Raw genomic sequence first — 115343 nt, 5'->3', positions numbered from 1 at the left:
GTATGGAAAAATGCTTTGAAGCTTTCCAAAACCATATCAGTAAGATCCGTACCGGTCGTGCTTCTCCAAGTATTCTTGATGGCATTCAGGTTGAGTATTATGGCACTGCTACGCCATTGCGCCAGTTGGCTAACATTGTGGTTGAAGACTCCCGTACTCTGGCATTGACCGTGTTTGACCGCAGCCTTAGCGCCGCGGTTGAGAAAGCGATCATGACCTCCGATTTAGGGCTGAATCCTTCTTCCGCGGGTACCGTTATTCGTGTTCCACTGCCAGCATTGACAGAAGAGCGCCGTAAAGACTTGATCAAAGTTGTTCGTGCAGAAGCAGAGCAGGGCCGTGTATCGATTCGTAACGTGCGCCGTGATGCTAACGAAAAAGTGAAAGCTTTGTTGAAAGATAAAGAGATCAGTGAAGACGAAGACCGCCGTTCTCAAGATGATATCCAAAAGCTGACCGATGCTTTTATCAAGAAAGTTGATACTGCATTAGCGGCTAAAGAAGCTGAGTTGATGGATTTCTAATCCTGCCTGACAAAAAACAGAGCGTCGCTTAGGTGGCGCTTTGTTTTTAGCAGGATCACTATTTTGCCGATTCACTAGGTCAGTAGAGTCATGCGATATCGGCAGTAATACGCTATAAAATTGGGCCGAGGATATTTATTAGACCACCTGTTATTCGGGTCGGTTGCGCTCTCGCCTATCATAAAAACAGTTATTCAGAGCACTCTCATGAAGCAACTGACTATTCTTGGTTCTACTGGCTCCATCGGTAACAGCACTCTGGGTGTTGTCCGCGCTAATCCCGAATTATTCAACGTTACTGCACTTGTGGCTGGTCGCAATGTCGAGCAGATGGCAATGCAATGCCTCGAGTTTTCTCCTCGCTATGCCGCGATGTCAGATGAAATATCGGCCAAAGCGTTGCGCCAGTTATTGGCTGAGCACGGTTCGAAAACCGAAGTTTTTCATGGTGAAAAAGCGGCCGGTGAACTGGCTGCGTTAGACGATGTCGATCAAGTGATGGCGGCAATTGTCGGTGTGGCAGGCCTATCTTCAACGCTGGCGGCTATTCGTGCAGGTAAACAGGTATTACTGGCTAACAAAGAGTCACTGATTACCTGCGGCAAGCTTTTCATGGATGAAGTGAAACACAGCCATGCACAATTGCTGCCAATCGACAGCGAACATAATGCGATTTTTCAGAGTTTACCTGAGAAAATTCAGCGTAAATTAGGCTACTCTTCACTGAGTGAGAATGGCGTCTCGCGCATTATTTTAACTGGCTCAGGTGGCCCACTGCGTGAAATACCTTTATCACAATTTGCCGATGTCACACCAGATCAGGCTTGTGCTCATCCAAACTGGTCTATGGGGCGCAAAATTTCAGTCGACTCCGCGACTATGATGAACAAAGGGCTGGAGTATATCGAGGCGCGTTGGTTATTCAATGCCAGTGCAGAGCAGGTTGAGGTTATTTTGCATCCTCAATCTGTCATTCACTCGATGGTGCGTTATCACGATGGTAGTGTACTGGCCCAGATGGGGACCCCAGACATGCGTACCCCGATTGCACATGCGATGGCGTACCCAATGCGGGTTAATTCTGGTGTTGCACCACTCGATTTTTGCCAGATACGCGAACTGACGTTCGCTGCGCCGGATTATCAGCGTTATCCTTGTCTAAAATTGGCAATCGATGCAAGCAATGCAGGGCAAGCTGCCACGACAGCGCTGAATGCCGCGAACGAAATATCCGTTATGGCATTTTTAGATTCACGCATTCGTTTCACTGATATTGCAGCCATCAACCTTAGGGTTGTGGAACAGTTATCATTGGCTGAACCCACTAGTGTGGATGAGGTGCTGATCATTGATCGTCAAGCCCGTGATACGGCAGCTCAAGCAATAGAAAAATTGAATCATTAAGTTGTATTGGCTGTTTTGGGAATTTGTTAGGGCAAGGCTGAGATGGTATAGTCTGCACCGTCAATGGATAGATAGACTGTTGATTAGTGGCCCAATAGGTATTTAAACCGTCTATTTTGGCTGTCACTTAAGAAGCCGTGACTTGGTACACGGCTTTTTTTGTGGGCTTACTGCCTAATGTTCGGGACGAACAATTGATTTATTGAGGAAATGAGTTCGCATTATGTCGTCTGTAAATGAAGATAGGGCTAACTTGTGCCCCCTGATTCCGCGTCATGTCGCTATCATTATGGATGGTAATGGGCGTTGGGCTAAAAATCGGGGTAAATTAAGGGTCTTCGGTCATAAAGCGGGAGTGAAGTCAGTTCGTCGTGCAGTAAGTTTTGCTGCCAGTCATCATTTGGATGCGCTCACGCTTTATGCTTTCAGTAGTGAAAACTGGAATCGCCCTGCTCAGGAAGTCACCGCTCTGATGGAGCTTTTTGTTCGTGCGCTGGACAGTGAAGTAAAAAGTCTGCATAAACATAATGTTCGTTTATCTGTTATTGGTGATATCAGTCGATTTAGTGAACGTTTGCAACAACGGATCCGTCGCTCAGAAGCGCTAACTGCCAACAATGACGGTCTGAAACTCAACATCGCTGCCAATTATGGTGGTCGTTGGGATATTATTCAGGGTGTGCGCCATTTAGCTGAGCAAGTACAGCAAGGTGAGTTGCAGCCCACAGATATCAGTGAAGAATCGCTAAACTCGCATATCTGCCTGCATGAGCAATCTGAGGTGGATTTAGTGATCAGAACCGGTGGTGAACATCGCATCAGTAATTTTTTGTTATGGCAAATTGCCTATGCTGAACTTTACTTTACTGATGTACTCTGGCCTGATTTTGATGAACATGTCTTTGAAGGTGCGCTGAATGCATTTGCACAACGCGAGCGTCGCTTCGGGGGAACTACACCTATCGATGCCACTGCATCCTAGGGGGAACTTTTGCTGAAGTATCGTCTCATAACTGCTTTGATTTTGATTCCGGTTGTCATTGGTGCCCTGTTCCTGCTTCCGCCGGTTGGTTTTGCTATTGTTACTCTCTTTGTCTGTATGCTTGCAGCCTGGGAGTGGGGGCAATTAGCCGGGTTCGCTAGTCGTTCTCAGCGTATTTGGTTAGCCATACTTTGTGGTTTTCTACTGATCTCAATGCTGCTTAGCCTTCCTGCCTATCAGCATTCTGCTCATCTACCACAAGTGAGTGTCCCTCTCTGGCTCTCTATGGGCTGGTGGGTCGCAGCATTGCTGTTGGTGCTTACTTACCCACGCTCTGCGGCGTTGTGGCGCGATTCACGTCTGTTACGTATAATTTTCGGCGTTCTGACTATTGTTCCCTTTTTCTGGGGCATGGTGGCATTACGTCAGTATGGCTATGAGCAGAACCACCATATCGGCGCCTGGTGGCTGCTGTATGTGATGCTTTTGGTATGGGGTGCGGATTCTGGCGCTTACATGTTTGGTAAATTATTCGGTAAACATAAATTAGCGCCTAAAGTATCACCAGGTAAAACCTGGGAAGGATTAATTGGCGGTTTACTGACATCAGCTCTGATATCATGGTTGTTCGGTCGTTATGCTCCGTTGGATATCATCCCGGAAAAACTGTTAATCTGTTCCGTGGTGGCTGCATTGGCCTCAGTACTTGGCGATTTGACCGAAAGTATGTTTAAACGTGAAGCGGGAATCAAAGACAGTGGTCATCTGATTCCTGGTCATGGTGGGATACTGGATCGTATCGATAGCCTGACCGCAGCTGTGCCGGTATTTGCCTGCTTAATGCTGTTAGTGTTTTAATCCGTCACTGACGGGGAGTTTAGGGAATATGATGAGCATACTCTGGAGCCTGGCCGCGTTTATTATCGCACTGGGGATCTTAATTACAGTGCATGAGTTCGGTCACTTTTGGGTGGCGCGGCGCTGTGGTGTCCGTGTCGAACGCTTTTCGATTGGTTTTGGTAAAGCGCTGTGGCGTCGGACGGATCGTCAAGGTACCGAGTATGTTATCGCCCTTATCCCGCTGGGCGGCTATGTTAAGATGCTAGATGAGCGTGTTGAAGCTGTTGCTCCTGAGCTTCGTCATCAATCTTTTAATAATAAAACTGTTTTGCAACGCGCGGCAATCGTCAGCGCGGGCCCTATTGCCAACTTCCTTTTTGCTGTCATTGCTTACTGGCTGGTGTTTATCATTGGTGTGCCAAGTGTGCGCCCGGTAGTGGGTGACATTTCGCCACAATCCATTGCTGCACAAGCCAATATTTCTCCAGGAATGGAACTTAAGTCTGTAGATGGTATCGAAACGCCTGACTGGGATTCTGTTCGTTTGGCCCTCGTCGGCAAAATCGGTGATAAACAAACACAGGTGGGTGTGGCACCATTTGGTTCTGCTAATGTGGTGCAAAAGACACTGGATCTGCAACAGTGGCAGTTCGAGCCTGATAAGCAAGATCCTATCGTGGCGTTGGGTATTATTCCACGGGGCCCGCAGATTGAATCTGTCTTGGCTGAAGTTCAAACCGGGTCTGCGGCACAAAAGGCAGGTTTACAAGCAGGGGATAGGATAGTTAAAGTTGGTGGTCAGCCACTGGATCGTTGGCAAACATTTGTTTTACAGGTTCGTGATAACCCCGGTAAGCCACTGGTGTTAGATATTGAAAGGGGTGGTACCCCCTTGTCTTTAACCTTGATACCAGATACAAAATCGGTTGGAGAAAACCGCAATGAAGGTTTTGCGGGTGTAGTGCCGAAAGTTATACCGCTTCCGGATGAATATAGAACGATTCGCCAATATGGCCCGTTTACGGCACTCTACCAAGCTGGGGATAAAACCTGGCAGTTGATGCGGTTGACGGTAGGCATGTTGGGTAAACTGATTACTGGTGATGTTAAACTGAATAACTTGAGTGGCCCGATATCTATTGCACAAGGCGCTGGGGTTTCAGCTGAGTACGGATTGGTGTATTACCTGATGTTTTTGGCACTAATCAGTGTCAACTTAGGGATTATCAATTTGTTCCCGTTACCGGTATTAGATGGTGGACATCTGCTCTTCCTGGCGATAGAAAAGCTGAAGGGTGGGCCGGTTTCTGAGCGAGTACAGGACTTCAGTTATCGCATCGGCTCGATTTTGCTGGTGTTATTAATGGGGCTTGCACTTTTCAATGATTTCTCCCGTCTTTAACGGCTGGGGATAGGTTAGGAAGAACGCATAACAACGATGGCGATGAAAAAGTTGCTCATAGCGTCGCTGCTGTTTGGCAGCGCCACCGTATACGGTGCAGACGGGTTCGTAGTGAAAGATATTCATTTCGAAGGCCTGCAACGGGTCGCCGTCGGTGCGGCGTTACTTAATATGCCGGTTCGCGTAGGCGATACCGTCAGTGATGATGACATCGGTAAAACTATCCGTGCGTTGTTTGCTACAGGCAACTTCGAGGACGTTCGCGTCCTGCGCGATGGTGATACGCTGATTGTTCAAGTCAAAGAACGCCCAACGATTGCCAGCATCACTTTCTCCGGTAACAAAGCGGTGAAAGATGACATGCTTAAGCAGAATCTGGAAGCCTCTGGCGTCCGGGTTGGCGAAGCCCTGGACCGTACCACTATATCCAGCATTGAAAAAGGACTCGAAGACTTCTACTACAGTGTGGGTAAATACAGCGCTTCAGTGAAGGCTGTTGTTACACCGCTACCGCGTAATCGTGTTGATATCAAACTGGTCTTTACCGAAGGTGTCTCTGCAAAAATTCAGCAGATTAACATCGTAGGTAACCACAGTTTCACAACTGATGAGCTTATCTCACGCTTCCAATTGCGTGATGAAGTGCCATGGTGGAACGTGGTAGGTGATCGTAAATATCAGAAGCAGAAGCTCGCCGGTGATCTCGAAATCTTGCGCAGCTTCTACTTAGATCGCGGTTATGCCCGATTTAATATCGATTCTACTCAGGTGAGTTTGACGCCAGATAAAAAAGGCATCTATATCACCATCAACATTACCGAAGGCGATCAATACAAGCTTAATAGCGTTGTTGTGAGCGGTAATCTTGCAGGGCACCAATCTGAAGCTGATAAGCTGGCAGCGATTGAGCCGGGTGAATTGTATAACGGCAGTAAAGTCACACGCATTGAAGAAGACATCAAGAAGATGTTGGGCCGCTATGGTTATGCTTATCCGCGTGTGGTCTCTCAACCAGAAATTAACGATGCTGATAAAACAGTCAAACTGCATATCAACGTAGATGCGGGTAACCGTTTCTATGTCCGCAATGTTCGTTTCGAAGGTAATGACACCAGTAAAGACTCCGTATTGCGCCGTGAAATGCGCCAGATGGAAGGTGCATGGTTGGGTAATGATCAGGTCGAAGCGGGCAAAGAACGTTTAAACCGTCTGGGCTATTTCGAAACCGTTGATGTTGAAACTCAACGTGTTCCAGGAACTGCTGATCAGGTCGATGTCACTTATAAAGTCAAGGAACGCAATACCGGTAGTTTAAACTTTGGTATTGGTTACGGCACAGAAAGTGGTGTCAGCTTCCAGGTTGGGGTTCAGCAAGATAACTGGTTGGGTACTGGTAATACCGTCGGTATTAATGGTACGAAGAACGACTATCAGACTTATGCTGAATTTACCTTAACTGACCCTTACTTCACCGTTGATGGTGTAAGTCTGGGCGGGCGTATCTTCTATAATGATTTTAAAGCAGATAACGCAGACCTGTCTGGCTATACCAACAGCAGTTACGGTATTGACGGTACTTTAGGCTTCCCAATTAATGAGAATAACTCATTACGGGTTGGTTTAGGTTACGTCCATAACTCCCTGTCTGACATGGAACCACAAGTCGCGATGTGGCGATATCTTGACTCTGTTGGTCAAGATCCTAATCTGACTGATCGTGCCAGCTTCACAGCGGATGACTTCACACTGAATCTGGGTTGGACTTATAACAACCTTGACCGTGGTTTCTTCCCAACGTCAGGGGTTAAATCATCAGTTAATACCAAAGTGACGGTACCTGGCTCTGATAACGAGTTCTATAAAATCACTTTCGATACATCTGCTTACCAACCGTTAGATGAAGATCATTCATGGGTGCTCTTAGGCCGTGGTCGCTTGGGTTATGGCGACGGTATCGGTTCGAAAGAGATGCCATTCTATGAGAACTTCTATGCCGGTGGTTCCAGTACTGTCCGTGGTTTCCGATCAAATAATATCGGTCCTAAAGCGGCATACTATAATGCTAATGGGACCATCAGAGATTCAACCGATGCGGTTGGTGGTAACGCGATGGCGGTGGCCAGTTTAGAACTGATTACACCGACGCCGTTTATCAGTGAAAAATACTCAAACTCTGTACGGACCTCCTTCTTCATTGACTCAGGTACTGTATGGGATACTAATTGGGAAAATACCGCACTGACGCGTGCTGCTGGTGTACCTGATTACAGTAAGGCGAGTAATATTCGTGTGTCTGCCGGTGTGTCATTACAATGGATGTCGCCATTGGGTCCATTAGTGTTCTCATATGCTAAACCGGTTAAAGATTACGAAGGTGATAAGTCAGAGCAATTCCAGTTTAACATTGGTAAGACTTGGTAATTGATTGGCAAAGTAGTTCTGAATTTTAAAGACAGCACTGGTAGTTGAAATAACCTAAGGTAGCGCTAGTGAGTTTGGCGCTATTTTAGGCACTATTCAGTATTAAGTGCACTTCAAAGTGTCTCTGACACAAACGGGTAATGGTAAGGAGTTTATAGTGAAAAAGTGGTTGTGTGCCGCAGGTCTTGGTTTAGCATTGGCAGCTTCTGCCAGCGTTCAAGCCGCTGACAAGATTGCTATTGTTAACGTTTCCAGCATTTTCCAACAATTACCTGCGCGTGAAACCGTAGCTAAGCAGCTGGAGAATGAATTCAAAGGCCGTGCAACCGAACTGCAAGGAATGGAGCGCGACCTGCAAACTAAAATGCAGAAGCTGCAACGTGACGGTTCTACCATGAAAGCCAGTGATCGTACCAAGCTGGAAAGCGACGTAATGAAACAGCGTGAAACTTTCTCTACTAAAGCCCAGGCTTTTGAGCAAGATAATCGCCGTCGTCAGATGGAAGAGCGTAACAAAATTCTGAGCCGTATTCAGGATGCTGTTAAATCTGTTGCTAGCAAAGGTGGTTATGATGTGGTGATTGATGCAAATGCTGTTGCATATGCAGACCCTTCTAAAGATATCACTGCTGACGTGCTGAAACAGGTTAAATAAAACATGCCTTCAATTCGACTGGCTGATTTAGCTCAGCAGTTGGATGCACAGGTGTACGGTGATGGCTCACTCGTCATCACCGGCATCGCTTCTATGCATTCCGCCGAGCCTTCGCAAATCACGTTTTTGTCAAATAGCCGCTATCAAGAACAACTCGCTACTTGTAATGCAGGTGCGGTGGTATTGACTGAGGCTGACTTACCTTTCTGTAAATCTGCAGCTCTAGTGGTTAAAAATCCGTATTTAACCTATGCACGCATGGCTCAGATAATGGATACCACACCTCAACCGGCCCAGGATATTGCACCGAGTGCAGTTATCGCTCCACTGGTAACGTTGGGAGAGAAGGTTTCTATCGGTGCAAATGCAGTGATAGAGTCCGGTGTTGTGCTAGGCGATAATGTGGTTATCGGTGCTGGCTGCTTTATTGGCAAGAATACTCACATTGGTGCTGGTAGCCGTTTGTGGGCCAATGTTTCCGTTTATCATGAAGTTGTTATCGGGCAGAACTGCCTGATTCAATCCGGTACGGTCATTGGTGCAGATGGTTTTGGTTATGCAAATGATCGTGGTAATTGGATAAAAATTCCACAGCTCGGTTCAGTGCATATTGGTGACCGTGTTGAGATTGGCGCTTGTACCACGATTGACCGTGGCGCATTAGATAATACCATTATTGGTAATGGCGTCATCATTGATAACCAATGTCAGATTGCACATAACGTTGTGATTGGCGACAATACCGCAGTTGCGGGTGGTGTTATCATGGCAGGTAGTCTGAAAGTTGGCCGCTATTGTATGATAGGCGGCGCGAGTGTGATCAATGGTCATATGGAGATTTGTGACAAAGTCACAATCACCGGAATGGGAATGGTGATGCGCCCAATCACTGAACCTGGGTTATACTCCTCCGGCATTCCGTTACAACCAAATAAAGTTTGGCGCAAGACCGCTGCTTTAGTGATGAATATCGATGGAATTAATAAACGCTTAAAAGCTATTGAGCGTAAAATCGATAAAGAGTAGTCACTCAAGACCGATACTCTGAGTCAATAATTAAGCTTATTGGCAAGTGATGCCAAAAGTAGATACTTAAAGAAATTGGTGTCGCAGCCTGACAAAATAAATCAATCTTGATGAACTTATGTGGTCAAGTGATTCAGGTAAATACGTGCAGTTACGCCGTTGTTGCGTCAAGTTCGAAGGGTATACAGAGTTCCTAATTTGCGGCCTGCCTAATGCCTCCCTTTTGGGGCAGTGCAGGCCGTGTTGTTGATAGCATTAGTTTTTTAGACAGGAAGAGTATTTTGACTACTGACACTCATACTCTGCATATTGAAGAGATTTTGGATCTACTCCCGCACCGTTTTCCGTTCTTGCTGGTAGATCGTGTCCTTGATTTCGAAGAAGGAAAATTTCTGCGTGCAGTGAAGAACGTCTCTTTCAACGAGCCATTTTTCCAAGGCCATTTCCCGGGTAAACCTATCTTCCCAGGCGTGCTGATTTTAGAGGCGATGGCGCAGGCGACCGGTATCCTGGCATTTAAAAGCCGCGGTAAACTTGAGCCGGGTGAACTTTATTATTTTGCTGGCATTGATGAAGCTCGCTTCAAACGTCCGGTAGTGCCTGGTGATCAAATGATCATGGAAGTTCAGTTCGTTAAAGAACGCCGTGGTCTGACCCGTTTTACTGGTGTTGCGAAAGTCGATGGTGAAATCGTCTGTACTGCCACGATGATGTGTGCTCGTAGCAGGCCAGTAACCCCACCAGCAGAAGCTGTTGTTGCAAAGTCTGTTGTTGTCGAACCCGCAGTTAAGGAGTCCTGATACGTGATTGACAAAACCGCCATTATCCATCCAAGTTCTATCGTCGAAGAAGGTGCCATTATTGGTGCCGGCGTTCGTATTGGCCCCTTCTGCTTTGTCGGATCTCAGGTGGAAATTGGCGCTGGCACGGAACTGAAATCCCATGTCGTCGTTAATGGTGTAACCAAGATTGGCTGTGACAATCAGATTTACCAATTTGCCTCCATTGGTGAGGCGAATCAGGATCTGAAATATGCAGGCGAGCCTACTCGCGTTGAGATCGGTTCACGTAACCGTATCCGTGAAAGCGTATCTATCCACCGTGGTACGGTTCAAGGTGGTGGATTAACTAAAGTAGGCAGCGACAATTTGCTGATGATTAATGCCCATATCGCCCATGACTGTATCATTGGTGATCGTTGCATTCTTGCGAACAATGCAACTTTGGGTGGTCATGTGGAAATTGACGATTTTGCCATCATTGGCGGAATGACGGCTATCCATCAATTCTGCGTGATTGGTGCGCATGTGATGGTGGGCGGTTGTTCAGGCGTTGCTCAGGATGTGCCTCCTTATGTCATTGCTCAGGGCAACCATGCAACACCATTTGGTATCAATATTGAAGGGTTAAAACGTCGCGGTTTTGACAAAGAATCACTTCATGCGATCCGTAATGCTTACAAGTTGTTGTACCGCAGTGGTCGGACGCTGGATGAAGTGAAACCAGAAATTGCCGAATTGGCGGAGCAGGTTCCGGCGGTTAAGGCATTCAGTGATTTCTTTGCGCGCTCTACTCGCGGCATTATTCGCTAACTTATGCAAAATAGCCCATTAGCTGTTGATTGTCCGTCGAATACCGGGCGTCCTTTAACTATCGGTTTAGTAGCCGGAGAAACTTCTGGCGACATCTTAGGCGCTGGGTTGATTCGTGCGCTGAAAGCTCAGGTTCCCGATGCCCGCTTTGTTGGTGTTGCTGGGCCGCTGATGCAAGCTGAGGGATGTGAAGCCTGGTATGAGATGGAAGAGTTGGCAGTGATGGGCGTTGTTGAAGTATTAGAACGCTTGCCACGGTTACTCAAGATCCGCAAAGATCTGACCCAACGCTTTAGTGAACTCTCCCCAGATGTTTTCGTGGGTATCGATGCGCCTGATTTCAATATCACCCTCGAAGGGCGTTTGAAACAGCGTGGCATCCGAACCATTCATTATGTCAGCCCCTCTGTTTGGGCCTGGCGACAAAAACGCGTTTTCAAAATTGGTAAAGCGACCGATATGGTGTTGGCTTTTCTTCCTTTTGAAAAAGCGTTTTATGATCGTTTCAATGTTCCATGTCGCTTTATTGGTCATACCATGGCTGATGCCATGCCTTTAATCCCTGATAAGCAAGCGGCAAGAACAGAATTGGGGATTGCGCTACATGCGCCATGTCTGGCCCTGTTGCCGGGTAGTCGCCATTCAGAAGTGGAAATGCTCAGTGCCGATTTTCTGCGTACTGCAGCCATCTTGAGGCAACAACTGCCTGAGCTGGAAGTGCTGGTTCCATTGGTTAACAGCAAGCGTCGTGAGCAGTTTGAACGAATTAAAGCTGAAATTGCCCCTGACTTATCCGTCCATTTATTAGATGGCAATGCCCGGGTGGCGATGATTGCCAGTGATGCTACCTTGCTCGCCTCGGGTACTGCGGCGTTGGAATGCATGTTGGCTAAATGCCCCATGGTGGTCGGTTATCGTATGAAACCCTTCACTTTCTGGTTAGCAGAACGATTAGTTAAAACACCTTATGTCTCATTACCGAATCTGTTGGCAGGCGAAGAGCTAGTGACAGAATTGTTGCAGCAAGAGTGCCAACCACAAACATTAGCCGATGCATTGTTACCGCTATTACAAGGTGGTGATGCAGTTGAGGCGTTAAAAGAACGTTTCCTGATTTTGCATCAGAGCATCCGTTGTGGCGCGGATGAACAGGCAGCACAGGCGGTATTGGAGTTAGCAGGTCGATGACAGATATTTTTATATACCCGCAGGCGAATTTGATTGCCGGTGTGGATGAAGTTGGCCGTGGCCCATTAGTGGGGGCTGTTGTCACTGCGGCGGTTATTCTCGATCCGACACGGCCAATTGTCGGTTTGGCAGACTCGAAAAAACTGAGTGAGAAGCGGCGTCTGTCACTTTATGACGAAATTACGGATAAGGCCCTGTCCTGGAGCCTTGGTCGCGCTGAGCCAGAAGAGATTGATCACCTAAATATATTGCATGCAACAATGCTGGCAATGCAAAGAGCAGTAGCAGGATTGCATATCACACCCGATTATGTGTTGATTGATGGTAATCGCTGTCCAAAACTGGCGATGCCGTCATTAGCCGTTGTAAAAGGGGACAGCCGAGTTGCAGAGATCAGTGCCGCCTCTATTCTGGCTAAAGTGACCCGTGATCGTGAAATGACTGAACTGGATCTCATTTTCCCCGAGTATGGTTTTGCGCAGCACAAAGGCTACCCGACAGCATTCCACCTGGAGCGGCTGGCGGCACTAGGCGCAACTGAGCACCATCGGCGCAGCTTTGGCCCGGTTAAGCGCGTGTTAGGGCTGATATAAGCCGGTATTGTCGCTGAAAGACACTCATAGTTATGATGCCCTCAGACACTCTGTTCTGCGGGTGTGATTCAATCCACTAATTTCTGGTATCTGGATATGGCCGAACCTCGTTTTGTCCACCTGCGTGTTCACAGCGATTACTCCATGATCGATGGATTAGCCAAGATTGGACCCTTGGTGAAGAGAGCTGCTGCATTAGGTATGCCCGCTCTGGCCATTACTGACTTCACTAACCTTTGTGGTTTGGTGAAATTCTACGGTAGCGCCCACGGTGCTGGGATTAAACCCATCATTGGTGCAGATTTCTACGTGCAAAGTGAAATCTTGGGTGATGAGTTGGCTCACCTTACTGTGTTGGCACGCAATAATGAAGGTTATCAAAACCTTACCTTATTGATCTCCGAAGCTTATCAACGTGGTTATGGCGCAGCTGGTCCGATAATTGATCGCGATTGGCTGATCAAGCATAAAGAGGGGCTGATTCTGCTATCCGGTGGCCGGATGGGGGATGTCGGCAAGTTTATGCTGCGCGGCAATCAGACTCAGGTTGATCAGTGTCTTGAGTTTTATCAAGAGCATTTCCCTGACAGTTACTATTTGGAGCTAATCCGTACCGGTCGGCCAGACGAAGAGAACTATCTTCATGCGGCAGTCGCGCTAGCGACTGATCGTGGGCTGCCCGTTGTTGCGACCAATGATGTGCGTTTTATTGTTGAGTCTGACTTTGACGCCCATGAGATCCGCGTTGCTATTCATGACGGTTTTACATTGGTTGATCCTAAGCGGCCTAAAAATTATAGTCCTCAGCAGTTTATGCGCGATGAAGAACAGATGTGTGAGCTGTTCGCGGATATTCCTGAAGCGCTGCTCAACAGTGTTGAAATAGCCAAACGTTGTAACGTCACCATCCGCCTTGGGGAATACTTTCTACCGCAGTTCCCTACCGGTGAGATGAGCACGGAAGATTTTTTGGTAGAAAAATCAAAGCAAGGTTTGGAAGAGCGGTTAGAATTCCTCTTCCCCGACTCGCAAGTGCGGGCGCAAAAACGGCCAGAGTATGACGAGCGGCTCGATATTGAGCTAAAAGTTATCAACCAGATGGGATTCCCTGGTTACTTCTTGATAGTAATGGAATTTATCCAGTGGTCTAAAGATAATGGTGTTCCGGTAGGGCCAGGGCGAGGCTCAGGTGCAGGCTCTCTGGTGGCATATGCGCTCAAGATTACCGATCTGGATCCGCTGGAATTTGACCTGCTGTTCGAACGTTTTCTCAACCCTGAACGTGTATCAATGCCCGACTTCGACGTTGACTTCTGTATGGAGAAACGTGATCTGGTGATTGAACATGTGGCCGAGATGTATGGCCGCGATGCGGTTTCTCAGATTATTACCTTCGGTACGATGGCTGCCAAAGCGGTTATCCGCGATGTGGGCCGCGTGCTGGGCCACCCTTATGGTTTTGTCGATCGTATCTCAAAATTGGTGCCACCAGATCCTGGAATGACGCTGGAAAAAGCCTTTGCCGCTGAACCGCAACTTCCTGAAATTTATGAAGCCGATGAAGAGGTTAGGGCGCTGATTGATATGGCGCGTAAGCTGGAAGGGGTAACACGTAACGCTGGGAAACACGCCGGTGGGGTGGTTATTGCTCCGACCAAAATTACTGATTTTGCACCGCTATATTGTGATGCGGAAGGCAAAAACCCGGTTACTCAGTTCGATAAAAATGATGTGGAATATGCCGGTCTGGTGAAGTTCGACTTCCTCGGTTTGCGTACGCTAACTATCATTAATTGGGCGCTGGAGATGATCAATGCCAAGCGCGCCAAAACTGGGCTGGAACCGATAGATATCGCCTCTATTCCGCTGGAAGATAAGCAAAGCTTCGATATGCTGCAACGTTCGGAAACGACAGCAGTATTCCAGCTTGAATCCCGAGGTATGAAGGATCTTATCAAGCGGCTGAAGCCAGACTGCTTCGAGGATATGATAGCTCTGGTGGCATTATTCCGCCCCGGTCCGCTGCAATCCGGGATGGTAGATAACTTTATTGACCGTAAACATGGTCGTGAAGCACTGTCCTATCCTGATATCGAATGGCAACATGAATCCCTGAAGCCTGTACTGGAGCCGACCTATGGCATCATCCTGTATCAGGAACAGGTTATGCAGATTGCGCAGGTTCTGTCTGGCTACTCCCTTGGCGGCGCGGATATGTTGCGTCGAGCTATGGGTAAGAAAAACCCAGCAGAGATGGCCAAACAGCGTTCGGTATTCGAAGATGGGGCCAAAAGTCAGGGCGTTGACGGTGAATTGGCGATAAAAATCTTTGACTTGGTAGAGAAGTTCGCCGGTTATGGTTTTAACAAATCTCACTCCGCTGCTTATGCTTTGGTGTCCTACCAAACGTTGTGGTTAAAAGCACATTATCCGGCTGAGTTTATGGCTGCGGTAATGACCGCCGATATGGATAACACCGATAAAGTTGTTGGTCTGGTTGATGAATGTTGGCGTATGGGGCTGAAGATTCTGCCACCAGAAATTAACAGTGGCCTGTATCACTTCCATGTAAACGATGAGGGTGAAATTGTTTACGGGATTGGTGCTATCAAGGGGGTTGGTGAGGCGCCGATCGACGCGATACTGGAGGCACGTAAAGAGGGCGGTCACTTCAAAGATTTGTTTGATTTATGTGCCCGCGTCGATACGAAAAAGCTGAATCGGCGGATATTAGAAAAGTTAATCATGTCCGGTGCTTTTGACCGTTTGGGGCCGCACCGTGCCGCATTAATGAGCTCCTTAGGCGAAGCGTTAAAAGCCGCAGACCAACATGCGAAAGCAGAGGCCATTGGTCAGGCCGATATGTTTGGCGTATTGGCTGATGCACCTGAGCAGGTTGAGCAATCTTATGCTAATGTGCCGCGGTGGCAGGAACAAATTGTTTTAGACGGTGAACGGGAAACGCTGGGGTTATACCTAACCGGCCACCCGATTACTCAATATCTAAAGGAAATCGAACGTTATGCTGGCGGGCTGCGTTTGAAAGATATGCATCCGACGGATCGGGGCAAAATGACCACTGCGGTAGGGCTGGTAATCGCTGCAAGGGTTATGGTAACAAAACGCGGGAATCGCATTGGTATTTGTACTTTGGATGACCGTTCCGGGCGTCTGGAGGTGATGCTATTCACCGATGCATTGGAAAAATATCAGCATTTATTGGAAAAAGACCGTATCCTGATAGCCACTGGACAGGTCAGCTTTGATGACTTTAGTGGTGGACTTAAAATGACCGCCCGTGAGTTAATGGACATCAGTGAAGCTCGTGAAAAATATGCCCGTGGGCTTGCTATATCGCTGACCGACAGGCAAATTGATGACCAGCTTTTGAACCGTCTCCGTCAGTCGTTGGAACCCCATCGAGCGGGGACGATCCCAGTGCATCTTTATTACCAACGGGAAGATGCTCGCGCTCGGCTGCGGTTTGGAGCCACATGGCGCGTGACGCCCACCGATCGCTTATTGATAGATTTGCGAACGCTGGTAGGTAATGAGCAGGTGGAACTGGAATTTGACTAAAATAGGAATGCTATGAGTCTGAATTTTCTTGATTTTGAACAGCCGATTGCAGAGCTGGAAGCGAAAATTGACTCGCTGACTGCAGTCAGCCGTCAAGACGAAAAATTAGATATTAATCTGGATGAAGAGGTCCAGCGTCTGCGTGAGAAAAGTGTTGAGCTGACGCGGAAAATTTTCTCGGACCTCGGCGCATGGCAGATTGCCCAACTGGCACGCCACCCTCGTCGTCCTTATACCCTGGATTATATCGCTAATATCTTTACTGATTTCGAAGAACTGGCGGGTGATCGCGCTTATGCCGACGACAAAGCTATTGTCGGTGGTATTGCTCGTCTGGATGGTCGCCCGGTGATGATCATTGGTCATCAAAAAGGCCGTGAAACCAAAGAAAAAATTCGCCGTAACTTTGGTATGCCAGCGCCTGAAGGTTATCGTAAGGCACTGCGTCTGATGGAGATGGCTGAGCGCTTTAAGCTGCCAATCATTACTTTCATTGATACACCAGGGGCATATCCTGGTGTTGGCGCAGAAGAGCGTGGTCAATCTGAAGCCATCGCACGTAACCTGCGTGAGATGTCACGTCTGAGTGTTCCTATCGTTTGTACCGTTATTGGTGAAGGTGGCTCAGGCGGCGCATTAGCCATTGGTGTTGGCGATAAAGTGAATATGCTGCAATACAGCACCTATTCCGTTATCTCCCCAGAGGGCTGTGCATCTATTCTGTGGAAAAGTGCTGATAAAGCACCGTTAGCCGCAGAGGCCATGGGTATTACGGCTCATCGTCTGAAAGAATTAAAGATGATTGACTCGGTTATCCCTGAACCTTTAGGCGGCGCGCACCGTGATTACACCACTATTGCTGCTGCTTTGAAGGCGCAACTGTTGGCTGATCTTAGTGATCTGGATGTTTTGAATGACGAAGAATTATTGAATCGTCGTTATCAGCGTCTGATGAATTACGGTTATTGCTGATTAAGCATGCCCGATTTATTGGGCATCGCAGAGAAATATTGAAATCCGGCTCATATATTATGGGCCGGATTTTTTACTTATAGATTCTGAGTAATAATATCTAACTCCATAATAATTTTGGCAAAAATTTAATTTCATGTTGTTATAGGTAATTGGCGGACAATATGAGGATTCACCGATGAATATCATCGCAATCATGGGGCCGATGGGGGTTTACTACAAAGATGAACCTATTCGTGAGTTAAACGATGCCCTGCTGGCTAAAGGTTTTCAGTTGATCTACCCTCAGGATCGTGGTGATCTGCTTAAACTGATCGAGCATAATGCGCGGATTATTGGTGTGATTTTCGATTGGGACCAGCACAGTAATGAGCTTTGCACTGAAATTAATGATCTGAACGAATATCTCCCACTTTACGCATTTATCAATACGACCTCCTCATTGGATGTCAGTTTGAATGAAATGCGCATGGCTCTTTATTTCTTTGAATATACGTTAAATGCGGCAGATGATATTGCCCAGCATATTGAACAATATACCGCTGAGTATATGGATAGCATCACTCCGCCGCTAACCAAGGCGTTATTTAATTACGTCAAAGAAGGGAAATATACCTTCTGTACGCCGGGGCATATGGCGGGGACGGCATTTCAAAAAAGCCCGGTAGGCAGCTTATTCTATGATTTCTTTGGTGCTAACACCCTCAAGGCTGATGTGTCGATTTCAGTGACTGAACTCGGATCACTATTAGACCACAGTGGCCCGCATCTGGAAGCCGAAGAGTATATTGCCCGTACTTTCAATGCTGAGCAGAGTTATATGGTGACGAACGGGACATCAACGGCAAATAAAATCATTGGCATGTATTCGTCCCCCTCGGGCAGTACAGTATTGATTGATCGTAATTGTCATAAGTCTCTGACCCATCTTTTGATGATGACCAATATCATTCCGCTATATTTGTGCCCGGCCCGTAATGCTTACGGTATTTTGGGCGGCATCCCGCAGCACGAATTTACGCGCGAATCTATTACTGAGAAAATTGCACAAACCAAGAATGCCAGCTGGCCAGTGCATGCGGTGATAACGAACTCGACCTATGATGGGCTGCTCTATAATACTGATTATATTAAGCAGACACTGGACGTCCCTTCAATTCACTTTGATTCCGCCTGGGTGCCTTATACCAATTTCCATGAGATCTATGAAGGGAAAAGTGGCATGAGCGGGGAACGGGTTGCGGGTAAAGTTTTCTATGAAACGCAATCGACACATAAATTGTTGGCCGCATTCTCTCAAGCTTCGATGATTCATATTAAAGGTGATTACAATGAAGGCACTTTTAACGAAGCTTATATGATGCACACCACCACCTCACCGAATTACGGCATTGTGGCATCAATGGAAACTGCCGCAGCAATGATGCGTGGTAAACCGGGCAGGCGCATGATTATGCGCTCCATTGAGCGTGCGATGCATTTTCGCAAAGAAGTTCGCCGTTTACGTTCACAGAGTGACAACTGGTTCTTTGATGTCTGGCAGCCAGAAGATATTGACGAAATAGCCTGTTGGCCGTTGCAACCGGGGCAAAAGTGGCATGGCTTTAGCAATGCAGATGCAGATCATATGTATCTGGATCCGATCAAAGTGACCATCCTGACGCCGGGTATGAGCAGTGAAGGGGAACTTGAAGACGAAGGGATCCCTGCGGCATTAGTCGCTAAATTTCTCGATGAACGCGGCATCGTGGTAGAGAAAACCGGGCCATATAATTTGCTGTTCCTGTTCAGTATTGGCATTGATAAAACTAAGGCGATGAGCTTATTACGCGGCCTCACTGAATTTAAACGCGCTTATGATCTTAACTTGCGGGTTAAAAATATGCTGCCGGATCTGTTTGCTGAAGATCCCGATTTTTACCGCCATATGCGTATTCAGGAGTTGGCCGCCGGTATCCACCAATTGATCCGTAAACACGACTTGCCCCGTTTGATGCGCCAGTCCTTTGATGTACTGCCAGAGATGAAACTCACGCCGTATGACATGTTCCAACAGCAGATTCGCGGTAATATAGCGGCCTGCGAAATGCGTGATTTGATAGGTAAAGTCGTGGCCAACATGATCCTGCCTTACCCGCCGGGGGTACCGTTGGTTATGCCAGGTGAAATGATCAGTGAAGAGAGCCGCGCAGTCTTGGACTTCCTGCTGATGCTGTGTGCCATCGGCGCGCATTACCCTGGATTTGAAACCGACATTCACGGAGCTAAACGCGATGATGATGGTCGCTATTGGGTCAATGTGCTGAAGACAAATGATTAAACTGGAGTAATACATGTTAGCAATACGTCAGATACATCATATTGCAATCATTGGCTCAGATTATCAGGTCAGTAAAAAATTCTACTGTGAGGTGCTGGGGTTCAGCTTGATAAGTGAGGTCTATCGTGAAGAACGCGACTCATGGAAAGCTGATTTAGCCTTAAATGGGCAATATACTATTGAGTTGTTTTCTTTTCCCTCCCCGTCAACACGGCCTAGCCGCCCAGAGGCTTGTGGTTTACGTCACCTGGCTTTTCAGGTTGATAATATTGAGCAGGCAGTCAGTGAACTGGGGGCCGCCGGTGTGATTTGCGAAGCGGTTCGCATTGATCCCTATACCCAATCACGTTTTACTTTCTTTACTGATCCAGATGGTTTACCTCTGGAGCTATACGAAATAACGCTGGAATGACATGAACTCAGCCACCTTTATGCCTAATGTGTTACTCAATCCTTTGTTCGCGCAATTGGGTGATCATCGCCATGTGCTGGTGGGGTTCAGTGGTGGGTTGGATTCCAGTGTATTACTGCATTTATTGGTTAGCCTGCGCCAACAATTGCTCCCTGAGCTGAAAGTTCGCGCGATTCATATTCATCACGGATTAAACCCATTGGCAGACAGTTGGGTAAAACATTGCCAGCAGCAGTGTGATCAATGGGAAGTTCCACTTGAAGTGGTGCGAGTGAAGATTGACCCGCGACACAATGGAATAGAGGCTGCCGCCAGAACGGCTCGCTATCAGGCATTTTCCTCACATTTAGCTGCCAATGAAGTGCTACTTACGGCTCAACATCTGGATGACCAGTGTGAAACCTTCTTACTGGCACTTAAGCGGGGCAGTGGTCCGGCGGGGCTGTCCTCAATGGCAGGCAGAATGCCGTTTGCCCATAGCCAGTTGTTGCGGCCATTGTTGGCCTTTTCCCGCGCAACGCTTGAGAACTATGCTCAAGCACAACAACTACGGTGGATTGAAGATGACAGCAATCAGGACCATCGTTTCGATCGTAACTTCTTGCGATTAAGTGTGTTGCCTCTGCTTCATCAGCGCTGGCCGCATTTTGCTCAAGCGACGGCGCGCAGTGCAAGTCTGTGCGCTGAGCAGGAACAATTATTGGATGAGTTGTTGGCAGATAATCTGCAACAACTGCAAAGCCCGGATGGCGCGCTTTCTATTGAGGGGTTATTACTGGCCTCAGAAGCCAAACGGGGGGCGATATTACGCCGTTGGCTGGCTAGATGGGGGGCAGTGATGCCATCGCAAAACCAACTGCAACGTTTGTGGTTAGAAGTTGCTATGGCAAGGCAAGATGCAGAGCCTCAGCTTACTTTGGGGGCACATCAGGTTCGCCGCTTCCGGCAATATTTATATCTATTGCCACCGCTGGCTGAGATAAATATACGGCATCTACCTTGGGCCAACATTGAGGCTGGGCCTAATCATGTCGCAATCCCCCCAGGCCCTTTGATTCTACCTGCCAATCTGGGGGTATTGAGTTTTATTACTGAAGGGGGGCAAGCGGTCAGGGCTGCGGCAACCGGCGAGGTGATCAGCGTCCGTTTCGGTTTACAAGGTGATATCAAGATTGTTGGGCGGCACCATTCGCGCCATAGCAAAAAGATTTGGCAAGAGTTGGGGGTACCGCCGTGGCAACGGGAGCGTATTCCGCTACTCTACTTTGGCGAACAATTAATTGCTGCGGCTGGAGTGTTTGTGGCTCAGGCAGGCCAGGCAAAAGAAGGCGAACCCTGTTGGCACCTAAATTGGGCCAACGCGGAATAATAAAATAACAACACGCAGAACAGTCTATTTTGAGGAGCAATGATGAAATTAGTCGTCAGTATAATGGTGTTATGGGGATTGAGTAGTTTCTCGGTGTTGGCAAAAAATGATATCGAAGCGGGGCGGGTTAAGTCTGCCAGTTGTGTGGCTTGTCATGGTGCACAAGGTAAGGTTTCGGTGCCGATGTATCCTAATCTGGCTGGGCAAAATGCCATGTATTTAGAACAATCATTAAAAGCGTATAAAAAAGGGGAGCGAACTGGTGGGCAAGCTGGAGTGATGCAGGCTTATGTTGCGCCTTTAACCGACGAGGATTTCTCTGATTTGGCGGCTTACTATGCCAGTTTAAAACCTTGATTCGGTTTGGTCTGCCCTGAATGCAAAACGGGCCACTTTTCAGCGGCCCGTCATCAATATAATGGGATGAAGCTATGATGCACTCACCACAACAGTCCCTATCTCGGGGTGACTGAAGCTGGCAATATAGTCCAGACGCAACTCGCGCATTGTTCCTTCTTGCTCGATAATCAGGTATTCGACCTTTTTTCTCAGCAGCAGATCGCTGGCTTTACCTTCTACGATCTCACCGCCTCTCAACTTCAACGTCAGTATCAGGTGATGTTGGCAGGCGAGCTCTAGATTATCGTAGTCATCACAATTGATGGGTTGATACTCTTCACTCATCGACATAATCGCTCACCAATAAGTTAGCGGCGGCAAAGGCCGCCTGTTCCCTAACGGAGGACGGTAGTGCGTCGTTAGCCGCAACTTCGTCCAATGCTTTCAATACACAGCGCAATGCGTCTGGTACGTAACCCAGATCGCCACTTCCAATTTGGGCATAAAAACGGCGTACTAATTCACAGTATTGCTGCACAGTAATCCTCCTGGAAAAGTTTAACCCAGTAGATTCTCAGCGGAAGCGACACACTGTCAACCTACGAAGATAAACTCTGAACTTATAAGGACTATAGCACAGGAGTGATAGAGATATTAGAGTGTGGCACAAGGTTTCTTTTTCGCATTGATGCCACTAATCGTTCTCTTTATGCAGGGTTGGCTGGCTGCTGGCAGACTGGATCAAGTACACTGTCCGCCAGATAATTAAGAGGTCACCCATGGCACTAAAAGCAACCATCCATAAAGCTGCTGTTAACATTGCGGATATGGATCGTAATTTTTTTCAGGATGTTAACCTGACTATCGCGCAGCACCCCTCCGAAACTGACCAGCGTATGATGCTGAGGTTACTCGCATGGATCTGCCACGCTGATGAGCGTTTGCAGTTTACTAAAGGTCTGAGCGCTGACGATGAGCCGGAGATTTGGCGTCATAATGACCATAACGGTATTGAATTGTGGGTTGAGCTGGGGTTACCAGAGGAGAAACGTCTGCGTAAAGCCTGTAATCAGTCACAGCAAGTGGTGCTGTATGCCTACAGCGAACGCGCAGCTAAGGTGTGGTGGCCACAAGTCCGGGATAAGTTATCCGGGCACCGCAATTTGCGGGTGCGCTTCTTGGGTGATGAACAGATGGCCAAGTTGGCGGCACTTGCGAATCGTAATATGTCGTTACAGGCTACGTTGCAAGAGGGAACTATTTGGTTGTCGGATGCTCAGAATAATCTGGAAATTAGTTTTGATGAATGGCAAGGCGACGGGCAATAAGCGTGCTGATTATATCTAATTATGTCAGTCTACCTGACAGTGAGATTGAGCTGACGGCGATCCGGGCGCAGGGCGCGGGGGGACAGCACGTCAATAAAACCTCAACTGCCATTCATTTGCGCTTTGACATTAAGGCTTCAAGCCTGCCAGAGTACTATAAAGAAAGGTTATTATTGCTAAATAGCCATTTGATGACGGCAGAGGGTGTCGTTATCATCAAAGCGCAAGAATACCGCAGCCAGGATATGAATCGCGAAGCGGCATTGGCGCGGCTGGTGGCATTAATCCGTCAGGCAATGGTGGTAGAAAAGGCTCGTCGGGCGACAAAACCGACCAAAGGCTCAAAAATAAGGCGAGTCGAGGGCAAAGTCCGCAAAGGTGCGACCAAAGCGCTGCGCGGCAAAATACATCAGGAGTGATGCCATTATTTAGCCTGGGATTTATACATTGTGACTAATGTGGCTTCATTCCTTATATATCGGACACAGTATGGGAGAATGACTGTGAAAAAATTAACAATAACGCTATTTTTGGCAGTAGGTGCACTGTCATTATTAGGTTGCAACAATCGACATCAACCGGTTGAACAGGCTTTACAACCTATGCAGCAAAGCTATCAGGGCGTATTACCCTGCGCGGATTGCAGTGGTTTGGATACCTCACTGTTCCTTGATAGCGATGGGACTTTTATCCTGAAGGAAATTTATCGTGGTACTGCTCATGCTGGCGATAACAACGAGAGCGATCAAACCTTTGCTGAATACGGTCAGTGGGCGCGTACTGCTGATAAGTTGGTACTTACTAACGGGCAAGGGGAGAAACGCTACTTTCGGCCAGTAGGTAAAAATCTGGTGATGCTCGACCAACAAGGATTGGCGATTCAGTCAGCATTGAATTATCAGCTTACCCCGAGTGATCAGCCGTTACCCAAAACGCCGATGCCGTTGAGCGGTATGTATAAGTATTTTGCTGATGCCGCCGTATTTACCGATTGTGCTACCGGCCGAACCTTCCCAGTCGAGAATAATATTGCACTGGAAACCGGATATTTAAAGGCCCGTAAAAAGGTCGGTGAACCGGTATTTTTAACCCTTAATGGCCATTTTGATGTGCGGCCATCGATGGAAGAAGGGCAATCAGACAAAACGCTGATTCCGGCTGATAACATTAAGTTTAATGCCAGTAAGAGTTGCGGCAGTAAATAGAATCTATCCGTTGCTGCAATAAAAAGCCGCTGGTAGTGAGTTAACTATCCAGCGGCTCAGCGGTTTATTTAGGGTCAATTAGCGCTTGATTTGGCCCAGCAGGAACTCAATGATTTCACTGGTTTTAATCATCTGCTTCTCACCAACACGGCGGTTTTTATATTCCACCTCTTCGCAGTCGAGATTGCGGTCACCAATCACGATATTGTGTGGCACGCCAATCAGCTCCATATCGGCAAACATCACGCCTGGGCGTTCTTTGCGGTCATCAAGCATCACGTCAATACCATGGGCACGCAGAGTGGCATACAGCTCTTCTGCCAACTCTTTCACGCGGAAAGATTTGTGCATATTCATTGGCAAAATGGCTACCTGGAACGGTGCAATCGCATCCGGCCAAATAATGCCACGGTCGTCATGATTCTGCTCAATGGCCGCTGCTACTACACGGGATACGCCAATACCGTAACAACCCATGGTCATCACTTGGTTACGGCCATCTTCGCCCTGAACCGTGGCTTTCATCGCTTCCGAGTATTTAGTGCCTAGCTGGAAGATATGACCGACTTCAATACCACGCTTGATAAGTAATGTGCCTTTGCCATCAGGGCTGATATCACCTTCAACCACATTACGTAAATCGGCAATTTGTGGCAGCGGTAAGTCACGCTCCCAATTAATACCAAAGTAGTGTTTGCCGTCGATATTCGCGCCAGCACCAAAATCACTCATTGCTGCCACACTGCGGTCAATCACGATTGGCAACTGCAAATTAACCGGGCCTAATGACCCTGGACCTGCGCCAATCACTGCACGAATCTCTTCTTCACTGGCAAAGGTCAGTGGTTTGGCGACTTGTGGCAGTTTTTCTGCTTTAATCTCATTGAGTTCATGATCACCGCGAACCAGCAACGCAACCAGCTTGTGACCACTCTCTTCGTGAGCATGTACCAATAAGGTTTTCACTGTTTTCACTATTGGAAGGTTGAACTGCTCGACCAATTCAGCGATGGTTTTTGCATTCGGGGTATCAATGATACGCAGCTCTTCCGTGGCGCTAGCTCGTGGTTCATCAGGAGCCACTGCTTCAGCAAACTCAATATTAGCGGCATAATCAGAACCGGTTGAGAACACGATGTCGTCTTCGCCACTCTCGGCCAGCACTTGGAATTCATGCGATGCACTGCCACCAATTGAACCGGTATCTGCCAGAACTGCACGGAAATTCAGATCCATACGAGAGAAAATCTTACTGTAGGCCGCATACATCGCGTCGTAAGTTTCCTGCAACGATTCCTGAGTGGTATGGAAAGAGTAAGCATCTTTCATCAGGAACTCGCGAGCACGCATCACGCCGAAACGAGGGCGAACTTCATCACGGAACTTGGTCTGGATTTGGAAAAAATTTAGCGGCAACTGTTTGTAAGAGTTGATCTCACCGCGAATCAGGTCAGTAATCACTTCTTCATGAGTTGGACCGAGCACAAATGGGCGTTCGCCGCGATCGACAAAACGCAATAGCTCAGGACCATACTGTTCCCAGCGACCACTCTCCTGCCACAAATCAGCCGGTTGTACGACGGGCATTGAAACCTCAATAGCACCGGCGTTATTCATCTCTTCGCGCACGATGTTTTCGACTTTCTTCAACACCCTAACTCCGGTCGGTAACCAGGTATAAAGACCTGATGCCAGTTTACGGATCATCCCGGCACGAAGCATCAGTTGGTGACTGATCACTTCAGCATCGGCAGGTGTCTCCTTTAGAGTGGAGAGCAGATATTGGCTAGTACGCATGATGTTTTGGTTCCATTAGCACTGCAACAAGTAGAGGCAGTCCAAAAAGTAAAAAGTGGTTTAGTTTACCAGCGAGTACGGGTTGTCAAAAGAGAGCTGGCTGAAATTTAGCGTGGGTCGAGCGACAACACTTCTGTTTGCTGGCCCATAACCCGCCAACGCACATTAAATTCCAGCAACAGAACCGCGTATTCGCGGCTTTCATTATCGTCTTTACGGTAGGCTGGGCGGGGGTCTTGTGCCAAAACCTGGCTGATAAAACGCCGCAAATGTGGATAACGCGTCTGCTGCTGTACTAACTGTTGCTCAGCGGTGGCTGAGAAACACACCGGCATATCTGCATCTGGGGCTGTCTGCGCAAAACCAGCGCGCGCCAGTGGCTGGCTCTCTGCGAAAGGCAGATAGGGTTTAATATCAATCACCGGGGTTCCATCAACCAGATCCAGACTCCCCAACTCCAGAATCACCTCTGCGCCCTGGCAACGTATCCCTTTCAGCTCAATCAACGACATGCCGATAGGATTTGGCCGGAAAGTGGAGCGAGTGGCAAATACGCCCATCCGTGTATTACCGCCTAAACGTGGCGGGCGAACCGTCGGACGCCAACCCCCCGCCATGGTTTGATGGAAAACGAACATCACCCATACATGACTGAAGTCAGATAACCCACGCACGGCTTCCGGCTGATTATAGGGAGCCACTAACTGTAACTCACCACCGCCATCTTCAATTAGACCGGGCTGCCTTGGCACCGCAAACTTTTCTTTATAGGGTGAGCGAATCACCCCGATCTGATTGAAGGAAAATACACTCATTTTGATGAAACGTTCAGTGCAGAACCTTGGCACACCGCTTGTTGATAGCAGCCAGGAACGCCACTTTGTATTTCACATCCGTGTAGCAGCACCGCATTGGCTTTCATATAAGAAGCACGGGTCTGCATTCTCTTACGGGCGGTGGCGATACTGGCTGGAGAGTCCTGAACGGTAGATTGGCAAGACTCACCGGATACTTCGCCTAAGTCGCGGAAAGGCTTGCCAACAAGTTCTTCAGCACTTTTATAAAGTTTTACCGGTGCCGGACGAGGGGCTGCCGTTGGGCTGGGTTTAGTCACCGGAGGTGGTTGCTTAACCGGACTTTCTGTGGTGGATGGCTTTGATTGAAGCATGGAGCATCCAGTTAGCGAAAGTGCTAACAGACACAGAGGTAACGCACGCATAGAAATTCCTCAGCCTTTTTTATTTAAGAGGCGCTATTGAAGCAATCTATGATGCAAATAACAAGACGGGCCATAGCCCGTCTTGCAATATATTTAGCAAACACTGATTTTAGCTAACGCCATATTCAGCAAAATAGCCAATTAACACTTACCAGCCTTTCACTGCACCACCGTTGAATGCTTTGTTTGCTGCATCGTAAACTTCATCAGACTGATATGCCTGAACGAATTTCTTCACGTTTTCCGCATCTTTGTTATCTTCGCGAGCCACGATCAGATTGACGTAAGGTGACTCTTTATCTTCCACGAACAAGCCATCTTTAGCCGGTGTTAAGCCAATCTGGCTGGCGTAGGTGGTATTGATAATCGCCAAGGCGATTTGTTGGTCATCCAAAGAACGTGGTAACTGAGGGGCTTCCAGTTCAACCAGTTTCAGGTTTTTAGGATTCTCAACCACATCCAACACGGTTGGCAGCAGACCAACACCGTCTTTCAGTTTAATCAGCCCCACTTTTTGCAGTAGCAACAGAGAACGGCCCAGATTGGTCGGGTCATTTGGCAGTGCGACCTGAGAACCCGGTTGTAACTCTTCCAATGATTTGATTTTCTTAGAGTAACCAGCAATTGGATAAACGAATGAGTTACCCACAGACACTAACTTGTAGCCACGATCTTTAATTTGCTGATCCAGATAAGGCTTATGCTGGAAGGCATTCAGGTCAATATCACCTTTGCTCAATGCTTCGTTTGGCAAAACATAGTCGTTAAAGGTAACCAGTTCAACATCCAGACCATATTTGTCTTTTGCCACTTTTTGAGCAACTTCAGCAACTTGTTGCTCGGCACCCACAATGACACCAACTTTAATGTGGTTTGGATCTTTCTCTGCCGGGCCGCAACCCACCAGAGCCAAGGTACCAATCAGTGCACTGACTGCCGCGATAGATTTGAATTTTAAAGACATATCCCTTCCTCTATAGACATTCGTTAAGATGCGCCGCTGTGTGAGGCAGTCGCTATACCCTTGGTACTTGGCGCTGCAGGGTTGTTAGCAATTTTCACTTACCCGAATCACTTACTTGAATAAGCTTATCGGGATATGTTCGCTTGCCGCCTACCTGCAACATCAATTCCTTTGGGTAATTGATGTGTTAAGAACTATTTGTGGGTAACGGCTTTTACGATCCGATCGCCACTGAACTGAATCAGGTAAACCAAAATTACTAATAATACTAATACAGTATTCATTACCGTGGCGTTATAGCCAATGTAACCATACTGATAACCGATCTGGCCTAAGCCACCGGCACCGACTGCACCACCCATCGCGGAATAACCGACCAGGGTAATTAATGTAATAGTGGCGGCATTCACCAAGCCGGGTAGGGCTTCGGGCAACAACACCTTTTTAATAATTTGCATTGGGGTCGCTCCCATCGCACGGGCAGCCTCAACCAAACCAGATGGAATCTCTAGTAGGGCATTCTCCACCATACGAGCAATAAAGGGGGCTGCACCGACCGTTAGTGGCACAATCGCCGCCTGTAACCCAATCGATGTACCGACAATCATTCGAGTGAATGGAATCATCCACACCAATAAGATAATAAAAGGTATGGAACGGAAAATATTCACAACTCCAGACAGGGTGCGGTAAATCTTATTGTTGGCGATAATTTGCCCTGGGCGGGTGACATACAGCAGCACCCCAACCGGCAGTCCTAGCACAAAACCAAAGAAACCAGACACAAAAGTCATCATCAGAGTTTCCCAGACGCCTCGGCCCATTAACCACATCATTGCCTCAGACATAACCCAGAACCTCTACTTTTACATGATGATCTTGCAAAAACTTGATGGCAGCGAGGCCATCCTGATCGTCGCCATGCAGCTCTGCTAACATGACACCAAACTTAACGCCACCGGCATAATCCATCTGCGAACTGAGAATCCCGATATCAATATTGAAACGGCGCACCGCTTGTGAAATGAGTGGTGCGTCAACGGACTGACCGGTGAACTCCAATTTCAGCAGTGGAACGCGATCTGCAGTTGGTTCCTGCGTCATACGCTGGGCGTAATCTTCTGGAATATCCAAATGGAGTGTTGATTGGATAAATTGTTGCGCCAGCGGGGTTTTCGGATGCGAGAACACTTCACTGACACTGTCTTTCTCAATCAATTTGCCTTCACTTATTACAGCAACCTGATCACAGATGCGTTTCACCACATCCATTTCATGAGTAATAAGCAAAATAGTCAGTCCCAGACGACGATTAATGTCCTTAAGCAGCTCCAGAATCGAACGAGTGGTTGCCGGGTCTAATGCGCTGGTGGCTTCATCGCACAACAAGACTTTTGGATTACTGGCTAAAGCACGCGCGATAGCAACACGCTGCTTCTGACCGCCCGACAAGTTAGCCGGGTAAGCATCTTGCTTATCCGCTAAACCGACCAGATCCAACAGTTCGGTAACTCTCTTCTTTATATCTGCGCGTGACGTGTTATCCAGCTCTAGAGGCAACGCAATATTGCCATACACCGTGCGAGATGACAGTAAATTGAAATGCTGAAAAATCATGCCGATTTGACGACGCGCGCGCGTCAGTTCACCTTCAGATAAGGTTGTCAGATCTTGCCCATCAACCAGAACCTTGCCGCTGGTAGGGCGCTCTAACATATTGGCACAGCGAATCAGTGTACTTTTACCCGCACCTGATGCACCGATAACGCCATAAATTTGTCCAGCAGGGACGTGTAGACTCACGTCTGTAAGCGCGGTAATAGTGTGCGAACCCTGTTGGAACACTTTGCTGATGTGAGAAAGTTTAATCATATTATTCTTATTTTATCGTCGTTTCCGTGGCTAGATAAAAAGTAAACTTCAGCGGAACCAAAGTATAGATTGGATGTTAAGGCGTCTAGACGGCTAAGTCAACTGGCAACACCGATTCTCTTCCATTCTCAATCGGTAATAAAACATGCGATACTAGTGGGGTTTACAGCCCTCAGGAGCAGATAAGTGACTCAGCCCGTCCCCGCAATATTTTTAGATCGTGATGGTACAATTAATGTTGATCACGGTTATGTCCACGAAATTGATAACTTCCAGTTTATAGACGGTGTTATTGATGCTTGTCGTGAATTGAAAGAAATGGGTTTCGCTTTGGTATTGGTAACCAATCAATCAGGTATTGCACGCGGTATGTTTACCGAAGAGCAATTTGTAAGTCTCACCGAGTGGATGGATTGGTCTCTGGCTGACCGTGGTGTTGACCTGGACGGCATCTACTTCTGTCCGCATCACCCCGATGGCAGTGTAGCGGAGTTCAGTGAAACATGTGAATGCCGTAAACCGCTGCCTGGCATGTTACTGCAAGCACAAAGCGAATTGAACATTGATATGGCTTCTTCTTATATGGTTGGTGACAAAATTGAAGATATGCAGGCAGCATTAGCGGCTAATGTCGGCACTAAAGTGTTAGTTCGCACTGGCAAGCCTGTTAGCGCAGAAGGAGAGGTGCTAGCTGATTGGGTGCTAAATAGTCTGGCTGACCTGCCAAAAGCGATAAAAACGCGTCATAAGTAGTCTTTGCGTTCAAATAATCAGCAGTTAGAAAAAACTTTAAGATAAACCCTTGCCATTCTGAGGCGGCTCCCTATAATGCGCATCCATCGACACGGCGCTGTGAGCAACTTCACAGAGTGGCCGGGAAGAGCAGAGAAAATTAACTGATTAAGTGGTTGACTCTGTAGCGGGAAAGCGTATTATCTGCCTCCCGCGTTACCGTAAGATTCGCCGAAAGGCAAACGGGTAACGAACGCTCTTTAACAATTTATCAGACAATCTGTGTGGGCACTCGCAAGACGATATCGAAGCCTGTTTCGACAGGCAGAAGCAATATCAAAGTCTTGAAGAGTGACCAAAGCAGTACACATTTGAACTTCGGTTCGAATGCTTATTTGCAGAAAGTAATCTTTGAGCATCGCTGCTTTTATTAGTAGCAAATCAAACAAATCTTAAATTGAAGAGTTTGATCATGGCTCAGATTGAACGCTGGCGGCAGGCCTAACACATGCAAGTCGAGCGGCAGCGGGAAGTAGTTTACTACTTTGCCGGCGAGCGGCGGACGGGTGAGTAATGTCTGGGAAACTGCCTGATGGAGGGGGATAACTACTGGAAACGGTAGCTAATACCGCATGACCTCGCAAGAGCAAAGTGGGGGACCTTCGGGCCTCACGCCATCGGATGTGCCCAGATGGGATTAGCTAGTAGGTGGGGTAATGGCTCACCTAGGCGACGATCCCTAGCTGGTCTGAGAGGATGACCAGCCACACTGGAACTGAGACACGGTCCAGACTCCTACGGGAGGCAGCAGTGGGGAATATTGCACAATGGGCGCAAGCCTGATGCAGCCATGCCGCGTGTGTGAAGAAGGCCTTCGGGTTGTAAAGCACTTTCAGCGAGGAGGAAGGCAATCGTGTTAATAGCACGGTTGATTGACGTTACTCGCAGAAGAAGCACCGGCTAACTCCGTGCCAGCAGCCGCGGTAATACGGAGGGTGCAAGCGTTAATCGGAATTACTGGGCGTAAAGCGCACGCAGGCGGTTTGTTAAGTCAGATGTGAAATCCCCGCGCTTAACGTGGGAACTGCATTTGAAACTGGCAAGCTAGAGTCTTGTAGAGGGGGGTAGAATTCCAGGTGTAGCGGTGAAATGCGTAGAGATCTGGAGGAATACCGGTGGCGAAGGCGGCCCCCTGGACAAAGACTGACGCTCAGGTGCGAAAGCGTGGGGAGCAAACAGGATTAGATACCCTGGTAGTCCACGCTGTAAACGATGTCGACTTGGAGGTTGTGCCCTTGAGGCGTGGCTTCCGGAGCTAACGCGTTAAGTCGACCGCCTGGGGAGTACGGCCGCAAGGTTAAAACTCAAATGAATTGACGGGGGCCCGCACAAGCGGTGGAGCATGTGGTTTAATTCGATGCAACGCGAAGAACCTTACCTACTCTTGACATCCACAGAACTTAGCAGAGATGCTTCGGTGCCTTCGGGAACTGTGAGACAGGTGCTGCATGGCTGTCGTCAGCTCGTGTTGTGAAATGTTGGGTTAAGTCCCGCAACGAGCGCAACCCTTATCCTTTGTTGCCAGCACGTAATGGTGGGAACTCAAGGGAGACTGCCGGTGATAAACCGGAGGAAGGTGGGGATGACGTCAAGTCATCATGGCCCTTACGAGTAGGGCTACACACGTGCTACAATGGCAGATACAAAGTGAAGCGAACTCGCGAGAGCAAGCGGACCACATAAAGTCTGTCGTAGTCCGGATTGGAGTCTGCAACTCGACTCCATGAAGTCGGAATCGCTAGTAATCGTAGATCAGAATGCTACGGTGAATACGTTCCCGGGCCTTGTACACACCGCCCGTCACACCATGGGAGTGGGTTGCAAAAGAAGTAGGTAGCTTAACCTTCGGGAGGGCGCTTACCACTTTGTGATTCATGACTGGGGTGAAGTCGTAACAAGGTAACCGTAGGGGAACCTGCGGTTGGATCACCTCCTTACCTAAACGATACGCATTGCGTAGTGTCCACACAGATTGTCTGATGAATGTAAATGAGCAAGAGCACCTGTTGATGAGGGTGATGATTGTGCAATAAGACCTCGGTATCGAGTTTTTACTGCATCAGTCGTTCGAATGTGTCACCACATTCTCACCTTTACACAAAAATACTGAATCAGTGATTCAGTAGAAATTTTTGTGTCCCCATCGTCTAGAGGCCTAGGACACTGCCCTTTCACGGCTGTAACAGGGGTTCGAATCCCCTTGGGGACGCCACTCCGATAATGTGTGAAAGACATTATCAACTGAATATCTTAAAGATGACTTTAACGAGTCGTGTTTAAGATATTGCTCTTTAACAATCTGGAACAAGCTGAAAATTGAAACATTACAGCTGAAATTTATCTCTCCGTAGATGTACTGAGATAAAGAGTAACCTGTAATAGAGTCTCTCAAATAATCGCAATGCCAATGTGTATTCTGATGAAGAGAGTCGCGTGAGCTAAGTGAAGGCAAGGCGTACGGCACGGAGGAAGCGGAGTGAACTTAACGTTCATGAGCATTCCGAGTACCGCACAACGCTGTATTCACGACGCGCAACCGACTTGAACATAAGAAACACCTTTGGGTTGTGAGGTTAAGCGACTAAGCGTACACGGTGGATGCCTAGGCAGTCAGAGGCGATGAAGGGCGTGCTAATCTGCGAAAAGCGTCGGTAAGCTGATATGAAGCGTTACAACCGACGATACCCGAATGGGGAAACCCAGTGCAATTCGTTGCACTATTGCATGGTGAATACATAGCCATGCAAGGCGAACCGGGGGAACTGAAACATCTAAGTACCCCGAGGAAAAGAAATCAACCGAGATTCCCCCAGTAGCGGCGAGCGAACGGGGAAGAGCCCAGAGTCTGAATCAGTTTGTGTGTTAGTGGAAGCGTCTGGAAAGTCGCACGGTACAGGGTGATAGTCCCGTACACCAAAACACACTTGCTGTGAACTCGATGAGTAGGGCGGGACACGTGACATCCTGTCTGAATATGGGGGGACCATCCTCCAAGGCTAAATACTCCTGACTGACCGATAGTGAACCAGTACCGTGAGGGAAAGGCGAAAAGAACCCCGGCGAGGGGAGTGAAATAGAACCTGAAACCGTGTACGTACAAGCAGTGGGAGCACCTTCGTGGTGTGACTGCGTACCTTTTGTATAATGGGTCAGCGACTTATATTTTGTAGCAAGGTTAACCGAATAGGGGAGCCGTAGGGAAACCGAGTCTTAACTGGGCGTCTAGTTGCAAGGTATAGACCCGAAACCCGGTGATCTAGCCATGGGCAGGTTGAAGGTTGGGTAACACTAACTGGAGGACCGAACCGACTAATGTTGAAAAATTAGCGGATGACTTGTGGCTGGGGGTGAAAGGCCAATCAAACCGGGAGATAGCTGGTTCTCCCCGAAAGCTATTTAGGTAGCGCCTCGTGAACTCATCTTCGGGGGTAGAGCACTGTTTCGGCTAGGGGGTCATCCCGACTTACCAAACCGATGCAAACTCCGAATACCGAAGAATGTTATCACGGGAGACACACGGCGGGTGCTAACGTCCGTCGTGAAGAGGGAAACAACCCAGACCGCCAGCTAAGGTCCCAAAGTCATGGTTAAGTGGGAAACGATGTGGGAAGGCACAGACAGCCAGGATGTTGGCTTAGAAGCAGCCATCATTTAAAGAAAGCGTAATAGCTCACTGGTCGAGTCGGCCTGCGCGGAAGATGTAACGGGGCTAAACCATGCACCGAAGCTGCGGCAGCGACACTTAGGTGTTGTTGGGTAGGGGAGCGTTCTGTAAGCCGTTGAAGGTGACCTGTGAGGGTTGCTGGAGGTATCAGAAGTGCGAATGCTGACATAAGTAACGATAATGCGGGTGAAAAACCCGCACGCCGGAAGACCAAGGGTTCCTGTCCAACGTTAATCGGGGCAGGGTGAGTCGACCCCTAAGGCGAGGCTGAAAAGCGTAGTCGATGGGAAACAGGTTAATATTCCTGTACTTGGTGTTACTGCGAAGGGGGGACGGAGAAGGCTAGGCTAGCCGGGCGACGGTTGTCCCGGTTTAAGCATGTAGGCGGAGCGACTTGGTAAATCCGGTTGCTTATCAACGCTGAGGTGTGATGACGAGCCACTACGGTGGTGAAGTAGTTGATGCCAAGCTTCCAGGAAAAGCCTCTAAGCATCAGGTAACATTAAATCGTACCCCAAACCGACACAGGTGGTCAGGTAGAGAATACTCAGGCGCTTGAGAGAACTCGGGTGAAGGAACTAGGCAAAATGGTGCCGTAACTTCGGGAGAAGGCACGCTGGCATTAGGTAATGGGACTTGCTCCCGGCGCCGAAGCCAGTCGCAGATACCAGCTGGCTGCAACTGTTTAATAAAAACACAGCACTGTGCAAACACGAAAGTGGACGTATACGGTGTGACGCCTGCCCGGTGCTGGAAGGTTAATTGATGGGGTCAGCCGCAAGGCGAAGCTCTTGATCGAAGCCCCAGTAAACGGCGGCCGTAACTATAACGGTCCTAAGGTAGCGAAATTCCTTGTCGGGTAAGTTCCGACCTGCACGAATGGCGTAATGATGGCCAGGCTGTCTCCACCCGAGACTCAGTGAAATTGAACTCGCTGTGAAGATGCAGTGTACCCGCGGCAAGACGGAAAGACCCCGTGAACCTTTACTATAGCTTGACACTGAACATTGAGCCTTGATGTGTAGGATAGGTGGGAGGCATCGAAGTGTGGACGCCAGTCTGCATGGAGCCAACCTTGAAATACCACCCTTTAATGTTTGATGTTCTAACTCGGCCCCATAATCTGGGGTGAGGACAGTGTCTGGTGGGTAGTTTGACTGGGGCGGTCTCCTCCCAAAGAGTAACGGAGGAGCACGAAGGTTAGCTAATCACGGTCGGACATCGTGAGGTTAGTGCAAAGGCATAAGCTAGCTTGACTGCGAGAGTGACGGCTCGAGCAGGTACGAAAGTAGGTCTTAGTGATCCGGTGGTTCTGAATGGAAGGGCCATCGCTCAACGGATAAAAGGTACTCCGGGGATAACAGGCTGATACCGCCCAAGAGTTCATATCGACGGCGGTGTTTGGCACCTCGATGTCGGCTCATCACATCCTGGGGCTGAAGTAGGTCCCAAGGGTATGGCTGTTCGCCATTTAAAGTGGTACGCGAGCTGGGTTTAGAACGTCGTGAGACAGTTCGGTCCCTATCTGCCGTGGGCGTTGGAAGATTGAGAGGGGCTGCTCCTAGTACGAGAGGACCGGAGTGGACGAATCACTGGTGTTCGGGTTGTCATGCCAATGGCATTGCCCGGTAGCTAAATTCGGAAGAGATAACCGCTGAAAGCATCTAAGCGGGAAACTTGCCTCGAGATGAGTCTTCCCTGGGGCTTTAAGCCCCCTGAAGGAACGTTAAAGACTATGACGTTGATAGGCTGGGTGTGTAAGTGCAGCGATGCATTGAGCTAACCAGTACTAATGATCCGTGAGGCTTAACCTTACAACACCAAAGGTGTTTTGGTTGAGAGATTGATATTTTCAGCGAAGTTCCGAGATTGGGCTGGCTGGCTGTGTGTAGTATTGCATAGCGGGTTTAGTTTAGACAGAATTTGCCTGGCGGCCTTAGCGCGGTGGTCCCACCTGATCCCATGCCGAACTCAGAAGTGAAACGCCGTAGCGCCGATGGTAGTGTGGGGTCTCCCCATGCGAGAGTAGGACACTGCCAGGCATCAAACACGAGTTATCAGAGTGACATCTGGTAACTGACAAAATCGCTTGGAGCGGTTTTGCACAGCGCGGAGCGCTGGCCCTGTCAAGGGTAAGTATCGGGAAGATACACGTAAAAGAATCGGTGGAGCGGTAGTTCAGTTGGTTAGAATACCTGCCTGTCACGCAGGGGGTCGCGGGTTCGAGCCCCGTCCGTTCCGCCACTTATTGCAAAACCCTGGATCTCTGATTCAGGGTTTTTTGCATTATAATTTTTATATATTGTTGATCTGCTAGATATATCTCTGCGAAAAAACCCAACCACAACTCTCTTATTGTCAGTTTGCGACTCCACCATTTGGCTCTCTGTGCTATTTATAATTTTAATTCAATGGGTTATTTACCACACTTTTAACCGAATAGAATGGTGTGGTTAAGAGCAGCCTGGATACACTATAGGAATAAGGAAATATCGATTCTTGATGGGGTAAGCCCTCAGACAGAGGGCTTAATGTTATGCGGGTTCTTTACGGCAAATTAATAATGTATGCCCAATACCAAGACCATCAATATCTTTCTCAACGTAGAATCCAGCAGTAGATAAGCACTGGTAAAAAGTATCTGAATGATAAAAACGGCTATTACCGTTAGCCATACATGTAAAATAAAGAGATGAGGCATTCAAACTGAATGCACCAGCTTCAAATTGTTGCCTATCCCAAAATATCTCCATGATGCATACGTAACTATCGGGCTTCATTGCATGATGAATAAGCTTAAGAATATGGACGATTCGTTCTTCACTAAAGCAGTCTAGAAACTGACTCATCCACCAAACGTCTGCTTCTGCTGGCAATCGATCGGCTAATAACAGATCCACAGGATATGTACTGATACGGTCGCTATAGCCTTTGCTTTTGACGTTCTCGTTGGCTAAGACTAACTGTTGTGGCAAATCCAGCAATGTTATTTTCACATCAGGGTCATAGGCCGCACACTGTAAAGCCCACTTACCAGTATTGGCACCAATGTCATATATATGTTTTGGTTCAAGATCAAAAATAGCTTTTAGCGCAAGCTGAAAGGCATTATCGGAATAAAAATGATCAAAGGCGAACCAACTTTCACGTGCGGCAGTCGGCAACTCGCTCAGTGCAGGGTAAATAGTAGGCCATTCACCAAATACGGATAATCCAGCTGGCTTTCCTGTCTCTAGTGCTTCTTTTAGATTGAATAAACCCTGATAACAAACGTCCTGAGTGAAGTCCATATTTACGCGGGTCATTTGATCATGCAATAAGTAGTGACCGACCTTGCCCAGATAAAATCGGTTTTCCTGCTGGTAGAGGATATTACCGCTAAGCCCCATGTCTAGCAGGATGCTGATTGCATATCGGCTTAGTGTGCAATGAGTCTGAAGCTCATCGAGTGTAATACCACCTTTACCTGATTCATCTAATGCAGCTAAAATTCCTGACTCTCTCAGGTTAAGCGCAGCTTGAAATAGCATAGGGGCAAAAGCTATTTTCTGAGCTTCAGTGATTGCCGCCAAAGCACTAATTTGGTCTTTATCATATCCGTAGCGCAAGCTTACGTCCTCGTAATTCAGGTAATAGCTCACCATTTAGCATTATTCAGCTTTAATGGTGAGCATAAAGTTAAGGTAACTATTTGTTATGTAATGTTTTTATATTGACAGACGATTTAGTTGAATCTGGATATCTTTATTCAAGTTAGCGATCCAGCGATTATATTTTGAGTGTATTTTTCCATTTTTGGCATCCATGTTAGTACTGCCAATATATTTGATTTGGTAATTATTAGCATTGTAATTAATTTGGATTTCAACAGTGTGATCGCGATTTATTAACTTCCCGTTAATCACGCCTTCAGCGCCAGGTATCATTACCCAACCACGGTTTATCCCACCAGCCAGAATCGCTTTTTGTACTTCTGAAGTCGTGTGACTACCAATTATTGTTTGGTTAACGTTTTGGATAGGCGTCGTACCTGCACATCCAGCAATAAATGTGATAGATACCAACCCGACCAAGAGTGCTTTTAATAGTTTCATGATGATCCAATTAATTAATGATTTTCATGTTAACCCATGATAGGAGTAACGGAATAATGCTAAATAGCAGAGATAAAATACTCTGACTTATTCTAATACACAAATATTCTTATGTTTGTTTTACTTTAAAGAAATGTAAAATTTATATTGCTATTTTGCGTCATTTTTTATTTTAAAATTATAATTACTTTTATTAAGTTTTTATTTAAAGAATGTTGAGACTATGCCGATAAATAAAATATTTTACTTTTTAATTTTTTAAAAAATGCGATACGAATGGCCGATAATCAAACCAAAAGATAATAGATAAAGTTTTTAAATGCTTTTTACTTAAAAATAGAATAAATTATCTCGCTTTGCTGTCTGGGAAGTTCTGATATCGTGGCTCATTCATTGAATGTATTGAACTGGCGTGCTTTGGCTCCTGGTATGGCGTCGCAAGAGCACTGGCTTGCCTGGGCACAGGAGGAGGCACTCCCGGCGACATGGCAAGGGGATTTACCCAAGTCATCGCATATCCCTATGATGTCCGCTAGAAGAATGAGTACAGGCAGCCGACTAGCCGTTGAAGCGGGGCTTTCGTTACTAGAGGAAGACACGGCTGATATGGCGATATTTACCAGTCGCCATGGGGAATTAGAGCGCACTTATAAAATATTGCAATCCCTCCATCAGCAGCAGAATATTTCGCCAACAGATTTTGCTATGTCAGTGCATAATACTGCCTCCGGCTGGTTAACTATCATGGCGAGCAATACCATGCCAGTGACGTCTCTTGCCGCAGGCATAGATAGTTTTCAACAAGGTATAGTCGAAGCTATGGGGATGCTGGCTTGCGGCGCTGAGCGTGTGTTATTGGTCGATTTCGATGGAGTAATGCCTGATTTTTATCATTCTCAGACTTCTCCAATAGGGTTGCCCTATGCCTTGGCATTAGTGTTAACCACCGGCGATGATTTACAGTGTGAACGTATTTCTAAGATTGATGTTAATAATTCTGAATTGCCTCAGGGTCTTAGCTTTTTACGTAATTGGTTGAGCAAAAAGGGTTCTTTCGTTATACAAGGCCAGCATAATAATTGGCACTGGAGTCAGTGATGGACAGCTCTCTTGCAGTACAAACTGCACCCCAACATTCTTCTTTGCTAAATCGGTTATGGCGAGTGGCTGCAACCGGTTTTTGTTTTGCACTTTTTGGCCTGGGTGGGCTGTTATTATCTATTCTATGGTTTACCTCTCTGCGCCTAATTGTTCGCTCTGAAGTAGTGCGTAACCAGATCACTCAGCAAAGTATTCGTTATAGTTTTCAACTGTTTTTGCGTATTGCTAAATTTCTGGGTGTTTTTGATTATCAAATAGAAAATAATGAGCTGTTTTGTGAGGACTCGGGGTGTCTGATTGTTGCTAACCATCCTAGCTTATTAGATTATGTGCTGTTGGCAGCACACATGCCAAGATGTGATTGTATTGTCAAAGAAGCATTGTTAAATAACATATTTGTTTCCGGTGTGATTAAATCCGCAGGATACTTAGTTAATGCTGAATCAGATAAATTATTAGCACACTGTAAAGCGCGTTTAGGCCGAGGGGGAAGTATCCTTATATTTCCTGAAGGGACCAGAACAACCGCAGGTTGTGCCCTGAATTTGCAACGAGGGGCGGCGAATATCGCGCTACATAGTGGGTGTGATATTCGCGTAGTATATATTGATTGCAACCCACCAATGCTGACGAAAGAACTAAAATGGTATAATATACCGCCGGTAAAACCTCAATTTAATATTATTGTTCAAAATAAAATCAATAGTAATGACTTTATTCAAGATAGCGATTTATCGTTAGCACTTGCTGCACGACGACTTACTAAACATTTAACCTGCGCATTAATGCCTGAATCTAAGAGAAAGAGTTAATGGAATTACTAAGTTGTGAGATTAAACAGCTAATTATTGATGCCCTAAATCTGGAAGGTATGTCGGTGGATGATATTGACTCACAGGCTGCATTATTTGGTGACGGTTTAGGTTTAGATTCAATCGATGCGCTAGAACTGGGATTAGCACTCAAAAACCGATATAGCGTTGTACTCTCTGCTGAGAGTGAAGATATGCGTCAGCACTTTTATTCGGTAGAAACGCTCGCGAAATTTATTTCTCAACAGCGTAACTAACAGGATATTGTCATAATGGAAAAACAAGAAATTTATCAGCAAATTACAGCTCTTCTGGTTAAGCTTTTTGAAATTGATGAAGCTGACATCAAACCAGAATCACGGCTTTATGAAGAGTTAGAGCTAGACAGTATTGATGCTGTCGATCTGGTTGTACATTTGCAGAAAGTGACGGGTAAAAAAATAATGCCGGAAATGTTCAAATCCGTTCGAACGGTTCAAGATATTGTCGATGCCGTCGATAATTTATTAAACACCAAGTCGTAAATGGTGAAATCAGGTGACAGCTAATCAGCGTAATTTATTCATTGGTCGCCTGACTGTTTTGCTCAAAATCCTCACCGTTATTGCACTTACAGTCTACCCACTGGCGGTATGGTTTGGTTTGTCGCGCTGGGGAATGCAGGTATTAGCGCCAATATTGTTATTAATGTTTACATTGCGCCTCGTTACCGTGCGCAGCAAAATTAAGCAACAACTTTGGTTAGGTAAAGCGCTGGCGCTTGCTGGCATTATTCTGTCTTTGGCAAGCTGGGGTTTAGGCAAGGCGCAGTGGTTGTTGTTTTATCCTGTCGTGGTAAACATCATTTTACTGATGCTGTTTTCCTATTCTTTATTTCGCCCCCCACCCATCATTGAAAGATTGGCAAGGCTGTCCGAGCCTGAATTATCTTCCCGAGCGGTGGCTTATACCCGAAAGGTGACACAGGTATGGTGCGGATTTTTTGCAGTAAATGGCACCATTGCTCTGGCGACCTGTTTATACGGCAATATGCATATATGGGCTTTATATAACGGTGGCTTGAGCTATTTACTTATTGGTTCTTTGATGGGTCTGGAATGGATAATCAGGAAAAGGGTTCAACAGCAGTAAATCTACCCATGGCGAATTGGTTGGATCATTCTCGGGATGATGGCCTGGTTATCGCCATGTGTGGCGCAAAGATCATAACCTTGAGTCAATTCAGGTGCGATGTTACCTATCTATTTAATAAAATTAATTTTTTACCCAACCAGCGCTGGGCATTATGTTTTGAAAATAGCTATTGGTTTACTGTTGCACTGCTGGCTACGCTGTATTGCCAAAAAACGCCGGTAATTTTCGGCCATGCACGTGAGGCCGTTCTCAAAGAGCAATTGCATGAGTTTGATGGCCTGCTGACGGATCAATTACTGAATCTTGCCTGTCCAAGCGTTATAGTCGCAAGCCATGCCTTTAGTGAGGCTGCCTATCATCCACTACCTGATTGGCCTTCTGCTGCGTCATTAATCCTCTTCACCTCAGGTTCTACGGGGGCTCCCAAAGCAGTCGTTAAATCTGTTGCGAGTTTGGATACCGAAAGCCATTGGCTGGCTGTTCAATGGGGAGGGCGTTTTGATAGAAAGAATAACCCATTAATTGTTGCGTCGGTGTCTCATCAACATTTATACGGGCTGACTTTTCGTATCTTTTTACCCCTCTCGCTGGGTATTCCCTTTCAGGCTGAGTTGATTGGTTATCATGAACAACTTCAGTCACTACCTGAATCTTGTTCACCGATATTTATCAGCAGTCCGGCATTTTTAAAGCGCATGGATACAAAATTGTCGCCGATTTTGTGTCGACAGATATTTTCCGCTGGCGGGCCGCTCGGTTATCAGGATGCGCAATCTACCTTAAATACACTGGGTACATTGCCAACAGAGATTTATGGTGCCACTGAAACCGGTGTTATTGCTTATCGCCACCAATCAGCACCTGAACAAGCATGGCAGTTTTTCTCCGGTGTCAGTTTGGACATCAACAGCGACAATACTTTCACTGTTTACTCTGCCTTGATACCTGAATCAACAGGTATACCAATGAGCGATATTATTGAGCTATCTGATAACCGGCAGCGTTTTTATCTGCTGGGGCGTAAAGATCGAATAGTTAAAATAGAAGAGAAGCGTGTTTCACTCACCGAGATAGAACAGCGCTTAATATCACTTCCTGAAATTGCAGATGCGACGGTATTGGTCTTAAGCCAAAACGAAAGAGTGAACATAGCTGCTGTTGTGGTATTGACCGACACAGGTAAAGAGCAACTTGCAGCCGCGTCATTGAGGGCTTTTACTCAACGCTTACGCAACACTTTGCGTCACTGGCTTGAGCCGGTCTCTGTTCCTCGTCGTTTACGTGTGATTGATGTTATCCCGCTGAATCCACAAGGGAAGCGTGATTATGCCCGCTTACAGGAGCTATTCTTATGATGTTGCCCGTCGTCGTCAGTCAGCAAATAACAGGTGATCACTTTGCCAGCATCGATCTCTTATTACCTGCTGATTTACTGTGGTTTAGTGGTCATTTCCCCACCTGTCCAATATTGCCCGGAGTCGCACAAATCAATTGGGTTATGCACTACGCCAATCAGCTACTGGGTCAGTTGCCGGTCGTGAGAAGTATCGATGTCGTAAAATTCCAGCGGCCACTGATGCCTGATGATGAAGTCACTCTCGTACTTAATTGGGAACGAACAAATCATAAACTGATGTTTAAGTACCTTGTCCATGGCGAAATAACTGCCAGTAGTGGAAAAATATCCCTATGTCAGTAACCACTTTCGCACCGTGCGTGGTTATCCCTTGTTTCAATCATGGTGAGACTATGGCGGGTGTCTTATCTCAGTTGGCTATGTATCAATTGCCGTGTCTGATAATTGATGATGGCAGTGATGTTGATACTGCCAATGAGCTAACACGCCTGGCGGCGAAATACCCGTGGGTGGTGCTAATAACACAACCCGAAAATCGGGGGAAGGGGCATGCCGTTCTGAATGGATTGAGCGTGGCACAAAAGCAGGGTTACAGCCATGCGCTACAAGTCGATGCTGATGGTCAGCACCAATTATCTGATATTCCAATAATGCTGCTCGAGGCGGAGAAATACCCCCATCATTTGATTTCAGGGCGGCCGGTTTACGATGAGTCAGTACCGAAGGCGCGGCTTTATGGCCGCTATATCACCCACTTCTGGGTATGGATCGAAACCTTATCTCTGTCGCTGAAAGACAGTATGTGTGGTTTTCGCGTTTATCCGATTGCCGAAACACAGGCTTTGGCTGCCCGGCACCCATTGGGTGTGCGAATGGATTTTGATACTGAGGTGATGGTGAGATTATATTGGCAGGGAACTGAGAGCCGGTTCTTGCCAACACAGGTCACCTATCCCGCAGAAGGTATTTCACATTTTGATGCGCTGCATGACAACTTACGTATTTCGTGGATGCATACCCGGCTATTTTTTGGCATGTTGCCGCGTATTCCTGCGTTGCTAAAGCGTAACATGCAAAAGCCCGAGCACCATTGGTCCCAGACGAAAGAACGCAATGGTTTGTGGGGGATGCGCTTGATGTTACGCAGTTATAAAATTCTGGGGCGCACAACTTTTAACCTGTTGTTATATCCTGTTATTGGCTATTTTTGGCTTACCGGTCATCGTCAGCGCCAGGCATCAAACCATTATTTACAACAGCTTACGGCTTTCGCCAAACAGAAAAATCACCCCTTACCGGCATCCTTAAACAGCTTCCGCCATTTCATGCGGTTTGGTGAGTCGATGCTCGATAAACTGGCGAGCTGGCAAGGGGATTTAGTGATGGGTAAAGATGTGGTTTTGGTTGGGCGTGAGCGCTGTGAGGCACAAATTGCCAGCCGTCAGGGGGCGCTAATTCTGGCATCGCATTTAGGTGATATTGAATCTTGTCGTGCTTTGGCTGAGCTATCTGTTGGTGTAAAAGTTAATGCATTGGTCTTTACCCAGCATGCCGCCCGTTTTAATCAGGTCATGCAGGAGATTAACCCACACGCATTGATTAACCTTATCCAGGTAACCTCAATTGGACCTGATACCGCCATTTTATTGCGCCAGAAGCTGGATGAAGGGGAGTGGGTCGCGATTGTTGGTGACAGAACCTCCGTTAGCCCTTATCAACGAGATAACCAACCAAGAGTCATTTGGAGCACCTTCTTAGGCCACCCAGCACCTTTCCCGGTTGGGCCGTTTGCGTTAGCTGCGGCATTGCGCTGCCCGGTGTTTTTGATGTTTGGTTTAAAACTCGGCGGGCAAGGGAAGTTGGCTGCACCATCAGGTGTTATTGATCCCGCATCTGCTGCCCGATTACATGTTTATTTTGAACCTTTCGCCGATCCATTGATATTACCGCGAGCAAATCGTCAGTCGGCATTGCAACAGGCAGTGGATAGTTACGCCGCCCGCCTGGAGCACTACAGTTTATTAGCGCCGCTCGATTGGTTTAATTTTTATGATTTTTGGCATTTAAACGATGAAAAGCCAAACCAAGGAAATCAGTGACATGAATTTACCCGATGACCCGCGTTTTACTACCCGGATAGTTCACAATATCCCGTTTCATGATATTGACCCTATGGGGGTGGTGTGGCATGGCAATTATTTCCGTTATTTTGAAATTGCTCGTGAGGCTTTACTGAATCAAATTGATTATGGCTACCGCGCGATGCAAGCGTCAGGCTATGTGTGGCCAATAGTTGATACGCGAGTGAAATACATTGCTCCGCTCGAATTTGAACAGCGTATTCATATTTGTGCCTCTATTGAAGAATATGAGAACCGCTTACGTATTGGTTACCAGATTTATGATGCGACCAGTGGGAAGCGCATGACAACCGGCTACACCATTCAGGTTGCCGTTAAAGCATCCACGAAAGAAATGAGCTTTGTTTCACCGCCGGTACTGCTGGAAAGAATGGGTATCGTCTCATGAAATCGATATTCACCGTTCTCTTACTGTGTCTAAGTATCAGCGCTCATGCGGTAACGTTGGCATCATTACAACAACGATTCAGCGAACAACCGGTGTTGCGCGCCGAATTTGAACAGCAGCGCACTATTAGTGGAATGAATAAACCTTTAAAATCAAGTGGTAATTTGCTGATTTCACAGGATAAAGGGCTGTGGTGGTCACAGCAGCAACCTTTCGTTCTGACACTGCTACTCGACGATAAGCGCATGGTGCAAACCATGGCCGGCCAGCCTGCGCAGGTTATTACTGCTGACAGCAATCCGCAAATGTTCCAATTTAATCACTTATTAACGGCACTATTTCATGCTGACACGTCGATTTTGGAGCAGAATTTTACCTTAGCTTTCACTGATAGTGGCCAGGAGCGTTGGGTGTTAGTGCTCACCCCGAAAACCACGCCATTGGATAAGCTCTTTAAAAGCATCACGTTGCACGGTCAATATTTTCTGGAAACTATCGATATTGAAGATATGCAGGGAGATGGGACCCACATCCGGTTTTTCAACCAATTAACTGAACCTAAGATACTGAGCCATGCCGAACAGCAGCTTTTTGCGCACTGATTGCCATCGAAAACTGGCTATCGGCTGGTTACTTATCTGTTTGCTGTTACTGGCAACATTACTCTGGCTGATCCCGCGTAGTCAGATTAACAGCAGTGTCTTGGCACTATTGCCCAAGCAGGAGTTGACTGGCGTACCTGTCGAATTAACCGCAGGGTTTAATCAGCGTCTGGATCGCCAATTAGTGTGGCTGGTTAGCCCAGCAGAAGACCAATTGGCTCCGGTGAACTGGTGGTTGCAGCAGTTACAAAAAATGCCTGCGCTGCATCAGGTCAGTGGTGAGATGACTGCTCAACGTTTACAGGAGTGGGGCGCCTTTTTCTTTCAGCATCGTAATGTATTGTTGGATGAGGCTACCCGTCTGCGATTAAGCCATGGTGGAGCGGCGCAGGCTCAGTGGATATTGGGGCAGGCGTATTCGGCATTTGCTGGCGTGAGTGGTAAAGAGTTGCAGTATGATCCTTTACTGTTGGTTCGTGGCTCTCAATTAGCGCAACAACAAAACAGTGGGGCATTAAGTATCAGTAAGGGCTGGCTGGTGGCGAAAGATAGTCAGGGCCGCCCATGGTATTTGATTCACGGTGAATTACGCGCTTCATCTTATGATATGGCCAGTGCCCGTAGCACCGTTGAGTCATTGGCTGAATTAAAGCAGCAGCTTCAGCAGCGTTGGCCCGGTACTGAAGTCTTGGAACGCGGCACGCTTTTTTACAGTAATTACGCGAGTCAGCAGGCTGAAAGTGATATCTCGACCATTGGTTTGATCTCCGTCGCCGGTGTATTCCTGCTGATATTGATAATGTTTAAATCGCTATTGCCACTCGCCTTATGCCTTTTATCAATAACTATTGGGGCATTGGCTGGGGCGGTTGCCACGTTACTGGTTTTTGGCGAAGTCCATGTTATGACGCTGGTATTGAGTGCCAGTATCATTGGTATTTCAGCGGATTACACGCTTTATTACCTGACAGACCGCATGGCACACGGTGGTCAAACGACGCCATTGGAGAGCCTGGCAAAACTTTTCCCAGCCCTGTCAATGGCGCTACTCACCACCGTAATTGCCTATCTGATTCTGCTTATTGCGCCTTTCCCTGGGTTGCAGCAATTGGCTGTTTTTGCCGCCGCAGGGCTAACCGCCGCCTGTATCACGGTGATGTGTTGGTATCCGATATTGGCTAAACGGTTGCCGGTGCGCCCGGTTCCGCGCCTAAAGCTTATTTATCTGTGGCTAGAGAGTTGGCAAAACAACCGAATGTTACGTTTAGGCTTGCCGGCCCTGATTGCTATTTTGACTATCAGTGGGTTAGCCACATTAAAAATTAATGACGATATCAGTGAATTACAGGCGATGCCGCGTGAGTTCCAGCAACAGGAACAGCGCATTGCGGCACTTACCGGCCAGCACAGCGACCAGAAATGGTTCGTTGTGTATGGTGATAATACTGAGCAGGCATTGCAACGTCTGGAGCAATTCTCACCACAGCTATCACAGGCGAAAAAGGCTGGATGGATTGAAAGTTATCGTGTGTTGCCGTTGCCATCATTATTGCGGCAGCAACAAAATCTGGCATTACTTGAGCAAACCGCGCCAACTATTATCCACCAATTGCAACAGGCGGGTATTAGCGTTTCTCTGCCAGACTTGCCAGCACAAGGCAACCAGAAGACATGGGTGACCCCGGAGCAATGGCTTGGCTCGGTGGTCAGTGAGGGCTGGCGATTGCTTTGGCTCTCATTGCCTGATGGGCGCACGGCGATGTTGGTGCCGGTAAGTGGTGTCAGTAATCCGGCGGCACTGCAACAGTTAGCGGAGTCCGTGCCAGGAGTGACTTGGGTTGACAGGAAAACAGAGTTCAATGCGCTATTTTCTCTTTACCGTGCCTATCTATCATGGTTGTTACTCATTGCAGTGGTTGCTATAGCTGTAGTCTATTGCTGGCGCCTGGGTCTGCGTCGCGGCCTCTATTGTGTGGCACCGACGATACTTTCATTGGGGATGGGGCTGGCGGTACTTTCTCTTACCGGCCACTCGTTAAATCTCTTCTCGTTGCTGGCATTAATATTGGTTCTGGGGATTGGCATCAATTATACCCTGTTCTTTACCAATCCCCGAGGGACGCCTAGCACGTCAATGTTTGCTATTTTTATGGCGGTGTTCACCACGCAACTGACTTTCGGCATGCTGGTATTTAGCCACACCCAAGCCATCAGTAGCTTTGGCATTGTGCTGAGTAGTGGTGTGTTTACAGCCTTCTTATTAGCGCCTCTGGCGCTGCCCAAGCCAAAAGGAGAGCCAGCGTGAATTATAAACGCTGTGGGGTGTTACTCGTTTTAGCCTTATTGATTGTAGGGTGTGCCAGTTCGCCGGACCAAACACAGCCTAAAGCCTGGCTTAAGCCCGGAGTGCGGGTCGCTTTGCCGCCACCGACTTTGGCACAACCTATCAATCAGCAGCAATTACTGACCGCAACAGCGCAGGGGAAGCAGCAGTCATTATTAGTGTTGCTTCAGGCTGATGGGCAGCGCTTAACCTTGGTGGGGCTGTCGCCGCTTGGGATCCGCTTGTTCAAGGTTTCCTATGACCTGCAAGGTATTCATTTAGAGCAAACCATGAAAATTGTTGGATTACCTCCAGCAAATCAGGTTCTTGCCGATATTATGCTGAGTTATTGGCCCATCACATCATGGCGTCCGTTATTACCCGAAAATTGGCGGCTGGTGGATGAAGGGGATACACGCAGACTCTATGATGACAAAAACCAAATAGTGACAGAGATTCGCTACCAGCTATCAGGTAACACCCGTAAGCCTATCACTATTGAGCAATTTGTCTTTCACTACCGTATTACTATCCAAAATGTGGAGGAGTAACAGCGATGGTCTATTTCTCTGCTGTTGGCATGGTTAATGCGTTAGGCAGCTCATTGTCTGAAGTGAGTGCGAGCCTTAGTGCCGGGTTAGCCCCAGGCATGGCCCCCCAGCAAGGGTGGCTCTTGGGTGATTCCCCGATTTGGCTGGGTGCGGTGAATACTGAATTGCCTACTTTGCCCGAGCCACTTTCGCAGCACAATAGCCGGAATAATCGCCTGTTGTTGGCGGCATTGTCACAGATTCAACCTGAGGTTTCCGCATGCATTCTTCGCTATGGTGTATCACGGGTTGCTGTGATTATGGGAACCAGCACCTCAGGTATTTTTGAGGGGGAACGGGCGGTTAGAGAATATCAGCCTGGTTCTGGTGACGTCGCCGGGCAGTTTCCGCCAGGGTATCACTATCAACAGCAGGAGTTAGGCGATCCTGGCATCTTCCTCTCGCGTTATTTGGGGCTGAATGGCCCGAGTTATACCGTGTCTACGGCTTGTTCTTCCAGTGTACGGGCGATTATCAGCGGTAAGCGTTTGATCGAGTCTGGAATAGTCGATGCGGCGATAGTCGGTGGCGCTGACAGTTTATGTCGTATGCCCATCAATGGTTTTCATAGCCTGGAGTCACTTTCAGCTGAGCGTTGTACCCCTTTTGCCGCCGAGCGCCAAGGGATCAACGTGGGTGAGGCAGCGGCGTTGATTTTATTATCACGTGAACCTTCACCTGTAGCGTTACTCGGGGTTGGGGAGTCCTCCGATGCCTGGCATATGTCCGCCCCCCATCCTGAAGGGCATGGGGCGGAACAGGCTATCAGGATGGCATTACGTCAGGCAGAGTTGCAGCCCGCTGATGTGGGCTACATCAATCTGCATGGCACGGCGACGCGGTTAAATGATCAGATAGAAGCGCAGGTCGTGAATAGGGTTTTTGGTCATCAGACACCTTGTAGTTCAACTAAACATCTTACCGGGCATACGCTGGGGGCCGCTGGGGCCACAGAGGCGGCACTCAGTTGGCTGATATTGAGCCGGACTCTACCCTTACCAGTACAAGATTTTTCTCATGCTTCTTGGGATACTACTTTGGCCGAGATTAATTTGGTCACCAAGCCGGAAGTACTTAAAACCCCGGTTATTTTGTCGAACTCATTCGCTTTTGGTGGCAACAATGCGTGTGTGATATTAGGAGCCGGCTGATGGCGTATTCCGCTGAACATTACCTCCCACATCAATCACCAATGGTGATGCTGGATAACGTCCATTGGGTAGGGGAGGACGGGGCTGAATGCAGGGTCACCTTGAGTAAGCATGGGGTGCTTGCGCCGTTCCTCGATGCTCAGGGCTGCCTCCCCAACTGGTTTGCTATCGAATTAATGGCACAAACTATCGGCGTGTGGCGTGGCTGGCATGGCTTGGCGCAAGCGATACCTCCCACGATAGGGATGCTACTTGGTGGGCGAGCTATCAGCTGTGAATTACCGGCATTTCCTGCGGGTAGCGAACTTCAGGTTTGTGTCCAGTTAATCCTGCAAGATGAAAAAATTGGCAGTTTCGAGTGCAGTATCAACATGGCTGGAAAGCAGGTTGCTCGTGGTCGGCTAAATACTTATCAGCCAGATGCCGAAGAAATAAAAAAACTCACATTGGGGAAAGGCGCATGAAGCGTTCTGTTTTAGTCACCGGGGCCAGCAAAGGGATCGGGCGGGCCATCGCACACCGTCTGGCTGCGGATGGTTTTTTAGTGGTTGTTCATTATCACCAAGATCTTACTGGCGGTGAAGCGACACTGGCTCAGATTATTGAGGCGGGTGGTGAAGGGCGCTTGATCTGTTTTGATATCAGCGACAGGCCGCAGTGTAAAGAGGTACTCGAGCAGGATATCGCCACTCATGGCGCTTACTACGGTGTGGTGAACAATGCCGGTATCACGCGTGATGGTGCATTCCCAGCATTGACGCAAGAGGATTGGGATGGCGTCATTCATACCAATCTGGACAGTTTCTATAATGTGTTGCACCCCTGCGTAATGCCGATGATCGGTTTACGTAACGGCGGGCGCATTATTGCGCTTTCTTCGGTCTCCGGTGTGGTGGGGAATCGTGGTCAGGTGAATTACAGTGCGGCTAAAGCGGGGATTATCGGGGCTTGTAAGGCTCTGGCGCTGGAGTTGGCTAAACGCAAGATTACCGTGAATTGTATTGCACCTGGGTTGATTGATACTGGCATGATCAATATGGAGCCTATCGCGCTGCAAGAAGCCATGCGGATGATCCCACTTAAACGGATGGGAGAGGCTGAAGAGGTGGCTGGTTTAGCCAGTTACCTGATGTCAGATATCGCCGGTTATGTCACGCGTCAGGTGATTTCAATTAATGGAGGAATGGTATGAGCAGCAGGATGGTTGCCATCAATAGAGTTGTGATTACCGGCATGAGTGGGGTCACTGCTTTTGGCAATAACTGGGCGGATATTTCAGCACGTATTTATGCCGGTCAAAATGCGGTGCAATATCTGCCGCAGTGGGAAGAATATCAGGGGTTGAATACCCATTTAGGTGCGCCGATTGATGATTTTGTGGTGCCCGCACATTACACCCGTAAACGCATCCGCTCGATGGGGCGGGTATCCTTATTGGCCACCAGAGCCACTGAGCTGGCGCTAGAGCAAGCGGGTCTGATGGGGGAAGATGTACTTACCAATGGGGATACAGGGATTGCCTATGGCTCTTCTACCGGTAGCACTAAGCCGGTGAGTGAATTTGCCACAATGTTAACCGAAAAACACACCAACAATATTACCGGCACCACCTATGTGCAAATGATGCCGCATACGGCGGCGGTGAATACTGGGCTGTTTTTTGGGTTGCGCGGGCGGGTTATTCCTACCTCAAGTGCTTGTACGTCAGGTAGTCAGGCAATTGGTTATGCCTATGAAGCAATCCGTCATGGCTACCAGAAAGTGATGGTTGCTGGTGGTGCAGAGGAACTGTGTCCTTCCGAGGCGGCGGTATTTGATACCTTGTTTGCTACTAGCCAGCTAAATGATTCACCAAAATTATCACCAAGGCCATTTGATCGCCAACGTGATGGCTTGGTTATTGGTGAAGGGGCTGGCACGTTGATTCTGGAAGAACTGGAGCACGCCAAAGCACGTGGTGCCACTATTTACGGTGAAATCATTGGTTTTTATACTAATTGCGATGCTAGCCATATTACTCAACCACAAAAAGAGACCATGCAAATCTGCATTGAAAAGGCGTTACTAAGCTCGGGCCTGGCTGCCGCTGATATTGGCTATATCAGTGCTCATGGTACCGCGACTGAACGTGGCGATATTGCAGAAAGCCAGGCTACGGCGGCTGTTTTTGGTAACCGGACCCCCATTTCCTCTTTGAAAAGTTATTTTGGTCATACCCTAGGGGCTTGCGGTGCTCTTGAAGCCTGGATGAGTCTGGAGATGATGCGGGCCGGGCGTTTCGCACCAACCATTAATCTAACTGACCCTGATCCTGCCTGTGGTGACCTGGATTACCTGATGGGCGAGGGGCGTTATATTGATACCGAATTCTTCCAGACAAATAACTTCGCGTTTGGCGGCATTAACACCTCATTGGTGATCCGTCGCTGGCCGTAACCGCCATTGCTTTCCTCATTGTTGATTTTTTATCAAAAGTATTGTGTTGAATATGGCATTTTTTGGCAATAAAACTCTGGGCATAATCAGTTCAGATTTTTACCGGGTGGCTCGGGTAAATGGCCCCCGGTAATCAGCCAATTTTAAACATGTCTAAGCACGATAAAAATTCAAAATGAGGAATTACTATGAGCGTACCTGCATTCGGCCTGGGAACTTTTCGTCTTCAAGATCAAGTTGTTATTGATTCAGTGAGTCAGGCATTAACCGCGGGCTATCGTGTTATCGATACCGCACAAATATATGAAAATGAAGCAGCTGTTGGCCAAGCTATTGCGCAAAGCGGCATCCAGCGTGATGAGCTATTTATCACCACTAAGATTTGGATTGCTAACTTAGCGCAGGGCAAGCTCATTCCTAGCCTGCAAGAGAGCTTGCAGAAGCTGAGAACAGACTATGTGGATTTAACATTGATTCACTGGCCTTCGCCAAACGATGAAGTACCCGTCGCTGAATTTATGGCTGAATTAGTGAAAGCCAAAGAGCTGGGCTTAACCCGGCAGATTGGTATTTCTAACTTCACCATCGATTTAATGAAACAGGCCATTGCGGCGGTGGGGGCCGAGGCAATTGCTACCAACCAAATCGAACTGTCACCCTTATTACAGAACGGTAAGGTCGTTGAATTTGCGAAAGAAAATGGCATAGCGATCACTTCTTATATGACGCTGGCTTATGGTAAAGCGCTAGAAGAGCCCGTGATTAAAACGATTGCGGAGCAACATGGTGCCACTCCCGCTCAGGTGATTTTAAGCTGGGCGATGCAACTGGGCTATAGCGTGATCCCGTCATCGACCAAAGCCGCTAATCTGGCCAGTAACATGTTAGCGCAGGAATTGCGCTTGAGTGCCGAAGATATGGCACTGATAGCGTCGTTGGATCGTGGTGAGAGGTTAGTCAGCCCTGAAGGCCTGGCACCTGCATGGGATTGATCACGCTTTAAACCATTATCTGAACCACCCTATGTTGGGTGGTTTTTTATTTTGCTGGGAACATTTGTGCCAGACGTTCATTGATAAAATCAATAAAACAACGCAGCCGGTTACTGACGGCCTGATCACTGTAATACACCGCATTAATCGGCATAACGACGGGTAGAGTCTGTTCTACCAGTAGCGGCACTAAGTCCCCGCGTTGTAGATCGCCTCTGATCATGAAATCCGATAAGCAAGCAATGCCATTTCCCTCAAGGCAAAGGCGGCGTTGCGTCTCCCCATTATTTGACGTTAAATCTGAATATATTTCATAAAGTTGCCCATCAGCACCTGCGAGCGGCCAACGATTTAACACCGGTAAATCATTGAACCCCAGACATAAATGATGCTGTAAATCAGCCACCGTTTGTGGGGTGCCATGTTGCTTTAGGTAGGCCGGTGAGGCCAAAATATGGCGGTAACTGGTCATCAGCTTTCTGGCACGTAAGGTTGAGTCCTGTAACGTGCCGACCCGAATAGCAATATCAACCTTTCTTTCAATTAGGTTAATAAAGGTTTCTGACGAAACCAGTGATAATGTCACCAACGGATAACGCTGACGAAACTCCGCCATCAGCGGAGCCAGAATGTGCAACACCACTGGAGTAGAAGCATCGATACGCAGCAATCCTTTGGGATTTAACTGATTATCGAGTATCTCGTTTTCCGCAGTGGCCATTTCCCGCAGAATATTTTGCACTCGCCGAAAGTAGTGCTCGCCTTCTTGTGTCAGGCTGATTTGCCGGGTTGTGCGATTTAACAGCGTCACCCCTAGCTTGCTTTCGAGTTTTTTTACTGTCCGGCTGACGACTGAATTAGCTTGATCGAGTTGCTCTGCCGCACGGCTAAAACTGCCACATTCCACTACGGTAACAAAAGTAATCAGTTCATCTGAATGCGCTTTCATTGTTGCCACTCCAGCAAAAATATTTTGATATTTTGAGCATTTTTGTCATTTAACCATAGGTACATAATAGCCGCTATCAAATTGACCCGTATTTCTGGAGTAATTATGCCGCTTGCATTATGGGCACTGACCATCAGTGCATTCGCTATTGGTACCACTGAATTTGTGATTGTCGGGCTGGTTCCGACCATCGCAGAACAACTGGTAGTTTCTGTGCCATCCGCCGGTTTATTAGTTTCAATCTATGCATTGGGCGTTGCTATTGGTGCTCCAGTGTTAACCGCATTAACCGGGCGCATACCGCGTAAAATGCTATTGATTGGTTTGATGGTCTTGTTCACCCTGGGGAACTTATTAGCCTGGCAATCACCTGGTTATGAGACTCTGGTTGTTGCTCGTTTACTCACCGGTCTGGCCCACGGTGTGTTCTTCTCGATTGGTTCGACTATTGCTACCAGTTTGGTGCCAAAGGAGAAAGCGGCGTCGGCGATTGCTATTATGTTTGGTGGTTTAACGGTGGCACTGGTGACTGGGGTTCCGCTCGGGACATTTATCGGCCAGCATTTTGGCTGGCGGGAGACTTTCCTTGCGGTGTCACTGATTGGGGTCATTGCCATTATTGCCAGCGCCATTTTGGTTCCCAGTAATATTCCCAATAAGGCTTCAGCCAGTATAAAGCAGCAACTACAGGTGTTTACCCACCCACGTTTACTGCTGATTTATGCCATTACCGCCTTGGGATACGGTGGTTTCTTCACCATGTTTACTTTCCTTGCGCCAGTGATGCAAGAGCTGGCAGGATTCTCACCTGCCGCAGTGAGTTGGATCTTACTGGCGTATGGGGTATCGGTCGCTATCGGCAATATCTGGGGCGGTAAACTCGCAGACCGCCATGGTGCAGTACCTGCTTTGAGTTTTATTTTTACCGCACTTGCTGTCTTACTGTTTGTTTTCCAATTCAGTGCCAACCACAGTATTGCGGCATTAATTACGTTGCTGGTCATGGGGATTTTTGCCTTTGGTAACGTCCCCGGTTTACAAGTTTATGTGGTGCAGAAAGCGCAAGAATATACGCCACATGCCGTTGACGTTGCTTCGGGCCTGAATATCGCGGCGTTTAATGTCGGAATCGCGTTAGGATCGATTATTGGTGGGCAGACAGTTATCCGGGTTGGGTTGGCTCAGACCCCTTGGATCGGTGGCGTGATTGTTATTGGTGCGCTATTACTGGTGACACTGAGTGGCAAGCTGGATAAGAAGCACCCACGGCAAGTTGCTGTCAGCTAAATCCCTGCCAGTATCTATTGAAGCCCGCGATTGTGGGCTTCTTTGTTAATAGCAGGCTTATTAGTGCATTATGAATCACATAGATTGAATCTCTGCTTGTGTATCCCAACATCAGAATAATATCGTGGCTAAAAGAAATTACTGACAGCAGCATCTGGGCGTATAATCAGTGAACTACCGGCTGTTGTTACCTCTCGAGCCAGAGTGATTTCGAATAAGGAATAGGCCATCAAAGTGCCGAAACGAACATATGCCATGCGATATGTTGCAGGTCAACCGGTTGAACAAATCTTCCCAGGTTCTGCTAAGCAACTGGGGCTGGGGTTACCGCCAGGCGCGCCATTGCCGACATCTGAATTTTTGCGGGTGATGGTGTGGAATATCTTTAAGCAGCAGCGGGCGCAATGGCTCTCGGTGCTCAAAGAGTTCGGGCGTGATACTCAACTGATGTTACTGCAAGAAGCACAAACAACACCTGAGCTGGTGCGGTTTGCTACGTCTCACTATCAGGCGGCCGATCAGGTTCCTGCCTTTGCACTGCCTCAGCACCCTTCAGGTGTGATGACGCTTGCAGCCACCCATCCGGTCTACTGTTGCCCCCTGCGTGAGAGAGAGCCGTTACTGCGGTTGTCTAAATCGGCCTTAATTACTGTTTACCCAATCCATGACGGCCGTTTATTGATGGTGGTGAATATTCACGCGGTGAATTTCAGTCTTGGTGTTGATGTTTACAGTAAACAACTCGAGCCCATTGGGGAACAAATCGCGATGCATCGTGGCCCGGTGATTCTGGCGGGGGATTTTAATGCCTGGAGCCGACAGCGGGTTAATGCTTTACAGTGCTTTGCCCAAGTGGTGGGGTTAGCTGAAGTTGAATTCCGGGCTGATAACCGTAGCCGTGCGTTTGGCCGACCGCTTGATTTTGTCTTTTATCGGGGTCTTACTCTGGCAGATGCATCGGTATTAGTGACTCGAGCCTCTGATCACAATCCACTGCTGGTTGAATTTCAGCCATAAAAAAAGCACCCCGAAGGGTGCTTTTTAACAGCTTTAATCGCGATTCTGACTCTACGTATCCGGGGTCGATTTGCCGTTAACGAACAACGTCAATTTCAAGCCTGGTTGTAAACTATTAGCCTTGCTGACTACCGAATTCCATCGCATCACATCGTCGGTGTTTACACCGTGACGCTTGGCAATACTGGCAAAAGAATCACCTTTACGAACCTGATAGGTGATGCTGTTGCTGGTCGTTGTATTGCTTGCCAGTTGCAGGGTTTGCCCAACTTTTAAGGTGCTCTTGGCACGTAAGTTGTTCCAACTCTGCAAATCGCTGGTCTTGATATTCAACCGCTTGGCAATCGTAGATAAGGTATCACCGGAGCGAACTTTATACTGCGAACCTGATGCTGATTTTGAGCTGTTCTGTGCCAACTTGGTTGGTTGAACGGCGGCAATATCAGTATCTGCCAATGAATCTTTAAGCTGCTCAGCATGGGCCTTTGGCAACATAATATAACGAGGACCATGTCCATCAGGTGCCGTTACATTGCGCTTATACCCAGAATTAAAGGATTTCAACTTAGTAAGTGACATCCCCGCCATCTCAGCCGCCTGAGTTAGCTGTATCTGCTGACCTACATCAACACGTGCTAATGCACGGTCTTTGTCGGGTTCTGGCAAGTTTATACCGTACTTTTTGCTGTTCTTGATTAAATCACCCAAGGCCAGCATTTTTGGAACATAAATTGACGTTTCACGTGGAAGCGACAATGCCCAAAAATTGGTCGGTTTACCCTTTGCCTTATTAGCTTTCACCGCTTGCATGACTCTGCCTTCACCACTGTTATAAGCAGCGACTGTTAACAACCAGTCACCGTCAAACATTTTGTTCAGGCGCTCCATCATATCAAGCGCTGCTTTGGTAGAAGCAACCACATCTCTGCGGCCGTCATACCATTGGTTTTGTTTCAAGCCATAGTTTCGACCTGTACTCGGCACTATCTGCCATAGCCCTGCGGCGTTGGCGGATGATGTCGCGTGTGGGTCAAAAGCGCTCTCCACTATGGGTAGCAGTACCAGTTCCATCGGCATTTTACGTTTCTTAATCTGCTCGACTATCAGGTACATGTACGGCTCTGCCCGTAATGTTACATCGTGGAGATAGCTCTTATTTCTTAAGTATTTTTGCTTTTGTTCACGGATCCGGGAATTTTCCGGAACCTTCATCTTCAGCTCGTCGCTAATGAAGTTCCACAAATCTTGCTGCGCGAGGCCACTTTCACTATCAAGCCATCGCGCGCTGCCCTCTCGGACGCTATTTGTGTACTCTCCTGCTTCACTCTCTTGACCTGCTGAAGACAAACTCTGCGCATGCTGCACGGGAACCTGTACGTCCTGCTTGGACGTCTGGCACCCAACAAGCAAGACTGAGGCGAGAAATATCGCTTTGGTCTTCATGTGTGTGTCAATGTCAGTTGCTTAAAAGACGACCAATCATACTTTGCTTCGACAAAAAACACAACTAAAAGCTCAGAAGCGGTCTTTCTGGGCGCGTAATTCGGAAAAAACTGAAGCAAGTGAGTCTGGTGGCGAGATAACGCCTATTTTCCTTTGTAAATCAATGTCATCACAACGTAAAAAAACATTAATTTTACGCTCTAATTGCAATTTTACCGGCAAACTAGGTAGGTTTTTTGCCCGTAATTGCATGATTTGTTGTTGATATGTAGCAATATCTTGATCTGCGGGCAAAATGAAACGAGCAAACTTAAGATTTGCGAGAGTATATTCATGCGCGCTGCAAATTAAGGTTTCAGCGGGAAGCTGCGCCAGTCGTTGAATTGACGCATACATTTGCTCTGGTGTGCCTTCAAATAGTCTGCCGCAGCCGGCAGAAAAAAGTGTGTCGCCGCAGAAAAGATAAGGTTCGCTGTAGTATGCAATGTGCCCAAGGGTATGGCCAGGGACGGCAATAATGGTGTAGTTTTGACCATCAATTGTCAGGTGATCACCCCCATTTACGATAACTGTCGCACCTTTATTTGCTGTTTCCTGCGGACCATAGACGGGAATATTGGGAAAATGGCGGTGTAATTGTGCCACACCACCGACGTGATCGTTGTGGTGATGGGTGAGCAGGATGGCCTGAGGAGTGTATTGGCCTTGTGCCAGTGCAGACAGCACCGGCGCTGATTCACCCGGATCAACAATAACGCAGTGTTTTTGTGGGTTTGCCAATAACCAAATGTAATTGTCTTGAAATGCCGGAATACTGATAAGATTCATTGGATACCTCTTTTTTGTTGGCAACCGCTTGAGTGTGAAAGAAGATAATATACCCGTCATCTTTCAAATCGCAGGTGTATTGGCGGCTCCCGTTCATCCGCATCACTTACGGGGATTAGCTTATCGGGGTTCACTTACTTGCCACCTTCCTGCACCTTGAAATCTATTGGGTAGAAACATGAAACCAGCGCAAACACACCAACAGATCGATGCGCCCGCATCTTGGGCGGAGTTACCTTGGGGAGAGTATTACCGTGCGGCGCTTGAACAGCAATTACAACCTTGGTGGCCGAAGCTATTTGGTTTTCATCTGTTGAAAATAGGCCAGTTGAGTGCGGAAATCGCCAGCGATAAATGTGCTATCTCCCATCAGGTTAATGTGGGGGAACAAGGTACTAATATGCAGGTGCTGGCCAGCCCATACCAGTTACCTTTTGCTGAAAAGTCAGTGGATGCCTGTCTGTTATCTCATTCTTTAGCCTATGCCACTGATCCACATCGTATTTTGCGTGAGGCAGATAGGGTGCTTATTGATGACGGCTGGTTGATTATCAGTAACTTCAATCCGATGAGTGTGCTGGGTGCCGGCAAGCTGGTGCCAATATTACGCCAGCGCCAGCCTTATATTAGCCGAATGTTTACTCAGATGCGTTTGCTGGATTGGCTGAGTTTGCTGAATTATGAAGTTATGCATATGTCGTGCTTTCACGTTTTACCCTGGCATAAAGAAGGTGGGCGCTTTATCAGCACCCATCTACATGCGCTGGGGTGTGTCAGCCTGATTGTGGCCCGTAAGCGCACCATACCTTTAACATTTAATCCGATGAAGTTTGGTGCACGTAAGCCTTGGTTTAGCCGTGCGGTTGGCGCAACCAAAAGTTATCGCGACCAACCTTGATTCGGTGTGTGAAAGCCACTAATACCGTGGCAACGTCAGGTAAGAAGAGTTAGTTGGGGATATAACCAATATCGTCTTGTGTCGGTGAATTGGCCGCAAGGCGTGCCAGTTCATCGCAGCGCTCATTTTCAGGATGGCCAGCATGGCCTTTAACCCATTCCCATTGTACGGTATGGCCTTGGATTGCCAGATCCAGCCGTTGCCATAAATCTACGTTACGTACCGGTTTGCGGTCTGTGGTTTTCCACCCGCGCTTTTTCCAGTTGTGGATCCACTGTGTGATGCCCTGACGCACGTATTGGCTGTCAGTGCTGAGCGTCACGTGGCAAGGTGATGTCAATGCCTCCAAGGCGACGATAGCAGCCATCAACTCCATACGGTTGTTGGTTGTCAAACGGTAGCCAGCACTAAAGGTCTTTTCATGTTGTTTGTAACGCATAATTGCGCCATAACCACCGGGGCCAGGATTGCCAAGGCAAGATCCGTCGGTGAAAATTTCTACCTGTTTAGTCATCTCTGGTAGACTCTTCCTATCTGTTTAAACGTTAAGTCTGACATAAACGAGCGCTATGAGCACTGGCAATATGCAAGTTACCCCGACCAGACAGATTGTTCTGGATACTGAAACCACTGGTATGAATAAGCTGGGCGTTCATTATGAAGGCCATCGGATTATTGAGATCGGTGCTGTTGAAGTGATCAACCGCCGTCTGACCGGCAGAAACTTCCATGTGTATGTGAAACCGGACCGTCTGGTCGACCCAGAGGCCTACGGTGTCCATGGTATCAGTGATGAGTTTCTGGCCGATAAACCCACATTTGCTGATATTACACCGGAGTTTCTCGAGTTTATCCGTGGTGCTGAACTGGTCATTCATAATGCGGCGTTTGATATCGGCTTTATGGATTACGAGTTCCGTATGTTGCAGCAGGATATTCCGAAAACGGAAACCTTCTGTACCATCACCGATAGCCTGTTATTGGCGCGCCGCCTGTTCCCCGGCAAGCGTAATAACCTTGATGCGTTATGTGATCGCTATCTGATAGATAATACCAAGCGAACGTTGCACGGCGCATTACTCGATGCCGAAATTCTGGCAGAAGTGTATCTGGCGATGACCGGCGGTCAGACGTCTCTGTCTTTCTCTATGGAAGGTGATCAGTCGCAGAATGATTCTTCTGAAAATATCCAGCGTATTACCCGGCCAGCATCTGCGTTGAAAGTAATTTATGCGGCTGAAGAGGAGTTGTCAGCCCATGAATCGCGTCTGGATTTGGTGATGAAGAAGGGCGGCAGTTGTTTGTGGCGGATGCCGCTTGAATCGGAAGATAGTGCAAATGCAGAATAAAATGATTTCCAGATGAAAAACTGCGCAACCGGCTTATTTTGCTGGAAAAAGTATTGACGAGATTGCATTCCATACGTAATATCCGTCTCGTTCTTAACCGGAACAGCAGCGTGGTGCGGTAGTTCAGTCGGTTAGAATACCGGCCTGTCACGCCGGGGGTCGCGGGTTCGAGTCCCGTCCGCACCGCCAACATTCAGAAGCCCTGAGTTATTGCTAACTCAGGGCTTCGTTGTATCTATACCCTTGGTACTTGAAGCTGCAGGGGGGCAAAATAATAGAACTCCCCCCTTGGGTAACACATCAATAAACCCATTTAGAATTTACTGCGTAGCTTTCGCATTACCTGCTTGCGCCGCTGTTTTTACCCAACCATCAAAGGTGGCCTGATGGGCCTGAATCCAACCATTTACATGACGTTCAATATCGGCATCTGACGATTCACCCGCGTGCATCCGCATGTTCTGAGCATTCACATCATTAATCGATAATTTCATGATAGAGAACAGCTTAGCGGCGGCCGGGTTAGCTTCAGCCCATTTTTTGTTAGCCACGATATGCATCACACTCGGTGGGAAGCCGTAGTTCGCACCGTTAGACAGCTTGGTGTCGATAGTTTTATCTGGCAGGGAAGAGAAGGGAACCTGCAACCATACTACGTCACGGCCCGGCACCAATACATCACTGACCCAATAAGGTGTCCAGGTGTAATACAGGATTGGTTTGCCTTCTTTGTAACGTGTAATCGTATCGGCAATCATCGCGGCATAGTTACCCTGATTATGGATAACGGTATCGCTCAGACCATAAGCTTTGATCTGATGATTTATCGGTGCTTCACAGCCCCAACCTGGGTTACAGCCGGTTAGGTCGGCTTTACCATCGTTATTAGCATCAAACAATTTGGCGATTTTCGGATCTTTTAGCTGCTCAATATTGGTAATGTGGTATTTATCAGCGGTTTTTTTATCGATCAGATAACCCTGTGCCAATCCTTCAATATAGTTACCCTGACGATAAAATTTGGCATCGCCACCGGCAGCATTATATTGGTCGTTATGCAGTGGTTCCCAATTTACCGCCAGATAGGTGGCATCACCTGCGCCGATAGTTGAATACGCGACGTTGTAATCTACCTCTTTGGTCGGTTGGACATCGTAACCGAGTTTTTCCAAGGCTTTATTGACCAGAGAGGTCTGGAAGGTCTCTTCCGAAATGGTACTTTGCAGCGGCTGGACAGTGATGCCTTTGCCCGGTAATTCTGCGGCGGATAACTGAGTGCTGATCAGTGTGGTGAGGGCCAAGGCCCAGATTCCTGTCGAACGCATAGTTGTTCCTTTTTAAGCTATTTTACTTGCCATTTTGAACGAGGACAGTGCTCATCATCCTTACGTACTATGTGTACGTTGCGGTGATTGCGCGCTGTCCATGTCCAAACTGCCTGCGACAATTACGCTTAAATTTGAGCGTAATAATTTGAAATTACTTAGTATTTCTAAAGGGTTTGGTGATAAGCCCAATCGGGCCGGCTGTATACCAGAGGCCAATGCCTTTGGTACGGCGATCGCGGCCTAATGATTGGGTCAGGCGGTCAAGGATGATCGCCAGAATCACAATACCGACACCACCGACTGCGGCCAGCCCCATATCAAGGCGGCCAATACCGCGCAGTACCATTTGACCTAAGCCCCCTACAGCAATCATCGAGGCGATGACTACCATCGACAGTGCCAGCATCAGGGTTTGGTTCACGCCTGCCATGATGGTTGGCATCGCCAGCGGTAACTGCACTTTGAACAGTAATTGGCGTGGATTGGCACCAAAGGATTCAGCGGCTTCGATAAGATCTTCTGGTACCTGTTTGATGCCCAAAATGGTCAGACGAACAATGGGTGGCAGCGCAAAGATGATGGTCACGACCACGCCGGGGACGTTACCGATACCGAACAGCATGACGATGGGTACCAGATAAACGAATGCCGGTGTAGTCTGCATGGCATCCAGTAACGGCCGAATTATACGTGCGGCATTATTACTGCGTGCCAGCCATATCCCCATCGGTAGCCCGATAAGAATACAGAAGAACAGCGAAGTCAGAACCAGCGCCAGTGTCACCATTGCTTGTGACCACGCACCGATAGCGCCAATAGCAACCAGTGATATCAGGGTTGCTACGCCCATTCCTAAGGTGGAGAACTGCCAGGCGATCAGCGCGAAAACCAGAATGGCGATCGGTGCTGGCATGCCCAGTAGCAGGTGCTGAAAGCCACTGAGAATAAAATCAACCGGCACACGAATACCCTGGAACAGGGGGCGAAAATTCAGCACAACCCAGTCGATACCGTGGGTGACCCAGGAATCCAGTGGCACCCAAGTGTTATGAAACGGATCCATCAAACTGAAATGCTCGGGAGCAGCGGCCGGAGTACTATTCAACCAATCGGTACTTTGTGTCGCAGTGCTCTGAACGGCCTGAGAAGCAACCTCATGGCTGGTACTGCTGGCGGCATGGCTACCCTCAGCCATGCTCGCTCCCCACGGGTCAACAGCGGCTGACAGTGTCTGAGGGGCGGTATCTGTTGCCGCCGGTGCTGTTGAAGCTGCCGCATCCGTCGCCCAAGGATTACTGTCTACAGGGGTACTGCTTTGAATTGGATCACTCATTTGGCGTCTCCTTATCTAAAGCCTGCAACAGCATGGCTTTGGAAATAATACCGATATAACTGTTGTCTTCACCGACCACAGGGACCGCACACGGGGCCTGGGCAACCAGTGAAATCAACTCACTGAGGGGCATGTCTGCGGGAACCGGCGCAGGATCGGCCAGTAAGGCACTATCCAGCGACTGGCTCTCCGCCAAGGCTTTTTTCAGTGAATCTATCGATACCACGCCAATAAACTTCTGCCCGCGTTCCAGCACATAGCCATAATCGCGGTCTTCATCTTGAAGCAGTTTTAATGCTGAACGAGGGCCGAAACCCGGGGTTTTACGAATTAATGATACCGGGCGACGGCGCGCGATATCCTTGGCACTAAAGACGTGGCTGATATCGACGCCACGGAAGAAGGTGCGCACATAGTCATTAGCCGGATTATTCAGTATTTCATCTGGGGTGCCGACCTGTACTACTTCGCCGCCCTGCATAATGGCGATACGATCACCAATGCGCATGGCTTCATCCAAATCATGAGAGATAAAGACAATGGTCCTTTGATGTTTGGCCTGTAATTTGACCAGCTCATCTTGCATTTCTGTACGTATTAAGGGGTCTAGCGCTGAAAAGGCCTCATCCATTAATAAGATGTCAGGGTTATTGGCCATCGCCCGGGCTAAACCGACGCGCTGACGCATCCCGCCGGAAAGTTCATCGGGGTAGGAGTGGGCGTAGCTTTCCAGACTCACCTGACGCAGTGCTTCCAGCGCTTTGTCGTGACGTTCCTGCAAAGGGACGCCAGCCAGCTCCATACCGAATGCGGTGTTATCGAGAACATTCAAATGGGGCATTAATGCAAAGGACTGAAAGACCATACTGATCTTATTACGGCGTACGGTGCGCAGGGCACTATCAGATATTTTGGCAATATCTTCGCCATCGATCAGTACTTCTCCACGGGTGGGTTCTATCAGACGATTGAGAAGGCGTACCAGGGTGGATTTACCAGAACCGGATAACCCCATGATGACGAATATCTCGCCTTCTTCAATGGCCAGATTGGCATCTTTAACGCCAACGGACAAACCAGTTTTGGCAAATATCTGCTCTTTATTCTTACCTGATTCAAGCAGCTTAAAAGCCCGTTCTGGATGCTCACCAAATATTTTATATAGATTCTTTACTTCGAGTTTAATTGCCATGCAGCTGGTGTATTCCTCTGTCAATTTTGAATTATGTTTATTCGATCAATGTTATCCTGATGAAAAAATAGAGCGCCATATACCCTAACACAATGAGAATCTGAGACAACCCTCAATGTTCTTATAATCTGAATTGCAATAGTCCTTATCTCAGTATATATCTTTTTAATCTGTTAATTTATATACGTTAATATTGTGGTTTTTTGATGTTCACATCTTGCTTAATATTGATATGCTGAGTGGGCTATAATTAGCCAGTTAATAGCGTGAATATTGTCCATATATATTCATTCTATTGAGTATACTGTTATTGATTATATTCCCTCTATTTTTCTTGTGGTCAGCCTTCGGTTTGAGCATCCGTCATCATGCTGATATGACATTTTTATCGTCACAAGAGACATGCTGAATCCCCCTGATATACTGGCCTGCGCCTAAATTAGTAGTCAGGTAATAATTTCAGTTTTTAGTTGTGGTTCTGTTCATTGCGTAGGTAAATATAGCGGATATGTGGTGGTGAGTTTACAAGGTGACTGAGGCATTAAATCATCACCCAATAGAGGGCAGCCTTGCTGCGGCTGCCAGTGGATGTGGATCGCCTCATTTTTATGCCATAAAAGTGAGGGTGGGGCACCGATAGGGAACGCTTAAAAATCCCAATCTTCGTCTTCGGTGTTGACTGCCTTGCCAATCACATAAGAGGAGCCAGAACCGGAGAAGAAATCGTGATTCTCGTCTGCATTTGGTGATAATGCCGCCAGAATGGCCGGACTGACTGCTGCTTGACTGGCGGGGAATAAGGCTTCATAACCTAAATTCATTAATGCTTTATTGGCATTATAATGAAGGAACTTTTTGACATCTTCGGTCCAGCCAACCTTATCATACAGGTCCTCGGTGTAACGCACCTCATTGTCATATAAGTCTTGCAGCAGATCGAAGGCAAAGTTCTTTATTTCCTGGCGGCGACTATTGTCGACTTTCTCCAACCCTTTCTGAAATTTGTAGCCGATATAATAACCATGTACTGCCTCGTCACGGATGATTAATCGAATAAGATCGGCAGTGTTGGTTAATTTTGCCCGGCTGGACCAATACATCGGTAAATAGAAGCCGGAATAGAATAAAAATGATTCCAGAAATACACTGGCTATCTTTTTCTTCAGTGGGTCATCATTATGATAGTGCTGTAAGATAATATTGGCTTTATTTTGTAGTGGGCCATTCTCTTCACTCCAGCGATAGGCATCGTCCACATCAGATGTCATGCAAAGAGTAGAAAAAATAGAGCTATAAGAGCGAGCATGGACTGCTTCCATAAAGCTGATATTCGAGAATACCGCTTCCTCATGGGGGGTAATGGCATCTTTAATCAGAGCCGGCGCACCCAATGTATTCTGAATAGTATCCAGCAGTGTCAGGCCGGTAAAAACCCGAATCGTAAGCTGTTGTTCATTAGGTGTCAGCGTTGCCCAAGAGGGAATGTCATTTGATAGTGGGACTTTTTCCGGCAACCAGAAATTAGCTGTCAGGCGGTTCCATACTTCCAGGTCTTTATCGTCTTCAATCTTATTCCAGTTAATGGCACTGACGTGTGTTATCGGTTTTACTGCGTTCATATCATTTTCCTTATCAACCATTTTTATTCATTCAGTGCCGCGAATTACAGCGAGCAAGAAACACAACCTTCGACTTCAGTGCCTTCGAGCGCCATCTGACGCAGCCGGATGTAATAAATGGTCTTAATCCCTTTCTTCCAGGCATAAATTTGCGCTTTATTAATATCGCGGGTACTGGCGGTATCACGGAAGAACAGGGTCAGTGATAGCCCTTGATCGACATGCTGTGTTGCCTCAGCGTAGGTATCAATGATTTTCTCCGGCCCTATCTGGTAAGCATCCTGATAATATTCAAGGTTATCGTTAGTCATGTAAGGTGCGGGATAATAGACTCGGCCAATCTTGCCTTCTTTGCGAATCTCAATCGGTGAGACAATCGGGTGAATACTCGATGTCGAATGATTGATATAGGAAATAGAACCGGTAGGCGGCACCGCCTGCAAGTTCTGGTTATAAATACCGTGTTCCATCACTGACTGGCGTAACGCGGCCCAATCTTGCTGATCGGGCAGTACAATAGCGGCCTGAGCAAATAGTGCCTGTACTTTGGCGGTTTTAGGCAGCCAGCTCTGCTCGACATATTTTGTGAAATAAGTGCCCGAGGCATAATCTGACTGATCAAAGCCTTTAAAGTGGTGGCCTCGTTCTATTGCCAGTTGGTTCGAGGCGCGGATGGCGTGATATACCACGCTATAAAAGTAGATATTAGTAAAATCGAGCGCCTCTTCAGAGCCGTAGAAAATATGCTCGCGGGCCAGATAACCGTGCAGATTCATCTGCCCCAGGCCAATGGCATGGGATTCTTGATTACCTTTCTCGATAGAGGGTACTGAGCGGATATTGCTCATATCGGAGACGGCAGTCAGCCCACGAATAGCGGTTTCAATCGATTTGCCAAAGTCTGGTGAATCCATGGTATGCGCGATATTCATCGAACCAAGGTTACAAGAGATATCTTTACCGATATGGCGATAGCTAAGATCGTCGTTGTATTCGGTTGGTGAATTAACCTGCAAAATTTCTGAGCACAGGTTACTCATATTGATTCGACCTTTAATCGGATTGGCGCGATTAACCGTGTCCTCAAACATCATATAGGGATAGCCGGATTCAAACTGGATCTCGGCTAGAATCTGGAAGAACTCGCGTGCCTTGATTTTGCTTTTATGGATGCGCTTGTCATTGACCATCTCGCGGTATTTTTCGCTGATGCTGATTTCTGACATCGGTAAACCGTAAACCTGTTCTACATCGTAAGGAGAGAACAGGTACATTTCTTCGTTATTCTTCGCCAGCTCAAAGGTAATATCCGGGATAACCACACCCAATGAGAGGGTTTTTATACGAACTTTTTCATCGGCGTTTTCGCGTTTGGTATCCAGAAAACGTAAAATATCGGGATGATGGGCATGGAGATATACCGCCCCTGCACCTTGCCGTGCGCCCAACTGGTTAGCATAAGAAAAGGCATCTTCCAGCATTTTCATGATAGGGATGACGCCGGAGGATTGGTTTTCAATCCGTTTGATTGGCGCACCGACTTCACGAATATTACTTAGTAGGAAAGCGACCCCGCCACCACGTTTAGACAATTGCAGCGCTGAGTTAATAGAGCGGCCAATTGATTCCATATTATCTTCAATGCGTAACAAGAAGCAGGAGACAAGCTCACCACGCTGTTTTTTACCACAATTGAGGAAGGTCGGGGTGGCCGGTTGGAATCGACCAGAGATTATCTCTTCTACCAGTTCTTGCGCCAGTGTCGGGTCACCTGCTGCCAGTGTTAGCGCCACCATGCAAACACGGTCTTCGTAGCGTTCCAGATAACGTTTGCCATCAAAGGTTTTCAGGGTATAGCTGGTGTAATATTTAAAGGCGCCAAGGAAAGTGGGAAAACGAAATTTTTTGCTATAGGCCTGCTGGAATAAGCTTTTGATAAAGCTGAAATCGTACTGAGCCAGCACCTCTTTCTCGTAATATCCTTCTTCGACCAGATAATCGAGTTTTTCTTGCAAATTGTGGAAGAACACGGTGTTTTGATTGACGTGTTGCAAGAAATATTGACGTGCCGCCAACCGGTCTTTATCAAACTGGATACGTCCATCAGCATCATAGAGGTTTAGCATCGCATTCAGTGAGTGATAGTCAAGCTCGCTACTGGATGGATCAGTGATATTCAGTTCTGTCGTTGCCAAAATTCAGTTACTCCCTTGCGCACGTTAGCCACATCTTCTGCTGTACCCAGTAGTTCAAAACGATACAGATAAGGAACCTGACATTTTTGGGAGATGATTTTCCCTGCCAGACAATAGGCGTCGCCAAAATTAGTGTTACCCGCAGCAATAACGCCGCGAATCAATGAACGGTTGTGTGGATCATTTAGAAAACGGATCACCTGAATCGGTACTGCTCCTATCGGGCTGCCACCACCATAACTGGGTACTAACAAAATATAGGGCTGCTCGATCTGCGGTGTTTTACGGGCACCGGCAATAGGGATACGTATTGCCGGGAGTTCCAGCTTCCCGACAAAACGGTGAGTGTTCTCCGACGAGCTGGAAAAATAGACCAGCGGATTCATCTTGTCCCCCCATCAGGCACTGACGGCCTGAACCAGTGCGTTAATTTTGTCAGGGCGGAAGCCGGACCAATGTTCATTGCCGGCAACAATCACTGGCACCTGCTGATAACCAAGAGATTTCACATGATTTAATGCTTGTAAATCTGCTGTTAAATCAATGACCTGATAGGCTATTCCTTGTTTGTCGAATGCTCGGTAAGTGGCATTGCACTGGACACAATCAGGTTTACTGTAAATAATAATACTCATGATTCGCATTTACCTTTTGTAGTGAGGAAAGGCGGATTAGTCAGGTTGTTAAGGTGCCGCGACGACCTGCCTCTGATAATCAACTGCGGTTTCATTTCCGTAGGTGATAAAACAAATACTATATCTAGTGTTTATTTAATTCAACCACACTACATGTAGTTATTTATTGAGAATTCATGCATTGTTCAGCGACAGGGCCGCCAGCACGGGGCTGGCGGTAGATTTAGTAATAATAAGGAGGATAAAAATATTTCTATTGCGGAGTTGTTGCGGGCAAGATGATTTACTGGCGCAGGCTGACGGCTAAGCGGTTAAAGGCATTCATGATACTGATAGCAAAAGTTAAATCGGAAATTTCAGCATCGGTAAAATGTACTTTTAAGGCGTCGAAGATATTATCAGGTGTGCCACTGGTGGTGATGTAAGTCACCGCTTCTGCCCAGTCTAATGCTGCTCTTTCTGCTTCAGTAAATGCATTACTGAGTCGCCAGCCAGCTATCACATCCATTTTGGCATTATCAAAACCGTTCTCACGCAAGAATTTACCGTGCATACTCAAGCAGAATGCACAGCCGTTGATTTGTGATACCCGCATAAAAATCATTTCTATCAATGCTTTGGGTAACGAACTCTTATCTAATGAGAGAGACGCATTAACCAGTGCTTTATAGGTTGTAGGTGAAAGTTCGGAAAAATAAAGACGTTGTGCAACCATGATATGTTCCTGTGAGGTACCGTAGAGTATGGCGCTACTCTAGCGCGGTGATGACCTATACTATAGAGCCATAAATTACTTATTTTAGTGGGTCATGATGAGGTTTTTTTCACATCTTCTGAGCCTGGATAGCCGACAAAACGAGCCGGTCTACCGTCAGCTTTATCAGCGTATTAAAGATGCCATTGTGCAAGGGGTATTGCTGCCTGACTCGCGGTTACCCTCGATTCGGGTGCTAGCCAGTGAAGTGGGGGTGGCACGAGGTACGGTGGAAAATGCCTATGGTCAATTAATTGCCGAGGGGTATTTGCAAAGTCGTGGGCAGAGTGGGACTTACGTTTCAGCTCAGTTACGTGATGCCCCTTTGCAGCCATTAACTCAGAGTGCGCAACCTGTTGTGGTGAATAAAGTCTCAACGGTTAGTCCGGTGGCGCGGCCCTTCGAGCTAGGATTACCGGCGCTGGACGCTTTCCCCCGAGCGCAATGGGGGCGAATCATGGCCAAACAGTTACATAATCTCACCGCATCATCACTTGGACATCCCCCCGCGACCGGGCTTGGGTTATTGCGCGAAGCAATAGCACATTACTTACAGTTATCACGCGGGGTGAGTTGCCAGCCTGAACAAGTTTTTATTTGCTCAGGCTATCAGTCATTGCTGGATCTGGTGATCAGTACCTTACTGCAACCGGGCGATCGTGGCTGGTTGGAGGACCCAGGCTATCCTGTGACACGGCAACTGATTCGCGAAGCTGGGCTTATTCCGCATCCGGTCGCAGTTGATCAGGACGGAATGGATGTCGGTGCGGCAATTAACGACTGCCCCCAGGCACGTTTTGCCATCGTCACCCCAGCCCATCAAAGCCCGTTAGGGGTGGCGCTCAGTCTGGCACGACGTATTGCCCTGTTGGATTGGGCCGATCAGCAGCATGCATGGATTATTGAAGATGACTATGACAGTGAGTTTCGGTATCAAGGGCGGCCACTGCCACCGCTGAAAACGTTGGACCGGCAGGGGCGGGTGCTCTATGCCGGTACCTTCAGCAAAGTGATGTTTCCGGCACTGAGGCTGGCTTATCTGGTCGTTCCAGCACAACGGGTGGCACTATTTAATCAGCGATGCCAGTTACGCATTTGTACCAGCCCACCACTGATACAGGCCAGTGTGGCGGAGTTTATCAATCAGGGGCATTTTTATCGCCATCTGAAACGTATGCGTCATTTATATGCCGAACGGCGTGAGATGCTATCGACAAGTCTGAGGCGGCAGTTGGCAGGCGTTGTTGAGGTTGAACAGCAAGCTGGAGGGATACAATTACTGGCGCGATTGGATAAGGGTTTTGCTGATTATGCCGTAGCAATACGGGCGCGGCAGCAAGGGTTAGCGGTTCAGGCGCTATCAGATTGGGCGTTGGCAGAAACGAGCCAGGCAACCGGTGGAAATGGATTGTTGATGGGATTTACTAATCTCACTTCTGTGGCAGAAACTGATCGGCTGGTGGCCCTATTGGCCAAAGTTATTACTTCTATGTCTGCTTAATAACCCTATGTCTGCTTAATAACCCTACGTCTGGTTAATAACCGCTATTTACCGGGTAAGAGAATTGGCCCGCAGTGCATCTATTATCACTGGGGCCACCGATTAACCAAACTGCCAGATATCGTCATCCCTATAAGTAGACACAGCAATGAGGGGGGATAAAATACCGGCGGTTTATCGGCTATCCGATTATTTTTAACGGCGTGCTAACAGCACACCCAGTACGATACCGACCGCAGCACCAATACCGACACCTTGCCATGGTTTGTCGCGGATGTAGTCATCTGCGTTACCTGCAACATCTCGGGCATGCTGTTTTAGGCTGGTCGAACCGTTGAAACGCGCTCGCGCATCACGTAATACACCTTCGGCATTGTGGCGCACTTTGGTCAGTTCCTCTTTGGTTTTCTCACCTGATGAACGCAATACATCGTCAAGAGTATCTGCCAGAAGGGTCACGTCCTGATTGAGATCTCTTTCAATTTTTTCTGATTTCTTGAACATTTGACTCTCCGTTTTGCCTGATGAACATTAAGCATAGTCCATCACGTCGATGTGACATGCGCTTCAGGACTAATCCGAAGACGAGGGGATAATTAACCACCATGCCTCCCGAACAGGGCTGCTTTTAAATAGCGTGATTCATAATGTATGGCGTAAATAATAATCACTATTACTTTGTACATTTGGTTACTTAGCGAAACCAATGACTCACGGAAAGGAAAAATTGATTCCTCTATGATTCTTTCAACGGCCCCACCGGGGGCTTAGCGAAACAAACTCTGAGGATTTTAAAATGAAAAAAGTATTAGCGCTGATCGTTGCTGCAACCATGGGTCTGTCTTCTGTTGCTTTCGCTGCTGAAACTACTGCGGCCGCTACAGCAGCACCAGCTGCAACCAGCACTACTGCTGCGCCTGCCGCAGAAAATGCAGCACCAGCTAAAGCAACTCACCATAAAAAACATAAAGCAACCAAACAAACCACAGAACAAAAAGCACAGTCTGCTAAAAAACATGTGAAAAAAGCACCTGCTCAAAAAGCACAGGCCGCTAAAAAACACGTGAAAAAAGCGCCAGCTCAGCCAGCTCAGAAAGCCCAAGCCGCTAAAAAACACCATAAAGCGGTTAAAAAATCAGCGACAGCGCCAGCAGCATAATTATGCCGGAATGCGGGCATTCCGTACCGCACAGTCTAGCCAATTCCAGACACCCGGTTAACGCCGGGTGTCTTTTTTTATAGGCTAACCATCATGATCAATCGTTATCTGTTCGAGCTGATTTTCAGTGTGATGACCCTATGTGGTGTATCACTTGCCTGTGTGCTGTTTCTTACCGACACCTTTATTTAGCCTCGCACAGTTTGGATGGCTTGTGCGTCACCATTATTATATTGAAATATCAGTGCAAAATATGTTGTTGATGCAGGAACTCAACAATCTGTTGAACCGTTTGCTGATGTAACTTTTCTCTTTCCGTCACTGACGTCGCACAGATAAAGTCTTCGCCTTCCTGAGCCAGAACTGCGCGGGCTGTCGGTTTACATGTTGGCAGAAAATCGAAATGTCCGCTGTGGGCTAAGGTTATTGTGGTTATACCTGGCGGATTAAGCCGCTTTATCCACTCACTCCCGCCCAGATTTAGTGCCATATTCGGTGAGATAAAATAGTGAGCATTAATCAGAAGCAGTGGGGCTGTTAAATGAAACAGACTACTGTTTTGATAAAAAGGCACCATGCCGGGATCTAAAGCGACCGCAAAACGTAAACGTTTATCAGCATAATTTCCTTCAATTTTCCGCACTGGAAGTGCCTTTAATTTTACCTCCGCACGGGTATAAAACTGGCAGTTGGCTTGTTCGGGCTGCTGTTGGCAGCCAGCAATGAAACGTGGAAATGAAAGCGTTGCACCCAATGCCGCAATAGCACTATAACCCCCTTTCGAATGGCCAATTACCCCAATAGGCTGATTATCCAGTACCGACTTCCAGCGCGAATCAGACAGTAATGTGCTAATAATAAAAGAGATATCTTCAGTTTGTAACCATAGCTGTGCTGATTTGGCCGGTATAGAGTTACCAGTGGTACTGCCTGGGTGATTGGCTGCGACTACCACCATACCTTGCTGCACCAGCTTATCTGCCAACCACGCCATACTGGTATTGTTGCCACCACTGCCGTGGCTGAGGACAATCAATGGAAATTGGCCTGTGGCAAGGGGGGCATCAGGTAAAACCGAGATACCGTTGAAGACGGCACTATCACCCAGTAGGGCCGTTGTTCCCTGTTTCGCTGTTGGATAATAAATTAAGCTATCAAGTTGGCGCTGGCGTTGAGTGTCATTGAATGAAATGTGAGTAACCGCTGTTTGCCAGCCATAACTGACCATCGGGAAAAACAGCAAAAAACAGAAGCACAGCACAGCATTTTTCATGATTTAATATCCTGACTGATTGAGTTCTTTGTCAGCTTAGAGGGAAGGGCATTTAGCCGCGACCTCGATCATGATCCAGTCCCTGGACCTGCTTGTTTTCGCTTATCTGGCTGTCTACACTACAAAACCGTTATTCACGATATCCACTTGTTAAGGCAAGGGTTATGCCACTGATCCCCGTCTCTTTTCTGTTATCAATTTTATGTATTGGTTTGTTTTATCATTTGATTAAATCCGGTAAGCAGAGCGGATTCTTACTGCTGCTATTGCTGGTTTGTGCATTACAAAGCGGGTTGATTGGCTTGCGCTATGGCTATCATCTTGCCCTGTTTAATGGCTTACAACCTATCGCCGCTATGACTATCCCCCCGCTGACCTATTTAGCACTCCTTCGTACAACCGGGGAGAGGAGGGTGGGTATTTGGCCGTCTGGGATACATGCTTTAGGCCCTATCGGTACGGCAATTTGTCTCTGGATCGCGCCACAGTGGCTCGATGCAATGGTCATTATCAGTTATTTGTCTTATGGCCTTGCGGTGCTGGTTTACTTGCGCCCTGGTGAGGATCGTTTGCAACAGATCTCTGTGGAAAAAATTTGGCTTAGCTACCGGTTATGGCTTCTGATGGCTATCTTGCTGATTGGGTCGGGGGTGGGCGATATCATTATCAGTGCTGACTATGCATTTTTTGCCGGAAATCAGGCTGGGTTAATAGCCAGCTTCAGCAACCTTTTGATTACGTTAACAATGTGCTACACCCTGGCGACCAGCGCACATCGTGAAGAGCCGACTGCTGCGCTGCCGGCTGAGTTGGCGGTAACGGATGATAAGCCATTAATTGAATCGCTGGAGGCGCTTTTCTCTGTCATCTTATTGACCTTAAAGAAAAATAATCTGTATCTGGAGAGTCAACTCAACTTATCAACGTTGGCGCGCAAAGTTGGCGTTGCCCCGCGCAAAGTGTCGCAGGCCATTAATCAGCAAACGGGGCAAAATGTTTCGCAATACGTTAATCAGTTGCGGGTCGATCATGCCGCGATGCTATTGATGCGTACGGAGTTGCCAGTGATCGATATTATGCTAGAGGCGGGGTTCCAGACTAAATCAAATTTTAATCGCGAGTTTATGCGAGTTAAGGGCACTACCCCATCGCAATGGCGTGAAAACAAGCCCTCACTGGGGGCTGAATAAGATTTTATTATCCGTAACTCAGTCAGCCTCTTTTTGTGGCGGTTTTGGCGTGCGATGCTACCACGCCAGCAACGGATTATTAACGTGCCAGTCGAGTAGAAACAACGCTGATGAGATGAAAATGGTGTGTAGACTATTCCGAAATAGTCGTTTTGAGCCAATAAATACGTGGTTTCCCTTATTTATTACGGTAAGGTCGCTCAATAGTAGTCAAAAAGAGGGGAAATAAATGTATTTACGGCCAGATGAAGTGGCTAAGGTCCTGGAGAATGCCGGTTTTGATCGGGATTATACGGTTGATCAGGCTTACGGTTATCGTAAAGCGGAGCATTACGTTTATGTTAACCGTGAAGCCCGAATGGGCAGGACAGCATTGGTTATTCACCCAGCGCATAAAGATAAAAGCTTGTTGTTTGCCACACCCACGGCAACTATTCGTATCAGTGATAAGTATGTGGAGTTTCCGCTCTATCTGGCCGGTGACGCTGATGACCGCTACGGTATTGCCCACGGTTTTAGCTCAAGAGAAATGTTATTGCGCTATCTAAACAGTATGTACCCGTAAAACCAGCTCGCCTTGGCACAATAAATGTCACCGCGCCGTAGCGCCAGAATCAATGCAATACGGCGTCAGCTTCCTGATTAAACTGCATATTATATTGTCGGCGGAATTGCGCCAATTCAAAGGCATCTAAATCCAGTTCTGCGAAATAGAACAAAGCCGCTTCGGTATGTTCGGCCGTTAGCATTGGGGATATATGTGAGCGAATCAGCGTATTGCGCCATTGCATCACATTTTCATCGGAAGAGTCTTTGATAAAGGTTTGGTAAATAAAGACCAGATAAGCCGCCTTTCTCACATCCTCGGCATAGCCATTGCTGGTGGAGCGGATAAACATTTGTGTCTGACGTTGCCCCATCTCTTGCAACATGGATTCAATGTAAATCGGTTTTATCTTCAGTAAATTGGCCAGTGTATCCACCGCTTTACGGGTATCTGATGTCAACACACGGTAGCCGACAATAAAAACCACGATCAAAACAGCAATAATTATCCACGTCATTGAATGTTTCTTTGCGCCATAAAAGGTGTAATTGACAACGTAAAATTATCTGGCTGTTAAATCGCCTGAGTAGATAAAGTCAACGAAGTGTTTAAGGGTTATCGCCACTGAAATTATCGCTATTTTTTTGCTGATTATTCAGATGATGATTGAAAGCGGCAGCATCTTTCGCCAGAGCATCAAGATGTGCACCTAACACTTTAATCTGCCTAACTAATGAATGTTGTTCTGGTAAGGTATTGGCAGTATTAAGTTTTCTAAGCAACATATCATTTTTAGCACGCAATGCTGTTTCCCGTGCTTTTGACTGCTCCAGTTCATGTTGCAATGCATTGTAGCTTGCCTGCCATGTCTGATGCTGTTTCTCAAAAGTTGACTGCAACTCACTCATTGCATTAAGAAACTGTACTTCAAGCTCACGCATTGTCATTGCTTTTCCTTTATGACGGCTTCCGATTTTCATTGGCATTATAACGAAGTCTGAGCATAACCTCACCCGCTAGAATCTGTCTTTCTATCCCGGCACAGGATGCCACCGGACGATGTAGGACAGTTGGTTTTATATCCGTCATACTTCAAACTGCATGTGCGTTGGCTGCCATCACTACTCGGCCCGTCCATAGGCCTCGCCTCTGCGAGGCCGCTGCAAGCAGCGTTCAAATCTGCTCCTGACAGATTTGTCACCCAAGTCATTGCGTTATCTCAACTCCGTGGGTTCATTTCGTTGCCGCCTTCCTGCAACTTGAATTATTTAGGGTATATCATAATTTATGCACGATTTGTTTTTATCATTCATTTAATACTCAAAATAAATAAGCCTTGCTATTAATATCTCAGCATGCGTTAATAGCTTCATCGGTTTGTAGCACAGACCTATTTATGTAAGCCATTTAAGTAAAGCAGTTCCTAGTTAAAGCGATATTTTTTAGACATCACTTCTCCGACGAATTTCCTTCTTTAGTGCCCCCATAAGTAACTCTTGATCAGCAGACCACAATTGCCACGTTTTGGCACAAATAATGAAGGAAATATCTCTATGTCTAATAAAATGACTGGTTTAGTAAAATGGTTTGACGCTGGTAAAGGTTTTGGTTTTATTTCTCCTGCTGACGGTAGCAAAGATGTATTCGTACATTTCTCTGCAATCCAGGGCACTGATTACAAAACTCTTGATGAAGGCCAGAACGTAGAGTTCAGCATCGAGCAAGGCCAGAAAGGCCCTTCAGCTGTAAACGTAGTAGCACTGTAATTTACACTGCTATCTATCACGTTTAGCTGTAATTAAATCTGGCTCAGGTCAGATTTTTTTTGGTAAACGCATTGTTGGTAAAAAGTATTGTTGGAAAGTTGCGATAGCGATGATGGCCTAAGCCGGAGCAGACAATAATATCCTCAATAATATTATTCTTATCTCTTAAATAAGATTAACCAACAACCTAAAAACCTCGCCACGGCGGGGTTTTTTGTTGTCTAAAATCGTCGATATTGATTCATTACTCTGGAATATCCCCTTAGTTATATTTAAACTGCCGCCGATACACCGCAGGGGTGATCCCTACTTTTTGGCGAAATGCATTTCTAAAACCTTCAATGGTCTGAAATCCGCAATATTCGGCAATCCTCGCAATACTCATCTGATCCCTTTCTAGTAATTCTTTCGCTTTGTGCATTCTCTCGTGCTGTAACCATATTTTGGGTGATTGGCCCGTGGCGGCAGAAAAATGCCGTAAAAATGTCCTGTCACTGAGTGCCAATTCGGCGGCCATCTGGCTGACACTCCAATTTTGGGCCAGTTGCCCGCGCACTTGCTGCATCATTTTTGCCATATCCCGATGCGTTTCTTTGGCAAGCGGCAGCGGAATAAATTGCTGTTGCCCGCCCCGTCGCTGGGGAGCCATGACTAACCGCTGTGCTACCTGATTGGCGATTTTAGCCCCAAAATCACGGGTAATCAGATGTAAGCAGGCATCAATACCGGCACTGCTACCCGCAGAGGTGATAATTTGCCCCTCATCTACATACAACACATTGGCATCGACATGAATGTCAGGATAGTGTTGTGCCAGATAATCGGTATAGCGCCAGTGAGTTGTGGCGCTTTTCCCCTGTAATAACCCCGCAGCCGCCAGTACAAAAACGCCAGAACAGATGGATATAATGCGTGCACCACGTGCGACTGCTTGCTGCAAAGCCTCGGTAAGTGCTGTTGGAGGGAGAGCGTCAGGGCTGCGCCAACCGGGTATCACAATGGTTTTAGCCTGTTCCAGTAGGGACAAATCGGTATCAACTTGAATATGTAGGCTGCCATTGGCCGTAGTGATGTGTTGATCTACACCTACCACTTGGTGCCGGTACCAGGGAAAATCAAATTCAGGGCGAGCTAAACCAAATATTTCCTGCGCAATACCAAACTCAAATAGGCACAATCCGTCGTAAGCCAGCGTCACCACTAATCCCGGCTCCTCCGTTGGTCTGTTGGCAGATATTAATGCAGTTGAAATATTCATTGGCGTATCTCAGTGGTTTATTGTCATTTCTGCCACTGTAATCGGCTAATGCCATTTCATAAAGTGATGCTTCATAATATTGAATGGAGAAATCATATGAGCAGTTTAGTCAGTCAGATCCCACCGGCTTGTGTAGAACGCGCATTACAGTACTTTTCCCAGCGTTTAGCATTTGAAACTGATTGCTCAGATGTCTATACCAGCCAGCAGCAAGGTAATGTAGATTTTGTGTTGGTGGATGTGCGTAGTGAGGCGGCGTTTGCCACGCTACACCTACCGGGAGCTATCAATATTCCTCATCGATTAATGGATGCCACTTTGCTTTCACTCTATCCGCCAGCGACATTATTTGTGATTTACTGTGCTGGTCCCCACTGCAATGGTGTTCACCGCGCCGCCGTTAATTTGAGCAAACTTGGCTATGCGGTTAAAGAGATGATAGGAGGTGTCACCGGCTGGCGTGATGAGGGGTTACCGCTGCACACGAAAATCACGGACATTGATAAACCCAGGGATCCAGTGAGCTGTGGCTGCAATATTTGAATATAAAAGTGCTTTTTCTCCTGCAATGGACAACCACTGCTATTATTCTTGGCGTTCATTATAGGTTAGCTGATAGAGTAATCGTGTTTACTCATTGCAGGAATTCTGTATGCGTTCTATTTATCTGTGGATAGTCGTGGTGGCTATTAGCATTACGGCGCTCATATCTCAGCTCAGCTTCTTTTTTATTGAACCTCAAATGGGGAACAGTGAAGGGAAAGTTTTAGTGCTTAAACGCATTCCTAAGATGGATTTTATCGATAGCCCTCGGGGATACTGTCAGCGCCAATATCCTACAGAAGACTATTCACGCTGCGAGCCAAAAATCCTCCCTTCGCTTTTGGAGAGTACTCAAGTTTGGTATGAGTTGCCGTTTAGCGCTTATTTTTACGAGATGACCTACCAGCCTAATGGTTAAGTATTCACTGTAAATTAGTACGTTCGCTAGAGTAGCTACTGCATATTGTGAATTTTAATATACGTGTAAGTAGTATAGTTTCATTACTTTAATATTTATCGCATAAAGGATCTAGCGGTGAATTAGATGGAGGTTATGATATCCAGGTATTGGTGTGGTTTTGTCAGATATCGCAACGACATTACGTAACAGAAATAAACGTAATAATATGGATGCTATTCTACAGGTATTATTCTAATTGGGGTTGGGAGCATTATTTATTACCAGTATATTAATCCGAACTGGCGACAGAGCGGATTCGTGCATGAAATGATTTACAGGTGTCTGAAAAACAAGCTGCTCCTGATGTTGATCGTGACAAGGTCTGTGATATGTCCATCGATATGTATACCCAGATATTCAAGTATTTTACCTTCAAGGTTGGTGGGCGCGTAAAGGGCTGTGAGGGATAATCTGTGTCAGAAAAATTATTCTGGTGCGAAAGAATGTCTACTCAATCACTCTCTTTCTCTCATTATTATGATAGATTTCCCTCAATGGGTAATAATTCCCGATTGGAACTTATCTTAATATCCTCGCAGTGTTCCGATGCTTGACGGAAAAATAAAAATTGCACCAGTGGCTCGATAATTAATCTTCTTGATTGAAAATAACGCGGCCATGAATTAATAGGCTATATCTCTTGGTTTGTGGGTACTAATCGGCGAATCTTGTTGCAAGGCGATATTATAAGGAATATATCGATTATTTAATTTACTATTTTTGTCATTTTTATAGATGTAGATCAATTTTATTTATAATCAATTTTAGATCTGTCTTGGTTTTTTTTGATTTACCTCATCTAAACCTGACTTTTGTTAGTTGAATGCTGTTAAGTTCTAACTAAAGTGGTGAAAATTGGTCATTAATACTAAAAAAGACATCTATTACCCATATTAATGTTTAGTGCTACGCTTAATTATTTGTTGAATCTTTGCCTGACAGGCAATGCCCTATATTCACTGGCTAATTTATCAAAGGATGATTCATGTCTAAACGTCTATGGCTCCGAACTACCTTACTCACAGCCGCTCTACTCAGTGTTTTTTCTGTTCCCGTTAGTGCCGCAACACATACCCTGCAACTGGCTATCGGTGATGAACCCACCGAAGGCTTTGACCCAATGCTAGGCTGGAGTCATGGCAGTTATCTGCTATTGCATAGCCCGTTGCTAAAACAAAATGAAGATCTTAGCTGGAATAATTTTCTGCTGAGCCAGTATAAAACCAGCAACGACGGTAAAACCTGGACTCTGACGCTCAAGCCGGGCCTCAAATTCTCTGATGGATCTCCTCTGACGGCCAAAGATGTGGTGTTTACCTATAACAATGCTGCTGCCAGTGGCGGTAAAGTCGATATGGGTAATTTCCTCCGCGCCGAAGAAATCGATCCCCTCAATATTCGAATCCAATTGAAAGCGCCACAAAGTACTTTTGTAAATGTGTTGGGATCGCTGGGGATTGTTTCTGCTGATAAATATAATGCCAAAACCTATGCACAAAACCCTATTGGTGCTGGCCCGTACCGTTTGGTGAGCTTCCAACCGGGTCAACAAATGATCGTGGAAGCCAATCCTCATTATGCCGGAAATAAGAATGATTTCGATAAACTGATCTTTGTTTTTCTTGATGAAGACAGTGCCTTTGCAGCGGCGCAAAGTGGGCAGTTAGGGGTCGTCCGCATTCCACCATCGATGGCGGCAGGTCCGGTCAATAACATGAAGTTATGGGTGCGGCCAAGTGTAGAAAACCGTGGCATCGTGTTCCCGACCACTCCGGCGGGTAAGAAAGATGCTCAGGGTTATCCGATTGGTAATGATGTAACGGCGGATGTTGCTATCCGCCGTGCCATTAACTATGCCATTAACCGCCAACTCCTGGCCGACCAAATTATGGAGGGTCATGCTATTCCTGCCTATACAGGTGTACAGGGGTTGCCATGGAATAACTCAGATTCGGCCATTAAAGATGGTGATAGCGAAAAAGCCAAACAGATATTAGAACAGGCCGGTTGGGCGCTGAACAGTGAGGGTATTCGAGAAAAAAATGGGGTGCCGGCCAAAATCACGCTTTGGTATACCAGCGGTGATACTACGCGCCGCGATTTAGCCCAGGCGCTGCGTTCGATGCTGAAACCTATTGGTATTGATGTTGATTTGAAATCCGGTAGCTGGGAAACCGTTGAACGTAATATGCATGCTAACCCCACGTTGTTTGGCTGGGGTAGCCTTGATCCCATGGAGTTGTACCATCACTACAGCAGTAAAGCTGCCGGTGTTGAATATTATAATCCAGGCTACTACCAGAATCCGGTAGTTGATAAACATCTGCAACAGGCACTGGATGCGCCAACCTGGGAACAAGCGGTGCCATTTTGGCAACAGGTTGATTGGGATGGAACGACCGGTGCCGGTATTCGCGGTGATGCGGCGTGGGCGTGGTTATTGAATATTCAGCATACTTACCTGGCTAATGATTGCGTTGATTTAGGTAAGGGGGCACCGGAAATCCATGGTTCCTGGTCACTGCTTAATAGCCTGGATAGCTGGAAATGGACCTGTCAGTAATGAAGGGGATCTCGCTATTTACTCTGCGTTTAATTTGCCTGCTGCTAATCACCGCAGTAGGCACTTTTACGCTGCTGAGTTTTTCCCCGGTAGACCCAATACGCGCCTATATTGGCAGTGAGCTGTTGCATGTTCCACCGGAACAATATCCGCTGATTGCGGCACGGTGGGGGTTGGATCTGCCTTTGTGGCAGCGTTTTCTGCATTGGTTTACTCAGGTTTTGCAAGGTGATTTGGGTTACTCCATGCTGTATAACGCGCCAGTCTCACAGGTCATTGGTGAACGTTTTGCCACCTCGTTTGCGTTACTGCTTTCGGCATGGCTATTCTCCGGCATTGTTGGGCTATTGCTGGGGCTGACTGCGGGACGTTATCTTAATCGCTGGCCTGATCGTTTGATCTCAACCCTGTCATATCTATTAGCTTCGCTACCCACTTTCTGGATTGGTTTATTGTTGCTGTCATTATTTGCGGTGAAGCTGAATTGGGCGCCGATTTGCTGTGCATGGACACCTGGAAGCAATGCTGAAACAGCCAGTTGGAGCGACAAACTGCGTCATCTCATTCTGCCGATGCTGGCCTTGGGATTATTGGGGGTTGGCAATATTGCGCTGCATACCCGCGCCAGGGTTGCTGAGGTGATGAATAGCGAGTTTATCCGCTATGCTCGTGCTCAGGGAGATAAGGGCTGGTCATTGGTTCACTTCCATATTTTACGCCATGCCATTACGCCAGCGCTTTGTCTGCAATTTGCCTCTGTGGGGGAATTACTGGGTGGCTCGCTATTAGCGGAGAAAGTTTTTGCCTATCCCGGCTTAGGGCAAGCCACGATTGATGCCGGGCTTCACGGCGATATTCCGTTACTGATGGGGATCGTCATGTTTTGCGCCATATTGGTCTTTTGCGGTAACAGCGTTGCCAACGCACTGTTACACCGCTTGAATAGGGGAGCTGCGCGGCAATTATGACTTATAACCCAAACCGGGCGCTGTTTCGGCTGTTCGTTTCATTGGCGCTATTACTCATTTTAATTGTTTATGGCTGGGTTATTTATCCCATTGAAGTACCGATGGATCTGATGGCGCGCCGCCAGCCGCCATCACCGGCTTATTGGTTTGGTACTGATAGTCTGGGGCGCGACTTGTGGTTGCGCTGTTTTCAGGGGATGACAACCAGTTTACAAATTGGCCTGATTGCTGCTTTTGCCAGTGGACTGCTGGCGATGCTCACTGCCAGTTTGTGTGCTATCAATAAAACGCTGGATTATATTATTCGCGGATTAATTGACAGTATGTTGGCATTGCCTCACTTGCTGTTATTGGTGCTGATCTGCTTCACTTTGGGGGGCGGGAAACAAGGCGTTATTCTGGCGGTAGCCCTCACCCATTGGCCAAAGCTTGCCCTGATTTTACGCGCAGAAATCTTACGTATTCGCGAGACTGATTATGTGATGTTGTCTCATCGGTTGGGTAACAGTAATTTTTACCGTTGGCGTCATCATCTGCTACCGTTATTACTGCCACAATGGATTGTTGGCACACTGTTGATGTTCCCCCATGCGGTGTTACACAGCGCAGCGCTCAGTTTTCTTGGGTTTGGGCTGTCACCCCATGAGCCGTCGTTGGGGATCTTATTAGCGGATGCACTGCGTTACCTGAGCAGTGGGGCATGGTGGCTGGCTTTTTTCCCTGGCCTGATTTTGGTGGGATTGGTATTAGTATTTGACCAGTTTGCCCGGTCGCTGCAACAACTCTGGGTGAGGATAACCTGATGTTGAAATTTGCAAAATTTGCTATTGATGTTGCTCATTACCGCTGGCTGGGGCGAAAAACCTGGCATCCTCTGCTGAGTAATATTTCTTTGGAGGTGAATCCGGGAGAACTGGTGGCGTTAGTTGGCGGTAGCGGTGAAGGCAAAAGTCTGTTGTTACAAAGTGCATTGGGTTTATTGCCAGACAATATGCGTTGTCATGGCGAGATTATCCTTGATGGTGAGGTGTTGTGCGCCCAAGACAAAATTGAACGGCGCGGAAAAACGTTATGTTACGTCCCTCAAGGGGTCAGCGCGCTAAATCCATTAATTAAAGTCGGCTCACAAATGACCCGTGCCGCGCAGCTTAGTGGTGTAAAACTGCGGCTGGAAGATGTGGCAATGCAACTGCAAACCTACAATCTTGCGCCAGGGTTGGTGCATGACTTCCCTCGCCAACTCTCTGGCGGCATGGCAAAACGGGTGCTGACCAGCTGTGCCACCCTGACCAATGCCCGCTATATTTTGGCTGATGAAGTGACCTCGTGGCTCGATGACGAGCATGCCTGCCAGTTACTCACTCACCTGCGGGCTTTTTGCCAACAAGGGCGTGGCATTTTATGGGTAACTCATGATCTGGCATTGGCGGCACGTTTTGCCGATAAGATTGCGGTGTTACATCAAGGTAAGCTACATGAGACGCTGAGTGCTGAAGAATTGAAGAATAACGGTGGTAGCCCCTGGCTACAGTCACTATGGGCAGCGCTACCGGAGCAACAATTTGTCAGTCAGCACATAGCCTTGTCGGAGGTGGGCGAATATGTTTAGTGTCGATAATCTGACAGTGGTTCAAGGTGGCAAACTGTTGTGGGATAGCATCTCATTTTCTCTAACAGCCGGAGAGCGCTTAGGTATTTCGGCTCCCAGTGGTTTTGGTAAAACGACCCTTGGCCGGGTATTAGCACAATGGCAGTCAGCCACTTCCGGCCAGATTTTGCTCGGTGGCGCGCCACTGGCAAAAAAAGGTTATTGTCCTATTCAGTTAGTGCCACAGCATCCAGAACAAAGTTTCAATCCTTACCGGACTACGGGGGAGAGCTTGCATGATGCCTGGCGACCCGCAGCACATTGGCTTGAGCGGATGGCCGTTAATCCTGATTGGTTGAAGCGCCGGCCTGATGAATTGTCGGGAGGCGAGTTGGCGCGTATCGCACTATTGCGGGCACTGGATCCGCGCACCCGATACTTGATTGCCGATGAAGTAACGGCACAACTGGATGCACATGTTCAGGCACAAATTTGGCGCGTTTTATTAGACGAAGCGGCACACCGCCCATTGGGGCTTATTGTTTTCAGCCACAATAAATCCTTATTGGAAAAGGTATGTTCACGTATATGGATACCAGAGCGTGAAAGTGAAATCCCTCTTTATCAAAAACCAGTAGTTAAGCCTCAAATTGGTTTGGCATTGATAAAAACAGGATGAATTAATAACGGTAAATTAAAACGTAATCGATTAAATAATTAGCTAGAGTGATAGTCACTCAATGTGTGAGATGTTTTATTTCCAAGTGAAAATAGAATTATTGATTAGGATCATATTCTGTTTAAATAATGATAAAAACGCGGGGTTATACATTGGAGATGATAATTAACATCACGGTAAGATAACTTTACATAAATAAATTGAGATGGCGTTCAATATTAACTTGAAGTAGGTGACTATTCTATACACAGTGATTAGTATTTTAACGTGTTTTTATCAGGCTCACACCCCTTAGGGTTTTGTGATTTTGTTTCTGTCTCAGCATGCCAATTTAACATCTATTTTTGGTAGGAGCTCTGGTATTCTTTATTTGTGATGAATATAAACCCGCATCATTTTACGTATAACTAATTGATTTTTAATTGTATTAAATTAATCCGTCCTCATCGCTACAGTGTTTTTTATCAAGTTGGTAATTAATGATGAATTTTCCAGTTTTTGGTCTATATTGGTTAGAGGTGTTTTTTTTATAGCAACATATTGATTTATAATTATCTATGCTACAAAAAGAACATACCGAAACTGAGCGCTGAATAAGGGATTCGTTAGCTATGGGAAGCAAACGTTTAATCGATTCATCCGTTTGTTGTTTACTGTGGATAAATGCAGTAATCCTTTTCTGTTTTAGTAAAAAAATATTAGCGGATGCCATTCACCTATTGATTGGCATAACTAAACGCGGTAAAAAATACCTATCAAAAATTCATCATACAAACCAATCCAACGGGATAACACCTTTATACACGATTGTAATATCTTGCTGTATAACGGGCGGCAGTCGTTCTTTCGATATTTTAAGTTGCAGCGCAAATGTCGGGCAGCATATTGAGGGTAGTTAAAACGCAAAATCAGAACTCAAATGAAGAATCTAACAAGATATGCAGGAGGATGCGCTTAAATTCTGAAATATACTAATTAACTGGCATCAAAAGCCTATTTTATCAGTAATAACAAGGGATAACCCTTTACTGATAAGGCAAGTTAGAGGGCTAGCAGTTATAGAGCTAGTAGGTTGTTTTTCTCACTTTCACTTTCTTAACACCATACAGGAGGGCTTATGCAGCTCACCCCAAGAGAAGTTGAAAAACTCATGATCTACACGCTGTCTGATGTGGCGTTCAAACGCAAAGCGCGTGGCTTGAAACTCAATTATCCCGAAGCCGTTTCTATCATCACCGTGACTGCAATGGAAGGGGCCAGAGATGGCAAATCGGTAGAAGATGTCATGAAAGAAGCCAGCAAAGTTCTCACTAAAGATGATGTGATGGACGGGGTAGCTGATCTGATTCCGAATGTTCAGGTTGAGGCAATTTTTACTGACGGTAGCCGGTTGGTCACGGTGCACGATCCTATTAAATAACACTGATGGCAGCATGCGAGTAAAACCTGAACTGATTATTGCAGAGGATTAAAGCATGAGCGCAAAGAAAAGCACTAAAGATAATGCAGAACAGAATACCCCTCTCGGTGGCTGTATTTTAGCTGATACACCGATCACCTTTAATGAAAATAAGCCAGTAACCAAAGTTAAAGTTCGCAATACCGGTGACCGACCCATTCAAGTGGGGTCGCATTTCCACTTCTTCGAAGTTAACCGTGCACTGGAGTTCGACCGTGCTGCGGCTTATGGCAAGAGACTCAATATCTCCTCAACCACCGCAATTCGTTTTGAACCCGGTGATGAAACCGAAGTTCCGCTGATCCCTTTCGGTGGCAAGCAAACACTGTATGGCTTTAACAATCTGGTGGATGGTTGGACCGGCGAAGGCGTGGTGCCTAATAGCGAACGCCCAGATAAGCTAGAGGCTATCCGTCGTGCGGCTGAGCGTGGTTTCAAATCGTCTAAATGACACCTTATCTTAATCAAAATCATCGAAATTCGCATACGTGTAATTAGCTATAACCAATAGATTTCAAGTTTCTGGAAGGCGGCAAACGAGAGAGTCCCGATGAGCTTACACAGGTAAGTGATTCGGGTGAGCGAGAGCAGCTAACACACCTGTAACTTGAAAGATGAAGGTTACACGCACCGAAAAAAAGAAAGGAGCGACAGATGCCTCAAATTTCTCGGCAAGAATACGCGGGTCTATTTGGCCCAACGACTGGCGATAAAATCCGTTTGGGTGACACCAATCTGTTTATCGAAATCGAAAAAGACCTGCGTGGATATGGTGAAGAGTCCGTTTACGGTGGTGGCAAGTCATTGCGTGACGGGATGGGGGCGAATAACCATCTTACCCGCGATAATGGTGTGCTGGATTTAGTGATAACCAACGTCACAATTGTTGATGCCCGCTTAGGGGTAATTAAGGCTGACGTCGGTATTCGCGACGGCAAAATTGCCGGTATCGGTAAAAGTGGTAACCCAGGTGTGATGGATGGGGTGACACCAGGAATGGTGGTCGGTGTCAGTACTGATGCCATTTCAGGTGAGCATTTGATTCTGACCGCCGCCGGTATTGATAGTCATATTCATTTAATCTCCCCACAGCAGGCCTATCATGCGCTGTCCAACGGTGTGGCAACCTTCTTTGGTGGCGGGATTGGCCCAACCGATGGTACCAACGGGACAACGGTGACGCCGGGGCCATGGAATATTCGCCAGATGTTGCGTTCTATCGAAGGTCTGCCTGTCAACGTGGGTATTCTGGGTAAAGGTAACTCCTACGGACGTGGTCCACTGCTGGAACAAGCCATTGCGGGTGTGGTTGGCTATAAAGTCCATGAAGACTGGGGTGCGACCGCCAATGCCCTGCGCCACTCATTGCGCATGGCAGATGAGATGGATATTCAGGTTTCGGTACATACCGACAGTTTGAACGAATGTGGCTATGTGGAAGATACCATTGATGCATTCGAAGGCCGCACTATTCACACCTTCCATACTGAAGGTGCGGGTGGGGGGCATGCACCCGATATTATCCGCGTGGCCAGCCAACCTAACGTGTTGCCAAGCTCAACCAACCCAACGCTACCATACGGTGTCAACAGTCAGGCTGAGCTGTTCGACATGATCATGGTATGCCATAACCTCAATCCAAATGTGCCAGCTGACGTCTCGTTTGCTGAAAGCCGTGTGCGCCCGGAAACCATCGCGGCAGAAAACGTTCTGCACGATATGGGTGTTATCTCCATGTTCTCTAGTGACTCGCAAGCCATGGGGCGCGTCGGGGAAAACTGGCTACGTGTAATGCAAACCGCTAACGCGATGAAAGCATCACGCGGGAAATTACCAGAAGATGCGCCGAATAACGATAACTTCCGTGTACTACGTTATGTGGCAAAAATCACCATTAACCCCGCAATTGCACAGGGTGTCAGCCATGTTATCGGCTCAGTCGAAGTAGGTAAAATGGCCGACCTGGTACTGTGGGATCCGCGCTTCTTCGGGGCTAAACCTAAAATGGTTATCAAAGGTGGCATGATCAACTGGGCGGCGATGGGTGACCCGAACGCATCATTACCAACGCCACAACCGGTATTCTATCGCCCAATGTTTGGTGCGATGGGCAAAACCCTGCAAGACACTTGCGTCACCTTTGTTTCCCAAGCCGCTCTCGACGATGGCGTGAAAGAGAAAGCTGGGCTGGAACGTCAGGTTATGGCGGTTAAAAACTGCCGTACCATCTCTAAACATGATCTGGTGCGTAATGATCAAACCCCCAATATTGAAGTGGACCCTGAAACCTTTGCGGTGAAAGTGGATGGCGTACATGCCACCTGTGAACCTATCGAAACAGCATCAATGAACCAGCGCTATTTCTTTGGTTAATAGGACGTTTGGACGCTAATCCGTTATTTCAGAATTCAGCTTGCCCACAGTAAGTATTATTTAGTGCCAAGGAGGGGGCGCGTTTGGATGAATGATACAGAAAAGGATTTCATTACTGTGGGCAAGCTGACACAGGCAAGGAGTCAACAACATGATTTTGATAGAGCACATTCTTGGCAATGTGAAAAAGGATCCGGTTTGGCAGGCGAAACTTAAAAATGCCACTGTTGATCTGTTGGTTTTGGATCAACGGGAAGCGCAAAAAAGCCGCTGCCGTAAATCCACCATGCAGGGGTTGGATCTCGGTATTTCTCTCGACAGGAACGTGGTACTTGCTGATGGTGACGTGCTGACATGGGATGAAGAAAGCAACGTAGCAGTAGTGGTGCAGATCAATTTGCGCGATGTGATGGTGATTGATTTGAGTGAACTGAAAAACCGTTCAGCGGATGAGTTGATTAAAACCTGCTTCGAACTGGGCCACGCATTGGGTAATCAGCATTGGAAAGCGGTGACTAAAAATAATGAGGTGTACGTACCTCTCACGGTTGCTACCACCATGATGGACTCGGTCATGCGAACACATGGCTTCCAGCACTTACCTTTCCGTTTTGTTAAAGGGGCAGAAATTCTGCCATTGCTGACTAACTCTGAAGCACGGCTGTTGTTTGGTGGCGCTGAAGACACTGATACCCATGTTCATGTTGCCAGTCCTCTGGATGAACCCCATGGTTCTGGCTTACATATTCACAGTATTCACTCTCATGGTGAAGGTCATAGCCATAGCCATGACCATGACCACAGTCATGGTGATCATGATAGCGACCATAAACACTGATTGAGGCAGGGAGGCAGCGCAATGAATGCATCAGATCTGATTCGTATCATGCAATTTGGTGATTCCGTACTGCCGGTCGGGGCCTTTACGTTTTCCAATGGTGTGGAATCAGCCATTCAAACCGGCGTGGTTCATGACGTGCCCACATTAAAAGGCTTTGTCCTGACGGCGTTAAAGCAGGCTGCGAGCTGTGATGGTATGGGGGTTGTCGCGGCCCATCGGGCCGTAATGGCGGATGATAGTGATGGCATCATCCGTGCTGACTGGGCAGTAAATAATCGTAAGTTAAATGAAGAAAGCCGCTTGATGGCAACCCGAATGGGGAAAAAATTGGCGGAGATGTCTATCCATGTGGTGGAGCACCCGCTGATCAGTTGGTGGCTGGGGCAGATAAAAAGTGGCAATACCGCAGGCACCTATCCGGTGACTCAGGCGGTGGTTATGGCTGCACAAGGGATAAGGCAGCGGGAAGTGGTGGTTATGCATCAATACGGTGTAGCGATGACGATATTAAGTGCGGCTATGCGTTTGATGCGCGTGACCCATTTCGACACCCAGCGCATCTTGTTTGAGTTGAACCATGACATTGAGACGTTCTGTGATATTGCCGAGATAGGTGATATTGACCAGATGTCTTCTTATGTGCCGATTGTGGATGTATTGGCGGCGGTGCATGTGAAAGCACACGTCAGATTATTTAGTAACTAACTGATTAATAAATCGTATTCTGAGTGCTTGGTTTTGTATTAACCGAGTGCAGAGCTAAAGCCAGATCAAAATTAAGAGGATTACCCCGTGAATAGCCATTCAACCGATAAACGCAAAAAGATTACCCGCATTGGTATTGGTGGCCCGGTAGGTTCAGGTAAAACCGCCATCATCGAAGTGATCACCCCGATTCTGATTAAACGGGGGATTAAGCCACTGATTATTACCAATGACATTGTGACAACAGAAGATGCCAAGCAGGTGAAACGTACCCTGAAAGGCATTTTGGATGAAGAGAAAATCCTTGGGGTCGAAACTGGTGCCTGCCCACATACCGCGGTGCGTGAAGACCCAAGCATGAATATTGCCGCAGTAGAAGAGATGGAAGAGCGTTTCCCGGACAGTGATCTGATTATGATTGAAAGTGGTGGTGACAACCTGACACTGACTTTCAGCCCGGCACTGGCTGACTTCTATATCTATGTTATCGATGTGGCTGAAGGGGAAAAAATTCCGCGCAAAAATGGTCCTGGACTGGTTCAGGCAGACATTCTGGTCATCAATAAGATTGATCTTGCCCCCTATGTCGGCGCTAGTTTGGATGTGATGGAAAGTGATACCAAAGTGGTGCGTGGTACGCGCCCTTATATTTTGACTAACTGTAAAACCGGTCAGGGGATTGAAGAGCTGGTGGATATGATTATGCGTGATTTTCTGTTTACTCACGTACAGCCTGAAGGAGCAAATGCATGACATCGCAGAGCCAGAATATCGTGGAGACACCTTCACGGGTTCGCGCTCACGCATTAGGTGTTAACGCGCCGGAATTAGCGAAATATCAGGATGAACCGGTGCAGATGCGTAGCGGGGCCGTAGGGAAAAGTGGTTATCTCAAACTGAGATTTGCCAAACGTGAGCATCGCAGTATTTTGGCCGAAATGGAAAGACGGGTGCCATCGATGGTACAAAAAGCACTGTACTGGGATGAAGAAATGCCTGAATTACCTTGCGTCACCATGATTTCGACCTCGGGGTGTATTTTACAAGGGGACCGGCTGGCAACCGATATACATGTGGAGGCTGGAGCTTGCGCGCATGTTACCACACAGTCGGCCACCAAAGTTCATATGATGAATGCGAACTATGCCTCGCAGATACAGAATTTCACCGTGGAAGAGGGGGGCTATCTGGAGTTTATGCCGGACCCGCTGATCCCACACCGTAATTCACGTTTTATTACTGATACCACTATTAATATTCATCCGACGGCAACCGCAATTTATTCAGAAATACTGATGTCAGGGCGTAAATACCATCATGCCGAAGAACGGTTCGGCTTTGATGTGTATTCGTCGAAAGTGGCGGCCCATGATTTGGCAGGAAAAGAGCTGTTTGTTGAGAAATATGTTCTGGAGCCGAAGTCAGAGAGTCTTGATGCTGTTGGTGTGATGCAAACATTTGATGCTTTCGGCAACGTGATTTTATTAACCCCGAAAGAGCATCATGACCGCATTCTGGCTCGGGTGGCGGCCCATTTTGACATTAAAGCCGGTATCGCCAGTGGGGCAACACGCTTACCTAATGACTGTGGTTTAGTGTTTAAAGCACTGGGTATCGACAGCGGCGGAGTGAAGGCGGAGATTCGCCAGTTCTGGAAGATAGCTCGTGAGGAGATTCTTGGTATCACGCTGCCGGCGCAGTTTTTGTGGCGCTAATACTCAGGCTGGGTAATCAACATTATGGAGGCGAGGCCCAAGGATGGGCGAGTAACGAGAGCAGCTAACACCGCTGCAGCTTCAAGCTAGAAGGGTATTACCCAAATTAATTGGAGTTGCAGCAAGGCAGCAAACGAATGAATCCCGATGAGCTTACATCAGTAAGTGATTCGGGTGCGTGAGAGCAGCTAACACCGCTGCAGCTTCAAGTAAGAAGGGTAAAGATAATGAATGCAAAAACAGATAACCAATCTGGCTGGACACAACTGGCCGCTTCGAATGTTTTTATTGAATTTATTGATACAACTCTGCGTGGCTGTGCTCAGGTAATGTTCCAGAATAATCCACTCACCGGGCTATTCTTTTTTATCGCCATATTTGTCGGTGCTTATGGTGAAGGTAACCCGGCTGTTGCCTATGGCTGTGTGTTAGGTACGGTGGTTGCCACCCTTACCGGTTTAACCATGCGTGACCGTAAATCATGGCGGGCAGGGTTATATGGCTATAATGGGTGCTTGGTTGGCGCGGCTCTCCCGACATTTTTAATGGCAACTCCGGTGGTATGGGCTTGCATTGTGCTGGGCAGTATCGTGTCGGTAATCGCCACCGTGTGTATTGCCGATATTTTAAAAACCTGGAAAGTCGCGGCATTAACTGCTCCCTTCGTGTTCACCACTTGGATGATTCTGCTGGCAAGTTACGCCTTTAGCGGTTTGCACAGTAGCGCATTACCCACACCGGCTTTGCCACATCAATTTATATTGGAATCTGGGAGCATCTTTGGTGGCGGCAATACTTTTGTCAGCATGTTTAACGGTATTTCTCAGGTATTCTTATTCAGTAGTCTGGTCGGGGGGATTCTATTTGTTATCGGATTGGCGGTGGAATCTTTGTGGGCGGCTATTTTTGCCGTTTGTGGTGCGATATTAGCCATCCTCACCGCCGCTTTTCTGGATGCTAATCCCCATGATATTAACGCCGGGCTTTATGCTTTCAGTGCGGTATTGACCGCGATAGCACTGGGTTCGACCTTTAATAAACCCAGTTGGCGTGTTCTGGCTTACACCATTGTGGGGGTTATATTTACCGTATTGGTTCAGGGGGCGCTGAATACCTTATTGTTACCGATTGGTATTCCAACACTGACCATGCCGTTTGTTTTAGCTTCATGGCTGTTCTTAGTTCCGAATAAAGATGTGATGCCAGCACATCGACAATAACTATTCCGCTCTGGACGTTTTGCTCTGAACATTTGATCGCTATACGGCTGAAAATAATCTGGAGTGCGAACATGACGACAGTGACAGAAAAAAGAGTGGCGTTTGGTAATCAGCAAACCAAACGCCACGCCATCTATCTGCTTATCGGTTTGCTGGTAGTTAATGGGTTAGCTTGGGTTTGGGCTTTTACCGAATTTAATGATAATGCAGTACTGATGGGGATGGCTTTTCTGGCATACAGTTTTGGCCTGCGCCATGCTGTTGACGCGGATCATATTGCGGCTATCGATAATGTTACTCGCAAACTTATGCAACAAGGTAAAACGCCGATTGCTGTCGGGACTTTTTTCTCGCTCGGCCACTCTACTATTGTGATATTAGCCTCGCTGGCTATTGCCGCGACGGCGATGGCATTTAAAGATGATATGGCGTGGTTTCATGAAACCGGTGGGTTGATTGGTACGCTGGTGTCATCGGTATTTTTATTACTATTCGCTTTTCTCAATTTAACTATCTTGCTTTCAGTGTATAAAAAATTTAAACAAGTCAAAGCGGGCCATGTTTATCAAGAAGAAGAACTGGATCTTTTAGTCGTCAACAATGGGGGGCTGCTGGCCAGAGTTTTCAGACGCGTATTTAATATGGTCAATAAAAGTTGGCACATGTATCCGGTGGGGTTTTTATTTGGCTTGGGTTTTGATACGGCGACCGAGGTGGGGGTGTTAGGGATTTCTGCCGCCAGTGCTACTCATGGCATGAACTTGTGGTCCATTATGGTATTCCCAATTTTATTTGCAGCGGGTATGGCATTGATCGACTCACTCGATAATTTTGTCATGATTGGTGCCTATGGTTGGGCCTTCTCTAAACCGGTGCGAAAATTGTATTATAATATTACCATTACGGCAGCTTCGGTTATTATCGCTTTCTTTATCGGTGGGATTGAAGCGTTAGGATTGATTGCAGATAAAATGAATTTAACCGGAGGAGTCTGGACGCCGATTAATAATATTAGTGAGAATTTAGGCGAGATTGGTTACTGGATAATAGGCATGTTTATATTATGCTGGATAATTTCGGCTGTTAATTATTATGTGCGAGGTTATGATAAGTTGAGTGTTAGTCGTTAACTTTACATTTGTCACAAAAATAAGGCGCTAATTAAACATTTAAAGTTAATTAGCGCCTTATCTACTTCGTGACTCTGTGTTTAACGTTGCGCACCTACAAGTTACATATGTTTCTTAGCGAAACCTACAATATCCTGTCTAATTTCAGAAAGTTTACTTTCAGGTGCTTTCTTACATACTTCAACTACCTTCGGTGTCACGACAGTATCAGTTTCTTGCAGATCAACATAATCGCCTTTCTTATATTGAGTATCATCATTCAATACCCAATACACAACCGGAGTAAATGACTTAGGATTCAGATCGAGGAATTCTTTGCAGGTCATATCACTCGGGGTCGTGCCCGTTGCTTTAGTGGTTGTAGATGTTGCTGCAAAGGTTGTTGCGGCAGCGGAAAGCAGTAAACCAGTCAATGCAATATTACGAAGTGATTTGAAGGACATGCTTATTTCCTTATTTATTTGTCAAATATCATTGAATATTTACAAAGTTAAACTAAGGGTGATGTATATCACTCAACTATGGCGACTCAGGACAATGTTCTATTCCTGAGTGCGGCTGTATTATTATATATTAATAGCATTAATGCCAATAATTAAACGTATTATATGATTGGTCATTCAGTATGGATAACTTTACAATGTGTAAAGTGGGCTTTATATATTATGGATGTAATCTATCCAGGAATGGTAATGAATGTTATTTTACTACTTTGTTTTAATTACATCCCGTGAATATTAGGTGGCTACAAATGAGAGCAAATAACCCACGATTAAATACAACTATTATTTGATTTTCATCAAAAATAATTCTACTTAACCATGATTTTTCTCGTTTTTTATCTATACTTAATTCACCTATAACAATTTTAGTCACTCTATTGATGAAAATATTACAGGAAATTAAGTCTAAAGTTTCGATACCACTTTGCCTCGCTATTCTGGTGGCAATAAATGGATATCTGGTCTTAAGCCCAGTGCTGTTGCGGGCGATATCTCATTCAACCGATGCTGTAAACAATTTCAGTACATGGAAGGAGGCATTAAGTTTTCTTGAATTATTTGAAATTCCTCGATTTATGATCGGTCTGGTATTGATATTGATGGCAATCGCACTTTCGATGAGAACCCGCATTGCATGGTTTTTCACCGTGTTATTGCTGTTTACTATCGTTGCTATCAATCTCTTTATTCTTAAAGATCATAATACGCTGACGACTTATTCTCTTGTGATTATTGTTGCCTTGCTTTTTTATTGGCGCGATTTTGATTATCACAGCCTCGGCAGCGGTACTTTCTTTGCGGTCGTCAGTATTGCATCATTGATCGTCTATAGCATGCTCGGTACGCTCTATATGGGGGATGAGTTTGCTCCGGCCGTTACCGATTTACCTACAGCTTTCTATTTTGCGATCGTTTGTATGTCGACAGTGGGATTCGGGGATATTATTCCTCATTCTACGCTGGCACGGATGTTTACTCTTACGGTGATTATTTCCGGTATAACGGTCTTTGCTGCTTCAATTTCTTCCATTGCCGGACCGATGATCAGTAATAATATCAAACGTATAGTTAAAGGTAGGATTTCTCACGTGGAACGTAAAAATCATTTTATTATTGTCGGTACCAACTCCCTGGCACTGAATGTCTATAATGGTCTACGTGACCGGGGTGATGAGGTTACTGTGGTTTGCGCCGTCGGTAGCCAGCATGAATTTCCTTCCGATGCAGATATTATCGAGGGCGACCCATCATCGGTTGCGACATTGCAACTGGCGGGTGCGGCTAAAGCAAAATATATTATCGCCTTATGTAACAGTGATGCTGATAATACCTTTACCATTTTAGCGGCCAAAGAAATTGCGGGTGAGTCCACCAAGACGCTGGCATTAGTGAATGAAAGCCAGAATATGAAAAAAGTTAAACGGGTAAATCCTGATATGGTGTTCTCATTGCCGTTGCTTGGCAGTGAACTACTGGTTAGGACTCTGAATGGCGATACCATTAATAACGATCTTATTACGGAAATGTTCTTTGGTAACTGTCAGAAATTAGACTGATCTGGCGAGCTTAATCTGCAGTAGTACACAAAAACACCCTCAGCATTGAGGGTGTTTTATTGTTGGAGAGTATTTATTGGGTAGCTGCATGTGGGTCTTTTGGTTTTTCTTTAGGGCCAACCATCAAACCTAATTCAACCGCGATGAAGCCTATGATCAGGCTGGCGACCAAATAACAGATTGAGACTAAAATTCCGCCAGGGTTCTTCATCATTTCGACCGCACCAAAGACAAAACTGGAAAAGGTTGAAAGACCGCCCATGATCCCGGTTGCGACCATCAAATGCACATATTGGTTAATTTTATCTTTTTTAAATAAAGAGGTAGCCAGCCCTAATAAAAATGCTGCAATAATGTTGGCGACAAAAATATCCATTGGGAAGCCGTCGGCCAGTCGCGGCACGGATAACATAATAAACTCGCGACACATGGCACCAAAAGCACCACCAACAAAGACTAAAATAATAAGATTTAGCATAACATTTTCCTCTGATTAATAAGCCAACCAGGCACCCAATGCCGCTGCCGCCAGACCGACGATGACAGAAATAATTAAATATCCGGCAGCCATTGCTCTACCACGAGCAGTGGCCAGTTTTGCTGCATCCAATTGCATGCTACTAAAGGTGGTATAACCGCCAAGAATACCGGTCAGTACCGCTGCATTGATTAAATCACCATAGCGATCACGCCAGTCAACACTAAAGAGAATACTCAAATATCCAATAACAAATGCACCAGAAATATTAATCAAAAAAGTACCTAGGGGAAAATTACCTTGATATATTTTGCCAACCCTCAGCCCTATCCACCAACGTAAAAGTGATCCGATACCGCCACCAAATCCAACCCACATTACATCGATTGCCGTCATAACAACCCCCTCAATGGTAATTCGTCAGAATAAGAATAATTGTAGTATAAATAAATTACGGGATCGTTCGGATATGGCGAGTTATCGGCCTTAAGTATTATGTTTTATTCGAGTTTAATCAGCGGAACTAATATAAATAAAATGAAGATCGGCGAACAAGATAACCGGAAGTTAATATAGTTCATCCTCTGTATTGTTCTCTAGTGAAACTATATTGCTATTGCTGCCAACGATAGAACTTTATACCGATTGCGTGGGGGGTATCACTTGCAGGGACAAAGGATGGCGTTAAAATAGAAATGCCGTTTCAAAAATCCGATAAGCAGAGACAGGAGCCATCATGCCCTACCAAGCAGACCCTTCCCGATATAACCAAATGCAATATCGTTTTTGTGGAAAAAGTGGCTTGCAGCTTCCGGCGTTATCGCTTGGGCTGTGGCATAACTTCAGTTTTAACAATACATTAGAATCACAACGTACATTATTGCGCAAAGCCTTTGACCTGGGGATTACTCATTTTGATTTGGCCAACAACTATGGCCCACCTCCTGGCTCTGCCGAGCAAAATTTTGGTAAATTGCTGCACGACGATTTTAAGCCTTACCGTGATGAGCTGATAATCTCGACCAAAGCCGGTTATAACATGTGGCCTGGCCCGTATGGTGCGGGCAGCTCGCGCAAATATCTGCTTGCCAGCCTGGATCAAAGCTTACAGCGTATGGGGCTGGACTATGTTGATATCTTCTATTCGCACCGTGTAGATGAAAATACGCCAATGGAAGAAACCGCCTCGGCACTGGCTCAGGCGGTACAAAGTGGCAAGGCTCTCTATGTGGGGATTTCTTCATATTCTTCTGAGCGTACCGCCACAATGGTTGAGCTATTGCAACAATGGAAGGTTCCGCTGCTTATTCATCAACCCTCCTACAATATTTTGAATCGTTGGGTTGAGCAGACTCATTTGTTAGATACGCTGGAGCAACAGGGGGTGGGTTGTATTGCTTTTACCCCATTGGCTCAAGGGTTGTTGACCGGGAAATACCTCAATGGCATTCCCGATGATTCTCGAATGAAAAAAGAAGCGGGCGGCTCGTTGAAGGAAAATATGTTATCAGCCGCCAATTTGCGCAGTATCAAGGCACTGAATGCATTAGCTCAACAACGTGGGCAATCATTGGCACAAATGGCATTGAGCTGGTTATTGAAAGATAATCGTGTGACCTCGGTATTGATCGGTGCCAGCCGCCCAGAGCAGTTGGAGGAAAACTGTGCAGCCCTGACTAACCTGAGTTTCAGTGCAGAAGAGTTACGTGCGATTGATCAGCATGTGGCCGAGGGGCAGCTTAATTTATGGCAGGCCTCTTCGGACCGCTAACCGGTGATAACGTGAGAAGCCGGAGATGTTCTCCGGCTTTTTTAGGGGCAAAACCCTTATTTTGCTTTGGGTGATGAGTCCGCTGCCAGCCCTAGCTTCAGTAGTTTACCGTCACTCTCATCAGTTAGCAGATAGACATAACCATCTGGCCCGACCCGGACATCGCGGATACGCTCACCGCGATCACCCAGTAAACGCTCTTCTGCAATCACTTTGTCGCCATCCAACTGCAAGCGAATCAACTCTTTCTGTGCCAATGCCCCGATAAATAGTGAATGTTGCCAGGTGGGGAAGCGGGCAGCGTCATAGAAGGCCATGCCGCTGATACCGGGTGATTTCTCCCAGTAATATGCCGGTTGCTCGGTACCCTCGACATGGGTACCTTTCGCCTCTGGAATAGCTAAACCTGAGTAGTTAACACCATGAGTGGCTAATGGCCAGCCGTAGTTTTTCCCGGCCTGTGGGATATTGATTTCATCGCCGCCTTTAGGACCATGCTCATTAGCCCACATCACTTCAGTCCATGGGTTAAGCGCCAGACCCTGTGGATTGCGATGGCCATAGGACCAGATCTCTGGCTTTGCCGGAGACTTATTGGCAAATGGATTATCTTTTACTACCTTACCATCAAGTGTCAGACGTACGATTTTACCTTGATGTAGGCTTAAGTCTTGAGCCGTAGGGCGCTGATTGTTTTCGCCCAGAGTAATAAAGATATGGCCTTGTTTATCAAAGGCTAATTTGCCACCAAAATGGTTACCGGTAGATAATTTGGGTTGCTGGCGGAAGAATACCTTGAAGTTTTCAATGGCTGTCCCCTGAGGATTAAGATGGCCATAACCCACGGCGGTGCCCGCTTTACCCTCTTTACCCACTTCAGCAAAACTTAGGTATATACGGCGATCCTGAGAAAATGTCGGTGATAATGCCACTTCTAGCAGACCACCTTGCCCCTTGGCATAGACTTCTGGTACCCCCTTTAAAGGTTCTGATAGTGGCTTCCCTGCTTGCCATAAACGTAATTGCCCAGAACGCTCAGTGATTAAGATTCCCCCATTATCAGGCAGAAATGCCAGTGACCATGGATGATCCAATCCATCCTGTAATTCCGTTACGGTCACCGCCGGAGCGGCAAGGGCGGTCATCGAAACAAATACGCTAAATAACAGTGCACTCAAGCTATAGCCCAGTGTTCTATTTCCCAATATTGTCATCAGTTGCTCCTTTAAAATGCCAACAACTGTTAACTTTAGAGTATTAAGGGCAAGTCAGCGAATAACACCATTAAAATCAGCGACTATATTACTGTAGCCAGTCCCATGCTGAGGAGTGCATTCCGATTTCGTTTCACAAAAAAAGCTCACAAGCTGAGCAGACGAAAAAGTGGCAAAGGTTAAGTTCAGACAATTCTGCAAACCGATAAGGTGTCCTAATTAATGATGCTGCCAGCCACTCATGGCTATTGCGAGTACGAGAAATCCATCATTGATGAGTGAATAATCATTAACTTAATGATATATAACTACATTAAACTTAATTCGCCGAGAAAAAGAATCATAATTTTGCGATAAACATCACATTGCATTTGCTTAGAAATGTGAAGAGCATCAATGTGAAAAGTCAATTAGAGACGATTATATGAGTAGTTGAATTACTGTCTTAACTATCAACGCCATATACTGCCGACAACCAGAAACAATGGGGCTGGGCAAGGGGCACGATAAAGTACAGATAAAGGGAATTCACCATTGCACTGGCATACAGTTAACGTGTGTCTTTTGAACATCAAAAGGTGTTGGGTATGGAAAAGAAAAAAATTTATCTATTTTGCTCAGCCGGTATGTCTACCTCGCTACTGGTTTCCAAAATGAAAGTACAAGCAGAGAAGTATGAGGTGCCAGTGATTATCAATGCTTACCCCGAGGCCCTGGCCGCAGAACATGGTGCCCAAGCAGATGTCATTTTGTTAGGACCACAAATCGCTTACATGTTGCCTGAAGTTGCAAAAATGTTCCCCAATAAACCAGTTGAAGTGATCGACGCGCTCCTATACGGCAAAGTCGACGGTCTGGGGGTATTAAAAGCTGCCGTAGCCGCAATAAAAAAAGCAAAACAATAAGGGGTGCACTGTGAGCGCATTTATTAATTCTCTGGAAAGGGTCATCTTGCCTTTTGCTATTAAAATAGGCAGACAGCAACACATTAATGCTATCAAGAATGGGTTTATTCGGCTGATGCCGTTAACCCTGACGGGTGCCATGTTTGTACTGATCAACAACGTTTTCTTAAGTTTTGGCGAAGGGTCGTTCTTTTTCTCAATGGGCGTACGGTTAGATGCCGATACCATTACTATGCTCAATGGTTTTAAAGCGATAGGCGGCAACGTTTATAACGGTACTCTCGGTATTATGTCGTTAATGACGCCATTTTTTATCAGTATGGCGTTGGCTGAAGAGAAAAGGGTCGATCCTCTGGCTGCGGCTCTGCTGGCAATTGCTGCCTTTATGACCGTGACGCCATACAGTGTTGGCGAGGCCTATGCCGTCGGGGCTAATTGGTTGGGAGGGGCGAATATCATCTCCGGTATCATCATCGGTTTGGTGGTTGCAGAGCTCTTTACCTTTATCGTGCGACGTAACTGGGTTATCCGCCTGCCAGACAGTGTGCCGACATCAGTTTCCCGTTCTTTCTCTGCATTGATTCCCGGGTTTATCATTCTTTCCATCATGGGCGTGATTGCTTATGCCCTTGGATTGCATGGCACCAACTTCCACCAGATCATTATGGACACCATTTCAGCACCGTTGTCGAAAATGGGCAGTGTTGTGGGATGGGTGTATGTCATGTGCTCCTCGCTGTTGTGGTTCTTCGGGATACACGGTGCGATGGCCTTATCTGCACTGGAAAGTGGCATTATGATGCCATTTGCATTGGAGAACGTCGCAACCTATACCCAGTATGGTTCTGTTGCTGCGGCGCTGGCTGCCGGTAAAGAATTCCATATGTGGGCTAAGCCGTTTGTTGACTCCTATATCTTCTTGGGAGGCACTGGCGCAACACTTGGACTGGTTATTGCCATCTTTATTGCTTCTCGCCGTGAAGACTATCGTCAGGTAGCAAAATTGGGTGCACCGGCTAGTATTTTCCAGATTAATGAACCTATCCTATTTGGTTTGCCGGTCATAATGAACCCGCTGTTCTTTATTCCGTTCATCTTGGTTCAACCGGTATTAGCAATTATCACTTCAGTGGCGTATTACACCGGCCTTATTCCACCAATCACCAATATTGCGCCGTGGACCATGCCAGTCGGCTTAGGTGCCTTCTTCAATACCAACGGCAGCATTGCCGCGATGTTATTAAGTTTATTCAACTTAGGTATAGCGACATTGATGTATCTGCCATTCGTAATAATTGCCAATAAGGCGCAGAGCGAGATAGATCGTCAGGTTGAAAGTGAAGAAGAGATTGCTGATAGCTTGAAATTCTAAGCGTTAAATCTGTTTATCGTATAAGGCTGGAGGCCGGAATGAAGTATCAATTTCCCGATGATTTTTGGTGGGGCAGTGCCACCTCCGCAGCCCAATCCGAAGGGGCGTCACTGCGGGATGGTAAGAGCAAGAACATCTTCGATTATTGGTACGAAATTGCACCGGAACGTTTTCATGATCAGATTGGTCCTGAAAACACCTCCACCTTTTACGATAACTATCAGCAAGATATTTTGCTATTAAAGCAACTGGGCCATAACACGTTCAGGACATCGATTTCATGGTCGCGGTTGATTCCAAAGGGTGACGGTGAGCTTAACCCCAAAGCTGTCACGTTTTATAACGCGGTTATCGATAGCCTATTGGCGCAGGGAATTACCCCCTTTATCAATCTTTATCATTTTGATATGCCATTGTGTATGCAAGAGAAAGGCGGTTGGGAAAACCGTGCGGTTGTGGAAGCCTATGGCCGCTATGCCAAAAGCTGCTTTATGTTGTTTGGTGATCGGGTAAAGCATTGGTTTACTTTTAATGAGCCGATTGTGCCTGTTGAAGCCGGTTACCTGAACGACCTGCATTACCCTGGTGTGGTTGACTTTAAACGTGCGGTGACTGTCGCTTATCACAGCGTATTGGCCCATGCCAACGCGGTGCAAAACTACCGAGAGCTAAAGCAGGGGGGTGAAATTGGTATCATTTTGAACCTCACCCCGACCTATCCTCGCTCCGACAGTGCGCCAGACCTGATTGCAGCTAATCATGCCGATTTATTGCTTAACCGTAGCTTCCTCGATCCCGTCACCAAGGGTGTTTACCCTGATGAACTGATCACGTTGCTGCGAGAGCACGACTTATTGCCACAAATTGAAAGCGGTGATTGCCAGTGCATTGCGGCGGGCGTCGTTGATCTGTTAGGGGTTAACTATTATCAGCCAAGACGGGTTCAGGCGAAAGATATCCCAACCCCTCAAGGGCTGGTGAAAACGCCGGAGGATTTGTTCAGTTTTTATGCGATGCCCGGGCGCAAAATCAACCCGCATCGTGGTTGGGAAATCTACGAAAAAGGGCTGTATGACATCCTGAAAAATCTAAGAGAGAATTATAACAATATTGCGTGTTATATCTCTGAGAATGGCATGGGTGTTGAGGGCGAAGAGCAGTTTATCACGCCATCAGGTAGGGTTGATGACCAGTATCGCATCGAATTTATCCGTGCACATTTGCAGTGGCTACATCAAGCATTACAAGAGGGCAGTAACTGTAAAGGGTATCATCTGTGGACCTTTATTGATTGCTGGTCTTGGCTCAATGCATACAAAAACCGCTATGGTTTAGTTCGGTTGAATATCGTCGACCAGACGCGAGTATTGAAACAAAGTGGCTACTGGTTTGCTGATGTCGCCAGGCAGAATGGTTTTAATTAATGGCTTTAATTTACGGAGTAACAATAGCATGTTTGATTTAGATAAAATCGTGGGTGAGGTGCAGCCTACCGATGAGATGGAAGATGTGGTTATGGGGCTGATTATCAACGCCGGGCAAGCCAGAAGTTTGGCTTACAAGGCTCTGAAACAAGCCAAGGCGGGTGACTTTTCCCAAGCGGATGAGCTGATGGTGCAATCTCGCCTGGCGCTGAATGAAGCACATTTAGTTCAGACCAGGCTGATTGAAGCTGATCAAGGTGAGGGGAAAACCAAAGTAACATTGGTGCTGGTACATGCTCAGGATCATTTGATGACGGCCATGTTAGCCAGAGAGTTAATTGATGAGTTGATCGAATTGCATCGAAAGTTACAGTGAATTTTGTCTAACACATTGGCTATTTTGAACGAGAATGAAGGTAAATAAGATGGAAGTCAGGTTAGTACGTCAAAAAGACTTTTTTAACGGAAAAGAATTCCATCTGTTTATTTATAACAAAACGGAAAGTGCCACCGGCTTACATCAGCATGATTATTATGAATATACGTTGATATTAACCGGTATGTGTTATCAGGAAATAAACGGTAAGCGAGTCTTTTTAGAGCGCGGCGATTTTGTTTTTATTCCTATGGGATCCCATCATAAAAGTTTCTATGAGTTTGGTGCCACTCGTATTCTGAATGTGGGAATAAGTAAAACCTTCTTTGAAGAGCACTATTCTCATCTATTATCGCGGCCTATTGTGGCCTCTCAGGCTTATCGCCTAAAGGGTGATTTTCTCTCTTATATTGAATCGGCAATTTCTGCGCCACACTTTAGGGACGATGAGCTTACTGAACTGGTAGAACTGCTGACTTTTTATGTCACTAACCGCATCAGCCATCATAAAGAAAGTGACACTAACGACGATATTCCGCTGTGGCTGAAGACCAGTATCGACAAAATGCATGATAAGTCGATGTTTGGTGAAAAAGCGCTGGTGAATATGATCGAACTGTCTGGCAAAACCCAAGAGTATTTGACCCGCGCTACCCGCCGTTATTACCAAAAAACGCCGATGCAGATTATCAATGAAATCAGAGTTAACTTTGCTAAAACTCAACTTGAAATGACCAATTATCTGGTCTCTGACATTGCTTTTGAAGCAGGTTACAGCGATACCACGTTATTTATTAAAAACTTCAAAAAACTCACCTCTTTTACGCCGGGGAACTATCGCAAAAAATTCAACTGCGTCAGAGAGGGGTTATCCGATTAGCTTCCGGCCAGATAACTGCTACTGGAATGGCCTGACAAGGTACCCTCAATGGAAAAGTTACTTATTGTTAATGCTGATGATTTTGGTCTATGCAAAGGTCAAAGTTACGGAATCATTGAAGCATTCCGGCATGGTGTTGTCTCATCGACTACAGCGATGATGAATTGTGCGGATATCTATCATGCAGCGGAACTGAGTAAGCAAAATCCAACGTTGCCTGTGGGGATGCATTTTGTTCTCACTTACGGGCGGCCGTTAACGTCAATGCCATCATTAGTTGATGCCAACGGTGCTCTGGGCAAATGGTTGTGGCAACGCGCCGAAGCGGGTGAGCTGAATCCTGGCGAGATAGCTCGGGAGTTGGCGGCTCAGTTTGATAAGTTTGTTGCCGTCTTCGGCCGTGCACCCACTCACATCGACAGCCATCATCATGTACATATGTTACCGCAAATTTATCCGCTGGTTGTTGCTTTTGCCCACGAGAAATCTCTTCCACTGCGTATTGATCGCAAGGAAATACAGCGGCATGAGATTGTGCTTGATAACCCGCGAAGCAGTGAGTGGTTCGATGCCGGTTTTTATGGTGAGGCTTTATCTGAGCAGACATTTTTGCGGTTGTTGGAAAATGCCAGTCAAAAAGCAATTAACTCACTTGAGATTATGTGCCATCCGGCGTTTGTTGATAACACCCTCATGACCAGCGGCTATTGTTATCCACGCTTGACCGAATTGGAGGTGCTGACGTCGCCGGCATTAAAGCAAGCCATTGAGCAGCGTGGCTATAGATTGGGGTCATATTTGGATTGCTGAAATTATTAACATAAAGTCGCCCTTTGCCGATAATCATTATACTGACTTAGTGAGTGATAAGGATATGTCCGATGGGTATAAATGCGAGCTTACCAATAGCAGCAACGACGGGAAATGGCAGCAAGAATACTGCAAGTGCAGGAAATGATTTGGCATCTCAGATAAAGAATGTAATAGCAAAAATCGCTGAGGTTACGCAAAAACTCAAAGATGGCATTGATATGTCAGAAGATCAGCGAAAAAGTATTCAAGCTCAATTAACGATGTTACAGCAGCAACTGGCTGAGTTGTTACGTCGTCAGGCACAACAAGCGCAGCAAAAGCATGATGGGAAAAGTAGTGCTATTGAGAACGTAGACCAGATAAAAGCACAAGATGGCAATATAGATATCTATATTTGATTTATTAAATTTTAATAAACTACAGTATTAGCTATAATTTTTCAGGCCTCGATTTTGAGGCCTTTTAACTAATAAAAAGAGTTCGTTATTATGTTTTTGGGAGTTTGAATATATTGTATTTTTTGATAAAAATTGAGTTAAGATCCGTGTCGCATACCTAAACGTATACCCATGTAGGAAAGTGATGTGGGGATAAACGCCCAGCGGCTGTTGAGGTAATTGGTAAAGCATTAAAAAAAGTCGAGGCCGAGGTATAAATGACCGCAAAAGTTAAGGCTAGCTTGGCTGGTGGTATTTGTTCCGTGGCGGCAATTATTTCTATCCAACATCCCTTGTAGTGACTCATTTTATCCTTTTTACATCGGGGTGTTTTTCACTCGCGGCTTCATGGTAGATATCAGCTAACCACCCAGCTATTTCTTCCTCAGTCAAAAATGAAGGAATAATGACGTCATATATTCGAGATGATTTCCCCTCATTGCAATCTACTCGGAATAGCTGCCATTCATTGGCAACACTTTTAACACCCAAACGGCGACCAAAAACATCATAAATGAGCATAACAGGGTCCTCTATCTCAATATGTGCGTTCAGTTAACTCTTATAGCAAATAAACATCAATATGGAAATCATGAGGATATTCCTCATGCCTGAATAATTGTCTCACCAAAAGGTGGGGGATCAAAATATGGTGCGACGTCTATTAGTTATCTTGCTAATGGTGGTGTTCTTAGGTTTAGTATTTAACAGCTACCGCTCATTGTATGAAATAAGACCATTCTATATGGCTTATATAGATAGGATTAGCTAGATTTAATCTATATATAGCGACTAGCAAAGGTAATAGAAAATGTTTAAGCACCGTTTGTCTGTGATCGCATTAGCGCTGATTGCTTCTCTAGCGTTATCTTCAACCCCTTCCATAGCTAATCCCGGTAATGGGAATGGCGGTGGACACGGAAACAGTGGCGGAAACCACGGTAATAGTGGGGGCAATGGGCCCGCTAATAAGGGGAATAAAGCCAAAAATGGTAGTGATAATTTAGTTTCAGTGAATCTAACCTATGACCGTGTGCGCCCATTAGCTGTTAATTACGGATTGACTGGTTATCAGTCATTACCTCCCGGTATCGCTAAAAATCTGGCACGGGGTAAGCCGCTCCCACCAGGCATCGCTAAGAAAGCAGTCCCTGCATCTTTACTGGGGCAGCTACCTTCTTACCCAGGATATGAGTGGCGTATAGTTGGCAATGACTTAGTACTTATTGCATTAAGTACAGCGATTGTTGCATCAGTAATAAATGGCGTATTCGATTAAGTATCCAAAGAAGGATACTCATCAGCGATTTTAACCACCTACGAGTTTAAGCCACTGGCCTTATAAGCCGGTGGCTTTTCATTTGAAATATTTATCTAGTGGATCCGAAGTATCGGTACTTTCTGTAGAAAGCTAACATTCTGGCGGGACTTAGACTATACCGGATCATACAACTTATGACTGCGGGATGTTCCACCACACACCGGTAAAACTTTCAATGACAGCAAGTCGTTTGTCTGCTGGAACCGGACAGGCAATATCAGCACAAGCTCAAATAACGATAATTCAATGACTGGGACGGAGATCTATGGTAGATCTCTGCTGTTATGGAACGGTATATCACAGCAAAACAGACTTTAATTCTGAGTTAATTCAATATTAAATCCACCTTAAATATTCAGAGTGGTAAAAAGATTAAAGCCAAATAATAGTGAATGGAGTCTAAATGAAAGAACTATTAATACTAATAGCAACACTAGTAATCTGGGTGATTATTGCTAAATTTTTAGCAAAATATTTCATTCATAAAGGTCATCGATATTGGGTAAGTAAAACAAGTGGGGTTATTGTTGGTACAGTTGTTGCCTTTACCTTTTTGATTATTGTGGTAATCCCGATACCGGAAGAGACAATATTGACATCAGCCAACTCTCGCTCATCCGTCACAACGACTATACCAGAAAAAACAATTGATAAGCATGAAGAAAAGACCAAATCAATCGCGCCTCAAGTGCTTATAGAGGAACCTCGCAACCCTGATAATAAAAGTATAAAGACGTTGGGTATTAGCCCGGACATTTTTGAAAAAAGAATGAATGCCAACTTAGAAACGTCTAATAGTTCGCTTAGACTAAAAATTAATTTTAAAAAAAATGGCGTTAACAATACGTTCAATTATGCCTTTAATGATCATTTGGTTATTGTGGGAACGATCGACAAACCCAGTCAAAAATTATCAGAGATAACCCTGATAACAAGCGGCGATGGGACTGCTAAATCTGGTATAGATATTGGCGCTGTGGTTGTTTCTGCTTTCTCCGCCACGCTGGGAGAAAATACGATGAAAACGGGTGAGCCAGGAATAATAATGATGAAACTGATGGCAATGAATAAGAGCAGCACAAAAGATAATGAACCAAGCTCAACCATTTTTAATGGCATAAAATTTAGTTTTTTCAGCAGTGATACTACCGGTTATCGGTTTACAGCAGAACCAGCCTGATTCCATATTATCAGCGATATAGGAAATGCTATCGTTATCAAAATGGCGGGGTAATGCTAGGTGATTTCTACAGCCAGGGCATCGCTCAATTAGGATTATTTGATGATAATCAGCCAAAAATTAACAGTGCAGCGCTGACGATATTAATAGGTAAGGCAAAGGAAAGGTGTGGTTTGCCGGACAAGGCATACAGAAAGCATGGCAGATGAAACGTGAGATGCTATCGCCAGTTTACACGACTCGCTGGTCTGAGCTACCTATTGTCAGGTGAATGATGAAAGAGAGCGTCCAACGGCTCGATAAGTTCAGGGCCATTATTACGAATGTTGCCTACTTTCTTTATCACTGGATGCCAGTCGAACTCTTCTGCTGACGTCAGCGCTTCCAAAGCAATCTCCTTTGCTCTTTCTGGTGAAGTATCCGGATTCATCCATTCACGAGCGGCATCTGGTGGTAAGACGACAGGGCGCCGATCATGAATGTCCACCAATCCCGAATTACTGTCCGCAGTTACTATCACAAAACCATCATCCTCTGGCGATTCGGTTTCATCAGGATGGAACCGGCTTATCGCGGCAAAGAAGATAGGCGTTTGGTTCTCATGGTAGATAAACCACGGCTGCTTTATTTTCGGATCTTCCGGCGATTTCTTCCATTCGTACCAGCCATCAGCCATCACCAGGCTACGACCGTGGTGCCATAATGGTTTAAACATCCGACTTTCCGCAGCTGTTTCTACTCGAGCATTGATGACCGGCGCACGACCCATTTGCCGCCACCATTCAGGGCCATAGCCCCACATTAGCGGATCGAGATGCAGTTCATCCTCACGCTGATTGAGAATCAGAACGCGGGTACCTGCTGCAACGTTGTATCTGCCAATAGGAACGGGATCGAGAGCACCGTTGAATTCTAATTCAGATGCAAGAAATTCAAGGTAATCATAACGGGTTTTAATTTGAGTGAAACGACCACACATGGCACAACCTCAGAAGTAGGATGTGGGGTAATTATAGTCGTTAAATGGATCGGCGATTATGCAAAATAAATGACGGAGTTTTTCCCTTGGCTTTCCCCTAAATTTCCCTGCCACAAATTTAAGACATAAAAAAACCAGCCCTAAAGGATTGGTTTTCTTTGGGATATTTGGTCGGCATGAGAGGATTTTAACCTCCGACACCCCATGACGGCGATCTATAGGCGAAAAAAAACCTCTGGGTTAGCAGAGGCTTTTTAATCTTCAAAGGAGCCGCGTATCTTTTGCGTATCCTTTTTGGTCCAAACTAGGTCAGTGCTTCGTCCGATCATTTATCATAAGTCACTGGTTTATATGATACTGTCCGGTCACTGTCCTGTCAAAAGTGGTGGAGCTGGGGGGATTTGAACCCCCGTCCGAAATTACTACGCCGTCGGCACTACATGCTTAGTCCAGTCATTACATTCGCCGGTTAGCTGCGGACGGACACGCCACTAACAAACTATCCTGATTAGTTTTAATGCTTCAACCCCAGGCAAGGTTTCCACACGAGCTCTTTTGGGTTTGACCTCTCTTGATCCCCGTCCTAAGAGCGGAGGCTAGGGAGAGAGGGAACCTTCAGTTTCTTAGGCTGATTAAGCTGCTAAAGCAGCAGGTTCGAATTGCGAGTCGTTTGCAATTATTTTTTTTGCGGTTTTTTACGAGGCCTCCGCACCTCGGCATGCACCTTGGGTTTCGCGAATCCCGTCGAATCCAGAATCAGCCCCAAAGAACTTCTATAGTATACCAGAACTATACGCTGATAAGCCAGAGACTTAACGGTTAGCGTGTTTCATTATTCTGGCTTTATCGACCTGCCATTCACGATCTTTGATGTCATCACGTTTATCGTGATCTTTCTTACCTTTTGCGACACCGATTTTAACTTTAACCCAGGCATTTTTCCAATATACGGAAAGGGCAACTACGGTAAAACCGTCGCGATTAACTTTACCGAGCAGCGAATCCAGCTCGCGTTTGTTTAGCAGCAGTTTACGGGTACGCATTGGCTCGCAGACAACATGAGTCGACGCAACGTTCAACGGCGTAATGGTGGCGCCAAACAAGAAGGCTTCGCCATTTCTAAAGGTTACGTAGCTATCACTAATGTTGGCTTTGCCAGCACGCAGAGATTTTACTTCCCAACCTTGCAGCGCAAGACCCGCTTCGAACTCTTCTTCAATGAAGTATTCATGGCGGGCTCGTTTATTTTGCGCAATGGTTGCGGAACCGGGTTTGTATGCTTTTTTCTTTGTCATAGTATTGATCATTATACTGTATGCGGAGGCGAATGAAATCCTTTCCCGCAGGATGCCTGTGCATTTTGTCTCATTTGTTGCGTAGAATGCCTAGCAGATTTTTTGTCTGGCGGTAGATAAATGGTATTATCAGCGCGTTTTATGTCTCACAGGAAATGTTATGCCACAGATTAGCCGCTCTGCGTTGGTTCCGTTTAGCGTAGAACAGATGTATCAACTGGTTAATGATGTTCGCTCTTATCCAGAATTTTTGCCTGGTTGCACCGGCAGCCGGGTGCTTGATGTTACTGAGAATGAAATGACGGCCGCAGTTGATGTCGCCAAGGCTGGTATCAGTAAAACGTTTACTACACGCAATACATTGACTGATAACCAGAGCATTAATATGCAATTGGTAGATGGGCCATTTCGGAAATTAATGGGCGGATGGCATTTTACCCCATTAAGTGCAGATGCTTGTAAAGTTGAACTGCACCTGGATTTTGAATTTACCAATAAGCTGATTGAGTTGGCTTTTGGTAAAATATTCAAGGAATTAGCTGGCAATATGGTGCAGGCGTTCACTCAACGTGCTAAAGAGGTATACAGTGTCTGAGATTCGCGTTGAGGTGGTTTATGCCTTGCCTGAACGCCAATATTTGCGCACTGTTTCACTTGAGGCTGGCAGTACTGTTGAGGATGCTATCAAAGCATCAGGTTTACTTGAGTTACGATCAGATATTGATCTGACAAAAAATAAAGTGGGTGTTTACAGCCGCCCGGTAAAGCTGGGAGATAAGCTTAACACGGGTGATCGTGTTGAGATTTATCGCCCTCTGAGCGCAGACCCTAAAGAGTTACGCCGACAACGCGCCGAACAGGCAAAAAAATAAGGCACCGTCTGTGCCTTATTTTTATTGTAGCCCTGAACTGCTATCGAAGAAAAAGCGTACGCCATCCTATGGTTGCATAAGTATTAGGCGGCTTGTTGCCTAAAACCATAATCAGTATTCGTTCCCTTCATCTGCTCTGCAATCTTCGGATAAATTAATTTCCTGCTAATGTTGGTTCGTTTTTGATATCAGTCAGCACGCCGCTGCTATCAAAGGTCAACGTCAACGTCTGTTGTGTTACTTTCTGGTGGCCAGGTTGTTGGCGGAACACATAGAACCAGGTTTTGGTGCCAAATGGGTCCTGTAGCATTGGTGTGCCTAAGGTATATGCCACTTGTTGCTGGGTCATACCTTTATGAATTTTGGACGCGTCATTAGGTGATAAATAGTTACCCTGATTAATATCAGGCCGGTAGACCACCTTCTCCAGCGTTGAACAACCCGCAGTAAGCATTGCAAGCATCACAGCGGCGGCAGTCAGCATTTTACAGCGCATAGTAATCACATTCCTTTAGGGCGTAGGATGACGATGATAATAGACCTTGCAGCAGTTGGAAACCTTTACAGGGCACCTGTATGACCTCTGGAAAGGAAAAAAGTTAATCTTTTCTATGCTGCGAGCAATTCTTTTGCATTTGCCAAGGTGTTTTTCGTCACTTCACTGCCGCCCAGAAGGCGCGCCAACTCTTGCAAGCGGGCTTTTTTATCTAGCCGATGCATATGGGTTTCGGTTTCAGTGCCATCGGTTTGTTTACTCACAAAGAAATGTTGATGGCCACAACCCGCAACTTGTGGAAGGTGGGTCACACACATAACCTGAGTCGATTCACCAAGCTGACGCAACAGGTGGCCCACTATGGCTGCCGTTGGCCCACTGATACCAACATCAACTTCATCGAAGATAAGCGCAGGAGTGTCCATTTTACGCGCTGTAATCACCTGAATCGCCAATGCGATGCGAGACAGTTCACCACCGGAGGCGACTTTGGCCAGTGCTTGTAGCGGTTGACCTGGGTTGGTAGTGACGCAGAACTCAATGCGGGTCGCCCCTTCAGCACTGAGGTGCTCTGGCTCAAAATGGGTGTCAATCGTGAATTGGCCATGTGGCATTGATAATTCATGCATGCTTTCGGTAATTAGCGCGGCCAATTCATCAGCATAATGCTGGCGTTCTTGGTGCAACCGGTTAGCTATCTCTAACGCGTGTTGATAGTGAGTATTTACCGCGTGGCTGAGTTGCTCATGGTCGTTTTCTTGCCGTGACAGCTGTTCTTGCTCATCCAGCAATTGCTGATGAAACAAGGGTAACTCTTCTGGTGCTACATGGTGTTTACGGGCCAGATTTAATTGACGAGATAACCGTTGTTCCAATTCATACAAACGGTTAGGGTCCATATCAAATTGCTCCGCATAGTGGCGTAGCTCATCACTGGCTTCACTGATTTGGATAGAAGCCTCTTCTAGCATATTTAATAAATTATTAAATTGTTCATCCATGCCAGCCAGTTCGGTTAACTGGTGTTTGGCTGAGAAGAGCTGGCTAAGAATGTTATTCTGTTCATCATCCGACAGCAATTGTAAGGCTTGTTGGCTGAGTGACAACAACTGCCCACTGTTTGCCAAACGCTTATATTCGATATCAATTTGTTCATATTCCCCCGCTTGTGGGACAAATGAATTTAGTTCTTTCAACTGATATTGCAATAATTCCTTTCGGGCGTTACGTTCCAGAGATTGCTGTTGATGGAGTGCCAGTGCCCGGCAGCTTTGGTGCCAGATTTGATAGGCTGCTTTCATTTCGCTCAGCAAAGCAGACTGGTCTGCGTAGGCATCTAATAGCTGTTTTTGATGATCTGGTCTTAATAGCAACTGATGGGCATGTTGGCCGTGAATCTGGATGAGATGTTGGCCTAACTCTCGCAGTTGTGACAGGGGGACTGCCGTACCATTAATAAAGCCTCTTGAGCGGCCATCGGTTCCAATAGCCCGCCGCAATAGGCATTCATTGCTGTCATCAAGATGGTTGTTTTCCAACCACTGTCGGGCCGATGGGGTGTCTGTCAGTGAAAAGCGTGCACAAATATCAGCACGCGTTGCACCTAAACGCACCATGCTGCCATCTGAGCGGCTACCAAGGCATAACCCCAATGCATCTATGGCGATAGATTTACCTGCCCCTGTTTCGCCAGTAATTGCTGTCATCCCGGGTTGAAAATCGATTTCTAACTCACGCACAATTGCAAAATTACTGATGGTTAATTGGGCCAGCATGGTAAATCTCCTGTACATAAACACATGGCTGTATTTGAATACAGTATAAACTGGTTTTATATACAGTAAAGTCCTTGCGGCACTTTTTAGAATAATTTTTTCGACCAGCCTAATTTTGTACTTAACGTATTGAAATAACTGTAGTCCTTTGGATGAATAAGATTAAGGTGAAAATCACTACGGCGAATTAATACTTCTTCACCCTCCTGAATCGGTAGTGCTATCTGGCTATCACAGCTTATTTCCAGGTCGCTGGTGATTTGCGAAAACTTCAATCGGATGGTGCTGCTACTATTAATGACCAGAGGTCTGGCGGTTAGAGTGTGTGGAAACATCGGGACCAATACGATG

114 protein-coding genes, 3 tRNA genes, 3 rRNA genes, 1 other RNA gene and 1 pseudogene (2 of these 122 running past the window's edge) are annotated in these 115343 nt (G+C 46.7%); 84 read left to right on the top strand and 38 right to left on the bottom strand.

From position 1 onward, the window contains the following. The 18 genes from frr to Q2T71_RS16210 all read left to right on the top strand — a co-directional run. Positions 1-524: the 3' portion of a ribosome recycling factor gene (frr, locus tag Q2T71_RS16295; protein WP_083162921.1), read on the top strand. 34 nt of this gene lie to the left of the window's left edge; only the last 524 of its 558 coding nucleotides appear in the window; its start codon lies off the left edge, out of view; it ends in the stop codon at positions 522-524. 207 nt (positions 525-731) lie between these two features. Further along, positions 732-1928: a 1-deoxy-D-xylulose-5-phosphate reductoisomerase gene (gene ispC / locus Q2T71_RS16290; RefSeq protein ID WP_372559768.1), complete on the top strand. Its 1197-nt coding sequence runs from the start codon at positions 732-734 to the stop codon at positions 1926-1928. Between the two features lie 223 nt (positions 1929-2151). Beyond that, positions 2152-2910 (top strand): (2E,6E)-farnesyl-diphosphate-specific ditrans,polycis-undecaprenyl-diphosphate synthase, encoded by a 759-nt coding sequence (gene ispU / locus Q2T71_RS16285; RefSeq protein WP_372559767.1) that lies wholly within the window; start codon positions 2152-2154, stop codon positions 2908-2910. 9 nt (positions 2911-2919) lie between these two features. Further along, on the top strand, positions 2920-3768 hold the full coding sequence (gene cdsA / locus Q2T71_RS16280) for a phosphatidate cytidylyltransferase (protein ID WP_083162927.1): 849 nt from the start codon (positions 2920-2922) through the stop codon (positions 3766-3768). A 28-nt stretch (positions 3769-3796) separates the two neighbouring features. After that, positions 3797-5152 (top strand): sigma E protease regulator RseP, encoded by a 1356-nt coding sequence (gene rseP, locus Q2T71_RS16275; protein WP_372559766.1) that lies wholly within the window; start codon positions 3797-3799, stop codon positions 5150-5152. A gap of 36 nt (positions 5153-5188) precedes the next feature. Beyond that, positions 5189-7573: an outer membrane protein assembly factor BamA gene (bamA, locus tag Q2T71_RS16270; protein ID WP_372559765.1), complete on the top strand. Its 2385-nt coding sequence runs from the start codon at positions 5189-5191 to the stop codon at positions 7571-7573. A 157-nt stretch (positions 7574-7730) separates the two neighbouring features. Beyond that, positions 7731-8228, top strand: coding sequence for a molecular chaperone Skp (gene skp / locus Q2T71_RS16265; protein WP_032820361.1), 498 nt, complete (start codon positions 7731-7733; stop codon positions 8226-8228). Between the two features lie 3 nt (positions 8229-8231). Continuing rightward, complete coding sequence (gene lpxD / locus Q2T71_RS16260; protein ID WP_372559764.1) at positions 8232-9254, top strand: UDP-3-O-(3-hydroxymyristoyl)glucosamine N-acyltransferase; 1023 nt, start codon at positions 8232-8234, stop codon at positions 9252-9254. Between the two features lie 281 nt (positions 9255-9535). Continuing rightward, entirely contained in the window at positions 9536-10054 is a 519-nt protein-coding gene (gene fabZ / locus Q2T71_RS16255) for a 3-hydroxyacyl-ACP dehydratase FabZ (RefSeq protein WP_083164110.1), read from the top strand. 3 nt (positions 10055-10057) lie between these two features. Beyond that, the gene (gene lpxA, locus Q2T71_RS16250; protein WP_083162935.1) at positions 10058-10846 is read left to right on the top strand and encodes an acyl-ACP--UDP-N-acetylglucosamine O-acyltransferase; all 789 of its coding nucleotides are present in this window, start codon (positions 10058-10060) and stop codon (positions 10844-10846) included. A gap of 3 nt (positions 10847-10849) precedes the next feature. Beyond that, positions 10850-12034 carry a lipid-A-disaccharide synthase gene (gene lpxB, locus Q2T71_RS16245; protein ID WP_083162937.1) on the top strand — a complete coding sequence of 395 codons (1185 nt, stop codon included), beginning with the start codon at positions 10850-10852 and terminating at the stop codon, positions 12032-12034. Further along, a complete protein-coding gene (gene rnhB / locus Q2T71_RS16240; RefSeq protein ID WP_372559763.1) occupies positions 12031-12627 on the top strand; it encodes a ribonuclease HII in 597 nt (198 codons plus the stop codon). Before lpxB ends, rnhB begins: the two co-directional genes overlap by 4 nt. A 96-nt stretch (positions 12628-12723) precedes the next feature. Then, positions 12724-16206, top strand: coding sequence for a DNA polymerase III subunit alpha (gene dnaE, locus Q2T71_RS16235; protein ID WP_372559762.1), 3483 nt, complete (start codon positions 12724-12726; stop codon positions 16204-16206). 12 nt (positions 16207-16218) lie between these two features. Then, positions 16219-17178, top strand: a complete 960-nt coding sequence (accA, locus tag Q2T71_RS16230; protein WP_372559761.1) for an acetyl-CoA carboxylase carboxyl transferase subunit alpha — start codon at positions 16219-16221, stop codon at positions 17176-17178. Positions 17179-17356: 178 nt separating this feature from the next. Continuing rightward, entirely contained in the window at positions 17357-19498 is a 2142-nt protein-coding gene (locus Q2T71_RS16225; protein ID WP_372559760.1) for a lysine decarboxylase LdcC, read from the top strand. Positions 19499-19511: 13 nt separating this feature from the next. After that, positions 19512-19910 carry a VOC family protein gene (locus Q2T71_RS16220; RefSeq protein WP_372559759.1) on the top strand — a complete coding sequence of 133 codons (399 nt, stop codon included), beginning with the start codon at positions 19512-19514 and terminating at the stop codon, positions 19908-19910. A 1-nt stretch (position 19911) separates the two neighbouring features. Then, the gene (gene tilS, locus Q2T71_RS16215) at positions 19912-21279 is read left to right on the top strand and encodes a tRNA lysidine(34) synthetase TilS (RefSeq protein WP_372559758.1); all 1368 of its coding nucleotides are present in this window, start codon (positions 19912-19914) and stop codon (positions 21277-21279) included. Between the two features lie 39 nt (positions 21280-21318). Beyond that, positions 21319-21636 carry a cytochrome c gene (locus Q2T71_RS16210; RefSeq protein ID WP_372559757.1) on the top strand — a complete coding sequence of 106 codons (318 nt, stop codon included), beginning with the start codon at positions 21319-21321 and terminating at the stop codon, positions 21634-21636. A gap of 72 nt (positions 21637-21708) precedes the next feature. Here the strand turns inward: Q2T71_RS16210 and rof are convergent, their stop codons facing one another. Together rof and Q2T71_RS16200 are read right to left on the bottom strand one after the other, a co-directional pair. Then, positions 21709-21969 (bottom strand): Rho-binding antiterminator, encoded by a 261-nt coding sequence (gene rof, locus Q2T71_RS16205; protein ID WP_083162954.1) that lies wholly within the window; start codon positions 21967-21969, stop codon positions 21709-21711. Then, entirely contained in the window at positions 21956-22156 is a 201-nt protein-coding gene (locus Q2T71_RS16200; protein ID WP_005185672.1) for a YaeP family protein, read from the bottom strand. The genes rof and Q2T71_RS16200 overlap by 14 nt, the downstream gene beginning before the upstream one ends. Positions 22157-22397: 241 nt before the next feature. Between Q2T71_RS16200 and Q2T71_RS16195 the strand changes: the two genes are divergently transcribed. The 3 genes from Q2T71_RS16195 (at position 22398) to nlpE (ending at position 24151) form a co-directional block, all read left to right on the top strand. Further along, positions 22398-22946, top strand: coding sequence for a YaeQ family protein (locus tag Q2T71_RS16195; RefSeq protein ID WP_372559756.1), 549 nt, complete (start codon positions 22398-22400; stop codon positions 22944-22946). Positions 22947-22948: 2 nt separating this feature from the next. Then, on the top strand, positions 22949-23365 hold the full coding sequence (gene arfB / locus Q2T71_RS16190; RefSeq protein WP_372559755.1) for an alternative ribosome rescue aminoacyl-tRNA hydrolase ArfB: 417 nt from the start codon (positions 22949-22951) through the stop codon (positions 23363-23365). Positions 23366-23449: 84 nt separating this feature from the next. Further along, entirely contained in the window at positions 23450-24151 is a 702-nt protein-coding gene (nlpE, locus tag Q2T71_RS16185; RefSeq protein WP_193784790.1) for an envelope stress response activation lipoprotein NlpE, read from the top strand. Between the two features lie 78 nt (positions 24152-24229). Here the strand turns inward: nlpE and proS are convergent, their stop codons facing one another. The 6 genes from proS to metN form a co-directional block, all read right to left on the bottom strand. Beyond that, positions 24230-25948, bottom strand: coding sequence for a proline--tRNA ligase (gene proS / locus Q2T71_RS16180; RefSeq protein ID WP_372559754.1), 1719 nt, complete (start codon positions 25946-25948; stop codon positions 24230-24232). Between the two features lie 107 nt (positions 25949-26055). Then, on the bottom strand, positions 26056-26763 hold the full coding sequence (tsaA, locus tag Q2T71_RS16175; protein ID WP_372559753.1) for a tRNA (N6-threonylcarbamoyladenosine(37)-N6)-methyltransferase TrmO: 708 nt from the start codon (positions 26761-26763) through the stop codon (positions 26056-26058). After that, positions 26760-27167 (bottom strand): Rcs stress response system protein RcsF, encoded by a 408-nt coding sequence (gene rcsF / locus Q2T71_RS16170; protein WP_083162966.1) that lies wholly within the window; start codon positions 27165-27167, stop codon positions 26760-26762. Before rcsF ends, tsaA begins: the two co-directional genes overlap by 4 nt. A gap of 148 nt (positions 27168-27315) precedes the next feature. Next, a complete protein-coding gene (locus Q2T71_RS16165; protein WP_042569242.1) occupies positions 27316-28131 on the bottom strand; it encodes a MetQ/NlpA family lipoprotein in 816 nt (271 codons plus the stop codon). A 194-nt stretch (positions 28132-28325) separates the two neighbouring features. After that, entirely contained in the window at positions 28326-28979 is a 654-nt protein-coding gene (locus Q2T71_RS16160; RefSeq protein WP_050078607.1) for a methionine ABC transporter permease MetI, read from the bottom strand. After that, a complete protein-coding gene (gene metN, locus Q2T71_RS16155; protein ID WP_372559752.1) occupies positions 28972-30003 on the bottom strand; it encodes a methionine ABC transporter ATP-binding protein MetN in 1032 nt (343 codons plus the stop codon). Before metN ends, Q2T71_RS16160 begins: the two co-directional genes overlap by 8 nt. Before the next feature lie 186 nt (positions 30004-30189). Here metN and gmhB point away from each other — a divergent pair, with 186 nt between their 5' ends. The 6 genes from gmhB to Q2T71_RS16125 all read left to right on the top strand — a co-directional run bounded on the left by gmhB (position 30190) and on the right by Q2T71_RS16125 (position 36703). After that, entirely contained in the window at positions 30190-30756 is a 567-nt protein-coding gene (gene gmhB / locus Q2T71_RS16150; RefSeq protein ID WP_372559751.1) for a D-glycero-beta-D-manno-heptose 1,7-bisphosphate 7-phosphatase, read from the top strand. A gap of 433 nt (positions 30757-31189) precedes the next feature. Next, positions 31190-32732, top strand: a 16S ribosomal RNA gene (locus Q2T71_RS16145). Between the two features lie 199 nt (positions 32733-32931). Continuing rightward, positions 32932-33007 (top strand) — tRNA-Glu (locus tag Q2T71_RS16140). 359 nt (positions 33008-33366) lie between these two features. Further along, positions 33367-36273 (top strand): 23S ribosomal RNA (locus tag Q2T71_RS16135). A gap of 112 nt (positions 36274-36385) precedes the next feature. Next, positions 36386-36501 (top strand): 5S ribosomal RNA (rrf, locus tag Q2T71_RS16130). The 16S, 23S and 5S rRNA genes sit together here with 2 tRNA genes alongside, the layout of an rRNA operon. A 125-nt stretch (positions 36502-36626) precedes the next feature. Continuing rightward, a tRNA-Asp gene (locus tag Q2T71_RS16125) sits at positions 36627-36703 on the top strand. Between the two features lie 290 nt (positions 36704-36993). Here the strand turns inward: Q2T71_RS16125 and Q2T71_RS16120 are convergent. Then, positions 36994-38103 carry a methyltransferase gene (locus tag Q2T71_RS16120; RefSeq protein ID WP_372559750.1) on the bottom strand — a complete coding sequence of 370 codons (1110 nt, stop codon included), beginning with the start codon at positions 38101-38103 and terminating at the stop codon, positions 36994-36996. Between the two features lie 63 nt (positions 38104-38166). Then, positions 38167-38553, bottom strand: a complete 387-nt coding sequence (locus Q2T71_RS16115) for a hypothetical protein (protein ID WP_372559749.1) — start codon at positions 38551-38553, stop codon at positions 38167-38169. A gap of 381 nt (positions 38554-38934) precedes the next feature. On the opposite strand from Q2T71_RS16115, the gene Q2T71_RS16110 reads away from it, so the two are divergent. The 17 genes from Q2T71_RS16110 (at position 38935) to dkgB (ending at position 53580) form a co-directional block, all read left to right on the top strand. Then, positions 38935-39651, top strand: a complete 717-nt coding sequence (locus Q2T71_RS16110) for a beta-ketoacyl synthase chain length factor (protein ID WP_372559748.1) — start codon at positions 38935-38937, stop codon at positions 39649-39651. Next, positions 39651-40466, top strand: coding sequence for a lysophospholipid acyltransferase family protein (locus Q2T71_RS16105; protein WP_193784791.1), 816 nt, complete (start codon positions 39651-39653; stop codon positions 40464-40466). The genes Q2T71_RS16110 and Q2T71_RS16105 overlap by 1 nt, the downstream gene beginning before the upstream one ends. Further along, complete coding sequence (locus Q2T71_RS16100) at positions 40466-40723, top strand: phosphopantetheine-binding protein (protein WP_083162977.1); 258 nt, start codon at positions 40466-40468, stop codon at positions 40721-40723. Before Q2T71_RS16105 ends, Q2T71_RS16100 begins: the two co-directional genes overlap by 1 nt. Positions 40724-40738: 15 nt before the next feature. Next, entirely contained in the window at positions 40739-40990 is a 252-nt protein-coding gene (locus Q2T71_RS16095) for an acyl carrier protein (RefSeq protein ID WP_083162978.1), read from the top strand. A 13-nt stretch (positions 40991-41003) separates the two neighbouring features. Next, positions 41004-41597 (top strand): hypothetical protein, encoded by a 594-nt coding sequence (locus Q2T71_RS16090; RefSeq protein WP_372559747.1) that lies wholly within the window; start codon positions 41004-41006, stop codon positions 41595-41597. An 8-nt stretch (positions 41598-41605) separates the two neighbouring features. After that, positions 41606-42955 carry an AMP-binding protein gene (locus tag Q2T71_RS16085; RefSeq protein ID WP_372559944.1) on the top strand — a complete coding sequence of 450 codons (1350 nt, stop codon included), beginning with the start codon at positions 41606-41608 and terminating at the stop codon, positions 42953-42955. Continuing rightward, entirely contained in the window at positions 42952-43299 is a 348-nt protein-coding gene (locus Q2T71_RS16080; protein WP_372559746.1) for a hydroxymyristoyl-ACP dehydratase, read from the top strand. The genes Q2T71_RS16085 and Q2T71_RS16080 overlap by 4 nt, the downstream gene beginning before the upstream one ends. After that, positions 43290-45056 carry a glycosyltransferase gene (locus Q2T71_RS16075; protein ID WP_372559745.1) on the top strand — a complete coding sequence of 589 codons (1767 nt, stop codon included), beginning with the start codon at positions 43290-43292 and terminating at the stop codon, positions 45054-45056. Before Q2T71_RS16080 ends, Q2T71_RS16075 begins: the two co-directional genes overlap by 10 nt. A 1-nt stretch (position 45057) precedes the next feature. Continuing rightward, a complete protein-coding gene (locus tag Q2T71_RS16070; protein WP_372559744.1) occupies positions 45058-45486 on the top strand; it encodes an acyl-CoA thioesterase in 429 nt (142 codons plus the stop codon). After that, the gene (locus Q2T71_RS16065; RefSeq protein ID WP_372559743.1) at positions 45483-46088 is read left to right on the top strand and encodes an outer membrane lipoprotein carrier protein LolA; all 606 of its coding nucleotides are present in this window, start codon (positions 45483-45485) and stop codon (positions 46086-46088) included. Before Q2T71_RS16070 ends, Q2T71_RS16065 begins: the two co-directional genes overlap by 4 nt. Beyond that, the gene (locus Q2T71_RS16060; RefSeq protein ID WP_372559742.1) at positions 46060-48393 is read left to right on the top strand and encodes an MMPL family transporter; all 2334 of its coding nucleotides are present in this window, start codon (positions 46060-46062) and stop codon (positions 48391-48393) included. Before Q2T71_RS16065 ends, Q2T71_RS16060 begins: the two co-directional genes overlap by 29 nt. After that, positions 48390-48962, top strand: coding sequence for a DUF3261 domain-containing protein (locus Q2T71_RS16055; RefSeq protein WP_372559741.1), 573 nt, complete (start codon positions 48390-48392; stop codon positions 48960-48962). The genes Q2T71_RS16060 and Q2T71_RS16055 overlap by 4 nt, the downstream gene beginning before the upstream one ends. A 5-nt stretch (positions 48963-48967) precedes the next feature. Continuing rightward, positions 48968-50152, top strand: coding sequence for a beta-ketoacyl-[acyl-carrier-protein] synthase family protein (locus Q2T71_RS16050; protein WP_372559740.1), 1185 nt, complete (start codon positions 48968-48970; stop codon positions 50150-50152). Continuing rightward, on the top strand, positions 50152-50616 hold the full coding sequence (locus tag Q2T71_RS16045) for a 3-hydroxy-fatty acyl-ACP dehydratase (protein ID WP_372559739.1): 465 nt from the start codon (positions 50152-50154) through the stop codon (positions 50614-50616). The genes Q2T71_RS16050 and Q2T71_RS16045 overlap by 1 nt, the downstream gene beginning before the upstream one ends. Beyond that, positions 50613-51344: a 3-ketoacyl-ACP reductase FabG2 gene (locus Q2T71_RS16040; RefSeq protein ID WP_372559738.1), complete on the top strand. Its 732-nt coding sequence runs from the start codon at positions 50613-50615 to the stop codon at positions 51342-51344. Before Q2T71_RS16045 ends, Q2T71_RS16040 begins: the two co-directional genes overlap by 4 nt. 8 nt (positions 51345-51352) lie before the next feature. Beyond that, positions 51353-52588, top strand: a complete 1236-nt coding sequence (locus tag Q2T71_RS16035) for a beta-ketoacyl-ACP synthase (protein WP_372559943.1) — start codon at positions 51353-51355, stop codon at positions 52586-52588. 188 nt (positions 52589-52776) lie between these two features. Next, the gene (gene dkgB, locus Q2T71_RS16030) at positions 52777-53580 is read left to right on the top strand and encodes a 2,5-didehydrogluconate reductase DkgB (RefSeq protein WP_372559737.1); all 804 of its coding nucleotides are present in this window, start codon (positions 52777-52779) and stop codon (positions 53578-53580) included. A gap of 46 nt (positions 53581-53626) precedes the next feature. Here the strand turns inward: dkgB and yafC are convergent, their stop codons facing one another. After that, on the bottom strand, positions 53627-54529 hold the full coding sequence (gene yafC, locus Q2T71_RS16025; protein ID WP_372559736.1) for a DNA-binding transcriptional regulator YafC: 903 nt from the start codon (positions 54527-54529) through the stop codon (positions 53627-53629). Positions 54530-54634: 105 nt separating this feature from the next. Between yafC and Q2T71_RS16020 the strand changes: the two genes are divergently transcribed. Then, entirely contained in the window at positions 54635-55816 is a 1182-nt protein-coding gene (locus tag Q2T71_RS16020) for an MFS transporter (RefSeq protein WP_372559735.1), read from the top strand. A gap of 234 nt (positions 55817-56050) precedes the next feature. Beyond that, the gene (locus Q2T71_RS16015) at positions 56051-56833 is read left to right on the top strand and encodes an endonuclease/exonuclease/phosphatase family protein (protein ID WP_083163001.1); all 783 of its coding nucleotides are present in this window, start codon (positions 56051-56053) and stop codon (positions 56831-56833) included. A 51-nt stretch (positions 56834-56884) separates the two neighbouring features. On the opposite strand, the gene mltD is transcribed toward Q2T71_RS16015, so the two are convergent. Continuing rightward, positions 56885-58276 carry a murein transglycosylase D gene (gene mltD, locus Q2T71_RS16010; protein WP_083163003.1) on the bottom strand — a complete coding sequence of 464 codons (1392 nt, stop codon included), beginning with the start codon at positions 58274-58276 and terminating at the stop codon, positions 56885-56887. Positions 58277-58348: 72 nt separating this feature from the next. Then, positions 58349-59104 (bottom strand): hydroxyacylglutathione hydrolase, encoded by a 756-nt coding sequence (gloB, locus tag Q2T71_RS16005; RefSeq protein WP_372559734.1) that lies wholly within the window; start codon positions 59102-59104, stop codon positions 58349-58351. A 178-nt stretch (positions 59105-59282) separates the two neighbouring features. On the opposite strand from gloB, the gene Q2T71_RS16000 reads away from it, so the two are divergent. Continuing rightward, positions 59283-60002, top strand: a complete 720-nt coding sequence (locus tag Q2T71_RS16000; protein ID WP_083163007.1) for a class I SAM-dependent methyltransferase — start codon at positions 59283-59285, stop codon at positions 60000-60002. Between the two features lie 49 nt (positions 60003-60051). On the opposite strand, the gene rnhA is transcribed toward Q2T71_RS16000, so the two are convergent. Further along, positions 60052-60516, bottom strand: a complete 465-nt coding sequence (rnhA, locus tag Q2T71_RS15995; RefSeq protein WP_050074222.1) for a ribonuclease HI — start codon at positions 60514-60516, stop codon at positions 60052-60054. A gap of 70 nt (positions 60517-60586) precedes the next feature. Between rnhA and dnaQ the strand changes: the two genes are divergently transcribed. Together dnaQ and Q2T71_RS15985 are read left to right on the top strand one after the other, a co-directional pair. Then, positions 60587-61351 (top strand): DNA polymerase III subunit epsilon, encoded by a 765-nt coding sequence (gene dnaQ / locus Q2T71_RS15990; protein WP_083163009.1) that lies wholly within the window; start codon positions 60587-60589, stop codon positions 61349-61351. 112 nt (positions 61352-61463) lie between these two features. Beyond that, a tRNA-Asp gene (locus Q2T71_RS15985) sits at positions 61464-61540 on the top strand. A 131-nt stretch (positions 61541-61671) separates the two neighbouring features. Here the strand turns inward: Q2T71_RS15985 and proX are convergent. The 8 genes from proX to Q2T71_RS15945 all read right to left on the bottom strand — a co-directional run bounded on the left by proX (position 61672) and on the right by Q2T71_RS15945 (position 70368). Beyond that, complete coding sequence (gene proX, locus Q2T71_RS15980) at positions 61672-62676, bottom strand: glycine betaine/L-proline ABC transporter substrate-binding protein ProX (protein ID WP_083163011.1); 1005 nt, start codon at positions 62674-62676, stop codon at positions 61672-61674. 154 nt (positions 62677-62830) lie between these two features. Continuing rightward, a complete protein-coding gene (gene proW / locus Q2T71_RS15975) occupies positions 62831-64012 on the bottom strand; it encodes a glycine betaine/L-proline ABC transporter permease ProW (RefSeq protein ID WP_372559733.1) in 1182 nt (393 codons plus the stop codon). Next, positions 64005-65204 (bottom strand): glycine betaine/L-proline ABC transporter ATP-binding protein ProV, encoded by a 1200-nt coding sequence (proV, locus tag Q2T71_RS15970; RefSeq protein WP_083163015.1) that lies wholly within the window; start codon positions 65202-65204, stop codon positions 64005-64007. Before proV ends, proW begins: the two co-directional genes overlap by 8 nt. A gap of 647 nt (positions 65205-65851) precedes the next feature. Continuing rightward, positions 65852-66823, bottom strand: a complete 972-nt coding sequence (gene nrdF / locus Q2T71_RS15965) for a class 1b ribonucleoside-diphosphate reductase subunit beta (RefSeq protein ID WP_372559732.1) — start codon at positions 66821-66823, stop codon at positions 65852-65854. 44 nt (positions 66824-66867) lie between these two features. Then, entirely contained in the window at positions 66868-69018 is a 2151-nt protein-coding gene (gene nrdE, locus Q2T71_RS15960; protein WP_372559731.1) for a class 1b ribonucleoside-diphosphate reductase subunit alpha, read from the bottom strand. Further along, positions 69000-69404: a class Ib ribonucleoside-diphosphate reductase assembly flavoprotein NrdI gene (gene nrdI, locus Q2T71_RS15955; protein ID WP_372559730.1), complete on the bottom strand. Its 405-nt coding sequence runs from the start codon at positions 69402-69404 to the stop codon at positions 69000-69002. The genes nrdE and nrdI overlap by 19 nt, the downstream gene beginning before the upstream one ends. Positions 69405-69416: 12 nt before the next feature. Then, complete coding sequence (gene nrdH / locus Q2T71_RS15950) at positions 69417-69653, bottom strand: glutaredoxin-like protein NrdH (RefSeq protein WP_372559729.1); 237 nt, start codon at positions 69651-69653, stop codon at positions 69417-69419. A 283-nt stretch (positions 69654-69936) separates the two neighbouring features. Further along, positions 69937-70368 carry a carboxymuconolactone decarboxylase family protein gene (locus tag Q2T71_RS15945; RefSeq protein ID WP_372559728.1) on the bottom strand — a complete coding sequence of 144 codons (432 nt, stop codon included), beginning with the start codon at positions 70366-70368 and terminating at the stop codon, positions 69937-69939. 94 nt (positions 70369-70462) lie between these two features. On the opposite strand from Q2T71_RS15945, the gene Q2T71_RS15940 reads away from it, so the two are divergent. Then, entirely contained in the window at positions 70463-71908 is a 1446-nt protein-coding gene (locus Q2T71_RS15940; protein ID WP_372559727.1) for a PLP-dependent aminotransferase family protein, read from the top strand. 195 nt (positions 71909-72103) lie between these two features. On the opposite strand, the gene Q2T71_RS15935 is transcribed toward Q2T71_RS15940, so the two are convergent. Continuing rightward, positions 72104-72412 (bottom strand): YqjD family protein, encoded by a 309-nt coding sequence (locus Q2T71_RS15935; protein ID WP_083163027.1) that lies wholly within the window; start codon positions 72410-72412, stop codon positions 72104-72106. 292 nt (positions 72413-72704) lie between these two features. Here Q2T71_RS15935 and asr point away from each other — a divergent pair, with 292 nt between their 5' ends. After that, positions 72705-73067, top strand: a complete 363-nt coding sequence (asr, locus tag Q2T71_RS15930; protein WP_083163029.1) for an acid resistance repetitive basic protein Asr — start codon at positions 72705-72707, stop codon at positions 73065-73067. A 241-nt stretch (positions 73068-73308) separates the two neighbouring features. Here the strand turns inward: asr and Q2T71_RS15925 are convergent, their stop codons facing one another. Continuing rightward, positions 73309-74340: an alpha/beta hydrolase family protein gene (locus Q2T71_RS15925; RefSeq protein WP_372559726.1), complete on the bottom strand. Its 1032-nt coding sequence runs from the start codon at positions 74338-74340 to the stop codon at positions 73309-73311. Positions 74341-74504: 164 nt separating this feature from the next. Between Q2T71_RS15925 and Q2T71_RS15920 the strand changes: the two genes are divergently transcribed. Both Q2T71_RS15920 and Q2T71_RS15915 read left to right on the top strand, forming a co-directional pair. Next, positions 74505-75530 (top strand): helix-turn-helix domain-containing protein, encoded by a 1026-nt coding sequence (locus Q2T71_RS15920; protein WP_372559725.1) that lies wholly within the window; start codon positions 74505-74507, stop codon positions 75528-75530. 229 nt (positions 75531-75759) lie between these two features. Beyond that, on the top strand, positions 75760-76095 hold the full coding sequence (locus Q2T71_RS15915; RefSeq protein WP_372559724.1) for a DUF2002 family protein: 336 nt from the start codon (positions 75760-75762) through the stop codon (positions 76093-76095). A gap of 49 nt (positions 76096-76144) precedes the next feature. Here Q2T71_RS15915 and Q2T71_RS15910 read toward each other — a convergent pair whose 3' ends face one another. Both Q2T71_RS15910 and Q2T71_RS15905 read right to left on the bottom strand, forming a co-directional pair. Next, positions 76145-76594 carry a DUF1198 domain-containing protein gene (locus Q2T71_RS15910; RefSeq protein ID WP_083163035.1) on the bottom strand — a complete coding sequence of 150 codons (450 nt, stop codon included), beginning with the start codon at positions 76592-76594 and terminating at the stop codon, positions 76145-76147. Between the two features lie 91 nt (positions 76595-76685). Beyond that, positions 76686-77024, bottom strand: a complete 339-nt coding sequence (locus Q2T71_RS15905) for an MbeD/MobD family mobilization/exclusion protein (protein WP_372559723.1) — start codon at positions 77022-77024, stop codon at positions 76686-76688. A gap of 606 nt (positions 77025-77630) precedes the next feature. Between Q2T71_RS15905 and Q2T71_RS15900 the strand changes: the two genes are divergently transcribed. After that, positions 77631-77843, top strand: a complete 213-nt coding sequence (locus Q2T71_RS15900; RefSeq protein WP_005275958.1) for a cold shock domain-containing protein — start codon at positions 77631-77633, stop codon at positions 77841-77843. Between the two features lie 262 nt (positions 77844-78105). Here Q2T71_RS15900 and ftrA read toward each other — a convergent pair whose 3' ends face one another. Continuing rightward, positions 78106-79101, bottom strand: coding sequence for a transcriptional regulator FtrA (gene ftrA, locus Q2T71_RS15895; protein ID WP_372559722.1), 996 nt, complete (start codon positions 79099-79101; stop codon positions 78106-78108). A 96-nt stretch (positions 79102-79197) separates the two neighbouring features. Between ftrA and Q2T71_RS15890 the strand changes: the two genes are divergently transcribed. From Q2T71_RS15890 to Q2T71_RS15815, 16 genes are all read left to right on the top strand, one after another. Beyond that, entirely contained in the window at positions 79198-79644 is a 447-nt protein-coding gene (locus Q2T71_RS15890) for a rhodanese-like domain-containing protein (protein WP_372559721.1), read from the top strand. A gap of 109 nt (positions 79645-79753) precedes the next feature. Then, positions 79754-80062 (top strand): DNA-directed RNA polymerase subunit beta, encoded by a 309-nt coding sequence (locus Q2T71_RS15885; protein WP_372559720.1) that lies wholly within the window; start codon positions 79754-79756, stop codon positions 80060-80062. Positions 80063-81089: 1027 nt separating this feature from the next. Beyond that, a complete protein-coding gene (locus tag Q2T71_RS15880) occupies positions 81090-82667 on the top strand; it encodes an ABC transporter substrate-binding protein (RefSeq protein WP_372559719.1) in 1578 nt (525 codons plus the stop codon). After that, complete coding sequence (locus tag Q2T71_RS15875) at positions 82667-83635, top strand: ABC transporter permease (RefSeq protein WP_372559942.1); 969 nt, start codon at positions 82667-82669, stop codon at positions 83633-83635. The genes Q2T71_RS15880 and Q2T71_RS15875 overlap by 1 nt, the downstream gene beginning before the upstream one ends. Further along, entirely contained in the window at positions 83632-84438 is an 807-nt protein-coding gene (locus tag Q2T71_RS15870) for an ABC transporter permease (RefSeq protein WP_372559718.1), read from the top strand. Before Q2T71_RS15875 ends, Q2T71_RS15870 begins: the two co-directional genes overlap by 4 nt. Beyond that, positions 84438-85244: an ATP-binding cassette domain-containing protein gene (locus Q2T71_RS15865; protein ID WP_083163051.1), complete on the top strand. Its 807-nt coding sequence runs from the start codon at positions 84438-84440 to the stop codon at positions 85242-85244. The genes Q2T71_RS15870 and Q2T71_RS15865 overlap by 1 nt, the downstream gene beginning before the upstream one ends. Further along, positions 85237-85902 (top strand): ATP-binding cassette domain-containing protein, encoded by a 666-nt coding sequence (locus tag Q2T71_RS15860; protein ID WP_372559717.1) that lies wholly within the window; start codon positions 85237-85239, stop codon positions 85900-85902. Before Q2T71_RS15865 ends, Q2T71_RS15860 begins: the two co-directional genes overlap by 8 nt. 1117 nt (positions 85903-87019) lie before the next feature. After that, entirely contained in the window at positions 87020-87322 is a 303-nt protein-coding gene (locus Q2T71_RS15855; RefSeq protein WP_002215288.1) for an urease subunit gamma, read from the top strand. A 55-nt stretch (positions 87323-87377) separates the two neighbouring features. Continuing rightward, positions 87378-87812: an urease subunit beta gene (locus Q2T71_RS15850; protein WP_083163055.1), complete on the top strand. Its 435-nt coding sequence runs from the start codon at positions 87378-87380 to the stop codon at positions 87810-87812. Positions 87813-88015: 203 nt separating this feature from the next. Continuing rightward, complete coding sequence (locus Q2T71_RS15845) at positions 88016-89734, top strand: urease subunit alpha (protein WP_083163057.1); 1719 nt, start codon at positions 88016-88018, stop codon at positions 89732-89734. 151 nt (positions 89735-89885) lie between these two features. Further along, positions 89886-90572 (top strand): urease accessory protein UreE, encoded by a 687-nt coding sequence (gene ureE / locus Q2T71_RS15840; RefSeq protein WP_372559716.1) that lies wholly within the window; start codon positions 89886-89888, stop codon positions 90570-90572. A 21-nt stretch (positions 90573-90593) separates the two neighbouring features. Further along, positions 90594-91280: an urease accessory protein UreF gene (locus Q2T71_RS15835; protein ID WP_083163061.1), complete on the top strand. Its 687-nt coding sequence runs from the start codon at positions 90594-90596 to the stop codon at positions 91278-91280. 87 nt (positions 91281-91367) lie between these two features. After that, positions 91368-92033 (top strand): urease accessory protein UreG, encoded by a 666-nt coding sequence (ureG, locus tag Q2T71_RS15830; protein WP_005188826.1) that lies wholly within the window; start codon positions 91368-91370, stop codon positions 92031-92033. Continuing rightward, on the top strand, positions 92030-92995 hold the full coding sequence (locus Q2T71_RS15825; protein ID WP_372559715.1) for an urease accessory protein UreD: 966 nt from the start codon (positions 92030-92032) through the stop codon (positions 92993-92995). Before ureG ends, Q2T71_RS15825 begins: the two co-directional genes overlap by 4 nt. Positions 92996-93222: 227 nt before the next feature. Beyond that, complete coding sequence (gene yut / locus Q2T71_RS15820) at positions 93223-94215, top strand: urea transporter (RefSeq protein WP_372559714.1); 993 nt, start codon at positions 93223-93225, stop codon at positions 94213-94215. A 71-nt stretch (positions 94216-94286) separates the two neighbouring features. Continuing rightward, positions 94287-95345 (top strand): HoxN/HupN/NixA family nickel/cobalt transporter, encoded by a 1059-nt coding sequence (locus Q2T71_RS15815; protein ID WP_083163067.1) that lies wholly within the window; start codon positions 94287-94289, stop codon positions 95343-95345. A 101-nt stretch (positions 95346-95446) separates the two neighbouring features. Here the strand turns inward: Q2T71_RS15815 and hdeB are convergent, their stop codons facing one another. After that, entirely contained in the window at positions 95447-95788 is a 342-nt protein-coding gene (gene hdeB, locus Q2T71_RS15810; RefSeq protein WP_372559713.1) for an acid-activated periplasmic chaperone HdeB, read from the bottom strand. Positions 95789-96228: 440 nt separating this feature from the next. Between hdeB and kch the strand changes: the two genes are divergently transcribed. Next, positions 96229-97404, top strand: a complete 1176-nt coding sequence (kch, locus tag Q2T71_RS15805) for a voltage-gated potassium channel protein (protein ID WP_083163071.1) — start codon at positions 96229-96231, stop codon at positions 97402-97404. 73 nt (positions 97405-97477) lie between these two features. On the opposite strand, the gene crcB is transcribed toward kch, so the two are convergent. Further along, positions 97478-97882: a fluoride efflux transporter CrcB gene (crcB, locus tag Q2T71_RS15800; RefSeq protein ID WP_372559712.1), complete on the bottom strand. Its 405-nt coding sequence runs from the start codon at positions 97880-97882 to the stop codon at positions 97478-97480. 15 nt (positions 97883-97897) lie between these two features. Beyond that, on the bottom strand, positions 97898-98278 hold the full coding sequence (locus tag Q2T71_RS15795) for a CrcB family protein (RefSeq protein ID WP_372559711.1): 381 nt from the start codon (positions 98276-98278) through the stop codon (positions 97898-97900). A 340-nt stretch (positions 98279-98618) separates the two neighbouring features. On the opposite strand from Q2T71_RS15795, the gene mgrA reads away from it, so the two are divergent. Continuing rightward, positions 98619-99653, top strand: coding sequence for an L-glyceraldehyde 3-phosphate reductase (gene mgrA / locus Q2T71_RS15790; RefSeq protein WP_372559710.1), 1035 nt, complete (start codon positions 98619-98621; stop codon positions 99651-99653). 56 nt (positions 99654-99709) lie between these two features. Here the strand turns inward: mgrA and Q2T71_RS15785 are convergent, their stop codons facing one another. Further along, positions 99710-100867 (bottom strand): PQQ-dependent sugar dehydrogenase, encoded by a 1158-nt coding sequence (locus Q2T71_RS15785; protein WP_372559709.1) that lies wholly within the window; start codon positions 100865-100867, stop codon positions 99710-99712. Between the two features lie 587 nt (positions 100868-101454). On the opposite strand from Q2T71_RS15785, the gene Q2T71_RS15780 reads away from it, so the two are divergent. The 7 genes from Q2T71_RS15780 (at position 101455) to Q2T71_RS15750 (ending at position 107035) form a co-directional block, all read left to right on the top strand. Continuing rightward, complete coding sequence (locus Q2T71_RS15780; RefSeq protein WP_005276021.1) at positions 101455-101772, top strand: PTS sugar transporter subunit IIB; 318 nt, start codon at positions 101455-101457, stop codon at positions 101770-101772. A gap of 10 nt (positions 101773-101782) precedes the next feature. Next, positions 101783-103144, top strand: coding sequence for a PTS N,N'-diacetylchitobiose transporter subunit IIC (gene chbC / locus Q2T71_RS15775; RefSeq protein WP_083163081.1), 1362 nt, complete (start codon positions 101783-101785; stop codon positions 103142-103144). Between the two features lie 38 nt (positions 103145-103182). After that, entirely contained in the window at positions 103183-104568 is a 1386-nt protein-coding gene (locus Q2T71_RS15770) for a glycoside hydrolase family 1 protein (protein ID WP_372559708.1), read from the top strand. Positions 104569-104596: 28 nt separating this feature from the next. Continuing rightward, positions 104597-104944: a PTS N,N'-diacetylchitobiose transporter subunit IIA gene (gene chbA, locus Q2T71_RS15765; RefSeq protein WP_083163086.1), complete on the top strand. Its 348-nt coding sequence runs from the start codon at positions 104597-104599 to the stop codon at positions 104942-104944. Between the two features lie 49 nt (positions 104945-104993). Continuing rightward, the gene (gene chbR / locus Q2T71_RS15760) at positions 104994-105824 is read left to right on the top strand and encodes a transcriptional regulator ChbR (RefSeq protein ID WP_083163087.1); all 831 of its coding nucleotides are present in this window, start codon (positions 104994-104996) and stop codon (positions 105822-105824) included. A 48-nt stretch (positions 105825-105872) separates the two neighbouring features. Next, positions 105873-106634, top strand: coding sequence for a chitin disaccharide deacetylase (gene chbG / locus Q2T71_RS15755; protein ID WP_372559707.1), 762 nt, complete (start codon positions 105873-105875; stop codon positions 106632-106634). A 71-nt stretch (positions 106635-106705) separates the two neighbouring features. Next, positions 106706-107035: a FlxA-like family protein gene (locus tag Q2T71_RS15750; protein ID WP_083163089.1), complete on the top strand. Its 330-nt coding sequence runs from the start codon at positions 106706-106708 to the stop codon at positions 107033-107035. Between the two features lie 342 nt (positions 107036-107377). Here the strand turns inward: Q2T71_RS15750 and Q2T71_RS15745 are convergent, their stop codons facing one another. Next, positions 107378-107596, bottom strand: a complete 219-nt coding sequence (locus Q2T71_RS15745) for a hypothetical protein (RefSeq protein ID WP_372559706.1) — start codon at positions 107594-107596, stop codon at positions 107378-107380. A gap of 289 nt (positions 107597-107885) precedes the next feature. Here Q2T71_RS15745 and Q2T71_RS15740 point away from each other — a divergent pair, with 289 nt between their 5' ends. From Q2T71_RS15740 to Q2T71_RS15730, 3 genes and pseudogenes are all read left to right on the top strand, one after another. Further along, the gene (locus Q2T71_RS15740; RefSeq protein WP_372559705.1) at positions 107886-108353 is read left to right on the top strand and encodes an anti-virulence regulator CigR family protein; all 468 of its coding nucleotides are present in this window, start codon (positions 107886-107888) and stop codon (positions 108351-108353) included. Positions 108354-108798: 445 nt separating this feature from the next. Further along, positions 108799-109575 carry a hypothetical protein gene (locus Q2T71_RS15735; protein ID WP_372559704.1) on the top strand — a complete coding sequence of 259 codons (777 nt, stop codon included), beginning with the start codon at positions 108799-108801 and terminating at the stop codon, positions 109573-109575. A gap of 29 nt (positions 109576-109604) precedes the next feature. Next, positions 109605-109846 (top strand): annotated as a pseudogene (locus Q2T71_RS15730) (DUF4113 domain-containing protein); the annotation flags it as partial. Here Q2T71_RS15730 and Q2T71_RS15725 read toward each other — a convergent pair. The 3 genes from Q2T71_RS15725 to smpB form a co-directional block, all read right to left on the bottom strand. Beyond that, positions 109829-110554 (bottom strand): SOS response-associated peptidase family protein, encoded by a 726-nt coding sequence (locus tag Q2T71_RS15725; RefSeq protein WP_372559703.1) that lies wholly within the window; start codon positions 110552-110554, stop codon positions 109829-109831. The pseudogene Q2T71_RS15730 and the gene Q2T71_RS15725 overlap by 18 nt on opposite strands. 383 nt (positions 110555-110937) lie before the next feature. Next, positions 110938-111318: a transfer-messenger RNA gene (gene ssrA, locus Q2T71_RS15720) on the bottom strand. Positions 111319-111366: 48 nt separating this feature from the next. Beyond that, positions 111367-111849, bottom strand: a complete 483-nt coding sequence (smpB, locus tag Q2T71_RS15715) for an SsrA-binding protein SmpB (RefSeq protein WP_049608454.1) — start codon at positions 111847-111849, stop codon at positions 111367-111369. A gap of 160 nt (positions 111850-112009) precedes the next feature. Between smpB and Q2T71_RS15710 the strand changes: the two genes are divergently transcribed. Both Q2T71_RS15710 and Q2T71_RS15705 read left to right on the top strand, forming a co-directional pair. After that, on the top strand, positions 112010-112444 hold the full coding sequence (locus tag Q2T71_RS15710; protein WP_005188672.1) for a type II toxin-antitoxin system RatA family toxin: 435 nt from the start codon (positions 112010-112012) through the stop codon (positions 112442-112444). Next, positions 112437-112721, top strand: coding sequence for an RnfH family protein (locus Q2T71_RS15705; protein WP_032907001.1), 285 nt, complete (start codon positions 112437-112439; stop codon positions 112719-112721). The genes Q2T71_RS15710 and Q2T71_RS15705 overlap by 8 nt, the downstream gene beginning before the upstream one ends. Before the next feature lie 154 nt (positions 112722-112875). On the opposite strand, the gene bamE is transcribed toward Q2T71_RS15705, so the two are convergent. The 3 genes from bamE to nadK form a co-directional block, all read right to left on the bottom strand. After that, complete coding sequence (bamE, locus tag Q2T71_RS15700; RefSeq protein WP_083163108.1) at positions 112876-113217, bottom strand: outer membrane protein assembly factor BamE; 342 nt, start codon at positions 113215-113217, stop codon at positions 112876-112878. 113 nt (positions 113218-113330) lie between these two features. Further along, complete coding sequence (gene recN, locus Q2T71_RS15695) at positions 113331-114992, bottom strand: DNA repair protein RecN (RefSeq protein ID WP_372559702.1); 1662 nt, start codon at positions 114990-114992, stop codon at positions 113331-113333. Positions 114993-115078: 86 nt separating this feature from the next. Then, positions 115079-115343, bottom strand: the final stretch of a protein-coding gene (nadK, locus tag Q2T71_RS15690) for an NAD(+) kinase (protein ID WP_083163112.1). Its footprint extends 617 nt past the window's final position; 265 of the gene's 882 nt are visible here — the last part of the coding sequence; its start codon lies off the right edge, out of view; it ends in the stop codon at positions 115079-115081.

It is taken from the genome of Yersinia sp. 1652 StPb PI (assembly GCF_041538345.1).
GTDB lineage: Bacteria > Pseudomonadota > Gammaproteobacteria > Enterobacterales > Enterobacteriaceae > Yersinia > Yersinia enterocolitica_E.
This window is presented reverse-complemented; position numbering and strand designations above follow the sequence as displayed.

Excerpts from the sequence above, each read along its gene's own strand:
- proW (WP_372559733.1), bottom strand. The coding sequence starts at position 64,012 with ATGAGTGATCCAATTCAAAGCAGTACCCCTGTAGACAGTAATCCTTGG.
- hdeB (WP_372559713.1), bottom strand. The coding sequence starts at position 95,788 with ATGTCCTTCAAATCACTTCGTAATATTGCATTGACTGGTTTACTGCTT.
- Q2T71_RS15745 (WP_372559706.1), bottom strand. The coding sequence starts at position 107,596 with ATGCTCATTTATGATGTTTTTGGTCGCCGTTTGGGTGTTAAAAGTGTT.
- Q2T71_RS16065 (WP_372559743.1), top strand. The coding sequence starts at position 45,483 with ATGAAATCGATATTCACCGTTCTCTTACTGTGTCTAAGTATCAGCGCT.
- Q2T71_RS15785 (WP_372559709.1), bottom strand. The coding sequence starts at position 100,867 with ATGACAATATTGGGAAATAGAACACTGGGCTATAGCTTGAGTGCACTG.
- gloB (WP_372559734.1), bottom strand. The coding sequence starts at position 59,104 with ATGAATCTTATCAGTATTCCGGCATTTCAAGACAATTACATTTGGTTA.
- lpxB (WP_083162937.1), top strand. The coding sequence starts at position 10,850 with ATGCAAAATAGCCCATTAGCTGTTGATTGTCCGTCGAATACCGGGCGT.
- Q2T71_RS15740 (WP_372559705.1), top strand. The coding sequence starts at position 107,886 with ATGTTTAAGCACCGTTTGTCTGTGATCGCATTAGCGCTGATTGCTTCT.
- Q2T71_RS15815 (WP_083163067.1), top strand. The coding sequence starts at position 94,287 with ATGACGACAGTGACAGAAAAAAGAGTGGCGTTTGGTAATCAGCAAACC.
- proX (WP_083163011.1), bottom strand. The coding sequence starts at position 62,676 with ATGCGTTCGACAGGAATCTGGGCCTTGGCCCTCACCACACTGATCAGC.
- Q2T71_RS16060 (WP_372559742.1), top strand. The coding sequence starts at position 46,060 with ATGCCGAACAGCAGCTTTTTGCGCACTGATTGCCATCGAAAACTGGCT.
- Q2T71_RS15750 (WP_083163089.1), top strand. The coding sequence starts at position 106,706 with ATGGGTATAAATGCGAGCTTACCAATAGCAGCAACGACGGGAAATGGC.
- Q2T71_RS15770 (WP_372559708.1), top strand. The coding sequence starts at position 103,183 with ATGAAGTATCAATTTCCCGATGATTTTTGGTGGGGCAGTGCCACCTCC.
- dnaE (WP_372559762.1), top strand. The coding sequence starts at position 12,724 with ATGGCCGAACCTCGTTTTGTCCACCTGCGTGTTCACAGCGATTACTCC.
- Q2T71_RS15915 (WP_372559724.1), top strand. The coding sequence starts at position 75,760 with ATGTATTTACGGCCAGATGAAGTGGCTAAGGTCCTGGAGAATGCCGGT.
- Q2T71_RS16195 (WP_372559756.1), top strand. The coding sequence starts at position 22,398 with ATGGCACTAAAAGCAACCATCCATAAAGCTGCTGTTAACATTGCGGAT.
- Q2T71_RS15900 (WP_005275958.1), top strand. The coding sequence starts at position 77,631 with ATGTCTAATAAAATGACTGGTTTAGTAAAATGGTTTGACGCTGGTAAA.
- crcB (WP_372559712.1), bottom strand. The coding sequence starts at position 97,882 with ATGCTAAATCTTATTATTTTAGTCTTTGTTGGTGGTGCTTTTGGTGCC.
- rnhA (WP_050074222.1), bottom strand. The coding sequence starts at position 60,516 with ATGACTAAACAGGTAGAAATTTTCACCGACGGATCTTGCCTTGGCAAT.
- nrdF (WP_372559732.1), bottom strand. The coding sequence starts at position 66,823 with ATGAACGCAGTAAAACCGATAACACACGTCAGTGCCATTAACTGGAAT.
- rcsF (WP_083162966.1), bottom strand. The coding sequence starts at position 27,167 with ATGCGTGCGTTACCTCTGTGTCTGTTAGCACTTTCGCTAACTGGATGC.
- Q2T71_RS16165 (WP_042569242.1), bottom strand. The coding sequence starts at position 28,131 with ATGTCTTTAAAATTCAAATCTATCGCGGCAGTCAGTGCACTGATTGGT.
- Q2T71_RS16070 (WP_372559744.1), top strand. The coding sequence starts at position 45,058 with ATGAATTTACCCGATGACCCGCGTTTTACTACCCGGATAGTTCACAAT.
- dkgB (WP_372559737.1), top strand. The coding sequence starts at position 52,777 with ATGAGCGTACCTGCATTCGGCCTGGGAACTTTTCGTCTTCAAGATCAA.
- asr (WP_083163029.1), top strand. The coding sequence starts at position 72,705 with ATGAAAAAAGTATTAGCGCTGATCGTTGCTGCAACCATGGGTCTGTCT.
- Q2T71_RS15945 (WP_372559728.1), bottom strand. The coding sequence starts at position 70,368 with ATGGTTGCACAACGTCTTTATTTTTCCGAACTTTCACCTACAACCTAT.
- Q2T71_RS16160 (WP_050078607.1), bottom strand. The coding sequence starts at position 28,979 with ATGTCTGAGGCAATGATGTGGTTAATGGGCCGAGGCGTCTGGGAAACT.
- Q2T71_RS16035 (WP_372559943.1), top strand. The coding sequence starts at position 51,353 with ATGGTTGCCATCAATAGAGTTGTGATTACCGGCATGAGTGGGGTCACT.
- Q2T71_RS16080 (WP_372559746.1), top strand. The coding sequence starts at position 42,952 with ATGATGTTGCCCGTCGTCGTCAGTCAGCAAATAACAGGTGATCACTTT.
- Q2T71_RS16075 (WP_372559745.1), top strand. The coding sequence starts at position 43,290 with ATGTCAGTAACCACTTTCGCACCGTGCGTGGTTATCCCTTGTTTCAAT.
- Q2T71_RS16000 (WP_083163007.1), top strand. The coding sequence starts at position 59,283 with ATGAAACCAGCGCAAACACACCAACAGATCGATGCGCCCGCATCTTGG.
- bamA (WP_372559765.1), top strand. The coding sequence starts at position 5,189 with ATGGCGATGAAAAAGTTGCTCATAGCGTCGCTGCTGTTTGGCAGCGCC.
- Q2T71_RS16225 (WP_372559760.1), top strand. The coding sequence starts at position 17,357 with ATGAATATCATCGCAATCATGGGGCCGATGGGGGTTTACTACAAAGAT.
- chbG (WP_372559707.1), top strand. The coding sequence starts at position 105,873 with ATGGAAAAGTTACTTATTGTTAATGCTGATGATTTTGGTCTATGCAAA.
- Q2T71_RS16100 (WP_083162977.1), top strand. The coding sequence starts at position 40,466 with ATGGAATTACTAAGTTGTGAGATTAAACAGCTAATTATTGATGCCCTA.
- Q2T71_RS15835 (WP_083163061.1), top strand. The coding sequence starts at position 90,594 with ATGAATGCATCAGATCTGATTCGTATCATGCAATTTGGTGATTCCGTA.
- nrdH (WP_372559729.1), bottom strand. The coding sequence starts at position 69,653 with ATGAGTATTATTATTTACAGTAAACCTGATTGTGTCCAGTGCAATGCC.
- smpB (WP_049608454.1), bottom strand. The coding sequence starts at position 111,849 with ATGACAAAGAAAAAAGCATACAAACCCGGTTCCGCAACCATTGCGCAA.
- dnaQ (WP_083163009.1), top strand. The coding sequence starts at position 60,587 with ATGCAAGTTACCCCGACCAGACAGATTGTTCTGGATACTGAAACCACT.
- Q2T71_RS16040 (WP_372559738.1), top strand. The coding sequence starts at position 50,613 with ATGAAGCGTTCTGTTTTAGTCACCGGGGCCAGCAAAGGGATCGGGCGG.
- Q2T71_RS16115 (WP_372559749.1), bottom strand. The coding sequence starts at position 38,553 with ATGAAACTATTAAAAGCACTCTTGGTCGGGTTGGTATCTATCACATTT.
- Q2T71_RS15725 (WP_372559703.1), bottom strand. The coding sequence starts at position 110,554 with ATGTGTGGTCGTTTCACTCAAATTAAAACCCGTTATGATTACCTTGAA.
- metN (WP_372559752.1), bottom strand. The coding sequence starts at position 30,003 with ATGATTAAACTTTCTCACATCAGCAAAGTGTTCCAACAGGGTTCGCAC.
- tilS (WP_372559758.1), top strand. The coding sequence starts at position 19,912 with ATGAACTCAGCCACCTTTATGCCTAATGTGTTACTCAATCCTTTGTTC.
- mgrA (WP_372559710.1), top strand. The coding sequence starts at position 98,619 with ATGCCCTACCAAGCAGACCCTTCCCGATATAACCAAATGCAATATCGT.
- Q2T71_RS15940 (WP_372559727.1), top strand. The coding sequence starts at position 70,463 with ATGATGAGGTTTTTTTCACATCTTCTGAGCCTGGATAGCCGACAAAAC.
- Q2T71_RS15910 (WP_083163035.1), bottom strand. The coding sequence starts at position 76,594 with ATGACGTGGATAATTATTGCTGTTTTGATCGTGGTTTTTATTGTCGGC.
- ispC (WP_372559768.1), top strand. The coding sequence starts at position 732 with ATGAAGCAACTGACTATTCTTGGTTCTACTGGCTCCATCGGTAACAGC.
- ftrA (WP_372559722.1), bottom strand. The coding sequence starts at position 79,101 with ATGAATATTTCAACTGCATTAATATCTGCCAACAGACCAACGGAGGAG.
- Q2T71_RS16050 (WP_372559740.1), top strand. The coding sequence starts at position 48,968 with ATGGTCTATTTCTCTGCTGTTGGCATGGTTAATGCGTTAGGCAGCTCA.
- Q2T71_RS16210 (WP_372559757.1), top strand. The coding sequence starts at position 21,319 with ATGATGAAATTAGTCGTCAGTATAATGGTGTTATGGGGATTGAGTAGT.
- Q2T71_RS16095 (WP_083162978.1), top strand. The coding sequence starts at position 40,739 with ATGGAAAAACAAGAAATTTATCAGCAAATTACAGCTCTTCTGGTTAAG.
- bamE (WP_083163108.1), bottom strand. The coding sequence starts at position 113,217 with ATGCGCTGTAAAATGCTGACTGCCGCCGCTGTGATGCTTGCAATGCTT.
- proV (WP_083163015.1), bottom strand. The coding sequence starts at position 65,204 with ATGGCAATTAAACTCGAAGTAAAGAATCTATATAAAATATTTGGTGAG.
- Q2T71_RS15920 (WP_372559725.1), top strand. The coding sequence starts at position 74,505 with ATGCCACTGATCCCCGTCTCTTTTCTGTTATCAATTTTATGTATTGGT.
- proS (WP_372559754.1), bottom strand. The coding sequence starts at position 25,948 with ATGCGTACTAGCCAATATCTGCTCTCCACTCTAAAGGAGACACCTGCC.
- Q2T71_RS16120 (WP_372559750.1), bottom strand. The coding sequence starts at position 38,103 with ATGGTGAGCTATTACCTGAATTACGAGGACGTAAGCTTGCGCTACGGA.
- Q2T71_RS16085 (WP_372559944.1), top strand. The coding sequence starts at position 41,606 with ATGGCGAATTGGTTGGATCATTCTCGGGATGATGGCCTGGTTATCGCC.
- Q2T71_RS15860 (WP_372559717.1), top strand. The coding sequence starts at position 85,237 with ATGTTTAGTGTCGATAATCTGACAGTGGTTCAAGGTGGCAAACTGTTG.
- Q2T71_RS15870 (WP_372559718.1), top strand. The coding sequence starts at position 83,632 with ATGACTTATAACCCAAACCGGGCGCTGTTTCGGCTGTTCGTTTCATTG.
- chbR (WP_083163087.1), top strand. The coding sequence starts at position 104,994 with ATGGAAGTCAGGTTAGTACGTCAAAAAGACTTTTTTAACGGAAAAGAA.
- Q2T71_RS15735 (WP_372559704.1), top strand. The coding sequence starts at position 108,799 with ATGAAAGAACTATTAATACTAATAGCAACACTAGTAATCTGGGTGATT.
- Q2T71_RS15875 (WP_372559942.1), top strand. The coding sequence starts at position 82,667 with ATGAAGGGGATCTCGCTATTTACTCTGCGTTTAATTTGCCTGCTGCTA.
- rof (WP_083162954.1), bottom strand. The coding sequence starts at position 21,969 with ATGTCGATGAGTGAAGAGTATCAACCCATCAATTGTGATGACTACGAT.
- Q2T71_RS15890 (WP_372559721.1), top strand. The coding sequence starts at position 79,198 with ATGAGCAGTTTAGTCAGTCAGATCCCACCGGCTTGTGTAGAACGCGCA.
- ispU (WP_372559767.1), top strand. The coding sequence starts at position 2,152 with ATGTCGTCTGTAAATGAAGATAGGGCTAACTTGTGCCCCCTGATTCCG.
- accA (WP_372559761.1), top strand. The coding sequence starts at position 16,219 with ATGAGTCTGAATTTTCTTGATTTTGAACAGCCGATTGCAGAGCTGGAA.
- rseP (WP_372559766.1), top strand. The coding sequence starts at position 3,797 with ATGATGAGCATACTCTGGAGCCTGGCCGCGTTTATTATCGCACTGGGG.
- Q2T71_RS15880 (WP_372559719.1), top strand. The coding sequence starts at position 81,090 with ATGTCTAAACGTCTATGGCTCCGAACTACCTTACTCACAGCCGCTCTA.
- Q2T71_RS15795 (WP_372559711.1), bottom strand. The coding sequence starts at position 98,278 with ATGACGGCAATCGATGTAATGTGGGTTGGATTTGGTGGCGGTATCGGA.
- Q2T71_RS15905 (WP_372559723.1), bottom strand. The coding sequence starts at position 77,024 with ATGACAATGCGTGAGCTTGAAGTACAGTTTCTTAATGCAATGAGTGAG.
- Q2T71_RS16220 (WP_372559759.1), top strand. The coding sequence starts at position 19,512 with ATGTTAGCAATACGTCAGATACATCATATTGCAATCATTGGCTCAGAT.
- Q2T71_RS15925 (WP_372559726.1), bottom strand. The coding sequence starts at position 74,340 with ATGAAAAATGCTGTGCTGTGCTTCTGTTTTTTGCTGTTTTTCCCGATG.
- Q2T71_RS16045 (WP_372559739.1), top strand. The coding sequence starts at position 50,152 with ATGGCGTATTCCGCTGAACATTACCTCCCACATCAATCACCAATGGTG.
- Q2T71_RS15780 (WP_005276021.1), top strand. The coding sequence starts at position 101,455 with ATGGAAAAGAAAAAAATTTATCTATTTTGCTCAGCCGGTATGTCTACC.
- Q2T71_RS15710 (WP_005188672.1), top strand. The coding sequence starts at position 112,010 with ATGCCACAGATTAGCCGCTCTGCGTTGGTTCCGTTTAGCGTAGAACAG.
- Q2T71_RS15865 (WP_083163051.1), top strand. The coding sequence starts at position 84,438 with ATGTTGAAATTTGCAAAATTTGCTATTGATGTTGCTCATTACCGCTGG.
- Q2T71_RS15855 (WP_002215288.1), top strand. The coding sequence starts at position 87,020 with ATGCAGCTCACCCCAAGAGAAGTTGAAAAACTCATGATCTACACGCTG.
- Q2T71_RS15825 (WP_372559715.1), top strand. The coding sequence starts at position 92,030 with ATGACATCGCAGAGCCAGAATATCGTGGAGACACCTTCACGGGTTCGC.
- Q2T71_RS15885 (WP_372559720.1), top strand. The coding sequence starts at position 79,754 with ATGCGTTCTATTTATCTGTGGATAGTCGTGGTGGCTATTAGCATTACG.
- Q2T71_RS16105 (WP_193784791.1), top strand. The coding sequence starts at position 39,651 with ATGGACAGCTCTCTTGCAGTACAAACTGCACCCCAACATTCTTCTTTG.
- chbA (WP_083163086.1), top strand. The coding sequence starts at position 104,597 with ATGTTTGATTTAGATAAAATCGTGGGTGAGGTGCAGCCTACCGATGAG.
- tsaA (WP_372559753.1), bottom strand. The coding sequence starts at position 26,763 with ATGAGTGTATTTTCCTTCAATCAGATCGGGGTGATTCGCTCACCCTAT.
- kch (WP_083163071.1), top strand. The coding sequence starts at position 96,229 with ATGAAAATATTACAGGAAATTAAGTCTAAAGTTTCGATACCACTTTGC.
- rnhB (WP_372559763.1), top strand. The coding sequence starts at position 12,031 with ATGACAGATATTTTTATATACCCGCAGGCGAATTTGATTGCCGGTGTG.
- recN (WP_372559702.1), bottom strand. The coding sequence starts at position 114,992 with ATGCTGGCCCAATTAACCATCAGTAATTTTGCAATTGTGCGTGAGTTA.
- nrdI (WP_372559730.1), bottom strand. The coding sequence starts at position 69,404 with ATGAATCCGCTGGTCTATTTTTCCAGCTCGTCGGAGAACACTCACCGT.
- Q2T71_RS16020 (WP_372559735.1), top strand. The coding sequence starts at position 54,635 with ATGCCGCTTGCATTATGGGCACTGACCATCAGTGCATTCGCTATTGGT.
- mltD (WP_083163003.1), bottom strand. The coding sequence starts at position 58,276 with ATGAAGACCAAAGCGATATTTCTCGCCTCAGTCTTGCTTGTTGGGTGC.
- ureE (WP_372559716.1), top strand. The coding sequence starts at position 89,886 with ATGATTTTGATAGAGCACATTCTTGGCAATGTGAAAAAGGATCCGGTT.
- lpxD (WP_372559764.1), top strand. The coding sequence starts at position 8,232 with ATGCCTTCAATTCGACTGGCTGATTTAGCTCAGCAGTTGGATGCACAG.
- Q2T71_RS15850 (WP_083163055.1), top strand. The coding sequence starts at position 87,378 with ATGAGCGCAAAGAAAAGCACTAAAGATAATGCAGAACAGAATACCCCT.
- yafC (WP_372559736.1), bottom strand. The coding sequence starts at position 54,529 with ATGAAAGCGCATTCAGATGAACTGATTACTTTTGTTACCGTAGTGGAA.
- Q2T71_RS15935 (WP_083163027.1), bottom strand. The coding sequence starts at position 72,412 with ATGTTCAAGAAATCAGAAAAAATTGAAAGAGATCTCAATCAGGACGTG.
- yut (WP_372559714.1), top strand. The coding sequence starts at position 93,223 with ATGAATGCAAAAACAGATAACCAATCTGGCTGGACACAACTGGCCGCT.
- Q2T71_RS15845 (WP_083163057.1), top strand. The coding sequence starts at position 88,016 with ATGCCTCAAATTTCTCGGCAAGAATACGCGGGTCTATTTGGCCCAACG.